Genomic DNA, 115,343 nt, shown 5'->3' on the forward strand with positions numbered 1-115,343 from the left:
TTCTTTCCCAAAGGTGCGCGTCCATACGAGTTTTAGCGGTTACTTTACGATTATTTGGCTATTGCTTGTTGCTGGGCTAGGTACCTATATGACCTTGATATATAATACAACCGTTGGCGCCTATGAATATCGCTTAGCAATTGGCCCGTGGTTCAGAAGCCTTTTTACCCTACATCCAAAATCCAATTTAATGTTAGGAGTCCCAATATTATTTAAAGTCCATGTAATTTTGTCATTTTTCCTATTTGCTGCAATTCCCTTTACTCAGCTTGTCCACATGTTCAGCCTACCTGTGAGCTATCCAACCAGAGCTCCACAACAGTATCGTTCAAGGGATGGGTATGATAAGAATAGTCGATAAAGGGGAAGGATTAATTTCAGTCGGGCAAGATTTGTGTCTGATGGGATTAATCCTTTTTTTGATGTGGTGAAAAAATATACAGTGAGAAAGTTGAGTAACTGTCCAGAAAATAATCAGCTTGAATTTGCAATAAATAGCACAAAACACGTACTCAAAGGTAACCAAGATGCTAAAATAGACAGGCAAAATTTAAGGATAAAGTTCCTCATTTTGAGAATACCCCTCCATCCTATCTGAAATACGAAAAAATAATATACCCCTCCATAAAAAACAAATTAAAATACTTTCATATTTTTCTAAAGTATTCTATAATACCCCTATAGGTATATAAAGACCGGACAAAATATTAGGAGGTATATTTGATGAAGAAAATTGTCATTGTTGGTGGTGTTGCTGGTGGTGCTTCTGCGGCTGCCCGTCTACGCCGTTTAAGTGAGAAAGATCATATTGTGATGTTTGAAAAAGGGGAATTTATTTCTTTTGCCAATTGTGGGCTGCCTTACTATATTGGCGAGGTTATACAAAATCGGAATAAGCTTTTGGTCCAAACGGTTGAAGGGATGACAAATCGTTTTAATCTAGATATTCGTAATTTTACTGAAGTAGTGAAAATTAATCGTGACCAAAAAACAGTCAAAGTAAAGGATGTCCGTACTGGTGAAGAATATGAGGAATCATATGATGTATTAATTTTATCTCCAGGATCTAAGCCAATCCGTCCTCATATTCCAGGGATTGAAGAAGCAAAAGCACTCTTTACTTTGCGTAATGTTCCAGATACTGACCGAATTAAGCAGTATGTTGATAAAGAATATCCAAAACAAGCAGTCGTCGTTGGAGGTGGATTTATTGGTTTAGAGATGGCTGGAAATTTAGTGGAAAGAGGGGTTCAAGTTACGGTTGTCGAACGGGGTGAGCAAGTGATGGCTCCGATCGATTTTGAAATGGCGCAAATTGTCCATACACATATGCGCGAACATGGCATTGAATTAGTATTGGGAGATGGAGTTGAAGCATTTGCACAAGAAGGAAGACAAATTCATTTAACCAGTGGAAAAATTCTTGAAGCAGATATGGTGATTTTAGCTATTGGTGTACAGCCGGAAAATACATTAGCAAAAGAAGCTAGTTTAGAACTTGGTCTTCGCGGAGCGGTTAAGGTAAATAGTCATTTACAAACATCAGATCCCTCCATTTACGCAGTTGGGGATGTTATTGAAGTTCAAGATTTTATCAATGGGTTTGAAACATTTGTTCCGCTTGCATGGCCGGCAAATCGTCAGGGAAGGCTTGTTGCAGATCATATCAATGGCAGAGAAGCAAAATATAACGGGACAATGGGGACATCAATTGCCAAAATCTTTGATTTAGCGGTAGCGGCTACAGGAAATAATGAAAAAACCTTAAAACGGATTGGCGTTCCTTATGAGGTTGTTCATGTTCACCCAAGCAATCATGCCGGATACTATCCAGGAGCTTCGCAGTTAACTTTAAAACTGATTTTTGATCCAAAAACCGGACAAATTTTTGGTGCACAAGGTGTTGGCAGGGACGGAGTCGATAAGCGAATAGACGTCATTGCAACTGCTATTAAGGGTGGATTAAAAGTACAAGACTTACCAGACTTAGAATTGGCCTATGCTCCTCCATTTTCTTCAGCCAAGGATCCAGTTAATTATGCTGGTTATGTGGCAACTAATATTATCGAAGGATTGGTCGAAACCGTTCAATGGCATGAAATTGACCAAATCGTTGATAACGGTGGATATTTAATTGATGTTAGAGATCCTCAAGAAGTGGAAAAAGGTTCCATTAAAGGTTCCATTAATATTCCAGTTAATGATATACGTTCGCGACTTGATGAAGTGCCATATGATAAAGATTTATATGTCTCCTGTCAAGTTGGATTGCGCGGTTATTTAGCTGCAAGAATTTTAGCAGAAAACGGGATTAAAGCCAAAAATTTAGATGGCGGATATAAGCTGTATTCAGCGGTATACGGTAATAAGTGAAAAATTTAGAGTTCAGGACTTCCTTGCAAATGGTAAGGAAGTCTTATTTAAGTCATCTAAAGTTTCCTTTTAATATGCTAGGTAAAATAACAGTTGATATTGGATCCAATCTAAAATATTGAGTTTTGAATTTTATTTTAGATATTCATGCAAAAATGTAATAATTTCTGGATAAACATCTTCTTTGCTTTTGTTTCTTCTGCTTCCATTTTTTGAACAGTAGAAAAGGTTCTTTTTATTTTGTGGTTTTTTAGGGAAAGTGCTTTTACTTTGTTCGTTGTGATTTCATCATCGACTACCCAATGGGATAATAATGCTATTCCTAATCCCGCTTTGACTGCTTCCAATACACCTTGGTTACTGTTGAATACATAAGAGTTTTTGATGGATAAATGGAGTGTGGAGATAAGTTTATCCATAAAAGTTCGTGTTCCAGATCCTGGTTCTCTGAAGATCCAAGTCTGGTTCTGCATTAGATCTGGAGCAATAAATAAACCTTGTGACAGTGGATGATTGGGAGGGACAACAACAAACATTTCATCTTCCATAAATGCTTCAATTTGTAATTCAGAATGACTCGCTTCTCCTTCAATTAATCCGATGTCGAGTTCATTTGCTTGGATACTGGAGATGACTTCCTCGGTATTAGAAATAATGATTTCAACATCCACTAATGGAAACTGAGCAGCGTAATCAGCTAATACCCTTGGCAAGAGGTATTCCCCAACTGTAAAACTAGCACCGATTCTCAAATGTCCTGTTACAACATGCCGTAAATCATTAATTTCTTGGATTGCTTCCTCATAAGTTTGGAGAATTTTTTTTGCGTGTCTGTACAATATTTCCCCAGCCTCTGTTATTTTCACATATTTGGGCGAACGATGGATCAGCTTCATCCCTAATTCGTTTTCTAAATTTCGGATATGAAGACTCACATTTGGCTGTGAGATATTTAATATTTCAGCGGCACGAGTGAAGTTTTTTTGTTCAATAACGGTAACAAAAACCCTCATTGGATCGACAATCATGGCTCTTTTTCCTCCTAATATCTTGTACAAAACATTTTATCATAAGTTTTTATAATGATTAAGATAATAAACATATATTTCACTTATTGTTGATTTCTCCTTATAGTTAATGTAAATGTTCTTAATCAGGAGTGATAAAGTTTGAGGAAAATAGGATATAAAAATGTTTTATTTTTTATGCAGGGTGTTGGGCTTACATTTATTATTGCATTGATTGCAAAGTATTTAGGTGAGCTTTCTATTTTTAAAATAATGGGGCAGTTAGTCCTTGCGATTTTGCTTGGAATGCTTTGGAGAATGTTCATAGGGATTCCTCGTTCGTTTAGTACTGGAGTTCATTTTTCAAGCAAAAGTCTACTTCGTCTGGGAATTATCCTTCTAGGAATGAGATTAAATTTAATGGATATTATCCATGCTGGACCAAAAGTGGTCATTATTGCCGTGATAAATATCATAATAACGATTTTTATTATCTATCATGTAGCTCGGTGGTTAAAGGTAGGAAAGAATATAGCGATATTAACCGCGTGTGGAACGGCCATCTGTGGAGCTGCAGCGGTTGTTGCTATTGCTTCACAAATAAAAGCAAATGATGATGAAACAGCTATTGGAGCAGCAAGTGTCGCGATTTTAGGTACGATTTTCACCATAATATATACGATTGTCTATCCTGTTTTAGGGTTATCCCCTTATGGATATGGCTTTTTTTCTGGAGCAACCTTACATGAAATTGCCCATGTTTTGGCCGCCACAGCACCCTTTGGAAAGACCGCAGTTGATATTGCGGTCATTGTTAAATTAACAAGAGTGGTTATGCTTGTCCCAATTGCCTTTTTTATAGGTATTTGGTCAAATTTTGAAGCTAAAAAAGAAAACCGATTTCGATGGAAATCCCTTCCGATTCCCTGGTTCATTCTTGGATTTTTAGCAATGAGCATGATTCATACATTACATGTTGTATCTGATAAAGGGGCTAATCAGGTAGTAGACATGGCTTATATATTGATAGCAATGGCAATGGCAGGTCTTGGATTGAATGTAAGTCTTGGAAGCTTAAAAAGTCAGGGAACCAAAACTTTAGGAGCAGGTCTGATTGGTTCCATTTTGTTATCCGTATTGGGGTACACAATGGTGCATTTCTTCCACCTTAAATAACATAATTCATGTAAATATTTTTGCCAATAAAATCACATATCTTTTATGAAAATTGCCCTTTATAATGATTATCAGCTTTCCTTTTTGATATTTATTATATCGAGGTGATTTTTGATGAGGAAGATGGACAGTCAGATTTTACTGTCGATTGGTATTGCTGCTTCATTTATTTTAGGACAATTTTTCCTTGAACAAGAATCGCTTTTTTCCTTTATGATCATGAGTATGGTAGTGATTGGCATTCTATCCATGATGGTTCGAACGATTTATGGATTTGCTTTGTTAATTGCCTATATTTTATTTATCGCATTTTATAATGTTGGTTTTTCATGGATCATGCATATCGATGTGGTGCAGCAAGGTTTCAATATAAAAAATCAATCCATTTTATCTTTTGCCGCGATAATGGCATGGTTTTGTGGCTATAGTGTTCAAAAAAACAATCAAGAGCTGCAATTATTAAGAGAAGAAGTAGAAACATTACGTAAGGTCGAATCCAATACAGGAATTTTAACCATTAATGAATTTAAAGAGCAAGGGCAGCTGCTTTTTACTGGGATGAAAAGAAGAAAGGAACAGGGCTTTCTTGTTCAGGTGAATTTAGACAGGGCGCTTGTGGATTATAAGGCACGTATTTTATATGAAAAGGTGTCTAAATCCATTTTAAAAACGATTCGAGCAAAATATGATTTAGCTTGTCAAATAAATTCGAGAGCCATTCTTCTCTATTTGAATAATACCTCTGAACAAGGTGTAGAAGTGGCATTAAAAAGAATCCACCAGAATTTAGAAAATGAGGGGATAGTACCAGCGCAACTAGCTTATGAGGTAGTGCCAGTAAAAGAAGATTGGGAGGTAACTCTATTAGTGATTGATTCCTTGATGAAGGGGGAGAAATCTGCATGAATATCGTCCTTTCTATTATTTCCGTATCCTTTTGGATTTTGTTGTCATATTACTCCGTTTTAACGATTGCAGGAATTATTTTTCGAGGACAAAAGAAAAAAACGATTTCCCTCGACCATTATCCAAGTGTCACTGTCATGATTCCTGCGCATAATGAAGGGGTCGTGTTGGCAGATACTCTTTATGCGATGAGTAAAATTCAGTATCCAGGGAAATTGGATATATATTTATTAAATGACAACTCTACGGATGATACAGGAGAAATCGCAGATTATTACGCGCAGCAATTTTCTCATATCCATCATATTGAAGTCCCACCTGTTTCTCCGAGCGGAAAGTCCCGTGTGTTGAATTATGGAATCGCCATTACGGAATCGGAATATATTTGTGTCTATGATGCCGATAATCAACCAGAGCCAGACGCTATCCGATTATTAGTGGAATCTGCTGAAACGACTCCAAGGGCAGTTGGGGCTGTTGGTTATGTGAAGACTTTAAATGAAAAGGCAAATCTGCTCACAAGAATGATTGCCTTAGAATTTTCTGTTTTTCAATTAACGATGCAGGCAGGAAGATGGAAATTATTTAAAGTTGGTTCCTTAACAGGAACCAATATGCTCGTTAGTAGAAAAGCGTTAAAAAAGGCAGGAGGCTATGATCCTTATGCACTTGCTGAAGATGCTGACCTCACTCTTTCTCTTACGGAAAAAGGGGGGTTGTTGCCAATTGTTCCTGAAGCAAGAACATGGGAGCAAGAGCCTGAAAATTTTCGTGTTTGGATGAAACAACGCACTCGTTGGATGCAGGGCAATTTATACTTGATTGGAAAAACATTGAGGAATCCGAAATATTTTAAAGGACTTAATTTTGTTCATTCCCTTCAATTATTACTAGTTTATGTCTGCTTTGTTTTCTTCTTAATAGTTTCGGATATTTGGTTTGTCATGGGTTTATTTGGCAAGGCAGAAAGTACCACATTTGTTCCTTTGCTCATTCTCTGGTTTGAGTCATGGCTCATCTATTTTCTACAGTTAGTTGCCTCGCAAGTAATGGATAAAAAAGTGCGGCTCAAAGATTTATTGGTTTCCATTCTGATGTATTTTACCTATTCACAACTATGGCTTCTATTATTAGCGCGAGGAGTATATTTCCAATACAAGTTGATTCGCTTAAAGCAGGAACCTGTTTGGGATAAAACGGTAAGGTTTAAAAATATTTCTTAAGAATTATTGGTGGATTTATTTCAATCTGGGAATATCTTATCAATAAAGAAATGAAAAGGGTTAATGGATTTAGTTGAATAGGGAGTGAGTCCTTTGAAGAGGTTGATTTATGTACTATTTTTGATTTCCTATTTAGGGGCTACTTTTTTGGCTTAGGTCCTGTTTTGCTTGCCGATGGATCTTGCAGGAAAGAATGATAACACTTGTAATAGTCTTAATCATTTATCTTGTATTAACTGTTGTTTTCGTTAAATGGCGAAAAAGGAAGATCGGATAATAAGAACTCCCCAATAGACCTATTGGGGAGTTCTTTATCACATTAGCGCAATTAATGCATGAATCGCTGTAAGGAAAATTCCAATAATAAAACCACATACAGCACCGTTCACGCGTATCCATTGAATGTCTTTTCCTAAATTATTTTCAACCATATCAATGAGTTCCGCATTACTTAACTTATCTAAATTTTCTTGGACAAGATTGCCTATATAAGAATGATTATTTTCCACGAAGATTGTGATTTGCTCCTGGATCCAAAGATCAATCTTAGAGCCATTCTCTTTTACATAATTCAACATTTGCTTGAAAAACGGCAATAGGTAAGTTTCCGAGAATTGATCCTCCGTAACAAAAATAAGGGCTTTTTGTTGAAGGTTGCTTAAAAAGTCAGCAATGGCCTTTTCAGGCTCCCAGTTCTCTAAAAATTGATTTTTCCACTTTTCAATCGATTCTAGGAGCTGGTCATTGTGATCGATCCCTTTGATTTCATTCTGAATATAAGTAATCAATCCTTGACGATTCGGATCCTCCTCATTCTTTAAACCATTAATGCCACTTTGTAAAAGATTTTTGATCATATTGCCTAATTTCTCTTCATTTAACAAACCTTTAAGGGACTTCAAGGCAAATTGGAGTATTCCGTCTAACTCAATATTGTTTAAAACATTCATGGCCACGGTCCCTAGCTTGTTGCTAGTGTCGGGATGGTTTAACCAAGCTTCTGCTTTTGATAAGCCAAAATCCAATACTTTTTGATCAAACTTTTCATCTATCAAATGAGTACTGAGCATATGAAGCAGAGGACGAATTTCAATTGTTGAAAGTGAAACGTTAATTTGATTTTTGACAATCGGTGTCAGCTTTTCCACTTCAATATGCTGAATCATTTGTTTAAGCAGTTTGATACTAGCGTTTCGGAATACCTCTGTATGAACTTGTTTCTTGAGGACAGGTTGTAATTTCTCCGTAAAAGGAATTTGCTGAACCTTTTCTTGAATGCTTTCCTTTGATAGCCAGTCGCGTTTGATCGTTCGGACAAGGGCATTAGTAATTCGTTCACGATTATTCGGCAATAGGGCTGTATGTGGAATTGGGATTCCAAGCGGATGCCGAAAGAGAGCGGTAACCGCAAACCAGTCTGCTAAGCCGCCAACGAGTCCGGCTTCAAATCCTCCTTGCAATAAATCAACCCAAAATATCCCTTGAAATGGGATGGTTGCGATAAAACCTATCCCCATTACAATAAGTGAATAAAGTGCTATTTTTTTTGATTCTTTTGTTTTTGTTGACATTTGCGTTCCTCATTATCCTTCATATATACATTTACTATACATTAATTCTATCTAAATAATAAAGATAAAATATAGGAATGGCAAATGAATTGTCGAATTTTGCTATATAAAAAACGGATTACAAAAAGGAAGTAATATAGAAATTGCCTATAGGTTTTTGATAAAGACGGAAAATGGACGATACTGCAAATCATTGTTAAAATCTATTTTAAAGAAAAAGAAGTAGGGGGTGGCGATTTTGATTCGGTTTGAAAATGTAACAAAACGCTATATTGATACAAATGCTGTGGATGCATTAAATTTTGAAATTCAGCATGGTGAGCTTTTTGTTTTGATAGGGCCAAGCGGATGTGGGAAAACGACCACGTTGAAAATGGTGAATCGATTAATTCCAATCTCTGATGGAGCAATATATATCAAAGAACGAAACATTCAGGATTACGATTTAAACGAGTTAAGGTGGGACATTGGCTATGTGCTACAGCAAATCGCGCTTTTTCCTCACATGACGATTGAAGAAAATATCTCGATTGTTCCAGAACTGAAAAAATGGAGTAGGGAAAAAATAAAACAGAGAGTGGTAGAGTTAATGGATATGGTCGGTCTGGACCCGAAGTTGTATTTACAGCGGAAGCCGATTGAATTATCAGGTGGTCAGCAGCAAAGAATCGGGGTTTGTCGGGCTTTAGCAGCTGATCCGGAAATCGTCCTAATGGATGAGCCATTTAGTGCACTGGATCCAATTAGTCGCGAGAAACTTCAGGATGATGTCAAAAGTCTACACCGTAATATTAAAAAAACGACCATTTTTGTTACTCATGATATGCAAGAGGCACTGAAGATTGCGGATCGGATTTGTGTAATGAAGGATGGAAAGGTGGTTCAAATTGGAACTCCTAATGAAATTGTTCATCATCCAGTGAATGGTTTTGTTAGTGAGTTTGTTGGAAATCAAGTTGAACGGGTAACGGAAGACTTGAATCTAGAAGACTGGTTATTTCCTATAACAACATATGATGAGTTAACACAGATAAGCATGATGCCACTTTCCACACCACTTGATACCATTTTAGAAAAATTAGTGAGTGATGAACAACTCATACTCGAAAAAAATGGATTGCCTAAAGGGATAATCAATAGAGAAATCATTCTCAAATATATGGCGCAAATCCTGCGTCAAAGGGGGCGCGCGAATGGATAATTTCCTTGCTATTTTCAGTGACCGAAAAGTTGAGCTGCTTCAGGCATTATGGGAGCATGTCCAAATATCCTTTATCGCTCTTCTTTTTGCTGTTGTGATTGCCATCCCCTTAGGCATCTATTTAACCAAAAAAGAGAAATTGGCAGAAGGGATTATTGGGATCACAGCTGTTTTGCAAACCATTCCTTCCTTAGCTCTTCTTGGGTTAATGATTCCATTATTTGGGATTGGTAAGATTCCAGCTATTATTGCTTTAGTGATTTATGCTTTACTTCCAATCTTAAGAAATACATATACGGGGATCAAAGAGGTGGATTCAACCTTAATTGAGGCTGCAAGCGCCATGGGGATGAATCAGTGGAAAAGGCTTGTAAAAGTGGAGCTTCCTTTAGCTATGCCAGTCATGATGGCGGGGATTCGCACAGCCATGGTTCTAATAGTTGGAACAGCCACTTTAGCTGCTTTAATCGGAGCAGGTGGTTTAGGGGATATTATTCTTTTAGGAATTGATCGAAATAATACCGCATTAATTGCACTTGGGGCAATTCCTGCTGCTATCCTCGCGTTGATTTTTGATTTTCTATTGAAAAAGTTAGAACAATTATCGTATAAAAAGTCCATGGTGACAATAGGTTCGATGATCGTGCTTGCTTTATTGATTCTCATTACCCCGATGGCGATGAATCATCAGGATAAGGAAATCGTAATTGCCGGAAAGCTTGGTTCAGAGCCGGAAATTTTGATTAATATGTATAAGCTATTAATTGAAAATGATACCGATTTGCATGTGGAATTAAAACCAGGTTTAGGAAAAACTTCTTTTGTTTTTAATGCCTTAAAAACAAAGAGTATTGATCTATATCCTGAATTTACCGGAACAGCCATCTCTGAATTTTTAAAGGAAAAAGCACAAAGTACCGATCGTCATGAGGTTTATGAACAGGCAAAGGATGGAATGCTTGCAAAATTTGATATGATGATGCTAGAGCCAATGGAGTATAACAATACATATGCGTTAGCAGTTCCTCATCATTTGGCTCAATCGGAGAATTTAAAAACGATCTCTGATTTACAAGGTATAGCAAGCAAAATAAAAGCTGGTTTTACCTTAGAATTTTCCGACCGGGATGATGGATATCGCGGGATTGAAAAGGTATACGGGATTCATTTTTCTCATATGGTGACAATGGAGCCCAAGCTGCGCTACGGTGCAGTCAAAACTGGCGATATCGAATTGGTGGACGCTTATTCGACTGATAGTGAACTAAGACAATATGATTTAAAAGTGCTCGAGGATGATAAGCATTTATTTCCTCCATATCAGGGTGCCCCTTTATTACGGACGGAAACTGTTGAGCATTACCCTGAATTAAAGCAATCATTAAACAAACTCGCGGTGAAAATTACGGATGATGAAATGCGAGAAATGAATTCTCAGGTGAATGTTGAAGGAAAAGCTCCTGCAGAAGTAGCAAAAGAGTACTTGAAAAAAGAAGGATTGATCAAATAGAGCTTTTTTGTTGAAACAGGCACTAAAAAGGTGCCTGTTTCCTATTGCTTAATTATGTGATTATTAGGAATTATTTCCTGAAGCATTTCTTTCAAGTAAAAAGATGGAGTGGCAACCGCTGTTGTTTTTTTGAATTTTTCTGAGGAGATGGTTGCAAAGATGATACCAATTACTTGCCCCTTTCGATTAATGACAGGACTGCCACTATTTCCTTTATAGACAGGAGCTTCAATCATTATAACCGGAATCTTCATACCCTGTACTTGAACTTCTCCTTTCACTGTTCCTTCATTAGCAATTTGCGTAAAGATCAGAGGGTTGCCAATAAAGAGAATCTTTTCCCCAATCCATTGCTCCCAATTTTGAGTGAAAGTTACGGGGAGAGAGGGCAGATGATGGCCGTTTATCTTAATTATTGCTAAGTCCAAATTTGGGTTTCTCTTTATAACCCTCCCTTTATATGCCTTTCCATTATTAAAAGTGATGTCAGCGGTATCCGTTTTCTCCACTACATGTGCATTGGTGACAATGAGTCCATTTGGATCAATATTAAATCCCGTTCCTTTTACATTATCCCATTCAATCGTCACAACTGATTTCTTCGTCGCTTTCACTGCAGGATCTTCAGAGAGTTTTTTCGAGACTTTGATAAACTGAACGGCTGGTAAATTAAATAAATCAAACCAAATTTGTAAGGTAGTGATGAGGAGGGAAAAAGCAAGTATGGAGCTTATTACTTTTATCCATCGTGATTTACGCTTTTTCTTGCGTAATTTTTTCTTTTCCCATTCCTCATCATGATCTTCTTCGAAAAAGGATTCCCAATCATGTTCTTCCTGATTAAAAGGCTCATTCTCTTTGTCCATGGCGACTCCTCAGGCAATGGTTTATTTACTAGTAAGTATAACGATATTTTATGAAAAAGTTAATTCACGAATCAGGCGGTCTCAAGTAAAACCTACAAAAGAAAGTATCAAGCGCAAAAATAGGGATTACAATTCAATTTATAAAAAAAACACTATTCAAATAAAAGCGTTGGTATTAGAATAATATTGGACTTTAATAGAGAGAAGGATCAACGTGTGGATTGCAGCTGCTTTTGTGACAATGTTTTGCTTTGGGACGAATAATATGATTTTTAAGTGGTGTACAGAAAGGGGACTTTCAAAGATACATATTCAATTTTTCTTCTATCTGGTAGCCTTTCTATTATCAGTTGGTTACGGAATGCTGGAGGGACTCTCCCGATTTAATCTCATCACTGTTTTACTTGGAGCGACGATTGGAATTTTAAATGCGAATGGGAATATTCAGATGGCAAAAGCGTTTGATGAAGGGCCAGTTAGTTTAACAGCTCCTTTAATTGGGACAAACACCATTTTTCCGATTATTTGCGCTGCTCTTATTTTTCATGAACATATTACTCCTGTTCAATGGCTAGGGATTGTCTTAATTTTAGGCTCAGCGGTCGTGATTCAATATTCATCGAATACGGGAGGAAATAAAAATTATGGTGCTTGGCTAATTCGTATCATATTCGCGATTTTATCATTTGGAATTCTTGGAATCCTCATGAAAACGTCGTCTTATTTACATATCGACTCTTTAAATACCTTAATTTGTATGTATGCGGCGGGGACCACTTATTTAGGGATTAATAGTATCATTCATCGCGAAAAATGGCTTCGTACGGAAGCAAGAACAGGTGCACTTGTCGGGTTATTTAGTGTTACAGGATATAGTATGTATTTCTTTGCTCTAAATACGGGAACGGCTAGCATTGTTTTCCCTATTGTCAGCTTAAATTGCCTAGTGGTAATACTTGGCGGCTGCTGGTTCTTTAGGGAAAAATTAAAAACCTATCAATGGTTTGGAGTGTTTTCAGCTTTAATTGGGATTGTTTTTACGAAAATTTAAAGCATGGCAAAGAATAAAACAGACACAAATTGCTTAGGAGTGTCTATTTTTCATTAAAATACTAATGGTAGAGTTTCTTTTCCCTTTTACTTTAATCCTTTTTTGGGATAGCCTTTTTCTGATTATGGCAATTGCATTCATTTGTTCAAACACATCTTGATAAATATTGGCTGTCATTTCCGTCAAACTCTTCACCTAAACTTTCCTAACATTAGCATACTTGTATTTTAGACTGAAAACATTGATACATAACACAATACGTCTTAAATTTGCACAGTATAATAGGAAAAAAGATAATGTGATATTTAGATGATTAGGAGCAGTAACAATGAGTCTATTTATTTTTGAAGATATGAAGAAAATGAACAGAGAGCAGTTAGGAAATCATGTTCCCCTTGAATTATTTCGTTCAGTAAGATTGATTGGCATGCATTGAGGTTTGCCAATGAGAGGGAAAAATACAACTATCACCGTAGGAAGAGAAATAGGAAAGAATATGCCGGTTCAATCCTTGGAAAAGGTATTCCAGCTATTTGAAGAATTGAAAATCGGTATTCCAATAATATTGAAATGAACCGACAAGGAAATTCACGTTGCCATTGAGGATTGTTTTTGCAAAGGGCTGCCTGTAACGAAGGGAATATGGTCTGTGATTTAGAGGGAGCAATCCTTGAAGGAGCTCTTTCGAAAATTTATGAAGGGAATGTGTCTATTCGCGAGGTGAAATGCAATGTAAATGGAGATGAACATTGTGAGTATATGATCAGACTTTTTACATGAAAAAGGGAACAGAATCAGTTATATTTGGAGAATACAATAAAAAGAGCATCAAATAATACATAAAAACTTACGTCCTGCAGTGTGTATGGACGTATTTTATTTGTCCGTGTTTTTTCATGGTGCTATGGTTCAGTAGATATATGCTGAATTTTACTCTACGCGGTATTTATTTGTGTATGGCGTTTCAAATGCTCATTCCCTAATAATGTGGGTGTTTATGGTAAACTTGAATAAAACAAAGATTGGAAGAGAGGGATTAGATGAGTGAAATGAAAAAGAAAAAGCCCATTAAACTCAAATTGATCATCAAAGGATTATTGGTAATTATTGGAGGATTTATCGCTGCCTATGGACTAGAAACTGTATTAATTCCAAACAATGTTTCTGATGGGGGTGTGACTGGTATTAGCATCGTAGGCTCACAACTATTTGGATTGCCATTGGGAGTTCTTATTGGGGTTCTTAACTTACCTTTTATTTGGTTAGGATATAAACAAATTGGAAAAAGCTTCGCCATTTTTTCCATTATCGGTATCGCCTCACTTGCTTTTGGTACAAGTCTCATGCACCATACTCCAGCAATTATTGAAGGTGACACACTATTAGTTACCGTGGTTGGTGGAATTATCCTTGGTTTTGGAATGGGGTTAGCCTTGCGTAATGGTGGTGCACTGGATGGAATTGATATGCTCGCCGTCCTCCTTGCTCGGAAATTACCATTTGGGACAAGCGATTTCATTCTTTTCTTAAACATATTCGTATTTATGATTGTTTCAACTGTATTCGGTCTTCAGGGGGCAATCCTTTCTGCAATTGCTTACTTTATCGCTTCAAAAGTTATACATATTGTTGAAGAAGGTTTAAGTGGTTCTAAAACCTTTCAAATTATCACAACTCACCATGAATTAATGGTGGAAACAATACGTGATCGCTTAGGTCGAAGTGCCACGTATAAAGATGCCTATGGCGGGTTTTCCCATGAAAAATTTAAAGAGATTACCTGTGTTATTAATCGCTTAGAAGAAACCAAGCTTAAGGAAATTATAAGTGAAATTGACCCAAAATCTTTTGTAACGGTATATGACATAGCGGAAGTTAAGGGCGGTAATTTTAGAAAGAATAATATTCATTAGATGGAATATATTGTAAATATTTTTTAAAAGTTTTCTTTATGTTTTAAGAAAAATATTAGTTTAAAGACCATTCACCTAACATGGCAGGGATGTTCACTGTAATTACAAAGTAGTAATGAAACTTTTAAAGTCATATAAACTAATCGATTTTTGTGAATAGGAATATTGAAGTCAACTGTGCTCTGTTGGCTTTTTTTATTGTATTTGGATAAATTATATCTGCTTAAAGGAGGAATTAATTGGAAATTGTTGAATGGTTTTATTAAGAAAAGGAGAAGAACTGTACAGTAATCATAGTTTCTTCTAAACGGAACAATTTAGTATAATAACGTTTTTAAAAAATTTAGAAAATTAGTATATAATAATTTGAAAAGTAAAGGAGTGTTTCTCTAAATGAGAGTTACATATTTAGGTCCGCAGGGGAGTTTTTCGGAAGAGGCTGCATTCCAATATTTCATCACAGAAAATGTTGAATGGCATATGTGTGATACCATATTAGAAGTTCTTGAAGCAGTTGCTGAACATAAAGCTGATAAAGGGATTGTACCTATTGAAAACTCTATTGAAGGTACGATAAATATTACAGTGGATGGCTTGCTGACTAATAATTTGTTCATAACAGGTGAAGTGATCTTTCCTGTTTCCTTGAATCTCCTTGTATCAGAGGGAACTTTATTGAATGATATTCGAGAGGTATGGTCTATTCCTCCAGCTCTTGCACAATGTAAAGAATTCATTAGAGCTTCAAAGGTGAAATGTCAGCAATTTGATAGCACATCATCTGCTGCACAGGCTGTAAAAAAACAAGGAAGAAAAGATATTGCAGCCATTGCATCCGAAGCCGCAGCAAGATTTTTTGATTTAAATATTATAAAAAGAGGTATTCAGGATAATAGTGAAAATCACACTAGATTTATTGTGGTTGGTAATCGAAATAGAGATGATTTCAAGCAAAATAATAATAAAACAATGATGTTAATAACACCGTGTGAGGATCGTTCGGGTGTATTATCATCAATTTTAAATGTATTTACAGCCCTTGCTATTAATTTGACTTGGATTGAGTCTCGTCCGACTAAGAAAAAATTAGGAACATATCGATTTTTTATTGAAGCGGAAATTGGTATAAATGACATTCAAATAAGTAAAGTGATTACCATTCTTAAGGCTTTTGGACACGAAGTGAATGTGTTAGGAAGTTATAATACAACTATCTTATAAAAAATCATTAATTTCCCAAAAATTAGTAAAGCAATTTTTAGAATTTTACTTAAAAAAAGAAATAAGATCGCAAAGTAATAGTATAATACTGGAAATTCAATATTGCATTTGGAAGAAATGATCATGAATCGATTTACTTAATTTGACAAGTTGGTTTACAACAAGAAGGAATAACAAAAAATAAAAAAAGATAAGCAATAAAGTAAAAAGAAAAAGCCAGCAACTATGTACTGCACCCCAAAAGTTAGAGTGAAATCTAACTTTTGGGGGTCACCTCAGATTTGAAAGTAACTGTTCAGAAATAATAAATTTTTTTTTAAAGTGGATCAGTTGAGGATAATTTCCTATATCTATTAAATTGGTAATTTATGTTAAAATGATATTGTGGCATTAAAATTATAAAATGGAATAATTTACTGGAGATATAATTAGTTTGCTCCATGATGCAAGTGCTTATTGAACTAACGTCAGTATCATTCAATACGAAAAGATAATGCCAGCAGTATTTGCCGGTTATAAATAATACCAAGATACCAATTAAAGACAAAAAGCAAGAGTTAAGTTGAGTAAAACCATACATTGTAAATAACTGCAAGAACACCAACAAGAAGGAATTGCTCCCTGAAGCATTATCATTTTAGTTCAACTTCCGAGAATGACAAAAATAATTCACTAAATTGCTTACTATAAAAACATAGTGTTAATTTGCTTGGATCGTGATTTTATTCGTTGTGTTGGGTAAAGTACTAGTGAAAACAGCTTATTTTGAAGGGTGGTGGTCAAACATGCCAATTAAAAGAAAACCCAATAGATTAATCGCTGAAAAATCCCCTTATTTACTCCAACATGCTCACAATCCTGTTGACTGGTATCCATGGGGAGAAGAGGCATTTCAAAAGGCGAAACGCGAAAACAAACCTGTTTTCGTATCTATCGGGTATTCCTAGTTTGCACAAACTCTACTTGTCACTGGTGTCATGTCATGGAACGAGAATCTTTCGAAGATGAAGAAATGGCACAACTATTAAATGAACGATTTGTTTCAATCAAAGTGGATCGCGAGGAGCGGCCAGATATTGATTCGGTTTATATGAATATTTGTCAGATGATGACCGGACATGGGGGCTGGCCGCTTAGTGTTTTTTTGACACCGGATCAGAAGCCGTTTTATGCGGGTACGTATTTCCCAAAGGAAAATCGCTATGGGATTTCGGGTTTTAAAGAGGTCATTATTAATCTTTATGCCCAGTTTAAAAGGAATCGCAATCATATAGAAACGATTGCTGAGGATGCAAAGCTGGCTCTATTGCGGGTGGCTCGGAAATCGAGTGATGAGCTTCCTTCTGCAAACGTATTGCATAAAACCTATCAGCAGCTTTCCAATGGGTTTGGTAGCGTGTATGGAGGATTTAATGAGGCTCCAAAATTCCCTATTCCTCATCATCTGATGTTTCTTCTCAAATTTTATAAATGGAATAATGCGGAGTCCGCGCTCAAAATGGTCGAAAAGACCTTGGATTCAATGGCGAATGGCGGGATTTATGACCATATTGGTTATGGTTTTGCTCGATATTCAACCGATGAAATGTGGCTGGTTCCGCACTTTGAAAAAATGCTCTATGACAATGCTCTCCTTCTTTATGCTTATGCAGAAGGGTTTCAAGTCACAAAAAATGTTCGCTATAAAGAGATTTCTGAGCAAATCGTTACCTTTATTGGCAGAGAAATGAAAAATCGAGAAGGTGGCTTTTACTCTGCTATTGATGCAGATAGTGAAGGGGTCGAGGGAAAATACTATGTATGGTCCAAGAAAGAAGTAATAGATATGCTTGGTGAGGAGAGTGGGGATTTCTTTTGTAAGGCTTATGATATTACAGAAGCAGGAAATTTTGAAGGAAAAAATATTCCCAATCTTATCCATACTCGCTTAGCAGACCTCTTTTCACAATATTCTTTGACACAAAATGAAGGGAAGGCTAAATTGGAGGCATGCCGCAAAAAACTTTGGAAAAAACGAAACGACAGAGTCTATCCTCATTTGGATGATAAGATTCTTACCTCCTGGAATGCTTTGATGATTGTAGGCCTTGCCAAGGCTTCACAGGCTTTCCAAGATCACTCTTATTTTCAAAAAGCTGAAGATGCCATACAGTTTATTGAAAAAGAACTGAAGCAAAACGGAAAATTATTGGCAAGATATCGGGATGGAGAGGCAAAATTTGCTGGGTATCTAGATGATTATGCCTTTCTGTTATGGGCCTATATTGAAATGTATGAGGCAAGCTTTTCCACTTTGTATTTAGAAAAAGCGGAAGAGTTAGCACAGCAGATGATGGAATTATTTTGGGATGAGATAGATACGGGTTTTTATTTTACAGGTGAAAGCAGCGAATCACTCATTGTGAGGGAAAAACAAATTTATGATGGAGCGATACCATCTGGAAATAGCGTTGCTGCGGTCCAGCTTGAACGTTTAGGACATTTGACCGGTGAAAAGAAATGGATGGATATCGCTAATGATCTTCTTAAGCTATTTAAAGAGGAAATTGAAGATTACGGTGTAGGTCATACCTTCCTCCTCCAAGCTTTGCTACTTAAGGAAATGAAGATGAAGGAGGTAGTGGTGCTTGGAAAAGAGTCCTTAAAAATTATTAAAAAACTGCAGCAAGAATTTATTCCCAATGTTGCCATCATAGCAGCGAAAGATGAAACCGATTTGGAAAAAATCATGAATCGGGGTTATCAAGCGATTGAGTCAAATCTGACCGTTTACATTTGTGAAGACTTTACCTGTCATCAGCCACTTTTCTCAATTAAGGAAGTATTAAATGAATTGAAAATTCACTTTTAATGGTTAAATATAAGAAGGTGACTGTGGGATTAACGTGCGTGCTATCGCTCAATGGATAAAATGAAATTAACAATTAGAATCTTTGACTATTTTGCATAAGTGGAATAGTCTTTTTTTATGTAAATTATGTATTAAATGGATTATTTACTATAAGATAGCTAACGATTTTTTCAATATATTGTTTATGTTTGAAATGCTAGTGCAATCTCATACACCCTTCTATAATTTGATCCTTCTGGTGAAAGAACATGTTACAGTAGGGGATCCTTTCTTTTATGGTGAAATACTGAATGAGAAAATTAAGATTAAAATTCCATTAAAAAAAGAAATATAAAGAAAAATAGTGCTAAATTGTTATCGGGAGCTCTATTTAAGAATGGATGTAGCTCTATTCCATGGATCAGAGGGGAGTTTTCAATATGACACAACGTGTACTTGTGGTAGAAGATGAATTTCAGATTGCGAAAATCTTAAAAATAGAGTTGGAATATGAAGGCTATGAAGCGGTGACGGCCAATGATGGAAAAACAGGTCTGCAAATTGCTTTGATGGACCATTTTGATCTAATCCTTTTAGATGTGATGTTGCCAGGCTTGAATGGACTTGAGGTATTAAGAAAAATCCGTAAGGAAAATAATCTGATCCCGATTATTTTGTTGACGGCACGCAATATGACGATGGACAAAGTTGCAGGTTTAGATTTAGGGGCAAATGACTATATTACAAAACCATTTGAAATGGAGGAATTGCTAGCAAGGGTCCGTTCCTGCCTTCGCCATCATTCCATTGTAGCAAGTGCAGCAAAGCCGGTGGAATCGATTATTTCTTTTCAGGATTTAAAGATTAATTTGGATATGCGGGAGGTAAAAAGAAATAATATTCCAATCACATTAACGCCAAAAGAATATGATCTTCTAGTCTATTTATTATCGAATAAAAATAAAATTGTAACGCGAGAAAATATTTTGCTTCATGTATGGGGTTATGAATATGAAGGAGAAACCAATGTGATCGATGTTTATATTAGACATCTGAGAAAGAAAATTGAAGAAGGTTTTTCAGAGCCGATTATTCATACAGTTAGGGGAGTAGGTTATACGGTAAGGGAGAATTAAGCAGATGAAAATGACGACAAAGATTAATATCATGACGACTGCTTGGATCCTTTGTGTTTTGCTTGCAGTAAATTCGATTGTCTATGTTTCTTTTATGAAAATAACGACCAATTTGGAGCAAGAGGAGCTTGGAGAAAGGGCACATAATATCATTAAAGAAATTAAAGATGAGTCATCTCCAAAGATAATAGAGGAGAAAATGACGCCATTTCTCATGAATCATTCTTTTATTAGGATTGTGGATAAGGACTCACACATGATCAGTCAGGTTTCCAATGATCATAATTTATCGCTGAAAGTGAAGCCGGCTTTTTCGAAAACCTCAGAAACACAGAGAAAAACGATCCATCTTGATCAAGGGGAAAACCAAATGATTATTGTTCGGGAACCAATAATAGAAAATGGTAAGGTAGTGAAAACACTGGAATTTGGAGAAAGAGTTGTCGGCCTTGAATTAGGGAAGGACGTTTTACTTTCTATTTTGGCATTCTGCACGATAATTGGCGCTGTCTTGTCTTTGTTAGGAGGTAGGTGGCTATCCAATATTATTATGAGACCAATCTCGAATATGATCGACACAATGGAGGATATAGAACAAAGCGGAATTCCTAAACGAATTGTTATGCAACATAAAACAAAGGATGAATTGCAAAAAATGGTGGAAACCTTTAATCGCATGATTGGAAGATTAGATAAAAATCTAGAAAAGCAGAAGCAGTTTATTTCGGATGCATCCCATGAATTAAAAACACCTCTTACTGTGATTAAAAGCTATGCCGATTTACTAAGAAGAAGGGGAACAAAGAACGAAGAATTGACTCAAGAAGCGATTGAATCGATTCATTCTGAAGCGATAAGAATGCAGAAAATCACTGAAAGGTTCCTAGATCTGGCGAATACGGAGCTTGATAACGGGCTTGATCTAGTTACCATAAATCTTATTCCACTATGTCAAAGTTTATTTAAACAATTAAAAGTAGCATACAAAAGAGAAATGGTGCTTCATTATAAAAAAGCACCAATTACGGTCGTGGCAGATGAATTAAAGCTCAAACAGGTAATCATTATTTTGCTGGATAATGCCCTCAAATATAGCACGGATAAAGTGGATGTATATTTAGAGGATCAAGGGCAATTAATCATCCTGCGTGTAAAGGATTATGGAATTGGAATCCCGGAAAATGAAATTGAAAATATCTTTGAACGCTTCTATCGAGTGGATAAAGCAAGAAGCCGCAAGACGGGTGGAACAGGCTTAGGCCTCTCCATAGCAAAAAATATCATCACACAGCATTTCGGGGAAATTAAAGTGAAAAGTCAAGAAGGAATTGGCACGGAAGTAGAGCTTATTCTCCCAAAAATGGGCATTGCCTGTAAAAAGGAAAAGTGACTTTAAAGAGCAGGTAAGCAAATGAAACGATTGGATGTTTCAAATCTCCTGATAAAGGGATGGAAGACTATGAGTAAAACCATATTATTAATCATCGGGATCCTACTATTATTCTTTTTAATCTATTCCATTTTACCAACATTGATAATTCGAAGATGTGGATTTAGAATAACGAAAAAAATAAATCCAAATCAAATCGCGCTAACCTTCGATGATGGTCCGGATCCACATTATACGGAAAGATTATTGGACTTATTAAAAAAATATCAAATCAAAGCAACATTTTTTGTGGTGGGAAGTAAAGTAGAGATGTATCCGGAAATCATTAAAAGAATGAAGAGGGAAGGTCATACAATTGGAATTCACCATTATCATCATGTTTCCGGTTGGCTTTTATCGCCTTTTCAATTAAAGAATCAATTGGAGAGAACGAAAAAGGCTATCGAAGAATGCACACATGAAAACGTGAAATTCTATCGGCCTCCATGGGGGCACTTCAACCTATTTTCACTTATCATAAGCAAAGAATATACTAAAATTATGTGGTCTGCGATTTTTGGTGATTGGAAGGTGAAGCGTTGCAAAAACACTTTACTGGATGAGTTACGAAAAACAGAAAAAGGTTCGATTTTATTGCTGCACGATTGTGGAGAAACTTGGGGAGCTGATGAGGAAGCACCAAAGTTTATGCTTGAAAAATTAGAAATGTTTTTAGAGGAAAATAAAGAAAAAGGAACAAGCTTTGTGACCTTAAAGGAAATGGATGGATAAGAAATATATGAATATCGAGACGATTCTAAATGGAATTGAATTATACGGATATTTGATTATCTCACTATGCTTATTCTTTGGGATTGTGGGGATACCTGCACCAGAAGAATCCTTCTTATTTTTAATAGGCATCCTTGCTTTTCATCATCAACTGTCTTTGGGTTTATCCATATTATGCTCTATTCTGGGGGCATTTGTTGGGATGTTTTCAGCTTATATCATCGGAAAATATGTCGGCCAACCATTTATGAATAAATTTGGAAAATATGTTGGTATTACCAAAGTGAAATGGGAAAGGGCAGGAATAAATTACACCAAAAATGCCCACAAAACCATCTTGTTTGGTTTTTATATGCCTGGAATCCGCCAAATAAGTCCGTATTTTGCAGGTATGGCCAAAATTCCATTGACTAAATATTTGATACTGTCTCTCTTTGGGACCATTCTCTGGACAGTTCCTTATATATTGGTGGGATACTATTCTGGAGAGATTTTCCACATCAATCCTGACTATGTTCCATACTACGGTATCATCCTTCTCGTATTATTTATGGTTTATATGTTAGTAAAATACTTAAAAGGGAAAAAAGTAACGGAACCATAAAGTAAAACTTCCATCAGTGGGGGTTTTCGACGCACAGGATGTGATAGTGCAGACGTCGCGCTTTTAGTCTGCCATTCATCCCCCACTGATGGTTAGTCACGCAGAGCCTGATTGATTTTTCTAAGGGCTGAAGCCCAAAGAAAAATCTTATTTCACTTATCACGCTCATAGCGCCACGTCCTGTGGCTTCGCCTGATTAGGACCTTAATCCCTCGTCGGACCTTTACGGACAGTTAATCTCCCACTTATCTTCTTCGTATTCTCATAATCTTGAAGTGGGAGTCAAAATGTCCGTTAAGAGTGGGATAAAATATCTTTTAACTTACGTTTGAAATCCATATGAAGATTGAGATCTTATTCGGGTTTTTTAATGGGGGTCAACCGCCTTTTAATCTAAAAACATATTAAAAATAAGATTAAAATTAAATGAAAAAGAAAGATTACGGAAAAAACAGTGTTACATTGGTAGTAGGAAAACACATGAGTTTATCATTATTCATTGGAATGAAGAGATGTGTTTTTCTTTTGACAAGGAGAGATGGATATGAAGAAGATTTTGTTCTTGCCGCTACTAAAAATGCAATCTGGTCATCATCAAGTAGCTGAGGCGTTAATGGATATCATTAATAAAGAAACAAACGATATCATTTTAAAAAAAGTCGATTTATTAAGCTATACGAATGAATCTTTTGAGAAAATGGTAACAGGAAGCTATTTGAAATGGATTCGTTTTGCACCAGAATCCTATAATCTTGTGTATCAAAAATTTTTTTATGGACAACCTTCGAGGGAACCGTCATACAAATGGTTTCAAGCTATATTCTTGAAGAAAATGGAGCAATTATTGTTGGAGTTCCGTCCTGATTTAATCATTTGTACACATGGCTTTCCTTCCCATCTCCTTAGCCAATTAAAGATGAGTGGAAAATGCCATACGCCGATCATAAATGTCTATACCGATTTCTTTGTAAATCGTTTTTGGGGGAAGGAAGGAATTGACTTTCACTTTGTTCCGAGTATGCAGATCAAAGATAAATTGATTCGTGAAGAAAAAATCCCGCCTTATAAAGTTTTGGTTACAGGGATTCCTGTTCATGAAGAAATAACAAGGAATTCGCCTCAGTCTCTTCATTTCAATCGCCTTAAAGTTTTAATTTCAGGTGGGAGTAGCGGACTTGGGGGAATTCAAAAATTAGCTGCTAATTTAAAGTCATCGGTAGGGGTGGATTATCTTGTGCTTTGCGGGAAAAATGAACATTTATATAAGGAAATCGAATCCTGGAATCTAAATCACATTATAGCTCTACCTTATCTTTCATCACGATCAGCGATGAATAAAATCTATGATAAAGTGGATGCAATTGTCACAAAGCCAGGTGGGGTAACAGTTAGTGAAGCTTTGAGAAAGAGATTACCGATTTTTGTCCATTCCGCATTGCCTGGACAGGAGGAAATTAATCTTCAATACTTGAAAAAACAAGGTCTGATCTCATTGTTATCAACAAAAAAATCAATGGAAGACCAAATCAGTAGTGTATTAAGAAATCCTAAAAAAATGGATCGCTTAAATCATGCTATCGATACCTATCATGATGGAATTGAAATTCATGATGGAAAAAATATGGTTGATTTTATTGAATGGATACTCTATCAAAAGCAAACATGGAAATTGGAACGGACTTTATCACGAGATTGGGTTTGGGGATATATGAGTGAAATTTGGTGAGAATTTGAACCAGCAGTATCATTATAGAAAAAATTCCCGTTTCTTGCTAGAAACGGGGAAAATTGAGACAGAATAGATCAAATGATCCAAAACACAATATGTAGTGTTCGGAAAGATATGATATTCAATATATTGATGATAACATAAGAAACTACTTCAAGTAAATGGTTTTAATGCAATTTTCAAGATTATGCTTCGGTTAGCTCATTAATTTCGACAATCGTTCTTTCCTCTAAAGGTCCTCTTAAATGAACTGTTGCCGTTCTGCCATCCTCATTTAATTGATCAATCCAGACGGAGGTACCATTATATTTGACTTCTATGTCCGCTGGAGATGATAAAATTTGTTTCACTCTTTTAACTTCCATTTACACACACTCCTAGAAAAAAGATTCGTTCTTTGCATCTAGCTATCGATATTATTTGTAAAATAAAATGATTTATTCATGTGTAAGAAAATATTGGATGTCATTTGCTAGGTTATTGGTGTTCCATGGATACCAATTTCTTGCCATCAAAAAAGTAAATTGTATTGATAAGCAACCGGATTAACAGTATGGAATTATATAGTAGAGGGTGAATGATGTAAATTCTAGCTTAGAGTGGTAAGAAGATTATAAAAGAGTCCCTTCACTCAGAAATGAGGAAGGGATTTTTTATGCGAAAATTTAAGTAGCTGTCTTTTTCCAAACGGCTTTCTGCATAATGACGGCGACAATTCCAATAATGATAACAAGAATCAAGCTCACAAACAATCCAAGGCGAATATTTTTCTCTACTATTGTTCCACTTACAGCAGCAAGAATCAGGAGAATTCCGATATAAGCTTGAGATTTCCCCCATAACTTTAATTTTAGAATTTTTAATGCAGAAATAATGATAAATAGCCAGTTAAATAAAATTAAAATACCCGCAGCTGTCGTAATATACTCATATATCTTTCCGGGAAGGAGAAGAGCCGTGAAAATGGATGCCAATAATCCAATCGTTGCAATGATTAAGGAAGGAAGAGGGAGTTGTTTCCACTTTTTTAGTTTTTTCGCAAATACTTTTGGGGCATCACCATCTTCTGCCAAGGTTACCAATAGTTTTGTTACACCGAATAAGGAAGCGGTCATCGTGGAAAAACCAGCAATGATAATAGCGCCATTAAAGACATGAGGGAAAAAGGCGAGATGGTATTCCTCCATCGCTTTCACAAATGGACTTTCTTTTTCATTAAATCCATGATGTGCTACCATTGTGACTGCTAGACCAAGAGAAATAATATAGATAATGGCAAGCATAATGAGCATGATAATCCCCGCTTTAGGGGCATCTGCTTTGTTTTTCAAACGAGTGGCCATTAAGCCAATGACTTCGATTCCTCCATAGGCATAATAAGCATAGATGAGGGAAGCCCAAAATCCCTTAAATCCTTCAGGAAAGAACTTATTGACAGAATGAGGAATTCCAGGATGATTGACATCACCATCAATCCAGCCAATTAATGCAGCACCTGCAAGGATAATAAACATCAGAATGGCTGAGGTTTTAATTACAGCGAGCAGATTCTCAACTTTGTCAAAACCACTTGTACCTGCCAAAACTACAATAATGGAAAGAACAGCGTATCCAGCAGCAAATATCCAAAGAGGGATCTGTGGAAACCAAAATCTAGTTAAGATTGAGAGAGCAGTTAATTGGCTGCCCATAATTAAAATATTAGAGCTCCAATAATTCCAACCGCAGCTAAACCCTGCCCAACGCCCATATGCTTTACTTGCGTAGTAGCAGAAAGAGCCCTCCTGTGGATCCTTTGCAGTCATTTTTGCTAATAAATTGTAAACGATATATGTACCAAGTGCAGCCAATAAAAAGGAAAATACGATGGACGGTCCTGTTGCGATAATTCCAATTGATGAACCTAGAAAATATCCGGTTCCAATCGTGCATCCAACTCCAATTAGGGATAACTGCCACCAGCTTAAGCTTTCCTTAGTTTTTCCATTACCCTTCTTTTTGCTTTTATCTTGACTTGAATATTCCATGGGAATAAAAAAGTCCATACCATCCCTCCTCCATGTATGCTTATCGTTAGAAAAAGAATGATTTTTTATGTATATATAATGGAGGAAAATAGGTGCCAATCCTTCCAATCCAAACTAAAAAAGATCCGTTACCCCAAAAATGAATTTTAATGGAAACGAATCTTTTTATTTAAAACATGAAAAGATAGAGAAAAGGAAGAATGAAAAAGATAACAGCAGCAATTAATAGGATTTTGAGAAACTGGTCTGAAATCTTTTTAAGTGTCATTTTCAGTCCACCTTGTAAAGGAAAAACGTTGCGATACAAGGCAATAAAGAAAATCAATTCGCCGATGAATTGAATATCAAAGAGAATTTGAAACGCACGATTGGCTTGAAAGAGTTCATGAATCGTATTATAAGAGGTAAATAATAAAAGGAATTTATCATTCAAAAATCCTACAATCCCGAAAAAAATAAATAAGATTAGAAGATTTTGTACTAGTTCTAAATAAAAGTAGGACACTTTTTTCAAATTTAATGGTTTTATTTTCACAAATTAGCACTCCATCCTTGTTGTCATTCGTATATAAGCAAAAAAATCATACCATTTTAAGGTTAAAAACAAAAGCGCTGGTTCGAGATATTCACTTGAACCTATGCAATTGATTAATACAATGGACAAGAATTCTCCATAAATTACTCGCTGAACCCATACCAAGAATCGATCATAATCTATCAAAATCAGTTATATTTAATCGATAATGAGCAAAAAATATCATTATTTTGATTGATTTCGATTAAAACTCTTCAAAATTGTGAACGAATATGAATGAGTTTGATTATTTTTGATTGAAAACGATTGATTTTTGGAATCGTTTACAGTAGACTAAGAGCATAAATAAAGAAATTTTTTTGGGGAAGTGATGAATTGCTAACGCCTGAAAGACATCGCATTATTTTAGAATTATTGAAAGAAAAAAATATCGTGAAAATCGCTGAACTTGTTGAAGCTACAGATACATCTGAATCAACTATTAGACGAGATTTAACACAACTAGAACAAGAAAAGTATTTAAAAAGAGTTCATGGAGGGGCGGCAAGACTTCAAGGAAAATTAGAAGAATTAAGCATGACTGAAAAATCCTCCAAAAACAATCTAGAAAAACGAAAAATTGGTCAGTATGCGGCAAGTCTGGTTGATGAGGGAGACTGTATTTACTTAGATGCAGGATCAACGATTTTTGAAATGATTGCCTTCCTTCCAATAGATATTGTCGTCGTCACGAATGGTTTATCTCATGTGAATGCCCTAATGGATAAAGGGATTCATACCTATGTTCTTGGAGGATATGCCAAACCGACCACTAAAGCATTAATCGGTAGGGGGGCATTATCAAGTCTAGAGCAATACCGCTTTGATAAATGTTTCTTAGGGGTCAATGGGATTCATCCGCAAATGGGCTATACCACACCGGATCAGGAAGAAGCGATGATTAAGAACAAGGCCATTTCCTTAGCAAGAGAAGTGTTTGTTTTAAGTGATGCTTCGAAATTTTCTGAGATTGCCTTTGCCAAAATTGCCGAGCTACATGAGGCGAATATTATCACAAATGAGCTAGATATCGATATGAAAGAACAATATACAAGTAAAACTAATATAAAGGTTGTGACATCTTGATTTACACTGTAACGTTAAACCCTTCACTTGATTATATCGTGGGACTAGATTCAGTGAAACTTGGAGAATTGAATCGAATAAAAAAGGATACCAAATTTCCCGGGGGCAAGGGAATTAACGTCTCAAGAGTTTTGAAACGATTAGGAGTCAATAGTCTTGCAAGTGGATTTATCGGTGGATTTACGGGTGAATTCATTAAAAATTATTTAATTAAAGAAGATATTGTTACTCATTTTATTCATGTTAAAGAGGATACCAGAATCAATGTAAAGATAAAGTCAAAGATTGAAACAGAATTGAATGCATCCGGTCCAACGATTTATCAAGAGGATTTTGCTCAGTTAAAAATGTTTATTAGCAGTTTAACTAATGAGGATTTATTAGTAGTGGCAGGTAGTATTCCATCCTCAATGCCTAAGAATACCTATGAGGAAATTTTGGCGATTTGTCAATCAAAGGATATCAAATTTGTGGTTGATGCAGAGGGAGAATTACTAAAGAAAATTCTACCGTTCAAGCCATTTCTCATCAAACCAAATCATCATGAATTAGGACAATTTTTCCAGACGGAGATCACAAGAAAAGAGGAAGTTGCTCCATATTGTCGAAAATTGCTTGATTTAGGGGCTGAAAATATCATCGTTTCTCTTGCTGGAGAGGGAGCCATCTTTATGAACCGCGATCATGGCTACTATGCCAGCGCGCCGGTTGGAGAGGTGAAAAATTCAATTGGAGCGGGAGATTCAATGGTTGCTGGGTTCTTAGCTCAATATGCGAAAAGCAAAAATGTGAAAGAGGCCTTTCGTTATTGTGTTGCAACAGGTAGTGCAACTGCATTTTCAATGGACTTATGTACGAAGGATAAAGTGGAAGAATTATTGCCTCAAGTTCAAATTACAGAGTTAGAGGAGGAAACTAAATGAGAATTACAGAATTGCTTACTAGAGACACAATCAACATCTCCATGATTGGAAAAAGTAAAACAGAAGCTATTGATGAATTAGTGGCTGTTTTAAATCAAGCGGGGAAGCTTAATAATGCTAATACCTACAGAGAAGAAATTCTAAAAAGAGAAGAATTAAGTACAACCGGAATCGGAGATGGGATTGCCATTCCCCATGCAAAAACCTCTGCGGTGAAAAATGCAGCTATTGCTTTTGGAAAATCTGTTAGTGGAGTCGATTATGAATCTCTTGATCAACAGCCAACCCATTTATTTTTCATGATTGCTGCTCCAGAAGGCGCAAATAATACTCATTTAGAAGCTCTATCTCGCCTTTCAACCATTTTAATGAAGAAGGACGTTCGAGAGAGATTGATGAGCGCGAAGAGTGTAGATGAAATACTCGAAATTATTGATTCACATGATGAAGTGGAGGAAGAAGAACAAGCAGCTCCTTCAGGAAATCGCCCCTATATTGTTGCTGTAACCGCTTGCCCAACGGGAATTGCCCATACTTATATGGCTGCAGACTCCTTAAAGGCAAAGGCTGCGGAAATGGGAGTTGATATCAAGGTTGAAACGAATGGTTCGGGTGGAGCAAAAAATATTTTAACTTCGAGTGAAATTGATCAAGCGGTTGCGGTCATTGTGGCAGCCGATACAAAGGTTGAAATGGAGCGCTTTGCTGGAAAGCATGTGCTTGAAACGGCGGTTGCTGAAGGAATCCGTAAACCAGAAGCATTAATTGACAGAGCTTTAAACCAAGATGCTCCCATTTATAAAGGACATGGAGTTAAATCACAAGGTACTGAACGAACATCAACAAAAGGAGTAGGGGCTACTATTTATAAGCATTTGATGAATGGTGTTTCGAATATGCTTCCATTCGTTGTTGGTGGTGGGATATTAATCGCGATATCGTTTATGTTTGGATATAATTCAGCGGACCCAAATGATCCATCCTATAATGTCATCGCAGAAGCATTAAAGACCATTGGTGGCGGGAATGCCTTCGGATTAATCGTTCCTGTTCTAGCTGGATTTATCGCTATGAGTATTGCTGACCGTCCAGGATTTGCACCAGGTATGGTTGGTGGTATGATGGCGGCAAGCGGTGGTGCTGGATTCCTAGGTGGACTTGTTGCTGGATTTTTAGCAGGTTATATTGTAGTGGGGTTAAGAAAAGGTTTAGCTGGACTTCCCGCTTCATTAGAAGGTATTAAAGCAATTCTATTATATCCATTATTAGGAATCGCGATTACCGGATTTTTGATGTACTTTGTTATTAATAAACCTGTGGCTGCATTGAATTCAGCCGTAACCGATTGGTTAACCGGATTAGGAACTGGAAATGCAATTTTACTTGGTGTCATTCTCGGATTAATGATGGCTTTTGATATGGGTGGTCCTATCAATAAAGCCGCTTATGTATTTGGCACTGGTTTACTTGCAAGTGGTGTATATCAACCAATGGCAGCAATCATGGCAGCTGGTATGGTTCCGCCACTAGCAATTGCTTTGGCCACTACTATCTTCAGAAATAAGTTTACGAAGGAAGAGCGAGATGCAGGTACAACGAACTACATCATGGGATTATCATTTATTACTGAAGGGGCAATTCCTTTTGCAGCAGCCGACCCAATTCGTGTCATTCCATCTGTCATGATTGGTGCAGCAGTTGCCGGTGGACTCTCCATGGCGTTCCATATTGGTCTTCGAGCTCCACATGGCGGAGTGTTTGTTGTTCCATTAGTAGAAGGCGGTTGGTTCTTATACCTATTAGCCATTGTCATTGGTTCAGTGGTTGGTGGAATACTCATCGGATTATTGAAAAAGCCAGTGAAATAGTATAATAGGAAAAGCTAGCTCTCAAGTAGGGAGTTAGCTTTTTTTGTTTTCTGTATTGGGCTGTGAGTAGTGGGGAAAGTAGAGTAGAATTGGGTTTGATGAATGACTGCTTTTGACTGAAGAGTTAAAGGAATGAATGACATATCAGCTTCATTAATCACCATAAAAAAGTTAGCAGAGGAAGCGTTATTTCAAAATGAAACTTCTCTAATAAGGACTATTTTAAATATACGCTGTTTTCTCAAAGATAGTTGTTATTAGAACAACATATAAATCTATTATCGTAGCCCTGATTCAGAACTTGATTGTTTTGGAACTCATTCTAGCGGTCCAACTAGCTCTGCATTTGGACTCAGTGGTCATGCAATTTATTCATTAGATGCGTAGACTGAATATTCGCGGAAAATGAATTTTATTCGCGAAAATCCAAGGTTTACTCGTGAACGTCTTTTTATTGTGATGCAACAAAGCCGGGTGCAAAAGATAAAATAATAGGAAAATCTTCATGTGAAAAGAGATTTGCCCATCATTTGACATCTGAAAATGGCGAATCTCTTTATGCTTTGTAAAGCTTGTCCTTTGATTGTATCGATTCTATCATTTCATGCCACGGTTTCGGCTTGGAGAAATAGAAACCTTGAGCCTCTTCACAACCAATATCCTTGAGAAAATCTAATTGTTCGAGGGTTTCAACTCCTTCTGCCGTGATTGAAAGTCCGAGATGGCTTGCCATGGCTACGATAGTTTTGACAATTGTTTCAGATTGGGGGTTGTGAACAACGTCCTTAATAAAGGAACGGTCAATTTTCAATCTTTGAATTCTCAATTCATGTAAATTACTTAAAGAATTATAGCCAGTGCCATAATCATCAATACTTAAGTGAACCCCTAATTCTTGAATTTTTTTAACGGTTTTCGTTGCTGCTTGCAGGTCGCCCATGGCAACAGTCTCTGTAATTTCCAATTCCAATAGATGTGGAGGCATTTTTGTCTCAAAAAGCACTTCTTTAATTGTATCAACAATATTTTTTTGAATAAGTTGTTTGACTGAAAAATTAACAGCAATTTTATAGCATGTTCCTAATTGTTTGTTCATTTTGATGATATCTTCGCATGCTTTTTCTAACACCCAAGAGTCAATTTCAATAATCATTCCCGTTTCCTCAGCAAGGGGAATAAACTCAGAAGGAGGGATCGAACCCAATTCTGGATGATGCCATCTTAGTAAAGCTTCAAAGCCGTTTATTTTCCGGCTGCTGATTTCGACTTTTGGTTGGTAATGAAGAAAAAGTTGTGCTTTTTTGAGGGCAAACTTTAAGTCTTCTTTTAGCTTGAAGGAACGAATGATTTGTTCATCGAGCTGTTTTTCATAAATATAAAATTGATTGTGACCACTATGTTTGGATTGGTACATGGCAATATCAGCTCGTTTTAATAGTTCAATCGCACTTGACCCGTCCTTTGGGAAATAAGCTACACCTAAGCTTGAAGTTACAATCATCTCCTGTTCAAATAAATAAATTGGTAAAGTGATTTGATCAATTATTCTTTGCGCAAAGCTTGAAATTTCCTCCTCGGTAAGACGTGATTTTAGAATAATAAATTCATCTCCACCAATTCTCCCAACGTGATCGGAATCATTCGTGAGCTCTGTCATTCTCTGACCAATTTGGATAAGAAGCTCGTCGCCAACATCATGCCCTAATAAATCATTCACATTTTTAAAATGGTCTAAATCAACGAAATAAATGGCAAAGGGTGTTTTTTTATTTATCCATGATTCCATTGTTTCGTAGATTTCTCTTCGATTGACTAAACGAGTTAAAGGGTCATGGTATGCTTGAAAGCGAAGGTGTTTTTTCGTCCGAAGCCATTGTGATTGCTTTTCATAATATTGTTTCTCACTATAAATTGCTATCATAACAAGCAGCAGTAGAATAGAGATGACTTCAATATTGACAAAAAGATAATCGATCTTACCAACTGAGCTTTGGATTACTTCTAATATGCCAAAGACAATTGATATACTAGAAAAAAAGGATGAGGCAAGGATTATTCTTAATGGTGGGTTCTTTCGATTAAACATTATGTCATGATAAATTAATTGAATTAAGCGGATCGATAAAAAAACCAATACTAAAAAAAGAATCGATGATAGTGTAAGATTCATATAATCAATATTATTTTCCGACAAGTATGGGAAATACAATAGTTGTGCCACTACAACGGCAAAGCCAACGAGTCCAATACAGATAAGAAAATTCTTTAATGTCCCAATCTTTTTTTTATCGAAATAAATAAAATGAAATAGGATGATATATAAGCAGGTAAATATCATAAAGGCTAAAATCGTTTGTTTGGTAAAAATCTCATTCAGTACAAATGAATGAGTTTCTTTTAGTAGAATAAAAATGAGAGAGAAAATATAAAAGGATGTAAAAATGGGAAGAAGCCAATTTTTAACGGTCTTTTGCTTTTTAATTACTAGATTACTTCCAAGAAACAGGGTGAGAAAGAAGCAAAAGGAATATACAATAGCTGCAATTAAGTAGAAAAAAGTTTGTCCCATGTAAAAAACCCCTTATAATCCCATATATGAAAGATAATTAAGTTCATCTTACTATTTTTTTGCTTTTATTGTCAAAATAGAAAGAATATTTCGTATTAAAAAGAAACCAAGGCATATTTTCCTTGGCCATCTATTGGATTATGTGGAGGTTTTATCTGGTTTGATGGAGAGCATGGTCAGAAGGGCAGCGACAACAGCAAAGCCGGAGAGAAAATAAAAAAGAAAATGTAAAGTGTGCACCATTAGAAGAGCCATAATCGGTGGACCGGCTGCAACTCCGATAAATCGCATGGAGCTATAGATGGAGGTAATGGTACCACGTTGTTCTTTTTCAATTCCTTCTGTTATTAAAGCATCAAGGCATGGAAGACTAACCCCTATGCCAATTCCTCCAAGGAAGAACATTCCAAGTAGAAACCACAAATATTCAGAGAAACTAAGAACGGCAGTGGAAATCGCAAGAAGCCCTATTCCAGAAAAGGTTAGCCACTTCATAAGGATTTTGTTTTCTTTGATTTTTTTTCCAGTTGTATAGGAGGCCAAACATAGGGCACCGAGTGGAATGGCTAATAATAATCCTTTTTTCACATGGGTAATGGCATATTCCTTCTCTAAAATGTCCGAAAGATAGAAAAGGACCCCGAAAAGAATGAACATGAGAATAGCACCAATCGTAAATATCGCCACGAGCCACTTGCCGTTATCAACAAATATTTGCTTGATATTATGAAAAAACTGTTTAAATGGAATGGATTCCGATTTGGTTTTTGGACTTTTCACAAAAAAAATCATGAGTATTAAAGAAATAGCACAAAAGACTGGTATGGATAGAAAGGGGATAAACCAGATGAAACCGGCTAACAAAGCACCCAGTATTGGACTTAATACCTTTCCCAAGGTATTAGCCGTTTCGATCATCCCAAGAGTACTACTGACTTCTTCTTCACTTTGGAACATATCTCCGACCAAGGGTAGGACGATAGGAAAAGCTCCTGATGCCCCAATTCCTTGTAGGGCACGACCAATTAAGATGATCCAGTATGCATCATTTAATTTCCAAGAGGCCCATCCTGAAATCAAGCCTCCAATTGCTGTTAAGATTAAGCTCGGAATAATGACCTTTTTTCTACCAATATGGTCAGATATATAGCCAGCAATCGGAATTAACACGATAGCGACAAGGGAATAGACCGTAATAATCATACTCGTTTGAAAGGATGAAATATTTAAATGCTTCTCCATTGACGGCAAAACAGGTATAAGCATGGAATTTCCTAAGGTCATGACAAGTGGAATTGATGAAAGCGCTGCAATGGCTAATGTTTTACCGTGAAGTGTATCGCCTTCTGAGCCTCGATTGGATTGAGATTTGGAACCTTTAGAAAATTTATTGGATGATTGAAGCTTTTCAATATGTTCCATTGATAGACCTGCCTTTTATTATTAAAAGTCTTTTTCTAAGAATCACCGCTAAACATATCTTTAATATGAACCAAATGATGAAAACTCATGAATTAATCTAAATCCTTTATCTGGAATAATAGAAAAATTAACTTCATTTGGCAAAATCGTGATTTGTCGTTAAAATATGGAGAAAAGGCATCCAAAAAAGTCAGGTGAATTAATTGGCAAAATTAATCAGTTTAAGTATTGGTAATCCAAAAATGGAAACTTGGGTCGGAGGAAATGAGTATTCAGGTATAAACAAACAAAAAGTTCATGCAGCATTTTTAACAAAACGGGGATTTCTCGATGATGATGTAGCCGATCAAAAGCATCATGGTGGATTGGACCGTGCAGTTTGTATCTATCCTTTTGAACATTACAAAATGTGGGCAGAAGAATTTCATAAAGATTTTCAACCACCTGCATTTGGTGAGAATTTATCTATTTCAGGCATGCTTGAAAAGGATGTTTATATTGGGGATATATATAGAATTGGCGATGCGGTTGTTCAAGTAACACAAGGAAGAATTCCGTGTGCAAAGATATCAAACCACAACAGTGTGAATGCACTACTTGGGAGAATCGTGGAAACAGGGTTTTCCGGTTATTTTTTTCGTGTCATTGAAGAAGGGGAAATCACAGAGGATTCTGATATTAAGTTAGTTGACAGGACTCAGAATCAATTCTCTGTTTTGAATGTTAATCAGACTCTCTTCCATGATCGAAAGAATCGGAAAGTAATCGAACAGATCGTTAACATAAAAGAATTAGCGGAAAAATTCAGGGTGAGTTTAGAGAAATGTTTGTAATGGGATGATTGATTGAGATGTAAAAGGTTTTTGGTGAAAATGAGGAAGTATACTTGTGAATATCTTTTTCTTCTTACTAACGTGTGTACCTTAGTAAAAGGAGTAATCCTAAATCCAAATTCCATACAGACAGCTAGTAAAAATCCAATAAAAAATTTGGAATTATCTTGACATTTAGGAAATTTAAGTTTAATATAACCTCATTAATACTTTAAGGCATTGATGAAGAGAAGTAGCCTAAAGGAAATCTTTAGAGAGCTGATGGTTGGTGAGAATCAGTGTTGGATTTTAGGTGAATGGGCTTCTGAGCTCCAAATTGAAACCTATATGGGAGTAGACTTTGGCGAAAGGTCCCATCGTTATAAGGGACGGATATTATGGGTACCGTTGGAACATAGGATTTTAAACCAAGGTAATCTGCGATATCTTTAAAGTGAGCTAATATTAGCTAATAAAGGTGGCACCACGGGTCTCTCGTCCTTTTTGGAGGAGAGGCCTTTTTGTGTTTTTGAAAATTTTATTATTGTAAATCGTTGAGTAAGAAGAGTACAATCATTACCCCTTGTTTCAGAGAACCGGATAAGGTGAGAGCCGGCACAAGGACATGATTGGAATGGACTTATGAGAGGTCTCTTGAATGAGTAGTAGGGAGGCACGGATTCCACCGTTAACTGGATAGGGTATGGGTAGAAGGATTCAGGGAGAATCATTCCCTTCTATAGTACCTGAAAAAGCGGGAGCAAGTTGCTCCAACCTGAGGTGGCACCGCGGTTAACCGAGATCGTCCTCTATATGCACAACACGTGCGTATAGAGGATTTTTTATTTTTTCAAAAAAGAAAGGGGAAGGGACATGGGAAATTCAATTGTTGAAAAAAAAGCACTAGTGGAAGAGCTCCAAGGGGATACATTAACGCCCATTTCGATATTTCAGCGTCTGAAAGGAAAAAAATTCTTGCTGGAGAGCTCCTTAAAACACGAGAATACGGGAAGATATTCCTTTATTGGGGCAAATCCGACTTATGAATTAAAAGGAAGAAATGGGAAAACAGAGATTTTGAATGGTGAAACAAAAGAAAATGTAGAAATGAAGCCACTGGAAGTATTGAAAAAATTTATTCCGCTATATATCGAGGAAGAAATTGACCTTCCTTTTATTGGTGGAGCCGTGGGTTATGTAGGATATGATGTGATTCGCGATTATGAATATATCGGGGATATGCAGGTGGATGAACTTGAGCTTCCTGATGTCCACTTCATGATGTTTGAGGATGTTATCGTATTTGATCACTTAGAGGAAAAAATCTATCTCGTTGCTGTCCCAATCAAGGAAAGTACAACAAAGGAACAATTGGAGGAACGTATCGAAAAGCGTAAATCCGAGATATTATCACCTGAAAGGAGTCAACTTCCTCCGTTTACGATTTCCTCCTATGAGGCTTCCATGAAAAAGGAGGATTATATCCGCATTGTGGAAAAAGCGAAGAAACATATTTTAGAGGGGGATATCTTTCAAATTGTGCTCTCTCAACGAATGAAGGCAGATTTTCAAGGAGACCCATTTTCCTTTTATCGTAATTTACGAGTGAAGAATCCCACGCCATATATGTATTATCTAGACTTTCAGGATTATGTAATTGCAGGATTTTCACCGGAAAGCTTAATAAAAGGGAATCTGGATAAAATCACCACAAACCCCATAGCTGGTACTAGGCCAAGAGGGAAAACTAAAAATGAGGATGATGAGTTAGAAGTGGAGCTTTTGCAAGATGAAAAAGAGCTTGCCGAGCATAGAATGCTTGTCGATTTAGGAAGAAATGATATTGGCAGAGTGAGCGAGTATGGAACTGTGGTGGTCAACAAATATATGAAGGTTGAAAAATATAAGCATGTCATGCACATCGTATCAGAAGTGACCGGAAAGTTAAAAGCTTCGTATTTGCCGATTGATGCATTAATTACCACACTTCCAGCAGGTACCGTTTCGGGGGCTCCGAAAATACGCGCTATGGAGATTATTAATGAATTGGAACAGCAGAAAAGAGGAGTATATTCGGGTGCGATAGGCTATTATTCATTAAATGGAAATATGGACTTCGCCCTTGCGATTCGCACCGCATTGATAAAAAAACAAAAGGCATATATTCAGGGAGGAGCAGGTATTGTCTACGACTCTGTTCCTGAAAAAGAATATGAGGAAACCCTTCATAAATTAAAAACCTTTCTGGAGGTATAGCAATGATTTTATTAATTGATAATTATGATTCATTTACCTTTAACTTATATCAATATTTTGGAGAGCTTGGTTGTGATCTAGTCGTAAAGAGGAATGATGAACTAACCATTCAAGACATTGAGGAACTTCATCCAGATGCAATCGTTATTTCTCCTGGTCCAGGAAAACCAGAGGATGCCGGAATTTGTGTCGAATTGATTCAACAACTATATATGAAGTATCCCATTTTAGGGATCTGCTTAGGTCATCAGGCGATTGGGTATGCCTTTGGAGCAAAAATTGAAAAGGCAAAAAATATTATGCATGGAAAAATTTCGAAAATTACGCACACAGGAACGAATATCTTTTCTTATTTAACTCAGCCGCTTGGAGTGATGCGTTATCACTCATTAGTCATCAAAAAGGGAACGCTTCCCGGTTTATTTAAGATTTTAGCAAAATCTATGGATGATCAAGAAATTATGGCAATCAAGCATGAGGAGTATCCGCTCTATGGTTTACAATTCCATCCAGAATCAGTGGGCACTAAGACTGGCAAGCAAATGTTAAACCATTTTTTACAAGAGATAGGAGAGGGGAATAAACATGAAAGCATATTTAGAACGCATATCTGAAGGGTCAGGTTTAACGGAATTGGAAATGAGAGGGGCAATTGAGAAAATCTTCAATGATGAAGTATCAGATAGTGAAATCGCTGCTTTGATGATTGGTTTAAAAATGAAGGGGGAAACGGTGAGCGAAATTGCGGGAATTGCCAATGCCTTAAGAAGTAAGTCTCTCTTATTTAGTAAGAAGATTCCGAATGTTATGGATAATTGTGGGACAGGTGGAGATCGCTCACAAAGTTTTAACGTCAGTTCCACCTCTGCTTTTGTGATAGCAGGTGCAGGTATTCCAGTTGCTAAGCACGGTAACCGAAGCATCACAAGTAAAACAGGCAGTGCAGATGTTCTTGAATATTTAGGAATCTCCCTCCAATTGCCACAGGAAGCCATCGAAGAGTTGATTGAGGAAGTGGGAATTGCCTTTTTATTTGCGCCTCATGTTCATCCTAATTTGAAACGAATTATGAAGGTCCGCATGGATTTGCGTATACCTACAACCTTTAATTTAATTGGTCCTTTAACCAATCCAGTCGATCTTGACTCCCAATTACTTGGAATCTATCGAAGTGATTTAATTGATATGTTCGCGGAAGTGTTAAAATCACTAGGTAGAAAAAGAGCTCTTGTTATAACCGGTGCCGGAAATATGGATGAAGCCTCACTGCAAGGAGAAAATCAGATGGCCTTACTAGAGAATGGGGAAATTACAAAAATCTTTCTCCATCCTGAAGAGGTTGGTCTGCCAGTCGTGAATAATGAACAGATTCGCGGCGGTGACGCAAAGGAAAATGCCGATATTCTCTTAAGGGTTTTAAAGGGTGAGAAGGGCCCATATCGTGATACTGTATTATTAAATGCCGGGCTTGCTATCTATACAGCGGGAAAGGTGAATTCCATTCAAGAAGGAGTTCAATTAGCAGCAGATATTATCGACTCAGGAACAGCTTTCCAAAAATTGGAGCAACTAATTGAGAAAAGCCAACGTTTTTCATTAGGAGTGAATTAAATGGGAACCATTCTAGATCAAATTATTGAAAAAAAAAGAGGGGAAGTTGTAAGACTTAAAGAGCTTGATCAACCCAAAAGCATAGAGCCGACAACAAAAAAGCGTTCACTTATCGATAAGCTTTCAAAAGCAACAGAGGTTTCCATCATTGCGGAATTCAAACGTTCCTCTCCATCAAAAGGAGATATAAATCCAAATCTTGATCCAAAGGAGCAAGTGAAGTTTTATATAGAATCAGGTGCGGACGCCGTATCTATTTTGACGGATCAACCCTTTTTTAAGGGATCTTTTGCTGATTTAATGGCGGCAAGAAGTGTAATTAATCAACCCATTTTATGTAAGGATTTTATGATTGATCCCATTCAAATTGATTACGCTTCTTCCTCAGGAGCGGATATCATCCTTTTAATTGCCGCTGCACTCGATGAGGAAAAGTTACAGGGCCTTTATCAATATGCAAAAGCTAAGAACTTGGAGGTCTTAATGGAGGTACACAATGAAGCTGAGCTCGAAAAGGTGTTAAAGACTGGTAATCGACTAATCGGTGTGAATAATCGCGATTTAAAGACCTTTCATATCGATTTAGCTACTACAGAGCGTTTAGCAAAAGCAATTAAAGATAGTGGTGCGTATTTGATAAGTGAAAGTGGAATGAAATCAAAAGAAGATGTCGAACGAGTAGTTGAGGCGGGGGCTAATGGAATTTTAGTTGGAGAAACCTTTATGACACATCCGAATGTGTCGCAAGTACTAAAGGAAATGAAAGTTTCCTTGAAGGGGGTTTGTTCTCAATGAAAGTGAAAATCTGTGGGATAATGGATTTCAAAGCTGCAAGATGTGCGGTTGAATCAGGGGCAGATGCGTTAGGATTCGTATTTGCTGAAAGTAAAAGAAAGGTAACCCCAATGCAGGCAAAAGAAATCATTGAACAGCTTCCAAATCAACTTTTAAAAGTGGGGGTCTTTGTAAATGAAGACATCTCCACGATTGAAAAAATCATTGCAGAATCGGGAATTAACATCGTACAGCTTCATGGAGAGGAAACTCCTTCTTATTGTGAACAACTCTCAGTTCCAGTTATTAAAGCGATTAGTGTCGGTTCTTATAGTGATTTGGAAAAAGCACAGGAATATTCCTGTGAGTATCTCTTATTCGATAGCCCGAAAGAGAAATACCACGGAGGTAACGGCAAAACCTTTAATTGGGAGCTATTCCATAGTTTTCAACCAAAAGGAACAAAAATCATTCTCGCTGGTGGTTTGCATTCGGAAAATGTAATTGAGGCGATTTCTCGGGTACAACCTGATATGGTCGATGTAAGCAGCGGAGTAGAGACGAACGGGAAAAAAGATTTGTCAAAAATTAAAGAATTTATCGCGAAAGCAAAGAGAGTACACAAGGAGGAAGTTTGATGAATACTTACACATTACCTAATGAAAAAGGCCATTTTGGTATATATGGAGGAAGATATATCCCTGAAACATTAATGACAGCGGTCCTTGAATTAGAAGAAGCTTATAAAGAAGCCCTTCTTGATGAGGGATTTCATCATAAAATCCATTCTTTATTGAAAAATTACGTAGGTAGAGAAACTCCACTTTATTTTGCAGAAAATTTAACAAATTACGCTGGAGGTGCTAAAATCTATCTTAAACGAGAAGACCTTAATCACACTGGTGCTCATAAAATTAACAATACAGTAGGGCAAGCCCTTCTTGCTGTCCGAATGGGAAAGAAAAAGGTTGTGGCGGAAACAGGAGCAGGTCAGCATGGAGTGGCGACAGCGACTGTCTGCGCACTTTTAAATCTTGAATGTATTGTATTTATGGGAGAAGAGGATATTAAAAGACAAGCATTAAATGTATTCCGGATGGAGCTTCTTGGTGCAAAGGTCGTCAGCGTAACATCTGGGAGCAGAACGCTCAAGGATGCATGTAATGAAGCTCTTAGATATTGGGTTTCCCATGTAAATGATACTCATTATATTTTAGGTTCTGTGATGGGCCCACACCCTTTTCCAATGATGGTACGTGACTTTCAAAGCGTGATAGGACGTGAAACAAAGCAACAATATTTGGAGGTTGAAGGCAAAATGCCAGATGCTCTTGTGGCCTGCATTGGCGGAGGAAGTAATTCCATGGGGATGTTTTATCCTTTTATTAAAGATGAAAGTGTCAAGCTTTATGGTGTGGAAGCAGCAGGGCTCGGGATTGATACTGATAAACATGCAGCGTCTTTAACAAAAGGAAAACCAGGTGTTCTTCATGGGGCATTAATGTATCTTTTACAGGACGATGCCGGTCAAATTCAGGAAGCGTTTTCTATTTCAGCAGGGCTTGATTATCCAGGAGTAGGTCCTGAACATTGCTATTTACATGATCAAGGAAGGGTCCGTTATGACTCCATAACAGATCAAGAAGCACTTGAAGGCTTTCAATTACTCTCCAAGTTAGAAGGCATTATTCCGGCATTAGAAAGTGCTCATGCCGTAGCTTATGCGCTAAAACTTGCAAAAACGATGAAGCAAGAAGAAGGAATAGTTATTTGTTTATCAGGTCGTGGTGATAAGGATGTGCAAGCAATTAAAGAAAAGTTAGAAGAGGAGAATAAATAATGAATCGATTGGAGAAAGTATTTCGAGATTTAAAAACCAAAAATGAGAAAGCCTTTGTTCCTTATATTATGGCTGGAGATGGCGGACTTCAAGCACTAATGGAGAGAATTGTATTTTTGGAAAAATGCGGTGCAACTGCCATTGAAATTGGGATTCCTTTTTCCGATCCGGTTGCCGATGGTCCGACGATTCAAGAGGCAGGGATTCGGGCATTAGAGCAAGGAACAACTTTAAAGGGAGTATTAGACACATTAAAAGATATACGTCCAATTGTCGCTGTTCCTTTAATCATTATGACTTATATGAATCCTATTTATGCATTTGGAATTCACTCTTTTATTGAAAATGCAGCTAAATCAGGTGTAGATGCCCTCATTATTCCCGATCTTCCAATTGAAGAAGAAGAGATCATTGCTCCTGAAATTGAACGTAGTCGAATGGAACTTATTCGTTTAGCAACTTTAACGAGTTCAAGGGAAAGAATTGAAGCGATTTCCAATCGTGGAAAGGGTTTTTTATACGCTGTCACTGTAACTGGAATAACCGGTTCACGTAAGGAATTTCAAGAAGGGGTAGGAACTTATCTACAGCAGCTAAAAAGTATTAGTCCTATTCCGGTACTAGCTGGATTTGGAATTTCAACCCCAGATCAAGTAAGAGAGATGACCAAATACTGTGATGGAGTGGTTGTTGGTAGTAAGATTGTGCAACTTCTGCACGAGGGTAAATTCTCAGAGGTAGAAATTTTAATTCGGGAATCTAAAATGGCAGAAATCTCATAATTTTGATGAAAAAAGCTTGGGGATTCCAAGCTTTTTTCACTGAGTTGGATGGATACCTAAATATTTTAGTAAATCATCCGCACTTCCCTTAAATTGTAAAAAATGGTACTGATTTTCGTCATCAAACATCATCAGGTAAGGCTTTTCCCCTTTTGGAAAGATGACAATGACCTCATCAACGAGCGAATCCATCCATTCATTCTTTACTGCAATCGGCGGCTCTAAAGGGATTTTTATCATCTGTCCTGCTTTTGGAATCGGATTTACTTTTACGTAGATATCATCAATTCCTTTGATATATTTCGCTGCCTCTTTCTGTGTGATGAAGCTAATGGGTTTTGAGTGAATCACTTTTCTTTTAGCAACATCATAAATTTCCACCTGTGCCTGTGGTGTTCCCGCTAAGCTAACAGCAGGCATTAGCCAAAGAAGGGAAAAAATAAACAAAAGAATTTTTTTGTTAGGCATAATAGGACCTCACTAAAAGAAGTGAAAGGGGAATGGGTGCGCGTGTGAGAACCCATCCCCCTTTCATATCATTATTTTCCAACAAACATTTGTGTCCAATGATAGCCTGCTTGGTCAAATCCAACCCCAATATGAGTGAAATTTCGATTAAGAATGTTTTTGCGATGACCTTCACTTTTCATCCACGAATTCACAACTTCTTGTGAGGTACGCTGACCCTGTGCAATATTTTCTCCCGCTGACTTATAAGTCACGCCAAAGTCTCTCATCATGTCAAAAGGAGAACCATAAGTCGGACTTGTGTGGGAAAAATAATTGTTTTGCTGCATATCATCTGATTTACGTTGGGCGACTCCGTTTAATTGAGTATCCAATTTTAAATCAGGCAAGCCATTTTTTCTTCGTTCCGCATTGGTTAAATTAATTACCTGTTGCGCTGCTTGGCTCACGGTTTTGGAAGTTGCAGTTATGTTATTTTTATTAGTTGTTCCTTGTTGATTAGGTTTAGGTGCAGTCTTTGGTGCTTGTGCTGTTTGTCTTTGATTCGGCTCAATTTGCTGCAACCCGATGTTCCCTAAATCTTTTGGATTTACGCGAACAAACTTATATTTTGCTTCTTGAATAAGCACTGGCCTAGTATGTGGATAATTATTACTAGACAGGGAGGTGTTCGCATCTGAAATATTCAGCATTTTATTTCGATGGTAGCGTTTTCCGCTAATATCAAAATCATTATCATTATTGTTCACATCATATTCTTCTGTAAGTGGGCCATTACGATCAACATCCAAATCATTATCCACATCGTTATCAAAGTTTCGGATTCTTAGATCGCGATCGTTGACATCATTGATAATGCGATTATCATCATCAGTGTCTAAAATATTGGCACGTCGATCATCTACATCCATCGCCCTATTTGTATTACACGCTGAAAGACCTAAGACAAGTGTTGAGGAAGCAATAAGTAAGCTAATTTTACCTTTGACCATTGGAAAGCCTCCTTAAGACAGAAATGTAATACAACAATAGTGTGGGTGGTTTTGCAGAAAACTATAGTTGGTAATATTCGTGATATTTACGGGGGATTTACAGGTAAGGATGTAGATGGGGATAAACGGAAAAAATGGAATGGAGAGTGAAGAAGAAGCTCATTTATTCAACGAATGGAAGACCAAGAATCTTTCATAAAAAGCTCTCCCTTATAAAGAAACGTCTCACATTTAAACATCTCTTTCGAACTATAGCCTAACAAAAAATCCACTATCAAAAATCCGACAATTAAATTCCTGTCTCAAACCTGTAATCAATCCCAAAATCAAAAAAGTGCCCATCGGTCAGATGAGCACATTTAAAGCAAACTGGATTTATTTAGGCGAATTCATTGAAATTCAATTAGTATACACCACCTACAAACGCAGTACCAACAATAATTAATAAGATGAATAATACAACAATTAAAGCGAATCCACTGCTGAATCCTCCTTCGCCACCGCCGTAGCTCATAAGATCACCTCCAGTTAGCGATTACTCGGATTACAAATCATGTCGAGTATGCCTGAGCATTTTTTGACAAAAATAAGTAATCCTGTCACCATATCCTATGTCCCCTAAATAGAAAGGTATGGACATATATATGAAGGGCAAATCGCCTTTTTTAAAAGTTGATTATTCAGAAAAATGTAAAAAATTATACAGGAGGGCTTAATTCTTTATGACATTATGTTTAATTTATAGTAAGATAAGCATAAGTAGATTGGTACAGTGAAAAGATTAGAAGGGTATTGGGGGAAATGATATGAAGATTTCATCAATGATAAAAATAATGACAGCAATTATCCTTGTATTAACTTTTATAAGTTTTACAAATTTATTCTTTTTGAATCAAGCGATAAAAGATCGGACGAATGCCTTTCAAAATCGAGTGGAGCTTCAAAAATTGGGAGATCAATTAGCTTCCACATCTGATTTTTTAGAAAATGAAATTAGAAGCTACGTACAGTATGGGGAAATTTCTTATCTTAACTCATACAAGAAAGAAATTAATGAAACGAAGACCACTGAGAAAGTGGTGAAAAGATTAAAGGAATTAAATGCACCCAGTGATTTAATGACCGTAGTCAATAATGCAAATAAGGCATCAAATACGATTAAAGATATGGATGAGCAGGCCATCCAAGAAGTGAGCAATCAACAATATGATAAAGCAAAAGAAATTGTATATGGTAGTGAATATAAAAGTTTGAAAATTCTGGTAGATACCAATATGAACGAATTTCAGAAAAAACTCGATAGCTGGATGAATACTCAGTTAGATCAAACGGATTCCAAAATGAGTTTTTTCCTAAATACCACCTTATTAATGAGTGTAATACTTTTAATTAGCATGATTGCTTCTTTTCTTCTTCTCCGTGTAAAAATTAAACCGATGAATCAGCTCACAAAGATTTCGGATCGCGTAGCAGAGGGAGATTTAAGCGTTGAACAGGTGCGAACAAAGAATCAGAAGGATGAGGTTGGAAAGCTTGCAACATCTATCAATAAAATGGTTGTAAACCTTCAGGCGTTGGTGAAGCAGGTGCAAATGACTTCAGAGCAAGTTGCTTCTTCAGCAGAGCAACTATTAGCTAGCTCTGAGCAAAGCAGTCATTCTACAGAGGAAGTTACAAGAACGATCCATCAATTGGCAGTTGGAGCTGAAAATCAAGTTCAAAGTATCGAAGAAACCGCCAATATTATTCAACAAATTGCAGCAAGCTCTCATCAAATAGCCATCAATTCTGAGGATTCTTTAAAAACAGCAAATACTGCAACTGAAAAAGCACTAGAAGGCAATAAAGCTTTGGAAATTTCCGTAACACAAATGAATTCTATTCATCAGAGTGTTAATGGGTTAGCAACGGTTGTCAAAGGCCTGGGAGAACATTCGAAAGAAATAGGGCAAATCGTTGATGTCATTACAGGGATTGCTGAACAAACCAACTTACTTGCATTAAATGCAGCGATAGAAGCCGCACGAGCTGGGGAACATGGAAAAGGATTTGCTGTTGTCGCGGATGAGGTCCGTAAATTAGCAGAACAATCTGCTGATTCAGCGAAACAAATCTCAAATCTTATTACGGTTATTCAAGGAGAAACGGATAAAGCTGTTCACTCCATGGAGGAAACGACAAATGAGGTTGAGGGGGGCATCCAATTAGTGAATTCCGCGGGAACCTCCTTTAAAGAAATTCAAATGAGCATTGATAAAGTGACAGAAAAAATTAAAGAGGTTTCGCAAGCCGTAGATGGAATGGCGTATGCTACCAATCGCGTCGTATCTTCTGCAAATATGGTTAAGGAAGTGGCCAATAAGGCTTCATTTGGAACCCAAAATGTATCGGCCGCTTCTCAGGAACAACTCGCCTCAATGGAAGAGATTACCGCATCGGCTCAATCTTTAACGAAAATTGCGGACGAGCTTCACAACCAAATTGGAAAGTTTCATTTATAAAAGAAATCCGTCAATTAAATCAGGACCTAGAGGAAAAAACCTCGCAAATGACGTATTCTAAACCCTTATTCACAGAAGAAAATTGATTCTTCTGTGAATAAGGGTTTTTTTACACTTTAAGAAAGTATAAATTGGCAGCGGTGATGAAGATCGACGTAGTGGCCAATTTTAGGAAGAAAGTATAAGGGCAACTACGCCTCTGCCTTCGCCTAAAGGCTTGCCTATCGGCGAGTTTTCTTTATGAACTGTAAATAAACCGAATAGCCAAAAGAATTCGTGGAAGAATAAGGAGAGATTGGAAATAGATATTAGATGGGGGATGAGTGAATTTGGCGAAAACAACATGGACAAGACTTATTCAAAAATGGATCAAAAATCCAGAGTATCCGCAAATCTCCTCCAAAAAAGAAATAAAGATTAAAGAACAATCCGTTTCAAGTGATCTTGATGGAATGCTCAAAATCATGAGGCAAATCTATCATTATCCAGAAAATCTTGATGTGAAATTTAGGGAATTTCGCATTCGAGAGTTAAATAAGCGTGCGGCGGTAATTTTTATTACAACCATTGTAGATGTGAAGGAAATGGAAGATAGCATAATCAAGCCTCTCGTCTTAAATGCGGATAAGGACAAGAAAATTCAAGATATTGTAACGGTACAAACGATTGATGAAATTCCTATCATCCAAGAAGTACTTAATGAAGTGAATAAAGGGAATACGATACTTCTAGTTGATGGAATATCACATGCTTATTCCTTTAATACAACGAAGCTTCCTTCCAGGTCAATTGAAAAGACGGAAAATGAGATTACCCTAAGAGGACCAAAGGAATCTTTTATTGAAAATCCACAAGTGAATATTGCCTTGATACGAAAAAAAATTAAAAATGAAAATCTTGTCGTTGAAGCTAATATTGTATCTAAAAGGTCGCGAAATGACATTTATCTTATTTATGTCCGTGACTTAGTCAATGACCAATTATTGCAAAATGTGAAGGATAAACTAAATAAAATTGATGTCGATTCAATTGGAAATATTAGTATTTTGGAACAATACATCGAAGAAAGGCCGCTATCCATTTTTCCTACTATTCTTAATTCAGAAAGACCAGATAGAGCGGCCTCTTTTTTAGAGGAAGGCAGTATTGTGATGGTTATGGATAACTCTCCATCGTGTCTGATCTTACCCGTTACGTTTTGGTCTTTTTATCAGAATCCCGAGGAGCATTATCTCCGTCTTCCAAGTGCAAATTTCACGAGAATTCTAAGAGGATTCGCTTTATTTATTTCTGTCTTTTCATCTGCCATTTATATTGCGGTAACCAATTATCATTCGGAAATGATCCCGCCCGATTTATTGTTTGCTATTTCGGCATCGAGGGAAAAAGTGCCATTCCCTGGTATTGTTGAAATATTATTAATGGAAATTGCCTTTGAATTGATACGTGAGGCAGGGCTTCGGGTGCCAACCCCAATTGGTCCGACGATTGGAATCGTGGGGGCATTAATTTTGGGACAGGCAGCTGTTCAGGCCAATATCATTAGTCCACTCATTATTATCGTTGTTGCTTTAGGTGGACTTAGCTCGTTTGCGATAAATGATATCAGTTTTAATTATGCTGTTCGATTAATGAAATTCTTTTTTATTCTATCAGCCTTTTCTTTTGGAATATATGGAATGGTTGCTTTATTTGTTATAGGAATTCATTATATGACATCTATTAAATCTTTTGGAGTTCCTTATTTTGCACCGATGACACCGAGATATGCCTCTTCAAGAGGGATGATATTGAGAAAGCTATTACGAAATGAATTGTATCGACCAGGTTATTTGAAACCGAAAGACATGGAGAAAAAAGGTAGAAATTAATGGATAAAAAAAATGGAACTGTAGGAATTCGTGAATATGTTGCTCTTGTGTTGCTGATGATTGGTTCAAAGTTGTCTGATGATACGGCAGCACTATTATATGATAAATTAAAAAATGCTGCCTGGATGTCACCAATTATTGGGGGGATGTTAAGCTTCATTCCTATATATTTGTTCCTAAAGGTTATGACCACTTTAAAGGATAAAAATCTTCATGATGTAAATATCTATTTATTTGGGAAATATTTTGGGAATGTTCTATCCTTGCTTTTATGGATGACTGGGACGGCAGCCATTATTATCGAATCCAGAGGCTATGCCGATATTATTACCAATCTTTATTTTACTAAAACGCCATTATTAGCTGTATATGGGGTGTTGATTTTAGTATGTGCGTATAGTGCGAAAAAAGGGATTGAGCATATTGGATCTGTCGCATGGATGCTCGTTTTTTATGTGAAAATTACCTTTTTGCTTTCCTTATTGCTTTCTCTCCAAAAAACCCAATTTAATCGGATGTTTCCATTTTGGGGGCCAGGAATAAAGGAAGTAATTCAAGAAGGAACGTTAAAATCATCAGTTTATTTTGATTTGCTTTTTCTTGGACTCATTACTCCAATTATGTCATCCATGAAGGATTATAAAAAAGGAACTTGGTTAGTATTTGTACTAGTTATTATAGAAATTAGCGGTTCATTATTGATTTACGAGCTTATGTTTGATTGGATTCCCATATCAAATGTAAGCTATCCCTTCCATGAAGCGATTCGCTATATTTCCATCGGCAGGTTTTTGACGAATGTTGAAACCTTTTTCTTTCCGATTTGGCTTATCATGTGCTTTATCCGCTTTGCTGCCTATATCTATTTAAGTGCCATCCTTTTTGGAGGAATATTTAACATTAAAAAATTTGAAAATATTATTCCTGCGCTCGGAATGTTGATTTTGCTGATTGGTATGATCCCTGAAACACCCGCCTACACAACCTATTTTTTAAGAAATCATTTTCTCAATTTCATATCTCCCTTATTTTTAGGTTTTCCTTTTCTTTTATGGGTGGTTGCTAAGGCAAAAGGAGAGTTTAAACATGAAAAGAGTAATAAAAATATGTAAATTACTATTTAGTTTAAGCATCATTTTGGGTTTGCTTTCAGGATGCTGGGATAAAAAAGAGATTGAAGAGCTTTCTTATGTTATTGGGATTGGAATTGATAAGGCTGAGAATGAAAACCAAATCAAAATCACCTATCTATTTGCAAATCCAGAGGTGGGCTCTTCTCTTTTAGGTGGAACGGCAAATGAGCCACCTAGGGAAACGTTAACTTTTGTCGCTAATGACTATATTTCTTCACGTAATACCGCGAATTCCATGATTTCTCGAGAAATCATTTATGATTTATTAAGGATTATTGTAGTATCGGAGGAAATGGCTAAAGATAAGGATTTTATTAAAGTGATTTATGATACGATCAAGGATCGAGAAATTCGAAGAGATGTCCATTTAGCGGTAACGAAAGAAGAGGCGGCAACGTATTTAACGAAGAACAATCCAAAGATTGATACTAGACCGCATAAATATTTTCAATATATGATCAACCGTGGAAAGGATACAGGAATGATTCCAGATTCGGATCTTCATCGTTTCTACCTCATAACAGAGCAGGATGCCGACTTATTTTTGGCTATCTATACTTCTTCAGAAAGAGAAAATACAAAGGTCAAAAACGAAGATGAGTATTTAGCCGGACAGCTTCCTACAACTGGGAGTGTAAATAAAACTCAATTTTTAGGATCAGCTGTTTTTAAGGAAGGACAAATGATTGGCACTTTAAATGGAGAGGAAACAAGGATAGCGGGGATTTTAGATGAATCCACACAATTAAACGATGTATTAACCACCTTTTCAGACCCATTTGGAAAGAAGAATCGAATAGCTGCTCGTGTGATTAAGAAGACACGTAATAAATTTAAAATGAATCTAAAGGCCTTTAGACCTCAAATTCGTATTGAAGTTCCAGTTATTATTGAAGTATTGTCTAATCCAAGTATGGTGAACTACGTAAATAGTGAAGCTAATCGAAAGATATTAAAAAATCATATCACGAAAGATTTGAATAAAATCTATAATGAATTTATCAAAAAAACACAGGAAGAGCTTAAAGGTTGTCCGTTCTCATTATCGGAGCCTGCTCGAAAATATTTTTCAACCATTCAACAATATGAGGATTTTAATTGGATGAAGCAGTATCCGAATATGGATATACGAGTAAATGTCAGTGTGAAATTGGGAGAATTAGGGAAACAAGGGAAATTACCAAGCTTAAAAAGAATGAGGGATTAGTGATGAATTTTATTTTATATTTTGTTTTACTTGCCATAACTCTTCATACTTTTCGATTTGCTTGGACGGTTTGGAAGGAAAAAAATAAAATAGGATCTATCGCGATTATGATTCTGGGCGTTTCAATTGCCGTTTTGCCTTCCTTTACCATTTTTTGAGTACAGTACGGAAATAGATCTTTAGTAAAAAATGTTTTTTAAAAATTCATATTGTGTTCATGAAACCATCTGAATTTAGCTCGATGGATTTGTTATGATTTATAAGAATAAAAGCGCTTTCAATAACTTTTTAGAATGGAAGATTATGGTGGAATCTAAAGCAACAGCTTTATTTTTTCTGATAAATGAATTATGGAAAAAGGATAAACTGACCCTCTTACATTCTTATAGAGTGACAGAAATGGCAGTTTCGTTTGCAAAGCATCTTCAGTTGAAAGATAGCGAATTGAAAATCATTGAACTTGGTAGCTTGTTACATGATATTGGGAAAATTAATATAAAAGAGAAAATTCTCAGAAAAAAAGGGAAACTAAATTTAGATGAATATGAGGAAATAAAACATCACCCATTGTATGGGGCGGAGCTATTAAGACCATTTCATACATTAAATGGGAAAATAAAAGAGATGGCTCTCTATCATCATGAGCGGTGGGATGGCAGCGGTTATCCTTATGGAATCAAGAATGAAGATATTCCTCTCTATACAAGAGTTTTATCTTTAGTGGATTCGGTAGAAGCAATGACTGGAGTGCGCCCTTATCGCAATTCCTTAACATGGGATGAAGCAATTATAGAGGTGGCAAGAGGCAGTGGTACACAGTTTGAACCTCGATATTCAGAGGAATGCATAAAATGGATGGAAAGTTTTCAACCAAATAATGAATCGAATACAGAACATATTCTAAAAAATATATCCTCTCTTTTTTTATAGAGCGTTTGGATGTCCATGAAGTGTTTGGCACAAGATTTCTTAGTAAGCTAAACATTTGGGACATCTTTTTATTTTTTTTTTTTTTGTCAAATTTGCGGCAACAGAGAATAGAATAGGAAAAGAGAAAATGGCATTTTACCTTCTAGGGAAAAGATTTTGGCTACAACAAAAAAGGTTACTTGTTAAAGAGGTGATAAGCAGCTATGAATTATTGGGATAGGAGTGTGGATGTCATTATATGTGGTCTCAATGCCGGTGGTGTGGTTGCTGCGATTACCGCCAAGCTGTTCGGATTTGATGTCCTGATCATTGAAAGTGAAGGGACCTTTTTTGAAAAAATGGAAGATGAATTATGGATTCCCAATCATCCAATTGGGGAAAAAATCAATACAGGGGATTCATTTGAAAGGGCAAGGGACTATTTACATAGTTTGTATGGAGATGATCTGCAGGAAAATATTCGCGAGGCATTTCTAGAACAGGCCCCAGAAATGCTGAAATTTCTGCAAGATAAGATTAAACATATTCGCATTCAATTATTAGCAAGTTTTCCAGACTATTATCCGCATAAGTTGGGGGGACTAGCAGAAGGACGTACCTTAATTGTAAAAAAAAATAGAATAAGAAGGCAATTGAAAGGGGTCCATATCCCTCATCTGAATACGAATGTCTTAGAAACAGTTCTTTTATTAACTTTAACAGAATTAAAAGTAGAATGCTTTCATGCAATGGAAATTCAAGGCTATAAAATAAAAAAAGGACAAATCTGTGGAATCTATGGAGAAAATGGAGAGAAAAAACTATCAATCGAAGCGCGAAAAGGAATTATTTTTGATGTAGAAGGATGGAGCGAAGATTTTATAAAAGAAAAATTGAATTTAATTGAGAGAAGTTTCAGTAATCGACTTTTTCACGGACGATTAGAGATGGAGTGGAAAAAAAAACAAAAGAGGATTGAGCGATTGACAAAATCTTTTCGCCGTGAGCTGAAGGAGCTACGAGCCATTCCCAATTATCTGTTCGTCAATCAGCAATCTCGAAGATTTGTAAATGAAACAACACTAGAACCAAATTTAATAAGAGCCTTAAAGGAAAATGCTGCCGGCGGGCAAATGAGTTTCTTTCTAATCACCGATCAAATAGGGATGAATGAATACTACAGCAATCGAAGAAAAAATACTTCTCAAACTAACACTATGTTTCTGCAAGGAAAAACATTGATAGAACTGGCTCGTAAACTGGTAATTTCAGAAAAAAAACTACAAGCGGCCGTGTGGAAGTATAATTATCTGGCGCGCACTGGTGTGGATGAGGATTTTCATCGCGGAGAAGGTGGCAATATTCCTTTTTTAAATAATAAAAAAACTGAACTCAAGCCTATTAATCACCCACCGTTTTATGGGGCTGCCATTAATCCAAAGGTGGAATTTTGCTATGATGGATTCAGGACTGATGAATTTGCAAGAGTTCTAAACCATCTTGAAAAGCCGATTAAAGGGTTGTTTGCGGTTGGGACCTTCCCCAATTATTGCCCAGATGGAGTAGAAGCAGGACTTGGTGCGTTTCAAGGATTCTCCATGACCTATGGATACATTGCTGCGAAATTCCTCGTTAATAGCAAATAAAATGCGTTTTGCTTCATCATCCTTATTGAAAGGTCTTGAAATAGGCTTTTAACTCTTGTTTTACTTCATCGGCTAAGTTGTGCCATCTCACACCTTCAATTGCTCCTTCCAAAGCCATAAGCATACTTTGACAAGCAGTTGGATCAATTAATTTTATCATGCGAAATGCTTCTTTACTTCCTGCTTTTTTTAGTTCTTCTTCAGAATGAATCCCTACTTGATTAAGCAAATTTTCTAGTACACTTCCGATATTAGGAAGTTCATGTAGAGTATGCATACTAATTCTTCTCCTTTTATAATTTTATAGTGAGAAAATTCAATTCTCCCTTTTATTTTAGCAGGTTCCTTTTATAGAAGTTTAAGTTCATAAAAATTTCATCGGTATACAAGGAAAAAATGAATCATCATTCATTTTTTCCTTGTATAACCATTTTATCAAGGTTATAATGAATGTAATTCTGAAAATTTGAAATTTTAAGGAGTGATTGTGATTTTGAAAACGATTCCAAATTCATGGTGGAATAATCTAGCTTTGCCGGTTATTTCAGCCCCGATGTTCTTGGTTTCTGGACCAACCCTCGTCAAGGAAGCGTGCCTCAATGGTATTATTGGTTCCTTTCCTGCCCCAAATGCAAGACCAATCGAAGTATTAGACGAATGGATGAATCAATTAAATGAAGAATTAGCAAATGAAAAATCGAAGGACCCCAGCCGGAAAATTGCTCCTTGGGCGATGAATATGGTAGTCCACAGTACTTATTCAAGATTAGAGGACGAATTACAGCTTATACAAAAACATCAACCACAGCTAGTAATTACTTCTTTAGGAAGTCCCAAGAGAGTGGTTGAAATTGTACATGGCTATGGAGGACTTGTATTCTCTGATGTCAGTGATGTTGATTTTGCAAGGAAAGCCGCACAAACAGGTGTTGATGGATTAATTCTTGTTGCCTCTGGAGCTGGCGGACATGCTGGTGATACGAATAGCTTTGCTTTTCTAGATATGGTACGAGAATTTTGGGATGGAATCATTGTGCTTGCAGGTGCCATATCCAGTGGATATGGCATACTAGCAGCCCAAAGCCTAGGCTGTGATTTTGCTTATATGGGAACAAGGTTTATTCCTGCACGGGAGAGTATGGCTAAGGATGAATACCGGCAAATGCTTGTGGAATCAACGAGAAAGGATGTTATTCTTACCGATGCTTTTTCAGGCGTTAATGCTAATATGCTGATACCTAGTATTACAAAAGCAGGACTGGATCCGAAAAAATTAGTGAAAAAGGAATCAGTTAATTTTGATGATATGCAAAAGGAAACGGATGCCAGAGCATGGAAGGATATCTGGTCTGCAGGTCATGGTGTCGGTACTATTCGAAAGGTTGAGCCAATAGCTGATATAATAAAGACTTTAGAAATGGAATATGAAGCCGCCGTACAGAATTTAAAGGAAAAAACCAATAAAATAAAAATGATAAATATATAAAGGACATGAAAAAACTGACTCTTTAAGAGAGTCAGTTTTTTCATGATTGTCAATTCATCTTTCTTTCTATTCAGACTGAAAGTTTGGTATGGTTAAATCATATATCATTGTAATCGTGCTGAATTATGCTTGTAAGGGGTTAATGAATATGAAGCGAACTCGATATCAAAATTATGATAAAATTGAGAACAGAAATACATTTGCTGATATGCTTCGTTGGTCAAAAGAACGAAGAGGAAAAACGAAAGATTTAATAAAGCAAATTCCACAAGCAGAGCAAAAGGAAATCAAGAAAATTTGTAATAATAAATCAGATATCTCAGTTACTTGGATTGGGCACTCCTCCTTTCTGATTCAAATGGCTGGACAAAATATATTAACAGATCCCGTTTGGGCGAAGCGTATGGGCGTTCAAAAAAGACTAACTGAACCAGGAATCGACATAAATGAGCTGCCAAAAATTGATGCAGTCGTCATCTCGCATGGTCACTACGATCACTTAGATTTTGGAACTATTCGCAAACTAAAGGGTTCACCGACCTTTTATGTCCCGGCTGGTCTTCGAACTGCCTTTACTCGACGAGGATATCAAAAAGTGATTGAAGCAGACTGGTGGGATGTATTTACATATGATAAGTTAATCTTCACATTTGTACCAGCTCAGCATTGGACAAAGCGCTCATTAATGGATACAAATACCTCACATTGGGGTGGGTGGATAATTGGTTGCAAAAGCAATAGCGATAAATCCATTTATTTTGTTGGTGATACAGGCTATTTTCGAGGGTTCCAGGATGTTGCAGCACGATTTGCTATAGATATCGTTTTAATGCCAATTGGTGCCTATGAACCAGAGTGGTTTATGTCGGCTTCTCATATCAATCCAGAGGACGCAATAAAAGCTTTCTTAGAATTAAATGGGAAGCTATTTATCCCGATGCACTACGGGGCCTATCGATTAGCAGATGATACGGGTCCGGAGGCATTAGATCGATTTCTTGCTGAATGGAAGAGGTTAAAATTAGATGAAACAAAGCTTAAAGTCCTTAAAATTGGAGAAACATTTTGGGTGAATCAGGGCTAGAGAGACTTCCGAAAGATAGAGAAGGAGGGAATGAATTTGTTTTCCTCAGTGGTTTTACCAAATGGAACCTTAAATGACCAGAAGCTATATAAAAGAGAAGGAATCTATAAGGGGATGAACGGGAGAGAGGTAGAACGATTCTTTCTCACACCGAATGAAAGTTACATATTTAAACCGTTAACAAATGATGTACAAATGGGTAAAGAAGCTTGGATTCAGGATCATATTCTTGTGAATTTTCCTGACTTCTATCCCAAAATTTTAGCAAGTTCAAATTCACTTGTTCCGGAAAAAAACTGGCTTATTTTTGAAGATTTAGGTAATTTAAATCATAGATTTACACCAGATTTAGCTTTGGCCGTAACAAAATGGATGATATGGTGGCATCAATACCCCATTAAAAATCTTTTGCATCAGCCTCTTCATGGACTTAAGCCTTCCATACATGAAATAATTTCTCAGATTATCTTAAATAGGACGAAAACAATGGCATATACCAAAATTCTAGGGTTAGATGCTTCATTCATGCAATCGATATATGATTTGCTTGAGACTCATTCGTTTCACGGGGCTCTCGTCTTTTCCCATGGGGATTTGCATTTGGGAAATTACGCATTTGTTGGGGAACATGTTATGATTCTCGATTGGGAAAACGCTCATTTAAACCTACCATATTGGGATTTGTATCATGTGATCGATTTGGCACATCCCCTATTTGAAAAGCAGATGAGTCTGGAATTACGAAATAATATTTTAGAATATTATTTTAAACAATTGAATCCTCATGCAAGTTTAGCTGAGCTATATTCTTTTAAAAAAAATTACTACTTATTTTCGGTTGCCTTTTCTTTATGGATGCTGCTCTTAATCCAAAAAGACTTGGAGAATATGGATGGAAAATGGACAAAAGAACAGCTAGAGCGGGAAATGTCGGAAACTATGTCAGCTCTCTTGCAATGTGGAGGGGAATTACTTAAAGAGTAATGGTTTTAAAAGGAATTGGAAGGATAAATGATGAACAAATTGGTTAATTGAATAGCAAAAAACAGGAGGAAGAGATGAAAAAAGTAGGCTTAGTGATGAGAAAAATTCAATTCAGCGAAGCCCAAGGGCCACGTGTTTTTGCAGATCGCTTAAAAAAACTTGCTGCTGAATTGGGGGTGGAAATCGTGTTTATTTCCCCAGAGCGACATGTTGGCACTTATGATTGGATTCCAGGGTTTGAACATGAAAAGGGGGATCTTGTAAATTACGATATCGTTCTCGATCAAATTAATTCACATAAAATTGATCATGTGATTTACACGGTATCGGGCTTTACCTATTTAAAAATGTTTGTGAAAAATAGTGTTCTTTTTCCCCATAGCTTTCCTGATCCAGCTTTAACCGGATATGAAATGATGAAGCCATTTTATCAAATAGTGGATAAGGCTATTGTGCAAACAGAATTTTTAAAAAGAGAAATGGCTCGGAATTTCGGTGTGACGGATGTTTCTGTAATTCCAATAGGCTTTAATGAGAAAATAGCTATAAAACATTTTGATCCCAATCAAATAATTGATAATCGCATTCTTTGGATTGGAAGAGATGAAGAAAATCGAAGACCAGACCTTGTATTGGAATACGCAAGACAAAATCCCGATAAAGAGGTTTTTATGGTTTTTGGTGGCGAGCGATATCGCGAAAGTATGAAGACATATGATATTCCTAACAATATAAAGCTCCAATTTGCTTTATCGCAAGATGAAATTTTTGCTTTGATGAATTCAGCAAAGGTATATTGGAGCTGTTCAAAATTCGATACATTTGCCATGCCATTAACAGAGGCATTAGCAATGGGGAAGATTATCGTGAAGCCAGAGCATCCTTGTTATGATCACATTAGTAGTAGGCATTCTTTTTCCGGTAATGAGAACAATTGGTTTGAACTAGTGAATATGGCAGCTGCAATGACACAAAAAGTCTCAATGGAAAATCGGGACTATGCCTTTAAATCTTTTTCAAGTCATGTGATGAAGGAAGGGTATCGGAAGTTTTTTGATGAGTGGTTAAAGGGGTAAGATATTGAAATTTAAAGGAAATCTGAAAGAAAAAAATGATGAGACCTAAGTCTCATCATTTTTTCTATAATTTTACAATTGTTCTGCCTCGTGCTTGACCTTGTAATAAGGTCGGAAGTACCGTTGGAAGTTGTTCAAGGGTAACTTCCTGTTGAATAAATGAATCAATTGTATGAGGTTTAAAATCATTAGCTAATCGACTCCAAATCTTAATCCGTTTATCCATTGGTGTATAAACAGAATCAATTCCAAGTAAAGAAATCCCTCTCAGGATAAATGGGAATACCGAAGTTGGCAGCTTCGTTCCCGCCGTTAACCCACTCGCCGCAACGCATCCTCCATATTGAATTTGGCTTAAAAGGGAGGCTAGTGGTTCACCACCAACTGGATCAATGGCTGCAAACCAATTTTGTTTACCTAAGGCTTTTATTTTTCCATCATAGACTTTCTCACGTGAAATGATAGAAGCTGCCCCGAGCGTTTTTAAGTATTCTTCCGCAGAAGCTTTTCCCGTGCTAGCTTCGACTTCAAATCCAAGTCGAGAAAGTATTGAAACGGCAAAGCTGCCTACACCACCAGTTGCACCAGTAACCAGCACTTTTCCCATCTTTGGAGTCACTCTGTTATCTAATAAGCTTTGAACAGATAATGCTGCTGTAAACCCAGCAGTTCCAATAACCATCGCTTCTTTAAGGGATAGTCCGGTAGGAAGAGGGACGATCCATTTTGCCGGGATGCGAGCATATTCACTGAATCCACCGAAATGAGAGACTCCAATTTCATAGCTTGTTGCGATGACTTCGTCGCCTTCTTTAAAACGTGGGTCCGTTGAAGAGACTACTACTCCAGATAAATCTATTCCTGGAATAAAAGGAAATGTACGGACGATGTTTCCATTTGGAATGGAAGCTAGACTATCTTTATAGTTGATTCCAGAATAATGGACACGAATGAGAACTTCACCCTCTGGCAAATCCTGAATTGTCTTCTTTTCAATGTCTACAGAAAAATGTTCCTCTTTTTTATCAACAACTAGTGCAGCAAATGCTTGCGTCATAAATCATTCTCCTTTCTTATCACAAAACTCATTATACAAGATGAATGTATCTTTAAAAGGATTCTGTTCATTTAGAAAATTTATGCAATTCAAAAACTATTATTCTCATTCTTTCGGATTGGATTGAAACAAGATATAATGATAATAACATTGTGGGATATTTTGGATAAAAAGTCAAAAAAAGAAATGAAAAACAGTCCTTTTGGTTGAATCATTCTAAGGCTTAGGTCTTAGATGAAAATCAAGCTTTGGATTGTTCATCCAATTTTACCAGAAAGATATGATGAAAGTGAAGATAATCAAATGAGTTTGCCATTTTAGATTTTTCAGGAGGAAGGAAAAATGAAACGGAAAGTTTACATTCTCCTTACGGATACAGGAACATTATTTACGAAAATGATTAAATTATATACAAGAAAGCCTTTAAATCATGCCTCTATTGCCTTAGATGCAGAATTACAGGAAGTCTATAGCTTTGGGAGGAAGAAGCAAAAGAATCCGTTCATTGGAGGGTTTATTAAAGAAGACACAAGAGGGGGTCTGTTTGAAAAAGCAAAATGTGCAATTTATTGTTGCACCATAACGGAAAAACAGTATGAAGCGATAAACTGTATCATACAAGAAATGAATCAGCATAAACAACTTTACCGCTATAATCTCCTAGGGTTATTAGCCATTATGCTCAATTTGGAAATAGAACGAAAAAATGCCTACTTTTGCTCTCAATTTGTTGCCACTCTACTTGAAGAAAGTGGGGTTGAATTGCGTCAGGATAAACCGATATCACTTGTTACACCCAATGATTTACAAGAGTCTCCTAATTTAGAACTGGTGTATGAAGGGAGCCTATCTTCTTATCTAGGAAAAAAGAAACCTATTTATTCGGGTCGTTTGCAAGAGACAGCTGTTTGATAGCAGTGCAGAGAAGACGCTTTGCACTGTTTTTTTATTCAAAAAATGAAAAATTTTGTTTTAAGTAATTTGTTATTCAGTGGGAAGGATTGATAAACAGGGAAATATCATTGATAATAAAATAGATAAAAACTATCGGAATAATTATAAAAGAAGGTGGAAGGAATGAATTTTCTTGAAGCGGCAACTAGTGAAGAACGTTTATCTATGATGAAGGTTTTTGCCAAGAAGTTTTTTGAACGGTCAACCAAATTAGATGAAGAGGGAAACTTCCCATTCGACAACATTCATGAATTAGTCGAATCAGGGTACACCACGCTCACAGTTCCGAAAAAGTACGGAGGAAAGGAAATTTCTTTATTGGAATTTGTGCAGTTGCAGGAACAAATCGCCATCGGTGATGGGGCAACTGCCCTTTCTATTGGATGGCATTTAGGAATTATCAAAAATTTGGGTGAAAAAGAGCTTTGGGAGGAAGCTTTATTTCAGTGGTTCTGTGAGAAAGTAAAAAAAGGTGCATTAACAAATGGTGCAGCCTCAGAACGTGCGACAGGAAGTCCAACGAGAGGTGGAAAACCACAAACAACGGCGGAGTTAAGGGAAAATCAGTGGATTATTAATGGGAGAAAAATCTTTACCACAATGGCACCTGTTTTAAACTATTTTATTGTTAGTGCATCTATTAAAGGTCGTGACGAGGTAGGGAATTTTTTGATTCCTCGCGAAGCGGAAGGAGTGAAAATTGAAGAAACCTGGGATAGTATTGCGATGCGTGGAACGGGTAGTCATGATCTTGTATTAACTAATGTGGAGATTGATGAAAAGTATCTTGTTGAAATCATTCAACCAGGAAATAAGGCTGCAAATGGGTGGCTCTTGCATATTCCAGCCTGTTACTTAGGGATTGCGCAGGCTGCGCAAAACTATAGTATTCAATTTGCAAGGGAATACGCTCCTAACAGTTTGAATGGACCTATTATCGAATTGCCGAATGTGAAGCAAAAAATTGGAGAAATGGAAAAGGAGCTCCTCGTTGCTCGTTCTTTCCTTTATGCGGTCGCGAGGCAATGGGATGACGCCTTAGAATATGAGAGACCAAAAATGAAGCCAGAGCTTAGTGCTGCTAAATTAGTAGTCACAAATGCCGCGATTCATGTAGTTGACCTTGCAATGAGATTAGTAGGGGCAAGCAGCTTATCGCAAAAGAGTCCGTTACAAAGGTATTATCGAGATGTTCGCGCCGGATTACATAATCCGCCTATGGATGATATGACTATTATGCAGCTTGCTCAAGCGGCAATAGAAAAAAATAATTAATATTTTAAGAGCAAAAGAGGCTATCCTATACGGTGAATAGCCTCTTTTTTGAGGAAAAATGTGATTTATATTAATTTTGTTTTGTCATTTGTTGAATCCAATGTCATTCTTTCTAATTCGAGTTTCATTTTTTCTGTTTCTAATAAAAAGTTTTCCTGCTTAATCTTTTCGAGTTCAAGCTCATCCTTGATCATTTGATGCTTTAGTTTAGTCTGAGCTTGAAAATGATCCGTGATGATTGCAATGATCGGAATCGAAAATATCATAATGACTGCTACAAGTCCAGTTGACACGTTGGTTCACCTCGAAATATTTAGATTCACTACTTTCTATAGATAAATCATATCAAATGTCCTAAATAATTTATATAAAAATAGGGAGAGATAGGGTAAAATAACATAATTTTTTTTAAACAATTTTGATTTTTACACAAAAAATGAAAATATTTTGAAATTTAAATAAATAGGAGTTTATGTACATAATTGCCAATTTTGAAAGGCATTATCCCTCTATTTTTTACTAAATGAATGAATATTGACAAATGTAAATTTTAATATAATAAATCATTTGGGAAAAGATGTCAAATTACAAAAATTAAATTTTAATAAGGAAAAACGAAAAATTGGAAAAATTTGTAGAAAAGGGTTTTGTAGAATAGTAGATATCGGTATAATAGTCCCATAAAAGCAAGAGGGGTGAGGATATAATGAAGACTTAAAAGGATTGATTTAAAAGGAGCTTCTAATATACATTAGGAATAACTTTTGCTGAAAAGAAATATGGTTTGTGAGTGATTTGCTACAGCTATTTCTTACATATATCATCAATCTAGAATGGTAAAAAAACTCCGCATTACAACACAATTTTATACATACACAACTATTTCCTTGTGTCGGCCTCAATTATTGGGAGTAATATATTCCACAATCCTCACATCTTCATCCTTCATAAATATATTAACAAAATAAATCTACTAAAAATGAAGATGAAAGCTGAAGCATATTGAGCGATACATTTAACACAATCATTCTGTAAACGTTCGAGAAAATGTGCTATGTGTAAAAAGAAGAACCCTTTAGCATATTGTCAGGGAAGACGGGTTCGCCAAAGGGTCATCTGAGCTAGTAACCATGAAGTATACTAGTTCTAATCGATAGTATACTTTCTTTTCACTATTTTTTAAATAAAAATGTATGAGAAAGGAAGGTAAATATGAAAAAGCTAAAAAATTATATCATTGGACATAAAAGTGAAATGATTGTTCCCGAATTTAATGAGATTGGAAAATTATGTGCAAAAATAATTGAGGGAAATAATATCTATCTAGTTGAGCAGTCGCCAAAGGCTATTATTGAGAAAAGTTTACTGTGCTATGGCAGTGATTTTCAAGGATCTGTCAAAAGCTCAAAATCCATTCTTGGAAATGTGTGTATGCCTCCCATTGCAATTTGTCCTGCTCTTGATTTGTATTGGTTTCCATCCGCATCCCCTTACAGAAATGATTGTGTTTGGATTTCGCTCGCCCATTTTCAGGATGTAAAGAAGGTGAATGATCAAAAATCAAAGGTGATTTTTAAAAATGGTTTCTCCTTGTGTCTTGATATAAGTGTTCAAAGTATTCTCTCAAGGAGAAGTTTGGCCCTACTCCTTCGCTACGAAATGGAGCAGCATTTAAAGTCCCAAATGTCAGTGCTATACAAGTCAAGAAATGGTTTCACCCTAATTAAACAACCAGAAGAACTGAAGTATGTGATCAGGATATCGGAAAATTAGTCGCCTCATGAAACGATGAACACTTCATTTGCATGTCATCTTCTTCCTTATTAATGGTTAGTAAGAAAAGTTATTATGAGCATAATAATTTTTGTGACTCAAAAATATGGGGAGATGATAGGTTTGAAATGGCATAAGAAACTTTTACAGATTGTTCAGGAAAGACAAGGGAAAAAAATAGCTTTAGTGATTGATACGTCAACGAATGAAACCAAAATTAATTTGATTGATGATATCATCAAATTTTTTCGAGAGTTAAGTCCGGATACCCTCTTAATAGAAGCCGACTTTAAAATACGCTCGACGATACCTATAACAGAAGTGAAGAATATCAAATATTTTACACACGGAAAATCGTCCTATACCCTTGTTTTGGAATGGGGAACGGAAGAACATATTGATACCCTCTTTTATATTACCGACTTAACCGGCTTTATTCATGATGAACTTCAAATTGAGTATGAGATTTTTTGGCTTGTTCCAACGGAGTTTGTTCCGAAAGCTCCATTTGGAAAGGTGTTGAAAATTGTGTGATACCAGATCAATTGAAATAAGGTAAAGAAGAGTGCGCCAAGTGCTCTTCTTTCCATCCAACTAGGGCAATCAATAGAATTTTATCATGAAAAAACGGAAACCCCAGGAGTTTGAGTTCCCTCTTTTACCGAAGGAGCAGTTAGAAGAAATTTGGAGGGAAAAATGGTGGATTCAAGAGAATCCATAAATAAAATAATTGTGCTCGGAATGAGTAAGGTGGAGAAATTTTCCCACCTTATTCTCCGTTAAAATGTTTTTGTAGGAAAATATAAAAAAGAAAATAGTTTGGCTGAATTTTCTGTTATAATGGTTAAATTGGTGAATGGTGCCAAGTATTTATTTAACAGGAAGTCGAGCTTTTTAATATTTTTATTATGGAAATATTTTTTTAAGGAGTCTTCATCATGAACCAAACATTTTCATTAAAGGAAAGAATCAAGCAAATCATCATTCTGCTAGTTCCGATTTTAATTACTCAGTTAAGTATGTTTTCGATGGTTTTTTTTAATACGATTATGTCAGGAAAATATAATTCTTCTGCATTAGCGGGAGTGGCAATTGGGGCTTCTATTTGGAATCCGGTTTTCACAGGGTTGAGTGGAATCCTTCTAGCGGTTTCTCCTATCGTTGCTCAGCGCTATGGTGAAGGAAAGAAGAAAGAAGTCGCGACTGTTGTCACCCATGGGATTCTTCTTGGATTTGTGATTGCATTAGTGGTCATTGTTTTTGGAGCGTTATTTTTAAACCCAATTTTACATCTTATGAATCTACCAAAAGCCGTTCAAGCAACTGCATATAAGTATTTAGTTGGTCTTGGTTTTGGAATCATACCGTTATTTATTTTTAATGTATTGCGATCCTTTATTTATGGTTTAGGGAAGACCAGGGTTGTGATGGTCATTTTATTAATATCACTGCCAATTAATTTTTTCTTAAATTATGTGCTGATTTTTGGCAAGCTAGGTTTTCCTGAACTTGGTGGTGGAGGCGCTGGTTTTGCAACGTCAGTGACCTATTGGATTATAACGCTGATGACTGCTTATATTATTCATGCACAAAGACCATTTTCAAAATATCGAATCTTTGTCAATTTGAAGAGATTTTCCTTTGAGCCTTGCAAGGAAATATTAAAAATTGGGGTACCAATGGGACTCTCTACTTTCTTTGAAACCAGTATGTTTGCGATAGTAACGTTATTAATTAGTCAGTATAATGTTGCAACTATTGCTTCCTATCAATCAGCCTTGAATATTGTTTCTTTTCTCTATATGATTCCCCTTAGTGTTTCTATGGCGCAAACGGTTTTGGTTGGCTATGAGGTAGGAGCTAATCGCTTAAAAGATGCTAAATCCTATAGCTGGCTTGGAATGTACCTATCTGTGTTTATTGCACTTTTCGCGGGAGGATTCGTCGTATTGTTCCGACATGAGGTGGCAGGCTTTTATTCAAATGAGCCTGCGGTTATTCAATTAACTGCGCACTTTTTGATTTACGCCTTATTTTTTCATATTTCAGATGCCATTCAGGTAACAGCACAAGCGGCTTTAAGGGGTTATAAGGATGTAAATATTGCCTTTATTATGACCTTAATTGCCTATTGGATTATCTGTTTACCATTTGGGTACTTTTTAGCTCATGTTTTCCATCTTGGAGCAAAAGGATTTTGGATTGGCTTAACAATTGGACTTCTAGCTGCTGGAATTGGTCTCTCCATGAGGCTTTTGTATATTCAACGTGTGAAATTTATTCCTGCTCAGGTTCGGGAGGTCGGTTAAATCTAAAGAGAGCTCACAATTTCATATTGTGGGCTATTTTTTCGAATGGATAGTGTTTAGCTACCAAAATTATAAGACGAATTTTTTGTTTTTTCAGATAAATATGATATCATAGTTCATAATTTCGATTGGGAAAGGATGTAAAAGATGTCATTAGAAAGTGTAAAAGAGCATTTTAGTAAATGGAACCGTGAAAGTGATGTGCTGGAATTTGAAACATCAAGTGCAACGGTTGATGAAGCAGCGGAGACGATCGGAGTTATCCCGCATCGTATTGCGAAAACTTTATCATTTAGAGGAGAAAATGAGCAAGCTATTTTGGTTGTGACAGCAGGAGATGCGAAGATTGATAATAAAAAATTTCGCGAACAATTTGGATATAAGGCGCGTATGCTGACGAAAGATGAGGTTTTAGAGCAAACAGGCCATGCAATTGGCGGTGTATGTCCTTTTGGCTTAAAAAATGAACTAGCTATTTATTTGGATCTCTCTTTAAAACGGTTTGAAACGGTTTTTCCAGCTTGTGGAAGTACGAACTCGGCAATAAAATTAACCATTGCTGAGTTAGCTGAATATTCCTCTGCCAGTGAATGGGTGGATGTTTGCAAAGGATGGGAAGAATCTGACATTCAATTAGTCGGTTAATTCCTGAAAATAAAGTTCAGAAGTATATGGCTGCCAAATTAAAATAAATAGTTAACAATCCTTAAGTTATGCCCTCGATTATTTGCTCCATGCTCCTTGACCTAGAAGGAGTATGGAGCTTTTTTATCCCTTCTCTATTAAATTTTCCTTTCAGTTGCAAAAGATAGAAAATCGTTTTTGTTTCTCTATAAAAAATTCCTTGGATAGCAAGAAATCAAATGTAATAAAATCCACATTTTAGAAAAAACTAACCTATTATACAAATTCAATTCCATTTGGTAAAGAAGAAGGTATGCTACAATGAGTAAATTTCGCATGTATCGAAAGCATTCACGCCTCCTTTCAAAGGAAAATAAACTTATTGACCAGGCAAAGGCAAAACAACAGCTTTCGGGAAGCTTAGAGACAGATTTGCAGATCATGAGAGAAACCTTTTCAAAAAGTTCAGACGTGGTGATTAGGAAATTTCAAATTGGTAAAGAGTTAAGCATTCCAGCATCCATTCTTTTTACAGATGGATTGGCAGATACTAAAATGATTCAACAGGTCATTTTAGAATCCTTAATGTATGAAGGGAAGGGCAATGAGAACATAGATGCACCGATGCGTGGAGTACTCACTTGGATGAAAAATAAAGTATTAAATATAGGGGATGTCAAGGAGATTTATGATTTAGAGGAACTTTTTGTTTCCATTTTATCTGGAAATACGGTGATTATTATTGACGGCTTTCCTGCAGCTCTTTCTGCCTCCACTTATGGCTTTGAAGGGCGCTCCGTTACAGAACCAACTACACAAAATGTGGTTCGTGGACCGATGGAAGCTTTCACAGAATCCATTCGAATTAATACAGCTTTGGTTCGCAGAAAAATTAAAGATCCTAATCTCCATTGTGAACAAAAGCAAATAGGGAAAATTACGAAAACGGATGTCTCCATTATGTACATAAAAGGAATTGTTACGGATGATGTTGTGGAAGAAGTAAGGACAAGAATTGAGCGGATTGACATCGATGGAATACTGGAAAGCAGTTATATTGAGGAATTAATTCAAGATGAAACTTTTACTCCTTTTCCTACGGTCTTTAACACAGAACGGCCGGATGTAGTTGCGGCAGGTCTACTTGAGGGAAGGGTAGCGATTATCGTGGATGGAACACCATTTGTGTTAATTGTCCCATCCTTATTTATTCATAACTTTCAAGTAGCTGAAGATTATTATCAGCGTGCCGACATTAGCTCTCTTCTAAGAATCTTAAGAATAATTTGTTTTTTGATTTCGCTTTTAGGGCCGTCATTTTATATTGCTCTTACAACCTTTCACCAAGAAATGGTGCCAACACCGCTTCTTATTAATTTAGCTTCGCAACGTGAAGGAGTTCCATTTCCGGCATTTGTCGAGGCTCTTATTATGGAAGTGACTTTTGAAATCCTGCGGGAAGCTGGGATTCGCATGCCGACTGCGGTTGGTCAAACCGTTTCCATCGTAGGAGCTCTAGTGCTAGGGCAGGCAGCGGTGGAGGCTGGAATTGTATCCGCTGCTATGGTTATTGTTGTTTCGATTACAGCCATTGCAAACTTTTGCTTTCCTGCCTATAATATGGCGATTTCTGTGCGGATGCTTCGTTTTATTATGATGATGCTGGCTGCTTCCTTTGGGCTTTATGGAGTAACCTTAGGGATTTTAGCTCTTCTACTTCATTTAAATTCGATTCGTTCCTTTGGAATGCCTTATATGGCACCATTTAGTCCATTTATCCTGGCAGATCAGAAGGATGCCATTTTGCGTTTCCCACGATGGGGATTATTTTCTCGACCTCGTTTAATGAATCAAAAGAACAAGAAACGAAAAGCAGATCCTAAAGTAGCTAAACCAGAATCCAATAAATAGTTACTGCTCGAAGGGGTGAGAAGGAATGAAATATGGATTTTTGATAATTATTCTTCTCTCGATTTTTTTCCTGACTGGATGTTGGAATAGAAGGGAATTAAATGAATTGGCACTAGCCGTCGCGATGTCGATTGATAAAGTTGACGGAGAATATGAAGTAACTATACAAGTGGTTGATCCTGGAGAAGTTGCTTCCAAAAAAGGGACTTCTGGAAGAAGCCCTGTCACTACTTATACAGAAAAAGGGGCTCATCTTTTTGAGGCTGTTCGTAGAATAACAACCATTTCACCTCGGAGAATGTATTTTTCCCACTTGCAAATGTTTGTTCTTAGTGAAGGGGTGGCAAAAGAAGGAATCAAGAATACACTTGATTTTTTAACTCGCGATGCCGAGTTTCGAAAAGATTTTTATATCGTTGTTACAAAAGACATTCAAGCAAAAGAAATATTACAAAATTTAACATCACTTGAAAAAATTCCGGCAAATAAACTTCATTCTTCTCTAGAAGCATCAGAAAAATCATGGGCTCCTACTGTTGCTGTACAGATGGATGAACTGATTTCTTCACTTACAAGTGATGGAAAGGATCCTGTATTAACAGGGATAACGATTGTGGGAAATGTGGAAAAAGGGAAATCTAATCAAAATGTGGAAAAAATTAATCCTTATTCGCGGTTAAAATATACAAGCATTGCAGTGTTTAAAATGGATAAGATGGTTGGATGGTTAAATGAAAAGGAGAGTAAAGGGTATAACTATATTGCCGAAAATGTTGAAAATACAGTGGGCAGCACTCCTTGTCCCGATAAAGGGGAATTAGTCATCGAAATATTTAAGTCAAAATCCAAAGTGAAAGGGAAAGTGGTGAATGGGAAGCCAGAGATTGATATCAAAACAACTATCCAAGCTAATATTGCGGAGGTTGCTTGTCATCTTGATCTAACCAAACCAGAATCCCTTGCGAAAATTGAAAAGAAATCAGCAAAGGTGAATGAAGAAATTATCAAAGCTTCGATTGATAAGGCAAAAGAGCTTCAAGCTGATATATTTGGCTTTGGTGAAGTCATACATCGAAGTAATCCAAAGGCTTGGAGAACTTTAAAAAATAATTGGCAGCAAGAATTTGTGAATCTGCCAGTTCATGTAAAAACGGAAATCAAAATTAGAAGAACTGGAACCGTCAATCAATCGTTTATTGAGAAATTAAAGGAGTAATTTTAATGGTAATGGCGATATTCATTCTGATTGGATCGAGCATTTTGGCATGGATGGTTACACGACCATTGATAAAAAAGAAGGAAAAAAAGGAAGGAATAGTAGTCCTTATTCTTTTTTTAATTAGCGCTTTAATAAGCTGTTTAACTATATTGGAGATTAAAGTACCTAATCCAAGTGATTTTTTAGTTTTTATACTTCAGCCAATATCAAAATGGGTGGATTTTATCTTTCGCTAATCGTTGGGATATGAAAAAGAGAATGGTGAAAAAAGTTGTAAACATAGAGATAAGAGGCAGTCATTAGTAAATCAAAAGGAGGAAATAAGATTGTTAGAAAAAGGAAAAATTTCCAAAGGTCAATTTATGATCCTAATCTTTTTATTTATGATCGGTTCTTCCACTTTAATTGCTACTCCAATGGTCATTAATCAGGCCAAGCAGGATGGATGGATTTCAGGGTTTATGGCACTAGGGTTTGGTCTAATTCTTGTTAGGATCTACGGAAGTCTTGCTAAACATCATCCGAATGAGACTTTAATTGAAATTTGTCAATCTATTCTGGGAAAATGGCTTGGAAAGTTTGTGGCTTTTCTTTATTTTCTATTTTTTCTCATCCTTACTTCGGGATTAGTTCGAATAATTGGGGATTTGATTACCACTAAAATCATGACTGAGACACCTATGATTGCTATTGAAATAGCCTTTATTATCATTGTTATTTATGGGGTATATCTTGGTTTAGAGACATTTGCTCGAACAGCAGAAATGGTGCTTCCTTGGGTATTAATGTTTTTTATTTTGGTAATGCTATCCCTTATTCCAGAAATTGAAATGAAAAATATCCTACCAATCTTAGATGGAGGATTTAATCCCTCCATTAGAGGGACGTATCGTTTAATGGGAATTCCTTATTTAGATATCGTTATATTCTTAATGATTAGTCCATATGTTGTAAATTCAGTAAAAATTGGAAAGGAATTATTTATTTCGACTTTCGTGGGAGGAACTTTACTTACGTGTGTGATAACTCTTGCTATCGTGGTCCTTGGTACGGAATTAAGCTCTAAATTGAATTATCCTCTATTTGATTTAGCACAAAGAATTGACATTGGTAATTTTATTCAAAGAATTGAAGTGCTTTCAGGAGGAATTGTGTTTATTGCGATGTTTATTAAAATCGTGATTTCCTACTATTCGATGATATTAAGTTTAGCCCAGATTTTAGAATTAAAGAAATTTAATATATTATCCATTCCATTGGGAATTTTGGTACTTACCTTTTCTCTTTTTTTATTTCCAAATATCATTTATTTTCAAATGTTCACGAATGACGTATGGACTCCATTTTCCTTCATTTATGGATTCTTTTTTCCTCTGTTATTATTGATAGTTGATATTATGAAAAGGAAAATTGGGAGCTTGAACAGGAGGCCAAAAAGACTCTTATGAGTAAAGAGAAGATTAGTGCACAGCAATTATTTTGTTTGATGTTTATGTTTGAAATTGGTAGTGCGATTGTCGTTGGAATTGGGATTCAAGCAAAGCAGGACGCATGGATTGCTGTATTATTGGCAATGCTTTGCGGGTTGCTCTTATTTCTTATTTTTTCATATTTCCATAAAAAATATCCTAGTCAACCTTTAACTACATATGTGAAAGTAATATTTGGAAAATATTTAGGAACAGGAATATCAGTTCTTTATATTCTCTATTTTCTTTATATTTCAGCCCGGGTTTTAAGAGATTTAGGTGGCTTAATCGTTACCTCGACTCTGGAACATACTCCTATTGTCGTTGTCTGTACATTAATGATGCTTATTGTTGTTTATGGAGTTGTTAAGGGAATAGAGGTCATTGGTAGGTCAAGTGAAATGATTTTCTTACTCATCATCATGATTGGCTTATTAGGAATTATATTTACTTGTTTCGGTGGAATAATTGAACCTAAACGATTGCTGCCAATTTTAGAAAATGGCTGGAAGCCGGTGTTAAAAACCGTTTTTCCGCAAATTCTTACTTTCCCATTTGGGGAGATGATTGTTTTTACAATGTTTCTGCCTTATTTAAATAAAGCAGCTTTAGCAAGAAGGATTGGATTATTGGCCATTCTTGCAAGTGGTATAGTGTTAAGCTTTACCATTGCTCTCGAGATATCCATCTTAGGCCCAGGAGGGGTTGCAGTATCCCAATTTCCATTATTAGATACGATTTCCCGCGTATCTATTGCTAATTTCATTGAGCGTTTAGATGTTTTGGTGGTATTGACCTTAATATTTGGTGTCTTTATTAAAATTATGATTTTTTTCTTTGCTAGTGTGAAAGGAGTTTATGATTTATTCCAGTTCAAGAGCAATAAACAATGGAGAATAATTGTTATTATTCTCGGAATTTTGGAAGTAATAGTCTCGTATTTCATGGCAAGTAGTTATACAGAACATATCAAAATTGGATTAAAAATTGTCCCCTTATATTTGCATTTGCCAATGCAAATAATGATTCCCTGCTTTCTTTTGATTGTAGCGATATTTCGCAAAAAGATGAAAAATAACTTATAAATGAGCACTTTTACTTAAAAATACATATTAGTATTGAATTTCACTTAAGTATGATATAGAATTACTTATAAATACTTAATTGTAACAAATATTATGATTTCTTTTGTATTTGTTGCCCTTTGAAATGGGTGAGGTATATGTTTCAAGAAGAACGATTATTTGCCATTATAAAATATCTTAAAGAAAATCAACGTATATCGGTTGAACAAATTTGTTCCCTGCTAAATGTTTCAAGAGATACTGCAAGGAGAGATCTAGTGAAGCTGGAAGAAGAAAAATCAATCGTACGGACGCGTGGTGGAGCGATTCTTCCATCTAGTAAGCATGAAATAAAGACATACTCCACTCGTCTCAAAATTGTTTCAGAAGAAAAACAAATTATTGGGAAGAAGGCAGCATCCCTAATTTATCCAAGTGATCGAGTGATTTTAGATGCATCGACAACGGTGCAAGCATGCGCGGAGCATATGGAAAATGTTGATTGTACCGTGATTACCAATTCCATTAATCAGGCGGAAATATTATCAATAAATTCAAAGATGAATATTCAGCTTTTAGGTGGTACGCTGCAGAAGGAACATCGTTTTCTCTATGGATCATCTGTGATCAAACGCCTTTCACAATACTACGCAGATAAGGCGTTTATCGGGATTATTGGGATTTCAGAAAACGGATTGACCATCGCTCATGAAGAGGATGGCTTTGTGAAACGAAAAATGATGCAGCAAGCGAAACAGGTCTTTGCTTTAGCCGACCATACAAAGCTTGGTGTCACAGATTTCTTCTGCTTTGCTCCACTTTCAGAAATTGATTTCTTGATTACTGATCAAACACCTGCAGATGAGTTTATGGAGATGCTAAGGAAACAAAATGTAGAGCTAATCATCGCAGATCAGCATGAAGAGGGAGAGGATGGAAATGGTTAAATTAATCGCCGTTGACCTTGATGGAACATTATTAAACGATGAGAAAAAAATAAGCAAAAGAAATACCGAAGCGATTCAATTTGCTCAAAGTCAAGGAATTGAAGTCGTTGTAGCAACAGGTCGTGCCCATTTTGATGTAGAAGCGATTTTCCAGCAAACGGATATTCAGCCATGGATAATTTCAGCAAATGGCGCTACGATTCATCAACCCAATGGGGAGCCTTATTATTCTAATTCGATTCCACAACAAGAGGCTAAGGAAATTCTTGAATGGCTGGAACAGGAAGATTACTATTATGAGGTTTCAAGTAATGATTCATTATATACACCAATATATGGCCGAAGCTTGTTGAATCAAGAAATGGAACAGATTCATCAGGGATGTCCTGAGCTAAGTATGGAAGAAATGAAGCAGTCAGCTGAAAAGCAATATAGTCAAACCGGTTTTGTTTTTATTCATTCTTATAAAGAGCTTTTGCTTCAACATATTGACTATTATAATATTCTTGCCTATTCTTTTGATAAAGTGAAATTGCAAAAGCTTTGGAAAAAATTCGAAGATTATGAGAATATCGCCATTGTAAAATCACATATTCACAATTTTGAATTTCAGCATCAAGATGTTTCAAAAGGGAATGCCTTACGTGTTCTGGCTAACAAATTAAAGATTAACTTAGTTGACTCTGCTGCTGTGGGTGATAATTTCAATGATCTCTCAATGTTTGAAATAGTTGGGAAAAGTGCCGCGATGGGGAATGCCAGTGAAGATGTGAAAAAGCACTGCGATTTTGTGACTCTTACGAATAAGGAAGATGGCGTTGCTTATTTCATTGATTCTTTGATTCAACAAATTCAATGTATGTCTTAAAAAAAGGACTGATATCATATCAGTCCGGTGAATGATGGTCCTTAAATCTTTTTTGGCGTTACGTATCAGGCGGCGTTACGGAAAAGGTTTGAGATAAATGAAAAAAGCAAAAACTTCGCTTTTTTGGAGTGCTCAGTATTGGGCACTTTTTTTAATTTGTGTAAAAATTTTCTGTGTAATATGGAATAGAATCTTTATTAAAGGCAACTCCTACTCCAAGATTTTCAAAATCCTTCTGTAAAATATTTTTGCGGTGACCGAGAGAGTTTACTAAACCTTCATGGGCGAAAATGCTGCTAAATTGTCCATAAGCTAAGTTTTCACCAGCAAGGGTGAAGGAAATATCATCCTCCGTCATCCGGTCAAAAGGGGATTCTCCTTGTAAATTTGTATGGCTAAAATAATTGTGAACGGCCATATCCTCACTGTGATCTCGGGCCGTTTCTTTTATGTGATCATCCCATGAAAGTATATTTTGCCCGTGTTTCACTCGAAAGGCATTGGTTAAATCGAATAATTGATATTCAAAGCCTATTGTTAATGGTTTACTTTCTTTACCATAAAACCCGTCTTTCTTCATTTCAAGATTTTGGTTAATGATTTGAATGGCATCCACTACATTATTTTTATGTGTGTCATAGAAAATCGTTACATAGCTATGATCGACTAAATACATCTCATAATCTTGATCCCCTTCGATTTGATAATAGGTTAGACCTTTGCGGATTTTTGTAACGGGTTGTCCCAAATCCTGCTCCACTTTGTTTTTAGGGCTTCCAATTTTAAGCCCATTTGATGAGGAAAGTAAAGCTTGATTGGTATACATTCCGTTTACTTTATCTTGGTCATCAAAGGAAACCATCATAAAATTATGATATTGATGATGATACGAATACCATTTTGTTCCATACTCATTTGCTGTCACCCGAACGGCCTTTCCTAATTCTTGGTCTACTTTTGCTTTTGTATCTCCGAGCTCAATATTATGAATGGAGAAGAGATGTTTAGTTGGTGCTTGTAAATCTGTTTTTTCAACAGACTCTTTTACGTCTTTTTTCTTCGATTGAAGCTGATTTATTGGTATGTCTAATTTTTTCGCAACTTGGCTAAAAGTACTTTTAATATGATCAAGCTCATCTTCTAAATCCTGATTTGTCCAAGCAATCAAGTCCGTTTTTAACGTTTGATAGGGAAGGGCATAATCGGATTTCATTATTAATTTTTCTATCGCTGGCCAAGTAGTATATAAAATCATGAAGAATAAAATAATAAGAAGAAACCGTTTCAATGCAAATAACCCTCCAACCATAAAAAAATAAAGAATATATTTTTCTTGTAATTTTAAAAGGATACGTCTATAGTAAACAGGTAAAGACAGTTGTCATGACAATAGGAGGTCAAAAAACTTGGAAGGAAAATCTATATCAAAAAGAAAAATGCTCGGCATCGCTGGTTTTGGTTGGATGTTTGATGCGATGGATGTCGGGATGCTTTCTTTCATTATAGCAGCACTGAAGACAGAATGGAATTTGACGCCCTCTGAAATGGGTTGGATTGGTAGTGTAAACTCGATTGGGATGGCTGTTGGTGCCTTTTTATTTGGAATATGGGCTGATCGCATTGGACGGAAGAATGTATTTGTCTTAACCTTGCTCATATTTTCACTTGCTAGTGGGATATCCGCCTTAACGACCACATTAGCGCTGTTTATGATCCTCCGCTTTTTTATTGGCATGGGACTTGGTGGAGAACTGCCTGTTGCATCCACGTTAGTATCCGAGAGTGTCCCTGCTAATGACAGAGGAAGAATAGTCGTCTTATTAGAAAGTTTTTGGGCAGTTGGTTGGTTGCTTGCAGCTATTATTTCTTATTTTATCATTCCATCTTTCGGGTGGAGAATAGCTTTAATTCTAAGTGCTTTGCCCGCACTATATGCACTCTATTTACGTCTGAAAATACCAGATTCACCAGCGTTTTCTCCTAAAAAAGAAGAAAAGCGTTCCGCTTTACAAAACATTAAAGATGTATGGTCAAAAAAATATGCACGCTCTACTTTTGTTCTATGGATGGTCTGGTTTACCGTAGTATTTTCCTATTATGGAATGTTCCTTTGGTTGCCAAGTGTCATGGTCATGAAAGGTTTTAGTATGATTCAAAGTTTTCAATATGTGCTTATTATGACCTTAGCTCAGCTTCCCGGTTATTTTACAGCAGCTTGGCTGGTTGAAAGGATGGGAAGAAAATTTGTCCTTGTTACATATTTATTAGGAACGGCACTTTCTGCGTTAATTTTTGGAAATGCAGAAACTACTTCTGTCCTCATGATATCAGGGATATTGTTATCGTTTTTCAATTTAGGAGCTTGGGGAGCTCTTTATGCGTATACGCCTGAACAGTATCCAGCAGTGATACGGGGCACTGGAGCAGGGATGGCTGCGGCAATTGGGCGTGTTGGCGGAATCCTTGGACCGCTTCTTGTTGGTAAACTTGTTGCTCATGGAAATTCTATCTCCGTCATTTTTACAATTTTCTGTGTCAGCATAGTGATCGGAGTTTTAGCTGTAGCCTTTTTTGGCCGTGAAACACGAAAAGTGGAACTGAGTTAAAGAAATATTGGCGTCTTAGAACGAAGGCTTGCTTTTGTTCTAAGACTTTTTTATTTGAAATTTTATTTAATTCTCGAATATACTGTTCTGTACATAACTTATTTTTGCTTATTTTTACTTACCCCGTATCTTTTTATCCTCTAAATTTCGTTTATAAGATAGAGAGGGATTAAAGGAGTGAGCAACATGTACGAAAAGCTTGACATAAATACAGGAAAAAGCGAAGCTGTGGAAACCTTCATCCGAAAATTTTATCCAAGTTTACAACAATATTGCCGTTTTCTAGCGCAAAGCAGCTGGGATGGAGATGATCTTGCTCAAGAAGTTATGATAAAAGCAATCGAACATTATCTGCATCTTCCTAAAGTAAGTCCTGCTTTACTTAATAAAATGGCGTATCATCAGTGGATTGATTGGCTTCGAAAACGAAAGCATGAAGAAATGGATGATCTGTCTAACGTTTTAAATAGATCAGAACATAAGTCTTCTCAAACGATGGAGATTATTGATGAGCTAGTGAGCCGGTTAACACCAAACCAAGCGTTGGTTTTTGTTCTCAAGTATGGTTTCCAATATAAAAGTCATGAGATTGCGAAATTATTAGGAACAACAGAAACTGCGATTAAGTCTGCCCTTCATCGTGGCAAAAAACGATTAGAAGCGATGCGAAATAAATCTAATTTTGCAGATAACTTTTGGAGTGAAGAACAACATCAACTTCTCTCTAAGCTATTTCATCAGGCATTGAAGGAAGAAGACCCGACCTCGCTTATTGAAGCAATTTCTGAAAATCCTGTATTATGGAAGCAAAATTTGAATCAAAATACACGACAATTTCATTCCTCCTTTAGTAATTCTCTCTCAATGGCGGCTTAGCTGCAGCATGTTTTAGACACAAAGCTAATTTTAAAGGAGGATAATTTGATGAATACAATTCCTTATGTGATTGAGCAATCAAGTCATGGTGAGAGGTCTTATGACATATATTCCCGATTATTGAAGGACAGAATCATCATGGTGGGAGACGAAATCAATGATCATGTGGCGAATAGTATTGTAGCGCAATTATTATTTTTAGCCGCAGACAACACTGAGAAAGATATTTCCCTTTATATTAATAGCCCTGGCGGTTCAACCTCTGCTGGTTTTGCCATTTTTGATACGATGCAATATATTAAACCGGATGTTCGCACGATTTGTACTGGAATGGCTGCTTCCTTTGGTGCGATGCTTCTTCTAGCTGGAACAAAAGGGAAACGTTGCGCCTTACCAAACAGTGAAATAATGATTCATCAGCCACTTGGCGGAGCTCGTGGCCAGGCAACGGAAATCGAAATCTCTGCTAAACGAATCTTAAAGCTTAAGGATCATACTAATCAAATCATTGCTGATCGAACAGGTCAACCGATCGAGAGGGTGGTTCAAGATACGGAAAGGGATTATTTTATGAGTGCAGAAGAGGCGAAGGAATACGGCATAATTGATGAGATAATTTTTCCTAATCATTAATGGTCGAGAAGTTTATTTATTCAAAAATGGTAGAAAAGCTAGCTATGCAGTTAAAACTGTGTAGCTAGTTTTTTTATGGAAAAATAATCGTTTGTGAGTTTTCAGAAATTTTGTGATTGACAGAGCTTTGGGCATGTTATATTATTTCATCATGAATATGTAAGAAAATCTAACATGACTTAAGGCGGTTATTTTATATGAAGAAAATCGAAGCCATTATTCGGCCAGAAAGAATAACTGAGACCATTAAACAATTAAAAAATATCGGGATTACGGGTTTTACAGTTTCTCAGGTTGTGGGGAGAGGGAAACAAAAGGATTCTCAAGGTGTTTACCGTGGAAAAAATTATAAGGTCACCCTTCACCCAAAGGTGAAATTAGAAATTGTCCTTTCTGATTATATGGTAGAAAAAACCATTCAGACCATTTTTGCAGCGGCTCAAACTGGAGAAGACGGTGATGGGAAAATTTATGTTTACCCTATTTTAGAAGCTTATAATATCCGGACCGGGTTAGCAGATTTTGATATTGATGATATTGTGAATCAGAAAGAGGAGTGATTAGCATGGTCTATGTGAACACCATATGGGTTGTCCTTTCAGCGGCAATGGTCCTTTTCATGGAAGGAGGGTTTAGCCTCCTTGAAGCGGGGTTTGTTCGTACGAAAAATGCCGTTAATGTGACGATGAAGATTTTTGTTGATTTGACTGTGGGGGCACTTGCTTTTTGGATGATTGGCTTTGCGATTATGTTTGGCAGGGATGCCTTAGGGTTTATCGGCACATCTCTTTTTGGAAATCCAGAGAACATCTCACTCACAATCGAATTGCCAAGTGCGGCTTATGTTCTTTTTCAAATGGGTTTTGCGGTTGCCTGTATTTCGATTGTGTCAGGTGCGGTGGCAGAACGGATGAGTTTTAAAGCCTATGTCGTGACGGCTGTCTTGATTTCAACCATCATTTACCCACTTTCCGGTCATTGGATTTGGAATAGTGAGGGCTGGCTTGCAAAAATAGGCATGCAGGATTTTGCTGGGTCTGCTGCTATACATGGTTTAGGTGGATTTATGGCTCTAGCCATGGCAAAAATTCTCGGCCCCAGAAAAGGCCGCTTTAATTCCGATGGCAGTGCAAATGTCTTTGCTCCAAGTAATATTCCCCTTGCCTCTGCAGGAGCTTTCATTCTTTGGTTTGGATGGTTTGCTTTTAATACAGGGAGCACATTGGATGCAGCTAATGCCTCTTTAGCCCAAATTGCAATGAATACCATGCTTGCAGGAGCTAGTGGTGGGACTGTTGCGTTATTTGTTACGATGAAGAAGTTTGGCAAGGCGGACCCAAGCATGACGATAAATGGAATCCTTTCTGGTTTGGTGGCAATAACCGCAGGTTGCGCTTTTGTATCTCAATGGAGCGCCATTATCATCGGGGCAATAAGTGGAATAATTGTCATCTATGCTACGTTATTTGTGGATAATTTAAAAATAGATGATCCGGTCGGTGCAGTAGCGGTTCATGGTTTTAATGGGGTATTTGGAACGATTGCCGTTGGTTTATTTCATTCCTCTCATGGGCTTTTTACTTCAGGTGAATTTTCTTTATTAGGCATCCAATTGCTTGGTGCTATGGTCGTGATTGTTTGGGGGTTATTCAGCGGGTTTGCTACATCAAAAGTATGCGAATGGACGGTTGGCTTTCGGACCAGTGAAAGGGAGGAGGAGGAAGGCCTCGATATGTCCTACCATGGGATTCCTGCCTATAATGATTTGGAACGTTTTTCTGATTTACCGTCAAATTTATATGATTTTGAAGAAACGACGGGAATTACCGTTGCTCCTTTGAAAAATAAAGAAATTGCTGGATAAATATTTACTAGAAGTAGAGATCATCTTGAAAAAAATAAGAATGAAGAAATAGAAGAATTAACAGACCAAATTTAGAGAGATTTGGTCTGTTTTGATTTTGAAGGTAGGGATTATTATATTGAAACTGGAAAATGAAAAATATAAAAGTGAAGGAATTCATGATTTTTTACTCTTATTATTGATTAGCTGGGGAATGCAATATAGATAATAAAGGAGTTAGCCAAAAATATCACGGATATCAATGATAATGATGGTGTAGCAAAAACGTTAGTATATATCTTCAATTATATTATTCATGAAGTTATGTGTTAGTTTAAATGTATAAAAATAATGCCTAAATGAAAATTTTGAGGTATATAAATGTTTTCCTGCAATGCAAGCTCAAATAACGGAGGTGACAATAATGAATTTGGAGGATGGTATGCAATAAAATATGATTTTCATAAAAGCGGGGAAACACTTGGGTTATTAGACCCAAGTGCTTGGTAGACTTTATTCTATATTAAGTTGTTGTCTGTTAAATTGATGAAGCGGAAGCAACCTGTTGGCTAGCTTTCAATGCTTGATCTAAATCCTCAAGAATATCATCGATTGCTTCTGTTCCGACAGATAATCTGATTAATTCTGGTGAAACACCAGATGCAAGCTGCTCCATATCTGACAGCTGTTGATGAGTTGTGCTTGCAGGGTGGATGATGAGTGATTTGGAATCCCCAATATTAGCTAAATGTGAAAATAGCTTAACGTTATCAATCAATTTTTTAGCTGCTTCTTTTCCACCTTTCACCCCAAAAGTAAGGAGAGCTCCTTGCCCTTTTGGCAAGTATTTTTGCGCTAGGGAATACGATGGATGGCTACTTAAGCCTGCATAACTAACCCAATCCACTAGATTATGGTTTTCAAGAAATTGAGCTGTCTTCAATGCGTTTTCACTATGGCGTTCAAGACGTAAGTGCAATGTTTCTAGTCCTTGTAATAATAAAAAGGAATTAAACGGGGAGAGCGCAGAGCCAAGGTCTCTTAGTAATTGCACACGAGCCTTTGTAATATAGGCTGCTTCACCACCTGCTTCTGTATAAACAAGCCCATGATAACTTGGATCTGGTTCAGTCAATTCAGTGAATTTTCCACTTGCAGCCCAGTCAAATTTTCCACTATCAACAATCACACCTCCAATGGTAGTGCCATGGCCTCCGATAAATTTTGTTGCAGAATGGACGACAATGTCCGCCCCAAAATCGATTGGACGTAATAAATAAGGGCTTGGAACGGTGTTATCAATAATTAATGGAATTCCGTTTTCGTGTGCAATATTACTAACAGCTTCGATATCAAGCACATCTCCTTTTGGATTTCCAACAGCTTCTGCATAGATGGCTCTTGTTTTTGGAGTAATAGCTTTTCGAAAATTCTCTGGATCAGCAGGATCGACGAAATGAACCTTAATTCCAAATTTTGCAAAAGTAGAGGAAAATAAATTATAGGTTCCTCCATATAAACTGTTGGATGATACAATTTCATCTCCTGAAGAAGCAATATTTAAAATAGAAAACGTGGTTGCCGCTTGTCCGGAAGCAACACTTAATGCTCCTACCCCGCCTTCTAGAGCTGCAATTCTTTGTTCAAAGACGTCATTAGTAGGATTGATAATTCGTGTGTATACATATCCTTCCTGACTTAAGTTAAATAAACCAGCTGCGTGGTCACTGTCACGAAACCCAAATGAGGATGTTTGATAAATCGGTACTGCACGTGAAAGTGTTGTAGGATCTAGTTGCTGACCAGCGTGAATGGCTTTTGTTTCTGAACGAAATTCATGATTACTTGACATTTGAATACCTCCTTAGTTTCGCTTAAAATCCTACAAAATTGATAGGGATAATAAACTTTAAATATTACTATACTTAGGTAAATTTTGGATGTCAAGATGAAAATTTTAAATTTTTTAAATAAAAAAATAATTCTCTTATTTTGGAAAAATTTTGGTTGACAGTAAAAAATTCATTTGATATTCTTTTGAAAAGCTTAATTAAACCTATCATCTTAATCGGATTAAATCGTCCACCGGACCACTGGAGACAAAAACAAATTCTGATGTTCAGAATTTCGTTTTTGTCTTTTTTTTACACTTTAAGAAAGCATAAATTGGCAGCAGTGATGAAGATCGATGTATTGGCCAATTTTAGGAATAAAGTGTAAGGGCAACTAGGCCATTGCCTAAAGGCTTGTCAATCGGCGAGTTTTCTTTATCCGACAGAATCAAAGGGTTTCATTTATTCAGAAAGGAGAAGGAAAAAATGAAAAAATGGAAATGGACTTATATTTTAATCGTTAGTTTGTTATTGGTATTAGCTGGATGTGGGAATGATGAAAAGGCCTCAGGAAGTAAGGGGGATAAACAAGGGGAAGTTACTCTTAAGATTGGTGCTTCATCCACACCTCATGCAGAGATTTTAGAATATATCAAGCCGAATCTGGAAAAAGAAGGTGTAAAGCTTGATATTGTGATTATCAACGATGGTATTCAAACCAATGAACAAACAGCAAATGGTGAGTTAGATGCCAATTATTTTCAGCACACACCTTATTTAAATCAAGTCAATAAGGACAGTGGACTTGATCTAGTTAATGTCATAGGAGTACATATTGAACCATTTGGCGTTTATTCAAAAAAGATCCAATCCATTAAGGAATTGTCAAAGGGAGCAAAAGTAGCTGTTCCAAAAGATCCGGTTAATTTCTCCAGAGCGTTATTATTATTTGCTAGAAACGGTTTAATTGAAATGAAAAATAATCAATCAGCAGATGGAAATTATACGATTCAGGATATTACAAAAAATGATAAAAAATTAAAATTCGTTGGAATAGATGGGCCACTTCTAATTCGTTCTCTTGATGATTTTGAAGCATCCGCCATCAATACGAATTATGCCTTAGAAGGGGGATTTAATCCAACGAAGGATGCCTTAATTATTGAAGATAGCCGGTCACCTTATGTCAATATTTTGGTTGCTAAAAAGGAACGAAAAGATGATGAAAGTATTCAGAAATTAGCCAAAGCACTTACTTTAGAAAAGGTGAAGAAATTTATTGAAGATAGATATAAAGGGGCAGTTGTTCCAGCATTCTAAGTAAGGAATCTCTCCCTGAAAAAATTTGTGAGGAGGCAAAAGGAAAATGATTCAATTTCAGCATGTTTCCAAAACATTTGCGATTGGTGGAAAAACGATCGAAGCCCTGAAGGATATTAATTTAACAGTCAAAAAGGGAGATATTTTTGGTGTAATCGGTTTTAGCGGAGCTGGGAAAAGTACTTTAATTCGTACAGTGAATTTACTGGAAAGCCCGACAAAAGGGGAAGTTCTTGTTAATGGCAGCAATTTAGCAAAACTAACACAAAAGGATTTACGTCAGGCAAAGAAAGATATCGGAATGATATTCCAACACTTTAATTTGTTAGAATCAAAAACCGTGTTTGAAAATGTGGCAATCCCTCTATCTTTAAGTAAAGTGCCTAAAAAGGAAATAAAATTACGCGTTGAAGAGCTTTTATCATTTGTTGGCCTTGAAGAGAAGAAGGATAGTTATCCTAATCAACTTTCAGGTGGCCAAAAACAGCGTGTTGGGATCGCAAGGGCATTGGCAACAAATCCCTCTGTTCTTTTATGTGATGAGGCGACATCTGCACTTGATCCACAGACAACAGAGTCCATTCTTCAGCTTTTGAAAAAGATCAATGAGAAATATCAAATAACGATTTTAGTCATTACCCATGAAATGGAGGTTATTAAACAAATTTGTAATCGGGTTGCTGTGATGGAGGATGGCAAAATCATTGAAGAGGGGACAGTGTTCGAAGTATTTTCCAATCCTCAAACAACAACTGCACGAAATTTTGTTCGTTCAGTGATAAAGGATGAGATTCCTCTGAGCGTATTTCAACTTCTTGAGAATAGTCATCTTTACAGCAAAATATTTAGAATTGAATTCTTGGGGATTCATTCAGGTCAGCCAGTAATATCGCAGGTTTCAAAACGTTTCCAAGTAGATGTTAATATCTTATTTGGTAATATTACAGAGCTTCAAGGTATCCCATTAGGCAATTTAATTGTCGAGCTAAGAGGATCAATAGAAGAAGTTGAACAGGCTAAAAATTATTTAATCAAGCAAAATATCACTTTAAAAGAGGTAGGTGAGAGTATTGGAAGTGACGAACGATTTAATTCTCAAAGCCTTATGGGAAACGTTGTACATGGTTAGTGCTTCACTCTTTTTTGGAACAATTATTGGGGTTCCATTAGGTATTTTATTGGTTGTAACGAGAAAGGGGCATATTCTCGAAAATCAAATTATTTTTTCAATTATTAATCCGATCGTTAATATTTTTCGCTCAATTCCTTTTATTATTCTGCTGGTGGCAATCATTCCGTTTACTAGATTTATTGTGGGGACTTCGATTGGAACAACGGCAGCAATTGTTCCGCTTGTTCTTCATATTGGTCCTTATATGTCAAGGTTAGTAGAAAATTCATTATTAGAAGTGGAGGAAGGAATCATCGAAGCAGCGAAGGCGATGGGAGCAACTACTTTTCAAATTATATTTCGGTTTCTCATCCCAGAAGCATTTCCATCACTCATTCTTAGTCTAACAACCGTAACCATTGGTCTAATTGGAGCAACTGCCATGGCAGGTGCGATTGGAGGAGGGGGATTAGGAGACTTGGCGATTACCTATGGATATCAACGATTCAGTACGATAACCATTATTGTCACAGTTGTCCTCTTAGTGATCATTGTTCAAGGAATTCAATCTCTTGGAAATGTCTTAGAAAGAAAGATTAGAAGGGTATAAGAATGAAAGGTTATTAAAGAGGTGTATTGAAGATGAAAAAATGGTTAAGTTTGATCCTTTTTACTCTAGTATTGGCTCTAACTTTATCAGGCTGCTTATCCAAGTCAACAAATTCAAATGGAGAAAAGCATGTAATTAAGGTAGGGATAAGAAGCTCGGAGTTAAGGACATGGGAATATGTAAAGGAAAAGGCGGAAAAAGAAGGGATTAAAATTGAGTTAGTCAATTTTGCGGCAACCTATGATCCGGATCAAGCTCTGGCGGAAGGGGATATAGATATCAATGCCTTTCAGCATGTGGCTTATCTCGATACTTTTAATCAAAAAAACGGAACGGATCTCGTTCCAATTGGTACCACCATTATGGCTCCACTAGGACTTTATTCAAAAAAATATCATTCTATTGATGAAATTCCAGATGGAGCGCAAATTGCCGTTCCAAATGATCAATCGAATTGGGGCCGAGCTTTACTTTTACTTCAAGAAGCAGGATTCATCAAGGTTGTTGCTGATTTTGATGGCAATGGTGGTGAAGACAAAATAAAGGATAATCGGAAGCATATTAAAATTGTTCCTGTTGATGCAGCGAATACCCCTCGAGTGATGGAGGATACAGCAGGTTCCATTATTAATAATGGAGTGGCTGTAGAAGCGGGACTCAGCTTAAAGGATGCTTTGATTCATGAAAGTAAAACAGCCAAACCATTTATTAATGTCATTGTAGCGAGAAAGGAAGATAAAAATCGAAGCGACTTGAAGAAGTTAGTTCGCATTTATCAATCGGAGGATACAGCAAAATATATCGAAAAAACCTATAACGGAAACTATATTCCAACATTTATTAGTTTAAAAGAATTAAGTACTTACAAGGATACATTTAAAAATTGAGGATGGAGGAGTGAAAAAAATGTCTGAAGGAAGAAAAATGATTTTAGTTGCTTATTTAATTGGTACTGGGATGCATGTGGCTTCGTGGCGACATCCTGATTCCAAACCAGATGCCAGTATCGATCCAAAGAATTTTATTCATTTAGCGCAAATAGCGGAAAAGGGAAAATTTGATATTGCTTTTATCGCGGATAGCCTTGCCATCAATGCGGAGTCCCACCCGCAAATCTTAAATCGGTTTGATCCAGTAGTCATTATTACGGCCATGGCTGCTGCAACAAAAACAATTGGCATTGTGGGAACGGCATCCACAACGTATAATGAACCATTTAATTTAACGCGACAATTTGCATCTGTTGATCATGTCAGTGGTGGGAGAGCGGGTTGGAATGTCGTGACAACAGCGGATGCGACGGGAGAAACAGCCCTGAATTTTAATCTGGATAAGCATTGGGATCATGATTTGCGCTATGAACGGGCAGAAGAATTTATTGACGTGGTGAAAGGACTATGGGATTCATGGGAGGATGATGCTTTTCCTTACAATAAAGAGACGGGTCAATTTTTTGATCCAGCTAAGGTTCATGAGCTTGATTATCACGGAAAATATTTTCATGTGAAAGGACCATTAAACATCGCCCGTTCTGTACAAGGTCAACCAGTGATTGTTCAAGCAGGTTCATCGAAACCAGGTCAGCGCTTTGCAGCTAGAAATGCAGAGGTGGTATTTTCGCATTTTGATACAAAGGAAGAAGCGAAGAAATTTTATCAGGAGTTGAAGGGGCAGCTATCTGAATTTGGAAGAACGGAAGAAGAGCTGCGTATCATTCACGGTATTTCCCCAATCGTAGCGAAAACGGAAGGGGAGGCAATTGCGAAATTTCAAGAGTTACAACAATTGATTGATCCTTATGAAGCCTTGAAGTTTGTCTCCGGATATATGGGGAATGTGGATTTTTCGAAATATTCCTTAGATACGCCAGCCTATAAAGTAGAATTTCCTGCTGTAAACAGTATTCAAAGTCATTTTAACGAGATGAAACAAATCATTGATATGGAAAAACACTTAACAGTGGGTGATTTGTATACAAGATTTTTTCCACCAGCAAGGAAGGATGGTTTTGTCGGAACCCCTGAACAGGTGGCAGATGAAATGGAGGCCTGGTTTAAGGAAAAAGCAGCGGATGGTTTCATGATTCAGTTTCCTCTCTTGCCTGCTAATTTGGAGGATTTCGTAGAAGTAGTTATTCCAATATTGCAAAAACGGGGATTATTCCGTATGGAATATGAAGGGACCACGCTGAGGGAGAACCTTGGTTTGAAAAAACCAGAGAATCAGTTTACGAAAAAAGCACTGAGTATACAAGGAAAATAAATATCAGGACATTACGTCACAGTTATTTTGGAGAGAGGGATGTCGATGGCAAGGTTTAGTGAAGATCTATTTGTGCGAAATTCACGAGAAGCGAATCTTGTTCAATATGCGAATGGATTAGCTAAGAAAATAGAGCGCACTGCTGGAATTCATGATGAAAAAGGAACCTTTCCTTTTGAGCATTATCAACTATTAAAGGAAGAAGGGTTCTTCAAGCTACCAATACCGAAAAAATATGGGGGCGAGGAAATATCATTATATGAAATGCTTTTAATTCAAGAACAGTTGGCGAAGGGGGATGGTTCAACTGCTTTAAATGTTGGCTGGCATCTGCTTACCTTTATGAATGTTCGAGAATTAAATGCATGGAGTGAACCGGTCTTTGCACGGTTATGTCATACTGCTGTAGAAAAAGGAGAGCTCATTAATATTATTAATACGGAAAGAGTAAAAGGAAATTTGTCTAGGGGAGGGAGTCCTGGGACGGTTGCGAAAAAAGTACCAGGCGGTTATCAAATTTCCGGGAGAAAATCCTTTGCTTCATTAGCCCCTATCCTGAATCATTTTACGATTATTGCCTATCTAGAAGATGAGGAAATTACAGCAGAATTTTTAATTGAAAAAACAGATAAAGTGAAAGTAATCGAAACCTGGGAATCGATGGGAATGAGGGGAACTGGCAGTCATGACATTGAAATTCAATGTGCATTTGTACCTGAAGAAGCCTTACTTGTGAAACATAAACCAAATGAAGAAACAAGATTTGATGCCAATAGTCGAATCTATTCTCTTGAAATACCTGCAGTTTACTTGGGAATTGCCGGAGCAGCTCGAGATTACGCCATTTACTTTGCTCATTCGACCTATTCTCATAGTTTAGGAGATTACATCAAAACGGCAGGACATATTAGACAAAAAATTGGAGAAATCGAGTTGCTGTATAAATCATCTCGAAGTGTGCTTTATTCTATAGCCGAGCGCTTTGAAAGTGATCCCTTATTAAAGGACCGATTATCAGATGAGGTCAGCATGGTTAAACACGTGGTTTGTCATAATGCAATTAAAATAGTTGAATTAGCCTTAAGAATCGTAGGCGGAAGTGGATTATCACGTAAATTTAAGCTCGAACGTTTATTTCGTGACGTGCAATGTGGACTTTTTAATCCGCCTCAGGATGATGTGGTTATCGAACAGTTGACGAAAGCCGCATTCAAGAAATTAACCGAACAGAGGGAAGAGAGCCTAGTGATTAAATAATTTTTTGAAAAAGGAGTGGTCTGCAATGAGTAAGGTAGTGATTATTTCAGGAAGTCCATCTGAACAATCCAGAATAAAAGCGATCCAAGAGTTTACAACTCAATTTTTTCAAGCAAGAAATATAGAGCCTGAGGTAATTGAGGTTCGAAACTTACCTCCAAAAGATTTAATTCAGGCAAAATTTGATAGTAAGGATGTCATTGAGGCAAATCAAAAAGTAGAGAAAGCCGATATTGTCGTCCTATTATCTCCTGTCTATAAAGCGTCCTATTCCGGGGTTCTTAAAGTATATTTAGATTTATTGCCGCAAAATGGCCTGGCCAATAAAACCATTCTCCCACTTTTTATTGGCGGAACCATTAGCCATTTATTAGCGATTGATTATGCCTTAAACCCTGTCTTAACCGCGCTTGGGGCAACCCATCTTTTAAAAGGAGCTTTTATTGTCGATTCTCAGATTGAGAAACTCAGGAGTAATCAATATCAAATTGATGAGATTGCACAAGAAAGATTAGATTCTACCTTTTCACAGGTTGAACGATTTTTACTTCAAACTCAATAAATCAAATGGGGAATGAGTAAATGATCAATATGATAGAGGTTTCAATTTTAAAAGAAGACGATAAAGAAGTAGTGCGAAACTTACTAGTTAACAGCTACCAGGAATACGAACCACAATATTCCAATCCAGAGGTGTGGAAATCCTATATAGCTGAAATTAAAGCATCTGTAGATAACCCCAATCTAGATAAAATACTTGTAGCAAAGAATCATCATCATATTTTAGGAACACTACAACTTTTTCAGTCTTCAGAAAAAGCATATGGTTTGCCCGAGCTAGAGATATTCGCTCCAATTGTGCGGTTGCTTGCTGTGCATCCGGCTGCAAGGGGAAAAGGGGTTGCCCAGCAGCTATTAAAGGCAAGTCTTTTATATGCAAAAGAACTGAATGCGAAAAGTCTTTATTTGCATACTAGTGATAAAATGAAAAAAGCGATTCAGTTGTATGAATGGCTTGGATTTAAACGTGATTATGAAAAAGAATTTACGAAAAAGGATATTATAGTAAAATGTTATCGGTTTGATTTGTCCCGCCTTAACGGGCAGTAAGACCCCCACCTTAAGATTCTGCGTATGCAAAGAAGATAGGTTGGGGTTCAACTGCCCGTAAAGGTCCGACGAGCGATTGACGTCCTAGTCAGGCGAAGCCACAGGACGTGGCGCTATGAGCGTGATTGGTTCAGACTTTCCATCAGTGGGGGATGAATGGCAGACTAAAATCGCGACGTCAATCGCAACGTCTGCACTAGCACGTCCTGTGCGTCGAAAACCCCCACTGATGGAAGTTTCACTTTATAAAGGAGGCAAAAAACGTGAGCCACACAGAAAATCTGGAATCGCGGCTTATATCGATTCGACGTTATCTGCATCAATATCCTGAGCTATCCCGAGAAGAATTTGAAACAACAAAGGCAATTAAGCTTTGGCTTGAAGAAGCAGGTATCGAACTAAGAGAATCGAAACTCTCAACAGGTGTATTCGCAGATATTAATGGACGAAAACCTGGTCCTGTTATCGCGATTCGAGCAGATATTGATGCACTACCGATAGAAGAACAAAGTGGTGTGTCTTTTTCTTCCAAAATAAAAGGGAAAATGCATGCATGTGGGCACGATTTTCATACTGCAGCTCTTGTCGGTGCGGCCTATTTATTAAGTGATGCTCGAGAGGAGTTGACTGGAACGATTCGACTTCTTTTTCAACCAGCAGAAGAATTGGGTGGAGGAGCAGAATTAGTACTAGGTGATGGGCAGTTAGAAGGGGTGCAGGCAATCATTGGCCTCCATAATAAACCCGATTTGCCAGTTGGCACAATTGGGCTAAAGGAAGGACCGCTGATGGCAGCGGTTGATCGATTCTATGTGAAGATACGTGGGAAGGGAAGTCATGCAGCATTACCTCATAGTGGCAATGATCCAATTACGGCTACAGCACATATTATCACCTCTCTCCAGACGATTGTTAGTCGAAGTATTTCCTCATTAGAAAGTGCTGTCGTCAGTGTAACAAGAATATCTGGTGGGGAAACATGGAATGTAATACCGGAAGATGTCATTGTTGAAGGAACGATTCGAACCATTGACAAAGCAATAAGAAGCGAAGTTAAAGAGAAATTCTACTCCATTGTGACTCATACAGCTACAGCTTTTTCACAGGATGTTACAATCGAGTGGTACCCCGGTCCACCTGCATTATCGAATCATAAAAGAATAACAGACCTGGTCGAAAAAACGGCCAAAAACTTAGGTTTAAATGTAATCGTACCAGAGCCATCGATGGCAGGTGAGGATTTCTCTTTATATTTAGATCAAGTTCCTGGAACTTTCGCTTTCTTTGGTACGAGTGGAAACGAAGACTGGCACCACCCTGCGTTTACCATTGATGAAAGTGCACTCATTAAAGCAGCTTATTTCTTAACTCAAAGTGCAAGAGATTTGCTAGATCTGTTGCACTTTGATAACTAAAAATAACGGGACCGTCCTTCTTGGGAAGAACGGTCCTCTGATTTTGTTTCGCATTATCTAACTCTAATTCCACTCGACTTTAGTAAATATCTACGTGTTCCCATTTCGCAAAATACGATCCCGATAAGAGCGAAAACGATAAACATTGCTCCCATCCTAGTTGGATTTAAAACCTCGCCAAGAATAATGCAGGCACTTCCGATTATTTTTCCAATTTGAAAAACAAATCCATTAAAGGCCATATAAGCAGCCCGTCTTGAATCATCAATAATATCGGCTAAGATTGATTGTCTAGTAGGAACATATAATAATTCACCAATGGATAAAATTGCGACGGAAAGTACAAGGACTAGAAGTTGATTGGAAATCGCCATCATCGCATATCCTAATCCAAAAATCAAAAAGCCTATATACATAATCGCCTTGATGGTATGCTCCCTTTTCCTAACAAATTTTGCGATAAGAGTGGCAAATAAAACAATGAAAATCGTATTTTCAACTGTTAATAGACTTAATAGTCTTACCCCATCTAAAGAAAAATGCTCGAATCCTACTAATGATAAGGTTCGCTTAGGAAACTCTTCTGCTAATTTAACTGAAATATAATTATTGCGTTGATACTCAATGGAAAGAACCGCGATTCCACCCAGTGTGAACAAGATAAAAGGCAAATCCTTCATCACCATCCAATAGCTTTGGAAAATCGGCTTAAAGCTAAAGGGGTGAGAAGATTGTGCTTTAATATGGTAGGTCTCTTGAATAAGAGTCATCGTCATCCATAATGTTATAAAGGAAATGGCAGATAAGGCAATCAATAATTCAAAAAAATGAGTCTGAAATAACCAACCTCCCACCATTAATCCAAGCATTAACGAAAGATTCGAGGCCCAATAGTTGACCGTATACATAAATGCGCGAGTTTCTTTCGTACTTACATCAATCAACATGGCATCAGCTGCAGGATTTATAAATCCCGTAGCAGTGCTCATCAATAGAAGCATAAAAAAGGTCATCCAAGGTGATGACCACCAAGGAGAATTGCTTGCAAGCATTCCGATGAAGGCAGCTACTTTTAGCCACTCTCCCAATACCATCATTTTTTTTCTACCCTTTGTATCGGCAAGAAAACCACCATATAAACTTGCGAAAAATTGAACAGCAATTTGAATCATTAATAATACTCCAGCGGTTGTTGCGTTCAATTTCATCGTAAAATAAATGGCCATAAATGGGAAAATCATCGAACCTATGACACGACTTAAAAAAGAAGTATAAATGCGAATTCGGATATTTGGATGCATTTCCCTTAACATTATTTTCAACCCCTTCCTACTTTTTCTATTTTAACATCAAAAAAGGGGAATAAAAGGGTAGATAGTATATTGATAGAATTGTCCCTTTTAAGGAGGTTTTTGAGTTGCAGAGCATGTATTATTTTTATATGTATCCATAAAAAGGGAGCTCACAGCCACATTGAAGATTTATATTTACAAGACTTTAAGAAACAGCGGATCTTTTTTCTAAAATCAAATTGTCAATGAACTTTCACACAATCCTCACACAAAATTTGAATACCGGAAATCAAGTAGTGTTAGAATTATCTTGGAATAATATAAATGAGGAAATATTTTCTTCATAAATTTTGATTAAAAGGGAATGTGAGTTATGAAAAGAATTGTAACACTAAGCACTCGTAAATTAATGGACACAGCTGAACACGGCGGTTGCGGCGCTTGCCAAACTTCTTGCCAATCAGCTTGCAAAACTTCTTGCGGCGTAGCTAATCAAAAGTGCGAAAACCCTATGAACAGATAGTTCAACCAATACCGCCCATCTGCAAAGCAGTTGGGCGGCAATTTTTTACAAAAGGAGCAGAATAGTTAATTATGATTCATCAATATAAATTAAATGGCTACAACATCGTTCTTGATACATATAGTGGCTCTGTTCATGTCGTGGATGATTTAGCTTATGACATCATAGGGCTTTATGAAAATACTTCGAAGGAAGCAATTATTACAAAGATTTTGGAAAAATATGCACAGGATCCTGATATTTTAGAGAAGGATATTCAAGATACGATTGCCGATGTGGAAGAATTAGTCCGAGATGGGCAGCTTTTTACGGAGGATGAGTTTAAAGACCTTTCCATTGACTTAAGAAAACGTAAAACCTATATTAAAGCACTTTGCCTCAACGTCGCCCACACCTGTAATTTGTCTTGTGACTATTGTTTTGCCAGTCAAGGAAAATATAACGGAGATCGTGCCCTTATGAGCTTTGAAGTGGGAAAAAAAGCGATTGATTTTCTATTAGAAAATTCCGGAAAACACCGAAATCTTGATATCGACTTTTTCGGCGGAGAGCCACTTATGGCTTGGAAAGTTGTCAAACAGATTGTGGAGTACGCACGAAGCAAGGAAGCAGAGTATAAAAAGGTTTTTCGCTTTACATTTACAACCAATGGTATGTTATTAAATGACGAAGTTACAGAGTTTTTAAATAAGGAAATGCATAATGTGGTTTTAAGCCTTGATGGTCGGAAAGAGGTTCATGACCGACTTCGCAAAACTGTCACAGGCAAAGGTAGTTATGACCATATCATTCCTAAATTTCAGGCATTCGTCAAAAAACGTGGTGACAAAGAATACTATGTTCGCGGAACCTATACACATAACAATGTGGATTTCACAAATGATATTTTTCATATCGCTGATTTAGGATTTGATAAGCTTTCAATGGAGCCAGTAATCAGTGATCCGAAAGAACCATATGCATTAACCGAGGACGATCTTCCTGAAATCTATCATCAATATGAAATTCTCGCCAAAGAAATGTTGAAGCGTGGCGAAGAAGGCAACGGCTTTACTTTTTATCATTACATGCTTGATCTATCAGAAGGACCATGTATTCAGAAGAGAATTTCTGGCTGTGGTTCAGGAACAGAGTATCTCGCTGTAACCCCTTGGGGAGAGCTGTTCCCTTGCCACCAATTTGTTGGCGACGAAGAATACAGTATGGGAAACCTTTGGGATGGCATCACGAAACATGAAATCCATGACGAATTTAAAACAAGTAATTGCTATTCGAAGCCTGAGTGTCAAGACTGCTGGGCCAAGCTATATTGTAGCGGAGGTTGTCCTGCCAACGCTTTACATGCAACAGGCTCTATCAATGGCACTTATGATTTCAGCTGCGACATCTTCCGCAAAAGAGTTGAATGCTCTATGATGGTTAAAGTTGCGGAGTCATTGAGAGCAATGGAAGACCAAACTGCTCAATAGAAATTTATAGAAGCTGGGCTGTAATCCTGAAAAGTTTAGGATTTGCCCAGCTTTTTTACTTGTATTGCTTGGATTCTGAGAGTTTGAAAGCATTTTGCTGGAGTTTGAGAATAAGGTTTTTAGATTTAGAAATAAATGCTGGCAATTTGAAAATAAATCTGGAAAACTTGAAAACAAATCCAGATAACCTGAGAATACCCCCCACAAACCACACCCCCTAAGAACCATTTCTGCTACAATAAAATCATCAATCATCAAATAGGAGTAGGGAAGCATGTCAAATATTTTTGATTTTGCTAAAATGGGGTACCAGTGTCAACACTCTACTGCTTTGAAATCCATTTCATCATTTACGTTGAATTATAGATCAATTTTTGGGGAGATGAATGCTATGTATCGTACATTTATATTTGATTTGGATGGGACGATTATCGATTCAGAGTTGACTGGACTAACAACATTACAAGCGATTTTAAAAGAACAAGGGATTGAAAAAACATTAGATGAACTTCGATTTTCGCTTGGAATACCAGGGACGACCACTTTAGAAGTGCTAAATATTGCTGATATCCCAACAACACTCCAAGCATGGATGGAAAAAGAAAAACCGCTCATGAAAAATGTCCCTATTTTTTCTGGCATGATGGAGGTGATTGAGAAATTACCATTAAAGGGAATTGTGACCTCGCAGTCAAAGGCAGAACTAAATAATAGCTTTTACCAGCTGAATATTGCCCATTATTTCCATACCATCATTTCTGCAGATGATACAGAAAAGCATAAACCAAATCCAGAACCATTAAAACTTGCACTCAAAAGGTTGGGTGTAAAATCAAGTGAAGCAATATACATTGGCGATTCACGTTATGATATGCAATGTGCCAGATCCGCGGGAGTTGATTTTGGTCTTGCTCTCTGGGGTGCAAAAGAATCTAAAGGCTTTGAGCAGGCGAAATATATTTTTAAAAGTCCTATTGATATATTAAAATTAATTTAATAAAATTGTAAAATCATTGTTTATGCTGCTTCCAATGGGAGCAGCATTACCTTTATATTTATATGGGAAAAATGAATCCATCAGGTAAAAAAATAGAATAATAAAAATGCACTTGCTATAATAATAGATATGCAATTTTTTATGTGAAAATAGGAATATTTACAACCAAGGTTATTCAATAGGAGGTTTCAATGAATAAAAATATGTATGTGTTTGGGGGATTGGTGATCACCACCCTCATTTCTGCACTGGATTCAAATATCATGCAGACGGCGAGTCCAACGATTGTCAATACTTTAGGGGGAATGGAGTATTTTGCTTGGATTTTCGCCGTCTATATGCTGGCAAGTACGGTAACGGTTCCGCTATACGGAAAGTTATCAGATATGTACGGGCGTAAAAAACTATTAATGATATCCGTTGGTCTATTTACGGTTGGCTCCATCCTTTGCGGAATCGCTAATTCTATGGTTATGCTCATTATTTTTCGTGGTATTCAAGGATTAGGGGCAGGGGGGATGATTCCGCTCTCTATGATTATTGTTGGAGACCTATTTACCATCGAAAAACGAGGAAAAATTCAGGCGGTGTTTAGTAGTATTTGGGCGCTATCATCGATTATTGGCCCTATTCTCGGCTCTTTCTTTGTAGAAGAATTAACATGGAGATGGATTTTCTTTATTAATATCCCAATTGGTATAGCGACCATCCTCTGTTTAATCCCATATAAAGAACAAAGAGAATTTACAAAAACGCAAATTGATTACAAAGGTTTTTTCCTCTTTGCTATTTCGATCACTTTATTATTATTAGCAACTAATGTCAGCAGCCCTTTATGGTATATTGTCTTTGGTTTGCTATTATTAATCATCTTTTTATTTGTTGAAAAGAAAGAACCGTCGCCATTTTTGCCTATTACGATTTTTAAGAATAAAGGCATTCTAATGACGAATCTATTTATGATGTTTTATAGTTTATCCTTCTTTGGAACCACTAATTTTATTCCATTGTTTTTACAAGAAGGTAAGCATATGAGCATTTATAAGAGTGGCTTAATTCTTTTAAGTATTGCGCTCGGATGGACATTTGGAAGTACCCCATCAGGAAAATGGATTATTCGCTTCGGTTATAAAAAATTATTTATTATCGGCAGTTTTACCACAACATTATCAGGTCTCTTACTCTTTTTATTTATAAGAGAATTATCCTATTTTCAGCTATTTGCTATATTAATCGTTCAAGGATTTTCTTTTGGCCTTTTGTTTGCCATTGGGACGATTGCCTCGCAGGAATTTGCTGATTTTGAAATTAAAGGGCTCTCAACATCGCTGCAAATGTTCTTAAGAAATATTGGAACTTCCGTTGGGGTGACCATTATGGGAGTAATCATCAACCAAACAGCAAGCATTGCATTAGGAATGAAAAATGTCTTCTTATTTGCTCTTTGCATCAGTGTGATCACGATTTTAATCAGCTTTTTGATTCCGGCAAAGGCTCCTGATGGAAGTCATGGGTAATGCCTGAATAAAGAACTTATTATTATTCCAATAAAATTTAATTCTTTTTTTGAAAAAATATCGCTTCATTTATTTGAAACGATATTTTTTTTGTCCCAGCAATTAATGTAATTTACTAATTTATTAGGAAAAAGAACATTTATTCAAGTGGCAAATAAGGAGAATCTGTCTTAAGTATGAAGAATTCTTTTTTTACTTTGAAGGATAATTAATTGCCAGGTAAAGAACAGCACTTCTCTGGTAAGATAATAGGGAGGGAGGGAAACCTGCTTATGGTGGAAATAAAATCTGTAAAAATTGATGGCGAAGAAATTCATGTCTTCCAGAGTGTGATATTTATTTTCGCCTCCAATACGGGTTATACATTGGAATTGGACATGATTATTAGTGAAGTTGTTTTCAATAAGTATAAAAAAGAAACAGAATTAATTATTGAGATAGAATTAAAGGATGGAAGAGTATTTGCCTTTATCATGCAGCTTAAGGCATGGAATAGCGAATTGCCACGGTTGACTCTGTTTTGTGAAATTGGCACAGTGGATGAGTATGTAAACTTTCCAATCATCACAGAAGAGGATTCGGACTTTCCTAAATTAAAGGGTGGAATTACATTAGCGGATATTCGCAAAGTAGAAATGCCATGGGAAAATATCACACTTCGATTGAAGCTGCCGATTGAACAAGTAGAATGGCTTTCTCAGCAAAAAAGAGCGGATCTTAATAGCTTGTTTAATGAAATGATTGAAGAGTATCGTAAACGGAGCTTGAAATAGTTAAGATTCGTATTTAAGAGTGAATAATCTTTAACTATATTAAAGAGCTGTATTATTGGTGAATATACATACTATAAAAAGAGGCTGATATTTTGATATGAATAAGAAATCAGCTCTTTAGAGACATCATTATTATCCTTTTTGTACAAAAAATGTTACGAAATGACTAGTGAAAGATGGTTGAAACACTAAATTAAATAGCATAATATGGAATTAAGGGGATATTTTCGCAATTAATAATTATTAGTTTAAGATGATTAATTATACATATGGTCAACCCCCATTTGAATAGAGCAGAAGAATGAACAGAGGATAGTAAATATGAAAATGGAGTGGGGATTTTTTCATGAATCAAATCATTCAATCTAGTTTATCCAACATTGCAATTATTTTCTTAATGCATTTATGTTGTGATATTTTGATTAAAAAAAGACATCGATACGGTCCAGGTTATTTTCTACTTGGCATGATTACCATTATTTCTGCTTCCGTGATTATTATGTTTTATCTACCAATAAAATTCGGAGGCTATCATTTAGATTTAAGATGGATCCCATTGGTGATGCTTGCCTATAAATGGGGAGGAAAATTGGCTCTTCCTACCCTCTTGATAACGTCTATTTGGAGATTATGCATGGGAAGTGCGGGTGCAGTTCCGGGTGTGATTTTTGGAATGATGATGCCAGTTTTGGTTGGATTAATTTTTCGAAGAAAGCTTGGTACCGCTCCTAAAATAGGGATGTTTCCTCTTTTTTGGCTAATTTTCATTTCTTGGTTTGTTTGTGACATTCCTATTATTTTTATCGTTCCAAAAGGGCTAATGGTATTTTATGAAATCGCTTTCCTAAGAATCATTACCTTCATGTTAACGGGATTCACCTTGAATTTTTTTATTTCGAATACGGAAAAGGAGCTGCGCATGCGGGAGAAACTTCATTACTTGGCAGAACGGGATCCTTTAACAAGTCTATATAATATTCGTTTTTTTGAAACAAAGTTAAAATCATATACCTATACAAAAAAATATAAATATATCATTATGATTGATATTGATCATTTCAAAATAATTAATGATACATATGGCCATTTAAACGGAGATTACATACTTAAAAAAGTAGCAAAGGTTATTGTAGATACATCCTCGAAGTTTGGAAAAATTGATACGATTATTGGAAGATATGGCGGTGAAGAATTTATTATTTTTGCGGATGCTCCTTTTAATAAGGATGTAGTCAATTTAGTGGAAGACATTCGTCAAGAAATTGAAGAAGAGATCTTTTACACTGAGGACTTTAATCGGAAAATTCGGCTTACCGTGTCCATTGGCGTATCTGAGCTAGAAGATTTTTCGCACTTTCACCGAGCAGTTGAATTGGCTGATCAATGCTTGTATAAATCAAAGAAAAATGGTCGAAACCAAGTTCATTTTGTTTAGGAAAGGACTGCTGGAGGAGTTGGAAAATTTCGAACTTTTTTTAGCGACTATTTATCAATTGGTCATTAGAAAAATTTATATCTGGACCTCATAGATTATTGGCATATTATTATTTTCATGGCAAGAAAATGATGTTTATGATACAGTTGCCTTAATATAGCGGAAAATCAAATTCTGAGATAAATGAAAATCCCCCAAATTTATCTTATTATAAGGATGGAAATCATGAATAGTCCAATCTAATCTCCACCCATTTTGAGCTAAAAGATTGATTCAGATGGGGGATAGAAATGAATCAAAATCGAAACTTTTCTTTCTTATTAATAGGTCAATCGCTTGCCAATATTGGCGATGTCTTATATGTGGTAAGCATAATTTATACGATATATGAATTAACTGAATCAGCGATAGCGGCTTCGTTGGTACCATTTATTGTGACAACATCCATGTTTCTTTCGAGCTTATTGACACCAATCTTGATATCCAAAATTCAATTAAATTGGATAATGGCAGGTTCTCAGATAGGAAAAACCATCTTGCTTTTTTTCCTAGGTTTTGGAATGTCTTATTTAACAGCGGAAAATTATGGGTTTTTGTTTGTCCTGATTGGTTTGATTGCACTTTTAGATGGCTGTGCCAATCCCATTAAACAATCATTAATTCCTCATTATGTTAAAAAAGAACAGCTTTTACAAGCGAATAGTATGGTGGAAGCAATAACTCAGTTGATACAAGCGACTATGTGGTTTGTCGGGAGTTTGTTCCTTCGGGTTCTAAACGCCCAGCAATTAATATGGGTTGTCGGTCTACTTTTTATTATGGCTAGTAGTATTCTATGCCTGCTTGAAAATGTTCAGCATCATCCTCTTAAGTCTCAAAAAATGATGGAACAAATGAGAGAAGGATGGAAAACATTAGTGGAGATTCCCGTTTTGAAGACCATGTCAAAGATGATTTTTCTCGAAACTATTGCAGGAACGGTCTGGATTGCCGCTATTCTTTATGTCTTTGCTAAGGAAGTGTTACATGTTAGCGAAGCATGGTGGGGATTTATCAATGGTGCATATTTTTTTGGCCTGATTCTCGGGAGTATATATTGTATGAAATATTCCTTAACGATAGCAAAGAAGTTAAGTGTTTTTATTTTTCTTGGATCCTTCGCTTCTTTTGGGATTACTCTAGTGTTTAGTGTGATTAGCAGTCCATGGCTCGCCTTGATTCTCTCATTTGGCATTGGTCTATTTGGCCAAATGAAATTCATTCCGCAGCAAACCGTCATTCAATCTAGTGTACCCATTGAAAAATTATCTACTGTGTACACTTCATTTGGAGCCATTGAATCAGGAGTTTTTGGTCTAGGATCCTTGTTGATGGGAATGGTGGCGGATCTGATTGGCATTCGCATTGTCTTTATTTTAGCGGGGGTCCTACTTGCGATCGTTAGCTTGATTGTTTATAGAAGTAAGTCATTGTTTGATGCAAGATCTTTTCAGAAAAATTAAGGTCGTGAGCAACATCCTGGTGGTGTTGCTTTTTTTATTTTCATATGCATTAGGACATTTGTCCTTTTCGAACTCCTCCACATCGTTTTAAATATTAATATCAAATTGAATTATGAAGAGAGTACGATATGAAAGGAATCATCTTTGCTTTTTTAGGTGGAGCGTTTATTACACTGCAAGGGGTAGCTAATGCAAAAATTAGTCAAGATATTGGGACATGGCAAACCGCTACGATTACACAGTTAACGGGATTTATAGTCACACTTTTTCTATTGATGCTGCTGCCATCTCAAAAAGTAAATGTCCTCATGAGTGACTAAAGAGACTATTCTAAGGATGGCGGTGTAGAAGATATAAGGTATATTTTTTATTGACATCACCCTCTTTCTCAAAAGAAATAAAATAAATAATATCAATTACCAGTTTACACCAAAGAATATGTGTTTAAAAAAGATTTGAATATTTCGAGAATATAAATCAAATATCTATTTGCAACTCTTCATAAAATAGTTTTCAAAAAATAGTGAAAAATTCCTTCTTTACTTATCGGATTAATACGTTTAAAATCAGATAATATAAAAAATGAAATATTCAATTTAGCTGATTGGTCAACCAAAAGCTCCTAAACACATAATGTTTAGGAGCTTTAATTATTATATTCGAAAGGGTGAGGGTTAGTGAATATGGAGATATGAAGGGAGGTTAAAGGAAAGAAAATTTTGCATATTCATCTTAAATAATGATGATGAAAAAAGAAGGTTGGGGGAGGGAGAAAAATGAGTTATAAACTTGGGATCTTGGATCAAAGCCCGATTTTTCCTGGGGGATCGGCACATGAGGCGTTGCAAGAGACTCTTCATTTAGCGCGTAATGCAGAAAAATGGGGATATTCACGTTTTTGGGTTTCGGAACACCATCACTCTGAACAAGTTGCAGGGGCTTCACCAGAAATATTGATTTCTCATCTATTAGCACAAACAGAGGAAATCACGATTGGTTCTGGTGGTGTCTTGCTTCAGCATTATAGTCCATTTAAAGCAGCAGAAAATTTTCATGTACTGGCAAACTTAGCCCCAGGCAGAGTAGACTTGGGGATTGGAAAGGCACCGGGTGGTCTTCCTTTATCAACTAAGGCACTTCAATACGGAACGGTGAATGATGGAAAAGATTTTGAAGAACGTTTCTCTACTTTACAAGCATTGATTGAGAATTCGCTTGAGGAAACTCATCCATTGTTCGGAATTCAAGCAACTCCCATTCCGAAAATTAAGCCAAAGTTATTTCTTTTGGGTGCAAGCCCTGAGAGTGCTGCGATTGCAGTTCGGTATCAAACCTCTTTTGTATATGGTCTCTTTTTTAATAGTGATCGGAGGAAGTTTGCAGAAGCTGCTCGATTGTATCATCAACGAAATCCAAATGGTAGCTTTAAAGTGGGAATTGCAGTGATAGCAGCTTCGATTCAAAAGGAAGCGGAAGAAATTGCACAAGAACACAGTAAAATCGTCCTTGTCCATTTAAAAAGTGGTCGAACTGTGAAGGTTTTAACAAGGGAACAAGCAGAATTGTTTGGTCAACAGGCGGGAGAGTCCTATGAAATCGAAGAACAGAAAGTTGATATCGTGGCAGGAACACCACAATTTGTGCAAAAAGCTTTAAATGAGATTCATCAAAAATTTGGAGTTGATGAGTTTATTCTACACACACCAATTCCAAAAAAGGAAGAACGTTTTCGCTCATTTGAATTATTAAGTCCCATTCGCTGGAATCAAGCAGATAAACAAGTAGGTAATCTTGTGCAATCAAATTAGAAGAAAATAAGGAGGAATTGTGATGACAAACAAAAGACAATTAAAATTTGGTGCATTGATTCATGGGGTTGGTGGAAATATTTCTGGCTGGAGGCATCCGGATGTGCAAACAGATGCAAGTATAAATATTGATTTTTATATTAAACAAGCACAGAAAGCAGAGGAAGGAAAGTTTGATTTAATATTCATTGCCGATGGGTTATATATTAATGAAAAATCGATTCCTCACTTTTTAAATCGATTTGAACCGATTACCATTTTATCTGCACTTGCTGCCGTAACAACTCATATTGGTCTTATCGGAACTGTATCCACCTCTTATAGCGAACCATTTACTATTGCCAGACAATTTGCTTCCCTTGATCATATTAGTAAGGGCCGAGCTGGCTGGAATGTGGTGACGACACCACTTGAAAGTACAGCTTTAAATTTTAATAAAACCATTGAAGAACATCCAGATCATGCAAAGCGTTATCGGATAGCAAGTGAGTATATTCAAGTTGTAAAAGGTTTATGGGATTCTTGGGAGGACGATGCATTTATTCGCGATAAGGATTCAGGTGTATTTTTTGATCCTTCCAAATTACATCCACTCAATCATAAAGGAGCGTTTTTCTCTGTTAAAGGACCGTTGAATATTGCCCGTTCGAAACAAGGCCGTCCGATTATTTTTCAAGCAGGCTCTTCTGAAACTGGAAAAAATTTAGCTGCACAAGAAGCTGATGCCATTTTTACTGGTCATCCTACCTTAAATGAAGCAAAAAGGTTTTATTCAGATGTAAAAAATCGGGCAAAAGATTTTGGGAGGAATCCTGATGAGCTTCTCATTCTTCCTGGTATTTCGCCAATTATTGGTTCGACAGAAGAAGAGGCGGAACTGAATTATCAAGAAATCGTTAATCTTGTTTCAATTGATAAGGCATTAGATTATTTGGGGAGATATTTTGATCATCATGATTTCTCACAATATGAATTGGATGCGCCATTTCCAGAACTTGGCGATATCGGAGAAAATAGCTTTCAAAGCACGACCAATCGCATAAAGAAAGAGGCTAAGGGAGAAAAACTAACCCTTAGACAAGTAGCTCTAAGAGAAGCAACTCCTCGAACATCATTTATCGGGACTGCGGAGAAGGTAGCCAATTTAGTACAGGAATGGTTTGAGGAAGGTGGGGCAGATGGATTTAACCTAGCAGCTTCGGTGCCAAACGGATTAGCCGATTTTGTCGATCACGTTGTTCCGATTTTGCAAAAGCGTGGAATCTTTCGTACAGACTATGAAGCTGATACTTTACGAGGGAATTTTGGCCTACCATTCCCAATTAACCGGTATGTAAAGGAAGCAATTATTAAGTAATTTGTTTTCAAGCAAATATGAGAAACGGAATAACAAACAGGGGAGATGAAATAATGGGAAAGCCATTATCAGTTGTCGTTTGGTCAAAGGAAGGATGTCACTATTGTGCAGAGGTTAAAGCTTTCTTAGAGGAAAAGGAAATTCCTTATCAAACGGTAGATGTTACTTATCATGATGAATTTCGGGATATTTTAGAAATAAAATACGGAGTGCGCTATGTTCCTGTTGTGGAAATTGGAAATGGAGAAACTTATCGGGGAGTTACAGAAATTGGAGTTGAACATTTGCAAAGAGCACTTCAAGAATCTCGTTAATATTAGCTTTATATCCGAGTAAAATGGTGTATTTTATTGGTTTTGATGAAAAGATCGCTTTATTTTTAGAAAGTAGGTGAATTATTCTGTTAAGACTACTAATAAATAGGAGTCTGACCGCTTTCATTGTCTTATTAGGATCTTTATTTTTAGTATTTTCCATTAATTATTTTTTGCCAAGCGATGTTGTGGATGTACTAATGGCTGATTGTGGGGGAAATAAAGAAATTGCCAGGGTTCTTCGAAAAGAGTTAGTGCTAGATTTACCTTTTTATTTGCATTTTTTCATTATATTACAGTCCATGATGATTTTGATCAAGGGGATTCTAGAACTACAAGAAAGAGGTTTATTTAGAATGGAATATTCAGGGCATACCTTAAGAGAGCATTTTGGCCTAGAATTCCCAGTTGTTTAGAATTTTACTAAATTGAGTCCATTCGTTTAAATAAAGGTTTTCAAATTCAAAAAAAGGAGGAAGGAATATGAACGCTATCTTGTCTAATAGAATCAATATGTTAATTGATGGTGAGAATCGTCTTCTACTTAAAAAGAGCTCATATCTCAATCTACCCGACCTAAGATTTTATCAATGGTTAAATCACTTATATAACATAAATAAAGGGGTATTTAATACGATTGATCAGTGGTTTTATGAGAATGGGTTTGAAAATATATACTGCCGGCGAATATATATTTTATCCTTTTTGGAGTATGTGCAAAAGGAAGAGATGGTGAAGAAGAAAGGGAAATATGTTCGTTTTGGGCATGGCGGGTTAATTTGTCAACTTCGCAGATTTTGTGAAAGCTTAGCTTAATGAAGGAATAATGACTACTTTTTCTTACAATAAATAAAAGTTGTTTTGGAATAATAATGACGAGCACGAATGAACACATTGGGGGATTTTATGAAAAAAATAGCTTTATCATTCCTATTGTTTTTCATCATCGTTATTCCAAAACAAGCACTAGCAGCCCAAAAGATTCCCATCCTAATCTACCATCATATTGATGAATACCAAGGAATAGGGTCAAAGCAATTATACGTAACACCGGAGAATTTCGAGAAGCAAATAAAGTATTTGCAATCACATGGTTTTACTTTATTTACTTTTGAGAATTGGAAACAAATCGATGAGGTAAAGAAGCCGATTTTTCTCACGTTTGATGATGGATATAAGGATAATTTGCAGGTGCTGAAGGTTTTTCAAGATTTAAAACAAGAACGCTTTCAACCAAGAGCTACCTTTTTTATAATCAGTGACTTTGTTGGCCGTGCGAATCGGTTAACGAAATCGGATTTATTGGCACTAACAAAAACAGGGATGATCTCAATTCAGTCCCATACGGCAACTCATCCTGATTTGACCAACATCAGTCACTATGAATATGAATTGAAAGGTTCTATGGATACCCTGGAGCAACTAATTAATAAGAAGGTAATTGCACTTGCCTATCCATACGGGAACTTTAATAATAGAGTAGTTGAAGAAACGAAAAAATACTCCTTTGGTCTTACTACAACCCCAGAGCTGTATACAAAGCAGGGTAGGAAGGATGAACTGTTTTTGTTACCCAGGATTTATGTAAAATTTGATACAACAATAGAGGAATTTGCAGAACTCGTTGAGGGGCATTAATTAGTTGAATTAGAATATTAATTAAATTCATGGTAAGAATACACCGAAAAAGCGCTTGGAAATATTGACTTTCCAAGCGTTTTTGCCTGATTAAAGCTAAAAAGTTTCATAAAGAATATGACCGGTTAAGGTATTATCATAATCCCCGAGAGCATTGATTTCTGCTTTAAAGGAATCAGAAGTTAGGATGTTTTTTACGGTTTCAATAAGTGCCTCGATTTCCGGAGTTTTTAATATGACGAGATCATATTGTTCTGTAATTAATGGAACAAAATCAATTCCAACAATTTTCGCTCCCTTTTCATTGCCAACACCAACATCAGCTTGGCCCGTTGCGACAGCTGTTGCAACACTTAAATGATTGGTTTCCTCTGTATCATATCCTTGAATACTTCTCGTGGGAATGCCATTAATTCTTAATTGCTCATCAAGGAGAATTCGTGCTCCTGAACCTTTTTCCCGATTTATCAGAGTGATATCTTTTCGTTTTAAATCGGTCCAGGACGTCAAATTTAGGGGGTTTCCTTTTTTGACATAGAAGCCAGCTTTCCTTGAAAGTAAGTTTATTAATAGGAAAGGTGAACTTACCAGTATCCTTTTTGCATAAGGGAGATTGTATTCACCTGTATCTCCATCAAATAAATGTAAGCTAACAATATCACAATCGCCATTGTACATGGCAATCAGACTGTTTAAGCTACCGGTATAGGATCTTAAAGGTTTAAGTGGTGAATTTTTTTCAATATGCTTACTAAGAATATCTAATACAATGTCTTGTCCACTAATAATGAAAGAATGAGTTTCTAATGGTTCCGGTTTTGAAACACTCCCGGTTGTGACAGTAGTGGTGATTTGTTGGTTGGTTTTATGATGAAGAATATAATTGTCCAAATCTGCTGCATCGATTCTCATCTGTCTTCCGACTCGGAAAACAGGGATATCCCCTTTTTTAACTAAATCATAAATGGTTAATTTCGATACCTTTAAAAGCTGTGAGACTTCTTCAATCGTATAGGATAGCTCTTTTGACATTACGCATCCCTCCAACTCTTATTGTATCTCATTCAAGAACAAAAAAGGATGAAAAAAATACAAAATGGTGAGAAATGTAACACCATTTTGTATTTATATCTAGTTATAATAAGTTATAATTAGATATAAATAGTTTGAAAGGAGTAGAGGAATGAAAAAATTATCAGTAGTTATTTTTTCCCTAATCATGTTCATGTTTGTTGCAGCTGGATGTTCGAATCATGATGATGGGACTAAAGCAAATGCGGAGAAACAGAATGAACCTGATAAAAAAGTCGAGTTGACTATTTCCGCTGCTGCAAGCTTACAAGATGCTTTAACTGAATTGAAGACAACATTTGAGAAGGAAAATCCAAACGTGAAATTGAATTTTAACTTTGGTTCATCTGGTACACTTCAACAGCAAATCGCACAAGGGGCACCAGTTGATTTATTTTTTTCAGCAGCAGAAGATAAATTTGATGAACTTGTACATAAAGGATTTATAGAACAATCGAAAGGAAAGGATTTAGTTGGAAATGATTTGGTCTTAATCGTTTCCAATGATTCTAATAAGAATATCCAATCATTTAAGGACTTATCTAAAGTAAATAAACTGGCGCTTGGAACACCAGATTCTGTACCTGCTGGTCAATATGGAAAGGAAACGTTAGAGCATTTCAATCTCTGGACTTCACTTGAAAAGAAAATTGTCTACGGTAAGGATGTTCGTCAAGTATTGACTTATGTAGAAACTAATAATGTAGATGCAGGAATAGTTTATAAAACAGATGCCTTGATTTCTTCGAAAGTAAAAATTGTTGCAACCGCGGGCAGTAACACTCATGGACCAATTATTTATCCTTTAGGGATTATAAAAAATAGTAAACATCCAAAAGAAGCCCATCTTTATTATGATTTTTTGCAAAAGGAATCTTCTTTGAAGATACTTGAAAAATATGGATTTAAAAGGATTCATTAATTCATAATGGTAACGGATTTTTGGTCTCCCATCCGTCTTTCCTTAGAGATTGCTGCGGTTTCTGGAATATTGGTATTGATATTGGGCCTATTTTGGGGAAGAGTCATGGCAAATCGTCGTTTCAGGGGAGCTGCCTTGATCGAAACGCTTTTTCTTTTACCACTTGTTCTACCTCCTACTGTTGTTGGTTTTTTATTAATCTATCTTTTTGGTCATAATAGTCCAGTTGGACAGTTGATTGAATGGATTTTTCATCAGCCAGTTATGTTTACATGGTGGGCAGCAGTAATTGCTTCCACTGTAGTCGCTTTCCCCTTAATGTATCAATCTGCGAAAACGGGATTTGAAGCAATCGATAGGGATATTGAGCATGCAGCCCGCGTAGATGGAGCAAGTGAGTGGAAATTGTTTTTCTTCGTTTCGATTCCTCTTTCCTTAAAAGCGATTATTTCAGGGGCGATTTTAAGCTTCGCCAGAGCTTTAGGGGAATTTGGTGCAACCTTAATGTTTGCCGGAAATATACCGGGAAAAACCCAAACCACTTCGACAGCCATCTATGTTGCGATTGATGCTGGGAATATGCAATTAGCCTGGCTCTGGGTATTAAGTATGATAGGTATTTCCTTTTTGATGCTTATCTGTACCCACCTAATTAAAACCTAATGATGTTATTTAAGACATTCCTTTCTTAATGGAGTGTCTTATTTTTATAAAAAAGTTGTATAGTGGATAATATGGAAGTTATTTAATCAAAAGAAAAGTGAGGAGATTGAATTGAATATATTATATGACCAGCCAACTCCTGATGAATACAATGCTTTAAGAAAGAGTGTCGGTTTAGCTAAAAAAGAGGTACAGATGGTTGAACAGGCCTATCGCCATTCCCTTTTTTCAGTCACTGTCAGAGGGGAGAATGAAAAACTTCTAGGCGTGGGAAGAATTATAGGGGACGGTGCTTGTTATTTTCAAATTGTAGATGTGCTTGCTCATTCTGAGGGGAAAAATCAAGGTGAGATTGAGGAAACCATTATGAACGAGTTAATTTCCTATCTTACACAAAACGCTTTAAATGATGCGAATATTACAGTCATGTCAGATGTTTGGAGTATAAAATTTTATCAAAAATTTGGATTTGAATTGGTCTATCCTGATTATTATGGGATGTCAAAAGGGTCAATCGGAAAATAGACATTCAATATAAAAAGAAGAGATTTAATAAGAAAGTCGTCTAAATTAAAATAGGATGACTTTTTTTTATTATGAATAAGATTCCTTCTTTTAGGTGATACCAATAGGGATAATCTGGGATTAATACACTTTCCTGATTGAAAAATTGGGCTTGCTAAATAGCAAAATATAGAATAATGAAAAAATAGAGGGGATTCTTTGGATAATTTTACAAATACAAATAAGAATCGTCGGTATCGTGCGCATGTTAGTATTTTTGGAACAACCCAGCTTCATTTACGAAATCCCTATATAATCGCATGGTGGTCAGCGGCATTCCCAGGGTTTGGCCACTTGCTACTTTCCAAACATTTGCGGGGGATGGCACTTTTTATGTGGGAGATTTTTATTAATCAAATGATTCATTTAAATCGTGCAATGGTGTATTCGTTTAATGGAGAAATCGCAAAAGCTATTGATGTTTTAAATGTACGCTTTATGCTTTTATATATTCCGGTTTACATTTTTGCTATTTGGGATAGTTATCGAACAACGGTAGATTTAAATAAAATAACGATTCTTGCTGAGCATGAGGATGCGCCCTTCAATTCTAACAGTATTGGGGCGATGGAAATCAATTATCTTGATAAAAGGAACCCTCTTGTTAGCTTGTTTTGGTCGATGACGGTGCCAAGCCTTGGACAGCTATACATCCATCGGGTCGTCATTGCAGCATTCACTTTGATATTTACAGTTGTACTCATCTATTTTTCCCATTTTTTAGTCGCTGTGCATTATATCTTCTTAGGTAATATTGCTAAGGCAACATCTGTTTTAGATGTGCAATGGTTTCTTTATTATCCATCTTTTTATTTTTTTACAATTTATGATGCCTATGTGAACACGGTTGAAAACAATAATCTTTTTGAAAAAGAGCAAAAGAACTTCTTACGAAGAAAATATCAGTCTCCGAACTTTAAGATAAAGAAAGGGGAGATTATCAATTAAATGCAAATCTTCGCAACCTTCGAGCACAATCTTTATATTGAATTGGCCATTGCTGCTTTAGAAAGCAAAGGGGTAAAGAATATTTTTGCCGTGCCCTTGGATAATCGGACAGAGGATCGAAAGCTTTTCGATACACTACATCGTTCGGATGGGATATCTCTTTCTAGCAAGGGCTTTGCCTTAGCTGTTTTTATTTCAGTTATTACCACAAGCAAAGGGTTTGTCTGGGAATGGGGCCCAATTTACTGGGGAATTATTGGAGCAAGTGGCGGATTCTTACTCGGAGTAATCATTGATTTGTTTATTAATAAAGTGATTAGAAAAAAGCAAAGATTAATCAGGGGAAAATTTTCAGAGGTTATTCTCATTGTGGAATGTAAGAAAGAGGAAACGGATATGGTTGAGAAGATTTTATGGGGGAATTTTGCTTTTGGTGTAGCCAAAGTAGATTAAATGGCGGGAGCATCGACGCTCTCCCATTAATTTAGCTGATCTATTTTTTAAAATGAGCATCGTGTTCAATATAAATGCATGATTGTGTAATTTACTATTATAAAAGTTCATTCCAAGGGGGAAGAGGAGAATGGGTAAGTTTAATACATTCACTTTTCATTGGCAGCTTTCATGTATTGAATGAATCACTTTTTGTCTATTAGGATTTTGGCAAAGGTAATCACTGTTAATGTTCTTAAAATTTTATAACCTCACCCCCGATTTCCTATTATGTTGGGAGGGCAGAAAATGGATGGAGATGATTTGCTAGTATTCCGCTAGTCTTATTTTATTTTACGTATTCTTTTAGGAAAAGACGAAAAAACATTACTATAGAATTTTTATAGCTTAATAGAATTACTTTTTAAAAAATACCCCTCAACAGAATTCTAAATGCTATTGTCAAAATATTAAAAATTTTGTAAAATAAATAGAGTTTCGATTTAATGCATTAAAGTTTAAAACGATTAAATTGAAACCGTTTTTTTTTAGAAGATTGATCGGATAATAGGGATTCACAATACTGGGGGGAATGAAATGAAAAAGTTACTAATAGCGCTACTCTGTGGTGCGCTATTGATGCTGGCCGCTTGTGGAACAGATAGTAAAAAGACAAGCGGTAGTAAGAATGACGAAAAGAAAACCGTTAAAGTGGGAATTATTCAACTTGTGGAACACCCATCCTTAGATGCAGCGAGAGAAGGATTCATTGATGCATTGAAGGATGCTGGCTATGAAGAAGGTAAAAACTTAAAGCTTGATTATCAAAATGCCCAAGGGGATGTCAACACCAATATGACGATTGCACAAAAGCTTGTCGCTGATCAAAATGATGTCATTTTGGCGATTGCAACAGCAAGTGCTCAAGCCGTTGTGCAAAATACGAAGGATATTCCCGTTTTGTTTACTGCCATTACAGATCCAGTTGGAGCCAAGCTTGTTCAGAGCATTGATAAGCCAGGTGGAAATGTAACAGGTACCTCTGATACACATCCTGAGGCCATAAAGAAAACAATCAATGCGATTAAGCAATTTATCCCTGATGCCAAGAAGGTAGGGATTATTTATAATTCTGGTGAACCAAATGCTGTAGTAAATGTGAAAAATGCGAAAGCCGCTATTAAGCAAGCGGGGCTTGAAGCTGTTGAAACAACAATTTCCACAAGCTCAGAAGTTAAACAAGCTGCAGAGTCTTTAACAGATCGCTGCGATGTATTTTATATTCCAAAAGATAATACGGTCGTTTCAGCTCTAGAATCTGTGATTACGGTCGCTAATGATAAAAAAATTCCAACCTTCGTAGGAGAAGGGGATTCGGTAAAACGCGGCACCTTCGCATCCTATGGGCTTGACTACCATGACCTTGGATATAAGACTGGTAAAATGGCCGTTGATATTCTTAAAGGAAAGAAGCCAAGCGATATTCCGGTTGGTTTCCCAGACAATCTTGAGCTGGTCGTAAACAAAAAAGCAGCTCAGCAGGAAGGGATTAAAGTAAATGAAGATTTATTGAAAGATGCCAAAATTGTTGGGGAATAGTTAACCATCATAAAAGGAACCTGCCATTTTACTCATAAGGCAGGTTCCTTTTTATGTATAAAACTCCTGATAAACAAAGTATTCAATCCATACTAATAATTAAACTATTAGTTGATTTGTTCTTATTTGATTATTTGATTGTGATTTTTGATTTAGTTGCTGATTTTTAATAACATTGATCATTATGGGCCGATTGATAAAGATAGCCCTAATAATTGGATACACTGAATTTTAGTGATTATAAAGGTGACCGTATAATGATTATGCCAAAATATTAAAAAAAACTTCCTAATTGTGTTACTATTTTCAGTATGGAAAAAGTAAAAGGAACTACTTTTATAATAAGAAGTAACCCTTGAAAGGAGTAGGAACTTGGAAATTCATGTAAATCATAAAATCATCAAAGATCTCTGTGGTTCCGTCTCCTTTAAAAAAGGGGAGGCTTTTTTTCAGGAACACAAGGTGAAGATTCATAAATATAACGCAGAAGTTTGTGAAGCGATTGTTTCAGGTATAGAAGATTTTCATGTCAGAATTGAAAAGGAAACAAGTGGAGGCTTTCGCTCTTCATGCAGCTGTCCTTCTCTTACTTCCTTTCAAAAGGAATGTCAGCATGTTGCTGCGGTTTTGCTAGCGATTCAGGATAAGCAGCATGACAGATCTCATGCGCAGCTTAGCTCTAAGCAAGAGTTAACCGAAAGTCTATTATCCCTTTTTAAAGAAAGACCGAAACGTTCCAGTCTACACCAACTCCATTTTGAAAAAAGAAAAGAACTGGAAACGGAGTTTATTTGCTCGCCGGTTATGATCAATCATGGAGAATATTTGCTTGGTATTGAAATCAAAATAGATTCCACCATGGTGCAAAATATTCGATCTTTTCTCCACAGTGTGAAAGAGGGAATCTTTTACTCTTTATCTAGAGAGGTAATATACGATCCAGACCAGCATTGCTTTCAGAAAGAGACTGATGCGTTTATTCAAAAATTGATTCATTTTATGGAGGATGAACAAAGGTTAATGATGGATCATTTAACGAAATCAGAAATTCCACAGCAAATGATATTCCTTCCGCCATCCTCTTGGAAGGACTCTATCGATTCTTTGACCAAAGTACCACAGGCAAGTTTGAAGGTAAATGGAAAGAGCACAAAGGGCATAACCATCGTAAATAAGCGTCTTCCTTTGAAGTTTGATCTGACCGATAGCCCCATATCAGGTTTTCAACTGAAAATTAGCCGGTTAGAACAGATGACCATCCTGCATTTCTACCATTCTGTTCTTTTGGAGGGAAATATATATCAACTGCAAAAGGAAGACAGCATTCGTTTATGGGAATTAAAGCAAATGTTAGGACAGACAGGGACAGACTCGATTCCAATCTCACACAATCAGCTTGGCTTATTTATAGAAAAAGTCGTACCTGGTTTGAAAAAGCTTGGTGAGGTCCAGTTATCTGAGCGAATTACTCAGCAGTTTTTAAAGCAACCCTTAATTGCTAAGCTATACTTGGATCGTGTCAAAAATCGCCTCCTTGCAGGGCTTGAATTTCATTATGAGCATATTGTCTTCAATCCTTTGGAGGAGCGTAAAAATCCAAATGGTTTGCTGGTTATTCGTGATGTAGAAAAAGAACAACAAATCCTCGATATCATGGAGGAGAGTTCTTTTACCAAAACAGAAGGCGGTTTCTTTCTCCATAATGAAGAGCTAGAATATGAGTTTTTATACCATGTTATTCCAAAGCTTGAAAAGCTTGTGCAAATCTATGCGACAACAGCTGTAAGAAATCGCATCGTCAAGGGAACCACAAAGCCGATGATTCGAATCAAAGTGAAAAAAGAGCGAACAGATTGGCTCGAATTCAAATTTGAAATGGATAATATTTCAGAAAAACAAATTCGGGACGTCCTTATTGCTCTCGAGGAAAAAAGAAAATACTTTCGTCTGCCGAGTGGATCCCTTCTATCACTTGAGGCAAGGGAATTTGCTGAAATTAAACGATTTTTAAATGCATTACCGATTCAAAAGGATGAATATGAAAGTACTCTTAATGTCCCGATTATCTCGGGCTTCAAGCTTTTAAATACGATTGCTGACGATAACATGATTACAATGGAGGAATCTTTTAAGCAATTTCTAAACCATTTACAAAATCCAGGGAGTCTTCATTTTGATGTTCCTCAGGCGCTTGAATCTATTTTAAGAGAATATCAAAAGCATGGGTATAAATGGATGAAAACACTTGCTAGCTATGGCTTTGGAGGAATCCTTGGTGATACCATGGGGCTCGGGAAAACGCTGCAAAGCATCACGTATATTTTATCCGAACTTCCTCAGATCCGTTTAAAAGGAAAGCCGGTTCTCGTGGTATGCCCATCCTCGTTAACCTATAACTGGAAGAATGAATTGCTGAAATTCACTCCTGAAATTAAGACGCAGGTTATGGATGGAAATTTAACCGAACGCGACAAAAAACAAAAAGAAGCGATGGATTTTGACGTTATGATTACATCCTATCCCTTAGTAAGACGTGATATCAAATGGTATGAGAAGCAATCCTTTCATACAATCTTTTTTGACGAGGCTCAGGCTTTTAAAAATCCGATGACACAAACAGCAAGAGCAGTAAAGAAACTTGATGCTTTTTATCGTTTTGCCCTGACAGGAACCCCAGTTGAAAATTCAATTGAAGAATTATGGTCCATCTTTCATGTCGTTTTTCCTGAACTTTTTCAAGAATTAAGAGAATTCAGTTTCCTATCACGCAAGGATATCGCACGAAGAATTCGGCCATTTATGCTTAGAAGATTGAAGGAGGATGTCCTTTCAGAGCTTCCAGAAAAAATGGAATCTGTTGATTCTATTGAACTTTTCCCTGAACAAAAGAGACTTTACGCTGCATACCTGGCAAAGCTGAGACATGAGACATTAAAGCATTTGGACAAAGACACCCTTCGAAAAAATCGTATCAAAATACTTGCAGGAATCACGAGACTTAGACAAATTTGCTGTCATCCCGCCCTGTTTGTCGATGGCTATCTTGGGAGTTCAGGGAAATTTGAACAGTTAATGCAGGTTGTGGATGAGGCAAAGTTTTCTGGAAGAAGGGTATTAATTTTTTCACAGTTTACGAAAATGCTGGAGCTGATAGGAAGAGGGCTTTCTGAAAAAGGAATTTCATTTTTCTATCTGGACGGACAGACTCCTGCAGAAAAACGAGTGGAAATATGCGAACGATTTAATGAAGGGGAGCATGATTTTTTTCTTATCTCCTTAAAAGCAGGTGGAACAGGTCTTAATTTAACCGGGGCAGATACCGTTGTTTTATATGATATTTGGTGGAATCCAGCAGTCGAGGAACAAGCTATGGACCGAGCTCATCGAATCGGTCAGACTAATACAGTACAAGTAATTAAGCTTATTGCTCGCGGTACGATTGAAGAAAAAATCAATGAGCTGCAAGACAGGAAGAAACAAATGATTGAAGAAATCATTGACCCGGAGGAGAAAGTATCATTGGGTTTAACGGAGGAAGAGATTCGGGAGATTTTGATGATATAAGTTTTTGATTGGTTGTAAATGGATGGAGATAATATGTGTGAAAAGCATTGGTAAAGTTGATAAAGAGTTAGGGGAGGGAACCATACTAACGTTTCAAAAAATGCGATGGAAGTAAGGATTTCCTACAATTCACTTTTTGACTAGGTAGTAAATCGTTTTGGTGTATCATGACAAATGATGTTGCCTACTTGAACAAAGAAATTGCAGATGTTAAATGGTAAAAAATATAAT

At 36.6% G+C, this 115,343-nt stretch carries 106 protein-coding genes, 3 pseudogenes and 2 other annotated features (1 of these 111 only partly in view); of the genes and pseudogenes, 90 read left to right on the top strand and 19 right to left on the bottom strand.

Annotated elements, in window-relative coordinates; genetic code table 11:
• Window positions 1-361, top strand: the 3' portion of a protein-coding gene (narI, locus tag ACE38V_RS08635; protein ID WP_375840816.1) for a respiratory nitrate reductase subunit gamma. Its footprint begins 335 nt before the window's first position; the window shows 361 of its 696 coding nt (coding positions 336-696); the start codon falls outside the window, past its left edge; the stop codon is at window positions 359-361.
• Between the two features lie 362 nt (window positions 362-723).
• A complete protein-coding gene (locus tag ACE38V_RS08640; RefSeq protein WP_375840817.1) occupies window positions 724-2,373 on the top strand; it encodes a CoA-disulfide reductase in 1,650 nt (549 codons plus the stop codon).
• A 137-nt stretch (window positions 2,374-2,510) separates the two neighbouring features.
• On the opposite strand, the gene ACE38V_RS08645 is transcribed toward ACE38V_RS08640, so the two are convergent.
• Complete coding sequence (locus ACE38V_RS08645) at window positions 2,511-3,401, bottom strand: LysR family transcriptional regulator (protein WP_375840818.1); 891 nt, start codon at window positions 3,399-3,401, stop codon at window positions 2,511-2,513.
• A gap of 177 nt (window positions 3,402-3,578) precedes the next feature.
• Between ACE38V_RS08645 and ACE38V_RS08650 the strand changes: the two genes are divergently transcribed.
• The 4 genes from ACE38V_RS08650 to ACE38V_RS08665 all read left to right on the top strand — a co-directional run bounded on the left by ACE38V_RS08650 (window position 3,579) and on the right by ACE38V_RS08665 (window position 6,962).
• Window positions 3,579-4,556: a YeiH family protein gene (locus ACE38V_RS08650; RefSeq protein ID WP_375840957.1), complete on the top strand. Its 978-nt coding sequence runs from the start codon at window positions 3,579-3,581 to the stop codon at window positions 4,554-4,556.
• 114 nt (window positions 4,557-4,670) lie between these two features.
• A complete protein-coding gene (locus tag ACE38V_RS08655) occupies window positions 4,671-5,462 on the top strand; it encodes a hypothetical protein (protein ID WP_375840819.1) in 792 nt (263 codons plus the stop codon).
• Window positions 5,459-6,685 (top strand): glycosyltransferase family 2 protein, encoded by a 1,227-nt coding sequence (locus ACE38V_RS08660; protein WP_375840820.1) that lies wholly within the window; start codon window positions 5,459-5,461, stop codon window positions 6,683-6,685. The genes ACE38V_RS08655 and ACE38V_RS08660 overlap by 4 nt, the downstream gene beginning before the upstream one ends.
• A gap of 193 nt (window positions 6,686-6,878) precedes the next feature.
• Complete coding sequence (locus ACE38V_RS08665) at window positions 6,879-6,962, top strand: hypothetical protein (protein WP_375840958.1); 84 nt, start codon at window positions 6,879-6,881, stop codon at window positions 6,960-6,962.
• A 37-nt stretch (window positions 6,963-6,999) separates the two neighbouring features.
• On the opposite strand, the gene ACE38V_RS08670 is transcribed toward ACE38V_RS08665, so the two are convergent.
• Window positions 7,000-8,256 carry a DUF445 domain-containing protein gene (locus ACE38V_RS08670; RefSeq protein ID WP_375840821.1) on the bottom strand — a complete coding sequence of 419 codons (1,257 nt, stop codon included), beginning with the start codon at window positions 8,254-8,256 and terminating at the stop codon, window positions 7,000-7,002.
• Window positions 8,257-8,494: 238 nt separating this feature from the next.
• Between ACE38V_RS08670 and ACE38V_RS08675 the strand changes: the two genes are divergently transcribed.
• A complete protein-coding gene (locus tag ACE38V_RS08675; protein ID WP_375840822.1) occupies window positions 8,495-9,457 on the top strand; it encodes an ABC transporter ATP-binding protein in 963 nt (320 codons plus the stop codon).
• Window positions 9,450-10,967 carry an osmoprotectant update ABC transporter permease/substrate-binding subunit OpuFB gene (gene opuFB / locus ACE38V_RS08680; RefSeq protein WP_375840823.1) on the top strand — a complete coding sequence of 506 codons (1,518 nt, stop codon included), beginning with the start codon at window positions 9,450-9,452 and terminating at the stop codon, window positions 10,965-10,967. Before ACE38V_RS08675 ends, opuFB begins: the two co-directional genes overlap by 8 nt.
• 41 nt (window positions 10,968-11,008) lie before the next feature.
• On the opposite strand, the gene ACE38V_RS08685 is transcribed toward opuFB, so the two are convergent.
• Complete coding sequence (locus ACE38V_RS08685; protein ID WP_375840824.1) at window positions 11,009-11,833, bottom strand: S1C family serine protease; 825 nt, start codon at window positions 11,831-11,833, stop codon at window positions 11,009-11,011.
• A gap of 214 nt (window positions 11,834-12,047) precedes the next feature.
• Between ACE38V_RS08685 and ACE38V_RS08690 the strand changes: the two genes are divergently transcribed.
• Complete coding sequence (locus ACE38V_RS08690) at window positions 12,048-12,884, top strand: DMT family transporter (RefSeq protein ID WP_375840826.1); 837 nt, start codon at window positions 12,048-12,050, stop codon at window positions 12,882-12,884.
• A gap of 33 nt (window positions 12,885-12,917) precedes the next feature.
• Here the strand turns inward: ACE38V_RS08690 and ACE38V_RS08695 are convergent, their stop codons facing one another.
• Window positions 12,918-13,079: a hypothetical protein gene (locus ACE38V_RS08695; protein ID WP_375840827.1), complete on the bottom strand. Its 162-nt coding sequence runs from the start codon at window positions 13,077-13,079 to the stop codon at window positions 12,918-12,920.
• A gap of 250 nt (window positions 13,080-13,329) precedes the next feature.
• Between ACE38V_RS08695 and ACE38V_RS08700 the strand changes: the two genes are divergently transcribed.
• The 11 genes and pseudogenes from ACE38V_RS08700 to ACE38V_RS08750 all read left to right on the top strand — a co-directional run bounded on the left by ACE38V_RS08700 (window position 13,330) and on the right by ACE38V_RS08750 (window position 24,475).
• Entirely contained in the window at window positions 13,330-13,458 is a 129-nt protein-coding gene (locus tag ACE38V_RS08700) for a hypothetical protein (RefSeq protein WP_375840828.1), read from the top strand.
• Between the two features lie 68 nt (window positions 13,459-13,526).
• The gene (locus ACE38V_RS08705) at window positions 13,527-13,664 is read left to right on the top strand and encodes a 4-vinyl reductase (RefSeq protein WP_375840959.1); all 138 of its coding nucleotides are present in this window, start codon (window positions 13,527-13,529) and stop codon (window positions 13,662-13,664) included.
• A gap of 260 nt (window positions 13,665-13,924) precedes the next feature.
• The gene (locus tag ACE38V_RS08710; RefSeq protein ID WP_375840829.1) at window positions 13,925-14,797 is read left to right on the top strand and encodes a YitT family protein; all 873 of its coding nucleotides are present in this window, start codon (window positions 13,925-13,927) and stop codon (window positions 14,795-14,797) included.
• A gap of 393 nt (window positions 14,798-15,190) precedes the next feature.
• Complete coding sequence (pheA, locus tag ACE38V_RS08715; protein WP_375840830.1) at window positions 15,191-16,018, top strand: prephenate dehydratase; 828 nt, start codon at window positions 15,191-15,193, stop codon at window positions 16,016-16,018.
• 785 nt (window positions 16,019-16,803) lie between these two features.
• Window positions 16,804-16,962 (top strand): annotated as a pseudogene (locus tag ACE38V_RS08720) (DUF255 domain-containing protein); the annotation flags it as partial.
• Between the two features lie 38 nt (window positions 16,963-17,000).
• On the top strand, window positions 17,001-18,869 hold the full coding sequence (locus ACE38V_RS08725) for a thioredoxin domain-containing protein (protein ID WP_375840831.1): 1,869 nt from the start codon (window positions 17,001-17,003) through the stop codon (window positions 18,867-18,869).
• 419 nt (window positions 18,870-19,288) lie between these two features.
• Entirely contained in the window at window positions 19,289-19,984 is a 696-nt protein-coding gene (locus tag ACE38V_RS08730) for a response regulator transcription factor (RefSeq protein WP_375840832.1), read from the top strand.
• 4 nt (window positions 19,985-19,988) lie between these two features.
• Window positions 19,989-21,374, top strand: coding sequence for a sensor histidine kinase (locus tag ACE38V_RS08735; protein WP_375840833.1), 1,386 nt, complete (start codon window positions 19,989-19,991; stop codon window positions 21,372-21,374).
• Between the two features lie 69 nt (window positions 21,375-21,443).
• Entirely contained in the window at window positions 21,444-22,145 is a 702-nt protein-coding gene (locus ACE38V_RS08740; RefSeq protein WP_375840834.1) for a polysaccharide deacetylase family protein, read from the top strand.
• Complete coding sequence (locus tag ACE38V_RS08745; protein WP_375840835.1) at window positions 22,138-22,749, top strand: DedA family protein; 612 nt, start codon at window positions 22,138-22,140, stop codon at window positions 22,747-22,749. The genes ACE38V_RS08740 and ACE38V_RS08745 overlap by 8 nt, the downstream gene beginning before the upstream one ends.
• A 544-nt stretch (window positions 22,750-23,293) precedes the next feature.
• Entirely contained in the window at window positions 23,294-24,475 is a 1,182-nt protein-coding gene (locus ACE38V_RS08750; protein ID WP_375840836.1) for an MGDG synthase family glycosyltransferase, read from the top strand.
• Between the two features lie 188 nt (window positions 24,476-24,663).
• Here the strand turns inward: ACE38V_RS08750 and ACE38V_RS08755 are convergent, their stop codons facing one another.
• The 3 genes from ACE38V_RS08755 to ACE38V_RS08765 all read right to left on the bottom strand — a co-directional run bounded on the left by ACE38V_RS08755 (window position 24,664) and on the right by ACE38V_RS08765 (window position 27,040).
• The gene (locus tag ACE38V_RS08755) at window positions 24,664-24,843 is read right to left on the bottom strand and encodes a small, acid-soluble spore protein, H family (RefSeq protein ID WP_375840837.1); all 180 of its coding nucleotides are present in this window, start codon (window positions 24,841-24,843) and stop codon (window positions 24,664-24,666) included.
• A gap of 300 nt (window positions 24,844-25,143) precedes the next feature.
• On the bottom strand, window positions 25,144-26,523 hold the full coding sequence (locus tag ACE38V_RS08760; RefSeq protein WP_375840838.1) for an amino acid permease: 1,380 nt from the start codon (window positions 26,521-26,523) through the stop codon (window positions 25,144-25,146).
• 151 nt (window positions 26,524-26,674) lie between these two features.
• Entirely contained in the window at window positions 26,675-27,040 is a 366-nt protein-coding gene (locus ACE38V_RS08765; RefSeq protein ID WP_375840839.1) for a hypothetical protein, read from the bottom strand.
• 375 nt (window positions 27,041-27,415) lie between these two features.
• On the opposite strand from ACE38V_RS08765, the gene ACE38V_RS08770 reads away from it, so the two are divergent.
• The 3 genes from ACE38V_RS08770 to ACE38V_RS08780 are packed head-to-tail and all read left to right on the top strand — an operon-like array spanning window position 27,416 to window position 30,956.
• Complete coding sequence (locus ACE38V_RS08770) at window positions 27,416-28,165, top strand: DeoR/GlpR family DNA-binding transcription regulator (RefSeq protein ID WP_375840840.1); 750 nt, start codon at window positions 27,416-27,418, stop codon at window positions 28,163-28,165.
• Entirely contained in the window at window positions 28,162-29,088 is a 927-nt protein-coding gene (gene pfkB / locus ACE38V_RS08775) for a 1-phosphofructokinase (RefSeq protein ID WP_375840841.1), read from the top strand. Before ACE38V_RS08770 ends, pfkB begins: the two co-directional genes overlap by 4 nt.
• The gene (locus ACE38V_RS08780; protein ID WP_375840842.1) at window positions 29,085-30,956 is read left to right on the top strand and encodes a PTS fructose transporter subunit IIABC; all 1,872 of its coding nucleotides are present in this window, start codon (window positions 29,085-29,087) and stop codon (window positions 30,954-30,956) included. Before pfkB ends, ACE38V_RS08780 begins: the two co-directional genes overlap by 4 nt.
• Window positions 30,957-31,512: 556 nt before the next feature.
• Here ACE38V_RS08780 and ACE38V_RS08785 read toward each other — a convergent pair.
• Both ACE38V_RS08785 and bcbE read right to left on the bottom strand, forming a co-directional pair.
• Window positions 31,513-33,525 (bottom strand): putative bifunctional diguanylate cyclase/phosphodiesterase, encoded by a 2,013-nt coding sequence (locus ACE38V_RS08785; protein WP_375840843.1) that lies wholly within the window; start codon window positions 33,523-33,525, stop codon window positions 31,513-31,515.
• A 138-nt stretch (window positions 33,526-33,663) separates the two neighbouring features.
• Entirely contained in the window at window positions 33,664-34,947 is a 1,284-nt protein-coding gene (gene bcbE, locus ACE38V_RS08790; RefSeq protein WP_375840844.1) for a bacillibactin exporter BcbE, read from the bottom strand.
• A gap of 203 nt (window positions 34,948-35,150) precedes the next feature.
• Between bcbE and ACE38V_RS08795 the strand changes: the two genes are divergently transcribed.
• The 8 genes from ACE38V_RS08795 to trpA all read left to right on the top strand — a co-directional run bounded on the left by ACE38V_RS08795 (window position 35,151) and on the right by trpA (window position 43,022).
• Complete coding sequence (locus ACE38V_RS08795; protein WP_375840845.1) at window positions 35,151-35,780, top strand: MOSC domain-containing protein; 630 nt, start codon at window positions 35,151-35,153, stop codon at window positions 35,778-35,780.
• 210 nt (window positions 35,781-35,990) lie between these two features.
• Window positions 35,991-36,265: a binding site (T-box leader), on the top strand.
• A 39-nt stretch (window positions 36,266-36,304) separates the two neighbouring features.
• Window positions 36,305-36,572, top strand: a binding site (T-box leader).
• 60 nt (window positions 36,573-36,632) lie between these two features.
• Window positions 36,633-38,015 carry an anthranilate synthase component I gene (trpE, locus tag ACE38V_RS08800; RefSeq protein ID WP_375840846.1) on the top strand — a complete coding sequence of 461 codons (1,383 nt, stop codon included), beginning with the start codon at window positions 36,633-36,635 and terminating at the stop codon, window positions 38,013-38,015.
• Window positions 38,016-38,017: 2 nt separating this feature from the next.
• A complete protein-coding gene (locus tag ACE38V_RS08805) occupies window positions 38,018-38,629 on the top strand; it encodes an anthranilate synthase component II (protein ID WP_375840847.1) in 612 nt (203 codons plus the stop codon).
• Window positions 38,601-39,626, top strand: coding sequence for an anthranilate phosphoribosyltransferase (gene trpD / locus ACE38V_RS08810; protein WP_375840848.1), 1,026 nt, complete (start codon window positions 38,601-38,603; stop codon window positions 39,624-39,626). Before ACE38V_RS08805 ends, trpD begins: the two co-directional genes overlap by 29 nt.
• Entirely contained in the window at window positions 39,627-40,421 is a 795-nt protein-coding gene (gene trpC / locus ACE38V_RS08815; protein ID WP_375840849.1) for an indole-3-glycerol phosphate synthase TrpC, read from the top strand.
• Entirely contained in the window at window positions 40,418-41,038 is a 621-nt protein-coding gene (locus ACE38V_RS08820; RefSeq protein WP_375840850.1) for a phosphoribosylanthranilate isomerase, read from the top strand. The genes trpC and ACE38V_RS08820 overlap by 4 nt, the downstream gene beginning before the upstream one ends.
• The gene (trpB, locus tag ACE38V_RS08825; protein WP_375840851.1) at window positions 41,038-42,240 is read left to right on the top strand and encodes a tryptophan synthase subunit beta; all 1,203 of its coding nucleotides are present in this window, start codon (window positions 41,038-41,040) and stop codon (window positions 42,238-42,240) included. Before ACE38V_RS08820 ends, trpB begins: the two co-directional genes overlap by 1 nt.
• A complete protein-coding gene (gene trpA, locus ACE38V_RS08830; RefSeq protein ID WP_375840852.1) occupies window positions 42,240-43,022 on the top strand; it encodes a tryptophan synthase subunit alpha in 783 nt (260 codons plus the stop codon). Before trpB ends, trpA begins: the two co-directional genes overlap by 1 nt.
• Before the next feature lie 36 nt (window positions 43,023-43,058).
• Here trpA and ACE38V_RS08835 read toward each other — a convergent pair whose 3' ends face one another.
• From ACE38V_RS08835 to ACE38V_RS08845, 3 genes are all read right to left on the bottom strand, one after another.
• Window positions 43,059-43,490: a hypothetical protein gene (locus ACE38V_RS08835; protein ID WP_375840853.1), complete on the bottom strand. Its 432-nt coding sequence runs from the start codon at window positions 43,488-43,490 to the stop codon at window positions 43,059-43,061.
• A 71-nt stretch (window positions 43,491-43,561) separates the two neighbouring features.
• Window positions 43,562-44,482: a CAP domain-containing protein gene (locus ACE38V_RS08840; RefSeq protein WP_375840854.1), complete on the bottom strand. Its 921-nt coding sequence runs from the start codon at window positions 44,480-44,482 to the stop codon at window positions 43,562-43,564.
• 403 nt (window positions 44,483-44,885) lie between these two features.
• Complete coding sequence (locus tag ACE38V_RS08845) at window positions 44,886-44,996, bottom strand: YjcZ family sporulation protein (protein WP_375840855.1); 111 nt, start codon at window positions 44,994-44,996, stop codon at window positions 44,886-44,888.
• 292 nt (window positions 44,997-45,288) lie between these two features.
• Here ACE38V_RS08845 and ACE38V_RS08850 point away from each other — a divergent pair, with 292 nt between their 5' ends.
• The 7 genes from ACE38V_RS08850 (at window position 45,289) to ACE38V_RS08880 (ending at window position 53,749) form a co-directional block, all read left to right on the top strand.
• Window positions 45,289-46,983, top strand: a complete 1,695-nt coding sequence (locus tag ACE38V_RS08850) for a methyl-accepting chemotaxis protein (RefSeq protein WP_375840857.1) — start codon at window positions 45,289-45,291, stop codon at window positions 46,981-46,983.
• Window positions 46,984-47,306: 323 nt separating this feature from the next.
• The gene (locus tag ACE38V_RS08855; RefSeq protein ID WP_375840858.1) at window positions 47,307-48,854 is read left to right on the top strand and encodes a spore germination protein; all 1,548 of its coding nucleotides are present in this window, start codon (window positions 47,307-47,309) and stop codon (window positions 48,852-48,854) included.
• Window positions 48,854-49,966, top strand: coding sequence for a GerAB/ArcD/ProY family transporter (locus tag ACE38V_RS08860; RefSeq protein ID WP_375840859.1), 1,113 nt, complete (start codon window positions 48,854-48,856; stop codon window positions 49,964-49,966). Before ACE38V_RS08855 ends, ACE38V_RS08860 begins: the two co-directional genes overlap by 1 nt.
• Entirely contained in the window at window positions 49,941-51,194 is a 1,254-nt protein-coding gene (locus tag ACE38V_RS08865; protein ID WP_375840860.1) for a Ger(x)C family spore germination protein, read from the top strand. Before ACE38V_RS08860 ends, ACE38V_RS08865 begins: the two co-directional genes overlap by 26 nt.
• A gap of 2 nt (window positions 51,195-51,196) precedes the next feature.
• A complete protein-coding gene (locus tag ACE38V_RS08870; protein WP_375840861.1) occupies window positions 51,197-51,352 on the top strand; it encodes a hypothetical protein in 156 nt (51 codons plus the stop codon).
• A 148-nt stretch (window positions 51,353-51,500) separates the two neighbouring features.
• Window positions 51,501-52,124, top strand: coding sequence for an HD-GYP domain-containing protein (locus ACE38V_RS08875; protein ID WP_375840862.1), 624 nt, complete (start codon window positions 51,501-51,503; stop codon window positions 52,122-52,124).
• 203 nt (window positions 52,125-52,327) lie between these two features.
• Window positions 52,328-53,749, top strand: coding sequence for an FAD-binding protein (locus ACE38V_RS08880; RefSeq protein ID WP_375840863.1), 1,422 nt, complete (start codon window positions 52,328-52,330; stop codon window positions 53,747-53,749).
• A gap of 22 nt (window positions 53,750-53,771) precedes the next feature.
• Here the strand turns inward: ACE38V_RS08880 and ACE38V_RS08885 are convergent, their stop codons facing one another.
• On the bottom strand, window positions 53,772-54,026 hold the full coding sequence (locus tag ACE38V_RS08885; RefSeq protein ID WP_375840864.1) for a TfoX/Sxy family protein: 255 nt from the start codon (window positions 54,024-54,026) through the stop codon (window positions 53,772-53,774).
• A gap of 210 nt (window positions 54,027-54,236) precedes the next feature.
• Between ACE38V_RS08885 and ACE38V_RS08890 the strand changes: the two genes are divergently transcribed.
• The 4 genes from ACE38V_RS08890 to ACE38V_RS08905 all read left to right on the top strand — a co-directional run bounded on the left by ACE38V_RS08890 (window position 54,237) and on the right by ACE38V_RS08905 (window position 58,379).
• A complete protein-coding gene (locus ACE38V_RS08890; RefSeq protein WP_375840865.1) occupies window positions 54,237-55,235 on the top strand; it encodes an NAD(P)H-dependent flavin oxidoreductase in 999 nt (332 codons plus the stop codon).
• 148 nt (window positions 55,236-55,383) lie between these two features.
• On the top strand, window positions 55,384-56,319 hold the full coding sequence (locus ACE38V_RS08895) for an MBL fold metallo-hydrolase (protein ID WP_375840866.1): 936 nt from the start codon (window positions 55,384-55,386) through the stop codon (window positions 56,317-56,319).
• A 36-nt stretch (window positions 56,320-56,355) separates the two neighbouring features.
• Window positions 56,356-57,303 (top strand): phosphotransferase family protein, encoded by a 948-nt coding sequence (locus ACE38V_RS08900; RefSeq protein ID WP_375840867.1) that lies wholly within the window; start codon window positions 56,356-56,358, stop codon window positions 57,301-57,303.
• A gap of 74 nt (window positions 57,304-57,377) precedes the next feature.
• Entirely contained in the window at window positions 57,378-58,379 is a 1,002-nt protein-coding gene (locus tag ACE38V_RS08905; RefSeq protein WP_375840868.1) for a glycosyltransferase, read from the top strand.
• A gap of 64 nt (window positions 58,380-58,443) precedes the next feature.
• On the opposite strand, the gene ACE38V_RS08910 is transcribed toward ACE38V_RS08905, so the two are convergent.
• Window positions 58,444-59,436 (bottom strand): NADPH:quinone oxidoreductase family protein, encoded by a 993-nt coding sequence (locus ACE38V_RS08910; protein ID WP_375840869.1) that lies wholly within the window; start codon window positions 59,434-59,436, stop codon window positions 58,444-58,446.
• 342 nt (window positions 59,437-59,778) lie between these two features.
• On the opposite strand from ACE38V_RS08910, the gene ACE38V_RS08915 reads away from it, so the two are divergent.
• Together ACE38V_RS08915 and ACE38V_RS08920 are read left to right on the top strand one after the other, a co-directional pair.
• Window positions 59,779-60,348: a hypothetical protein gene (locus ACE38V_RS08915; RefSeq protein WP_375840870.1), complete on the top strand. Its 570-nt coding sequence runs from the start codon at window positions 59,779-59,781 to the stop codon at window positions 60,346-60,348.
• Between the two features lie 165 nt (window positions 60,349-60,513).
• Complete coding sequence (locus ACE38V_RS08920) at window positions 60,514-61,665, top strand: acyl-CoA dehydrogenase family protein (protein WP_375840871.1); 1,152 nt, start codon at window positions 60,514-60,516, stop codon at window positions 61,663-61,665.
• 65 nt (window positions 61,666-61,730) lie between these two features.
• Here the strand turns inward: ACE38V_RS08920 and ACE38V_RS08925 are convergent, their stop codons facing one another.
• Window positions 61,731-61,931 carry a hypothetical protein gene (locus tag ACE38V_RS08925; protein ID WP_375840960.1) on the bottom strand — a complete coding sequence of 67 codons (201 nt, stop codon included), beginning with the start codon at window positions 61,929-61,931 and terminating at the stop codon, window positions 61,731-61,733.
• A 946-nt stretch (window positions 61,932-62,877) separates the two neighbouring features.
• Here ACE38V_RS08925 and ACE38V_RS08930 point away from each other — a divergent pair.
• The 11 genes from ACE38V_RS08930 to ACE38V_RS08980 all read left to right on the top strand — a co-directional run bounded on the left by ACE38V_RS08930 (window position 62,878) and on the right by ACE38V_RS08980 (window position 73,849).
• Complete coding sequence (locus tag ACE38V_RS08930; RefSeq protein WP_375840872.1) at window positions 62,878-63,438, top strand: competence protein ComK; 561 nt, start codon at window positions 62,878-62,880, stop codon at window positions 63,436-63,438.
• A gap of 114 nt (window positions 63,439-63,552) precedes the next feature.
• On the top strand, window positions 63,553-63,972 hold the full coding sequence (locus ACE38V_RS08935; RefSeq protein ID WP_375840961.1) for a VWA-like domain-containing protein: 420 nt from the start codon (window positions 63,553-63,555) through the stop codon (window positions 63,970-63,972).
• 404 nt (window positions 63,973-64,376) lie between these two features.
• A complete protein-coding gene (locus tag ACE38V_RS08940) occupies window positions 64,377-65,747 on the top strand; it encodes an MATE family efflux transporter (RefSeq protein WP_375840873.1) in 1,371 nt (456 codons plus the stop codon).
• Window positions 65,748-65,894: 147 nt separating this feature from the next.
• A complete protein-coding gene (locus tag ACE38V_RS08945) occupies window positions 65,895-66,392 on the top strand; it encodes a YbaK/EbsC family protein (protein WP_375840874.1) in 498 nt (165 codons plus the stop codon).
• A gap of 300 nt (window positions 66,393-66,692) precedes the next feature.
• Window positions 66,693-68,282, top strand: coding sequence for a spore germination protein (locus tag ACE38V_RS08950; RefSeq protein WP_375840875.1), 1,590 nt, complete (start codon window positions 66,693-66,695; stop codon window positions 68,280-68,282).
• Between the two features lie 25 nt (window positions 68,283-68,307).
• Complete coding sequence (locus tag ACE38V_RS08955; RefSeq protein WP_375840877.1) at window positions 68,308-69,498, top strand: Ger(x)C family spore germination protein; 1,191 nt, start codon at window positions 68,308-68,310, stop codon at window positions 69,496-69,498.
• A gap of 5 nt (window positions 69,499-69,503) precedes the next feature.
• Window positions 69,504-69,737 carry a hypothetical protein gene (locus tag ACE38V_RS08960; protein ID WP_375840878.1) on the top strand — a complete coding sequence of 78 codons (234 nt, stop codon included), beginning with the start codon at window positions 69,504-69,506 and terminating at the stop codon, window positions 69,735-69,737.
• Window positions 69,738-69,827: 90 nt separating this feature from the next.
• Complete coding sequence (locus ACE38V_RS08965) at window positions 69,828-70,949, top strand: GerAB/ArcD/ProY family transporter (RefSeq protein ID WP_375840879.1); 1,122 nt, start codon at window positions 69,828-69,830, stop codon at window positions 70,947-70,949.
• On the top strand, window positions 70,946-72,055 hold the full coding sequence (locus ACE38V_RS08970; RefSeq protein ID WP_375840880.1) for a GerAB/ArcD/ProY family transporter: 1,110 nt from the start codon (window positions 70,946-70,948) through the stop codon (window positions 72,053-72,055). Before ACE38V_RS08965 ends, ACE38V_RS08970 begins: the two co-directional genes overlap by 4 nt.
• Before the next feature lie 137 nt (window positions 72,056-72,192).
• A complete protein-coding gene (locus tag ACE38V_RS08975) occupies window positions 72,193-72,981 on the top strand; it encodes a DeoR/GlpR family DNA-binding transcription regulator (protein WP_375840881.1) in 789 nt (262 codons plus the stop codon).
• Window positions 72,974-73,849: a Cof-type HAD-IIB family hydrolase gene (locus ACE38V_RS08980; protein ID WP_375840882.1), complete on the top strand. Its 876-nt coding sequence runs from the start codon at window positions 72,974-72,976 to the stop codon at window positions 73,847-73,849. Before ACE38V_RS08975 ends, ACE38V_RS08980 begins: the two co-directional genes overlap by 8 nt.
• Before the next feature lie 151 nt (window positions 73,850-74,000).
• Here the strand turns inward: ACE38V_RS08980 and ACE38V_RS08985 are convergent, their stop codons facing one another.
• On the bottom strand, window positions 74,001-75,137 hold the full coding sequence (locus tag ACE38V_RS08985) for a CAP domain-containing protein (protein WP_375840883.1): 1,137 nt from the start codon (window positions 75,135-75,137) through the stop codon (window positions 74,001-74,003).
• A gap of 148 nt (window positions 75,138-75,285) precedes the next feature.
• Between ACE38V_RS08985 and ACE38V_RS08990 the strand changes: the two genes are divergently transcribed.
• The 5 genes from ACE38V_RS08990 (at window position 75,286) to ACE38V_RS09010 (ending at window position 79,828) form a co-directional block, all read left to right on the top strand.
• Entirely contained in the window at window positions 75,286-76,455 is a 1,170-nt protein-coding gene (locus ACE38V_RS08990; protein WP_375840962.1) for an MFS transporter, read from the top strand.
• 186 nt (window positions 76,456-76,641) lie between these two features.
• A complete protein-coding gene (locus tag ACE38V_RS08995) occupies window positions 76,642-77,331 on the top strand; it encodes an RNA polymerase sigma factor (protein WP_375840884.1) in 690 nt (229 codons plus the stop codon).
• A gap of 48 nt (window positions 77,332-77,379) precedes the next feature.
• Window positions 77,380-77,964, top strand: coding sequence for an ATP-dependent Clp endopeptidase proteolytic subunit ClpP (clpP, locus tag ACE38V_RS09000; RefSeq protein WP_375840885.1), 585 nt, complete (start codon window positions 77,380-77,382; stop codon window positions 77,962-77,964).
• A 197-nt stretch (window positions 77,965-78,161) separates the two neighbouring features.
• Window positions 78,162-78,524: a P-II family nitrogen regulator gene (locus tag ACE38V_RS09005; RefSeq protein ID WP_375840886.1), complete on the top strand. Its 363-nt coding sequence runs from the start codon at window positions 78,162-78,164 to the stop codon at window positions 78,522-78,524.
• Between the two features lie 5 nt (window positions 78,525-78,529).
• Window positions 78,530-79,828, top strand: a complete 1,299-nt coding sequence (locus tag ACE38V_RS09010) for an ammonium transporter (protein WP_375840887.1) — start codon at window positions 78,530-78,532, stop codon at window positions 79,826-79,828.
• 517 nt (window positions 79,829-80,345) lie between these two features.
• On the opposite strand, the gene ACE38V_RS09015 is transcribed toward ACE38V_RS09010, so the two are convergent.
• Entirely contained in the window at window positions 80,346-81,659 is a 1,314-nt protein-coding gene (locus ACE38V_RS09015) for a homocysteine synthase (protein WP_375840888.1), read from the bottom strand.
• Between the two features lie 466 nt (window positions 81,660-82,125).
• Between ACE38V_RS09015 and ACE38V_RS09020 the strand changes: the two genes are divergently transcribed.
• The 9 genes from ACE38V_RS09020 (at window position 82,126) to ACE38V_RS09060 (ending at window position 90,724) form a co-directional block, all read left to right on the top strand.
• Window positions 82,126-82,959 (top strand): MetQ/NlpA family ABC transporter substrate-binding protein, encoded by an 834-nt coding sequence (locus ACE38V_RS09020; protein ID WP_375840889.1) that lies wholly within the window; start codon window positions 82,126-82,128, stop codon window positions 82,957-82,959.
• Window positions 82,960-83,005: 46 nt separating this feature from the next.
• Window positions 83,006-84,088, top strand: a complete 1,083-nt coding sequence (locus tag ACE38V_RS09025) for a methionine ABC transporter ATP-binding protein (protein ID WP_375840890.1) — start codon at window positions 83,006-83,008, stop codon at window positions 84,086-84,088.
• Entirely contained in the window at window positions 84,081-84,680 is a 600-nt protein-coding gene (locus ACE38V_RS09030; protein WP_375840891.1) for a methionine ABC transporter permease, read from the top strand. Before ACE38V_RS09025 ends, ACE38V_RS09030 begins: the two co-directional genes overlap by 8 nt.
• Window positions 84,681-84,712: 32 nt before the next feature.
• Window positions 84,713-85,567, top strand: a complete 855-nt coding sequence (locus ACE38V_RS09035) for a MetQ/NlpA family ABC transporter substrate-binding protein (RefSeq protein WP_375840892.1) — start codon at window positions 84,713-84,715, stop codon at window positions 85,565-85,567.
• A 19-nt stretch (window positions 85,568-85,586) separates the two neighbouring features.
• Entirely contained in the window at window positions 85,587-86,942 is a 1,356-nt protein-coding gene (locus ACE38V_RS09040; protein ID WP_375840893.1) for an LLM class flavin-dependent oxidoreductase, read from the top strand.
• A gap of 45 nt (window positions 86,943-86,987) precedes the next feature.
• Window positions 86,988-88,199 (top strand): acyl-CoA dehydrogenase family protein, encoded by a 1,212-nt coding sequence (locus ACE38V_RS09045; protein WP_375840894.1) that lies wholly within the window; start codon window positions 86,988-86,990, stop codon window positions 88,197-88,199.
• Between the two features lie 25 nt (window positions 88,200-88,224).
• Window positions 88,225-88,761: an NADPH-dependent FMN reductase gene (gene ssuE, locus ACE38V_RS09050; RefSeq protein ID WP_375840895.1), complete on the top strand. Its 537-nt coding sequence runs from the start codon at window positions 88,225-88,227 to the stop codon at window positions 88,759-88,761.
• Between the two features lie 20 nt (window positions 88,762-88,781).
• The gene (locus ACE38V_RS09055) at window positions 88,782-89,309 is read left to right on the top strand and encodes a GNAT family N-acetyltransferase (protein WP_375840896.1); all 528 of its coding nucleotides are present in this window, start codon (window positions 88,782-88,784) and stop codon (window positions 89,307-89,309) included.
• Window positions 89,310-89,572: 263 nt separating this feature from the next.
• Window positions 89,573-90,724, top strand: a complete 1,152-nt coding sequence (locus ACE38V_RS09060) for an amidohydrolase (protein ID WP_375840897.1) — start codon at window positions 89,573-89,575, stop codon at window positions 90,722-90,724.
• 53 nt (window positions 90,725-90,777) lie between these two features.
• Here the strand turns inward: ACE38V_RS09060 and ACE38V_RS09065 are convergent, their stop codons facing one another.
• The gene (locus tag ACE38V_RS09065) at window positions 90,778-92,037 is read right to left on the bottom strand and encodes an MDR family MFS transporter (protein WP_375840898.1); all 1,260 of its coding nucleotides are present in this window, start codon (window positions 92,035-92,037) and stop codon (window positions 90,778-90,780) included.
• 352 nt (window positions 92,038-92,389) lie between these two features.
• On the opposite strand from ACE38V_RS09065, the gene scfA reads away from it, so the two are divergent.
• From scfA to ACE38V_RS09135, 14 genes and pseudogenes are all read left to right on the top strand, one after another.
• Window positions 92,390-92,539, top strand: a complete 150-nt coding sequence (gene scfA, locus ACE38V_RS09070; protein ID WP_375840899.1) for a six-cysteine ranthipeptide SCIFF — start codon at window positions 92,390-92,392, stop codon at window positions 92,537-92,539.
• 71 nt (window positions 92,540-92,610) lie between these two features.
• Complete coding sequence (scfB, locus tag ACE38V_RS09075) at window positions 92,611-94,008, top strand: thioether cross-link-forming SCIFF peptide maturase (RefSeq protein ID WP_375840900.1); 1,398 nt, start codon at window positions 92,611-92,613, stop codon at window positions 94,006-94,008.
• 274 nt (window positions 94,009-94,282) lie between these two features.
• Window positions 94,283-95,005: an HAD family hydrolase gene (locus ACE38V_RS09080; RefSeq protein ID WP_375840901.1), complete on the top strand. Its 723-nt coding sequence runs from the start codon at window positions 94,283-94,285 to the stop codon at window positions 95,003-95,005.
• Between the two features lie 191 nt (window positions 95,006-95,196).
• Entirely contained in the window at window positions 95,197-96,522 is a 1,326-nt protein-coding gene (locus ACE38V_RS09085) for an MDR family MFS transporter (RefSeq protein WP_375840902.1), read from the top strand.
• Between the two features lie 272 nt (window positions 96,523-96,794).
• Window positions 96,795-97,295, top strand: coding sequence for a hypothetical protein (locus ACE38V_RS09090; RefSeq protein WP_375840903.1), 501 nt, complete (start codon window positions 96,795-96,797; stop codon window positions 97,293-97,295).
• A gap of 346 nt (window positions 97,296-97,641) precedes the next feature.
• Window positions 97,642-98,730 (top strand): GGDEF domain-containing protein, encoded by a 1,089-nt coding sequence (locus ACE38V_RS09095; protein ID WP_375840904.1) that lies wholly within the window; start codon window positions 97,642-97,644, stop codon window positions 98,728-98,730.
• 290 nt (window positions 98,731-99,020) lie between these two features.
• Window positions 99,021-100,232, top strand: a complete 1,212-nt coding sequence (locus ACE38V_RS09100) for an MFS transporter (protein ID WP_375840905.1) — start codon at window positions 99,021-99,023, stop codon at window positions 100,230-100,232.
• Window positions 100,233-100,360: 128 nt separating this feature from the next.
• Window positions 100,361-100,516 (top strand): annotated as a pseudogene (locus ACE38V_RS09105) (DMT family transporter); the annotation flags it as partial.
• Window positions 100,517-101,008: 492 nt separating this feature from the next.
• Window positions 101,009-102,040 (top strand): MsnO8 family LLM class oxidoreductase, encoded by a 1,032-nt coding sequence (locus ACE38V_RS09110; protein WP_375840906.1) that lies wholly within the window; start codon window positions 101,009-101,011, stop codon window positions 102,038-102,040.
• A gap of 22 nt (window positions 102,041-102,062) precedes the next feature.
• Window positions 102,063-103,397, top strand: a complete 1,335-nt coding sequence (locus ACE38V_RS09115) for an LLM class flavin-dependent oxidoreductase (protein WP_375840907.1) — start codon at window positions 102,063-102,065, stop codon at window positions 103,395-103,397.
• Window positions 103,398-103,450: 53 nt separating this feature from the next.
• Window positions 103,451-103,711, top strand: coding sequence for a glutaredoxin family protein (locus ACE38V_RS09120; protein WP_375840908.1), 261 nt, complete (start codon window positions 103,451-103,453; stop codon window positions 103,709-103,711).
• Window positions 103,712-104,043: 332 nt separating this feature from the next.
• Window positions 104,044-104,127 (top strand): annotated as a pseudogene (locus tag ACE38V_RS23220) (hypothetical protein); the annotation flags it as partial.
• Window positions 104,128-104,194: 67 nt separating this feature from the next.
• Window positions 104,195-104,527 carry a hypothetical protein gene (locus ACE38V_RS09130; protein WP_375840910.1) on the top strand — a complete coding sequence of 111 codons (333 nt, stop codon included), beginning with the start codon at window positions 104,195-104,197 and terminating at the stop codon, window positions 104,525-104,527.
• Window positions 104,528-104,617: 90 nt separating this feature from the next.
• The gene (locus tag ACE38V_RS09135; protein ID WP_375840911.1) at window positions 104,618-105,349 is read left to right on the top strand and encodes a polysaccharide deacetylase family protein; all 732 of its coding nucleotides are present in this window, start codon (window positions 104,618-104,620) and stop codon (window positions 105,347-105,349) included.
• Between the two features lie 96 nt (window positions 105,350-105,445).
• Here ACE38V_RS09135 and ACE38V_RS09140 read toward each other — a convergent pair whose 3' ends face one another.
• Window positions 105,446-106,381, bottom strand: coding sequence for a substrate-binding domain-containing protein (locus ACE38V_RS09140; protein WP_375840912.1), 936 nt, complete (start codon window positions 106,379-106,381; stop codon window positions 105,446-105,448).
• Window positions 106,382-106,532: 151 nt separating this feature from the next.
• Between ACE38V_RS09140 and modA the strand changes: the two genes are divergently transcribed.
• The 7 genes from modA to ACE38V_RS09175 all read left to right on the top strand — a co-directional run bounded on the left by modA (window position 106,533) and on the right by ACE38V_RS09175 (window position 115,112).
• Complete coding sequence (modA, locus tag ACE38V_RS09145; RefSeq protein ID WP_375840913.1) at window positions 106,533-107,342, top strand: molybdate ABC transporter substrate-binding protein; 810 nt, start codon at window positions 106,533-106,535, stop codon at window positions 107,340-107,342.
• Window positions 107,343-107,348: 6 nt separating this feature from the next.
• Window positions 107,349-108,005 (top strand): molybdate ABC transporter permease subunit, encoded by a 657-nt coding sequence (gene modB / locus ACE38V_RS09150; protein ID WP_375840915.1) that lies wholly within the window; start codon window positions 107,349-107,351, stop codon window positions 108,003-108,005.
• Between the two features lie 111 nt (window positions 108,006-108,116).
• The gene (locus ACE38V_RS09155; protein ID WP_375840916.1) at window positions 108,117-108,530 is read left to right on the top strand and encodes a GNAT family N-acetyltransferase; all 414 of its coding nucleotides are present in this window, start codon (window positions 108,117-108,119) and stop codon (window positions 108,528-108,530) included.
• A 198-nt stretch (window positions 108,531-108,728) separates the two neighbouring features.
• Complete coding sequence (locus ACE38V_RS09160; RefSeq protein WP_375840917.1) at window positions 108,729-109,517, top strand: hypothetical protein; 789 nt, start codon at window positions 108,729-108,731, stop codon at window positions 109,515-109,517.
• Complete coding sequence (locus tag ACE38V_RS09165) at window positions 109,518-109,970, top strand: hypothetical protein (RefSeq protein ID WP_375840918.1); 453 nt, start codon at window positions 109,518-109,520, stop codon at window positions 109,968-109,970.
• 576 nt (window positions 109,971-110,546) lie between these two features.
• Window positions 110,547-111,548, top strand: a complete 1,002-nt coding sequence (locus tag ACE38V_RS09170; protein ID WP_375840919.1) for an ABC transporter substrate binding protein — start codon at window positions 110,547-110,549, stop codon at window positions 111,546-111,548.
• Between the two features lie 372 nt (window positions 111,549-111,920).
• Window positions 111,921-115,112 (top strand): DEAD/DEAH box helicase, encoded by a 3,192-nt coding sequence (locus tag ACE38V_RS09175; protein WP_375840920.1) that lies wholly within the window; start codon window positions 111,921-111,923, stop codon window positions 115,110-115,112.
• The last annotated feature ends 231 nt before the right edge of the window (window positions 115,113-115,343 follow it).

This window comes from Cytobacillus sp. Hz8, assembly GCF_042263505.1.
Classification (GTDB): Bacteria; Bacillota; Bacilli; order Bacillales; family Cytobacillaceae; genus Bacillus_BE.

Bases quoted from the DNA above. Each gene is read 5' to 3' on its own strand.
- ACE38V_RS09130 (WP_375840910.1), top strand. From the start codon at position 104,195: ATGAACGCTATCTTGTCTAATAGAATCAATATGTTAATTGATGGTGAG.
- clpP (WP_375840885.1), top strand. From the start codon at position 77,380: ATGAATACAATTCCTTATGTGATTGAGCAATCAAGTCATGGTGAGAGG.
- modA (WP_375840913.1), top strand. From the start codon at position 106,533: ATGAAAAAATTATCAGTAGTTATTTTTTCCCTAATCATGTTCATGTTT.
- ACE38V_RS08700 (WP_375840828.1), top strand. From the start codon at position 13,330: ATGAGAGGGAAAAATACAACTATCACCGTAGGAAGAGAAATAGGAAAG.
- ACE38V_RS08805 (WP_375840847.1), top strand. From the start codon at position 38,018: ATGATTTTATTAATTGATAATTATGATTCATTTACCTTTAACTTATAT.
- trpB (WP_375840851.1), top strand. From the start codon at position 41,038: ATGAATACTTACACATTACCTAATGAAAAAGGCCATTTTGGTATATAT.
- ACE38V_RS08945 (WP_375840874.1), top strand. From the start codon at position 65,895: ATGTCATTAGAAAGTGTAAAAGAGCATTTTAGTAAATGGAACCGTGAA.
- ACE38V_RS08820 (WP_375840850.1), top strand. From the start codon at position 40,418: ATGAAAGTGAAAATCTGTGGGATAATGGATTTCAAAGCTGCAAGATGT.
- ACE38V_RS09030 (WP_375840891.1), top strand. From the start codon at position 84,081: ATGGTTAGTGCTTCACTCTTTTTTGGAACAATTATTGGGGTTCCATTA.
- ACE38V_RS08760 (WP_375840838.1), bottom strand. From the start codon at position 26,523: ATGGACTTTTTTATTCCCATGGAATATTCAAGTCAAGATAAAAGCAAA.
- ACE38V_RS09015 (WP_375840888.1), bottom strand. From the start codon at position 81,659: ATGTCAAGTAATCATGAATTTCGTTCAGAAACAAAAGCCATTCACGCT.
- ACE38V_RS08745 (WP_375840835.1), top strand. From the start codon at position 22,138: ATGGATAAGAAATATATGAATATCGAGACGATTCTAAATGGAATTGAA.
- ACE38V_RS09120 (WP_375840908.1), top strand. From the start codon at position 103,451: ATGGGAAAGCCATTATCAGTTGTCGTTTGGTCAAAGGAAGGATGTCAC.
- ACE38V_RS08970 (WP_375840880.1), top strand. From the start codon at position 70,946: ATGAGTAAAGAGAAGATTAGTGCACAGCAATTATTTTGTTTGATGTTT.
- ACE38V_RS08710 (WP_375840829.1), top strand. From the start codon at position 13,925: ATGAGTGAAATGAAAAAGAAAAAGCCCATTAAACTCAAATTGATCATC.
- ACE38V_RS08785 (WP_375840843.1), bottom strand. From the start codon at position 33,525: ATGGGACAAACTTTTTTCTACTTAATTGCAGCTATTGTATATTCCTTT.
- ACE38V_RS09165 (WP_375840918.1), top strand. From the start codon at position 109,518: ATGCAAATCTTCGCAACCTTCGAGCACAATCTTTATATTGAATTGGCC.
- ACE38V_RS08840 (WP_375840854.1), bottom strand. From the start codon at position 44,482: ATGGTCAAAGGTAAAATTAGCTTACTTATTGCTTCCTCAACACTTGTC.
- ACE38V_RS08905 (WP_375840868.1), top strand. From the start codon at position 57,378: ATGAAAAAAGTAGGCTTAGTGATGAGAAAAATTCAATTCAGCGAAGCC.
- trpA (WP_375840852.1), top strand. From the start codon at position 42,240: ATGAATCGATTGGAGAAAGTATTTCGAGATTTAAAAACCAAAAATGAG.
- ACE38V_RS09170 (WP_375840919.1), top strand. From the start codon at position 110,547: ATGAAAAAGTTACTAATAGCGCTACTCTGTGGTGCGCTATTGATGCTG.
- ACE38V_RS08735 (WP_375840833.1), top strand. From the start codon at position 19,989: ATGAAAATGACGACAAAGATTAATATCATGACGACTGCTTGGATCCTT.
- modB (WP_375840915.1), top strand. From the start codon at position 107,349: ATGGTAACGGATTTTTGGTCTCCCATCCGTCTTTCCTTAGAGATTGCT.
- ACE38V_RS09095 (WP_375840904.1), top strand. From the start codon at position 97,642: ATGAATCAAATCATTCAATCTAGTTTATCCAACATTGCAATTATTTTC.
- ACE38V_RS08835 (WP_375840853.1), bottom strand. From the start codon at position 43,490: ATGCCTAACAAAAAAATTCTTTTGTTTATTTTTTCCCTTCTTTGGCTA.
- ACE38V_RS09020 (WP_375840889.1), top strand. From the start codon at position 82,126: ATGAAAAAATGGAAATGGACTTATATTTTAATCGTTAGTTTGTTATTG.
- ACE38V_RS08655 (WP_375840819.1), top strand. From the start codon at position 4,671: ATGAGGAAGATGGACAGTCAGATTTTACTGTCGATTGGTATTGCTGCT.
- ACE38V_RS09005 (WP_375840886.1), top strand. From the start codon at position 78,162: ATGAAGAAAATCGAAGCCATTATTCGGCCAGAAAGAATAACTGAGACC.
- ACE38V_RS08940 (WP_375840873.1), top strand. From the start codon at position 64,377: ATGAACCAAACATTTTCATTAAAGGAAAGAATCAAGCAAATCATCATT.
- ACE38V_RS08845 (WP_375840855.1), bottom strand. From the start codon at position 44,996: ATGAGCTACGGCGGTGGCGAAGGAGGATTCAGCAGTGGATTCGCTTTA.
- ACE38V_RS09055 (WP_375840896.1), top strand. From the start codon at position 88,782: ATGATCAATATGATAGAGGTTTCAATTTTAAAAGAAGACGATAAAGAA.
- ACE38V_RS08665 (WP_375840958.1), top strand. From the start codon at position 6,879: ATGATAACACTTGTAATAGTCTTAATCATTTATCTTGTATTAACTGTT.
- ACE38V_RS08650 (WP_375840957.1), top strand. From the start codon at position 3,579: ATGCAGGGTGTTGGGCTTACATTTATTATTGCATTGATTGCAAAGTAT.
- ACE38V_RS09090 (WP_375840903.1), top strand. From the start codon at position 96,795: ATGGTGGAAATAAAATCTGTAAAAATTGATGGCGAAGAAATTCATGTC.
- ACE38V_RS09045 (WP_375840894.1), top strand. From the start codon at position 86,988: ATGGCAAGGTTTAGTGAAGATCTATTTGTGCGAAATTCACGAGAAGCG.
- ACE38V_RS08975 (WP_375840881.1), top strand. From the start codon at position 72,193: ATGTTTCAAGAAGAACGATTATTTGCCATTATAAAATATCTTAAAGAA.
- ACE38V_RS08960 (WP_375840878.1), top strand. From the start codon at position 69,504: ATGGTAATGGCGATATTCATTCTGATTGGATCGAGCATTTTGGCATGG.
- ACE38V_RS08685 (WP_375840824.1), bottom strand. From the start codon at position 11,833: ATGGACAAAGAGAATGAGCCTTTTAATCAGGAAGAACATGATTGGGAA.
- ACE38V_RS08980 (WP_375840882.1), top strand. From the start codon at position 72,974: ATGGTTAAATTAATCGCCGTTGACCTTGATGGAACATTATTAAACGAT.
- ACE38V_RS08670 (WP_375840821.1), bottom strand. From the start codon at position 8,256: ATGTCAACAAAAACAAAAGAATCAAAAAAAATAGCACTTTATTCACTT.
- ACE38V_RS08885 (WP_375840864.1), bottom strand. From the start codon at position 54,026: ATGCATACTCTACATGAACTTCCTAATATCGGAAGTGTACTAGAAAAT.
- ACE38V_RS08750 (WP_375840836.1), top strand. From the start codon at position 23,294: ATGAAGAAGATTTTGTTCTTGCCGCTACTAAAAATGCAATCTGGTCAT.
- ACE38V_RS09025 (WP_375840890.1), top strand. From the start codon at position 83,006: ATGATTCAATTTCAGCATGTTTCCAAAACATTTGCGATTGGTGGAAAA.
- trpE (WP_375840846.1), top strand. From the start codon at position 36,633: ATGGGAAATTCAATTGTTGAAAAAAAAGCACTAGTGGAAGAGCTCCAA.
- ACE38V_RS08740 (WP_375840834.1), top strand. From the start codon at position 21,444: ATGAGTAAAACCATATTATTAATCATCGGGATCCTACTATTATTCTTT.
- ACE38V_RS08915 (WP_375840870.1), top strand. From the start codon at position 59,779: ATGAAACGGAAAGTTTACATTCTCCTTACGGATACAGGAACATTATTT.
- ACE38V_RS09035 (WP_375840892.1), top strand. From the start codon at position 84,713: ATGAAAAAATGGTTAAGTTTGATCCTTTTTACTCTAGTATTGGCTCTA.
- ACE38V_RS08935 (WP_375840961.1), top strand. From the start codon at position 63,553: ATGATAGGTTTGAAATGGCATAAGAAACTTTTACAGATTGTTCAGGAA.
- ACE38V_RS09085 (WP_375840902.1), top strand. From the start codon at position 95,197: ATGAATAAAAATATGTATGTGTTTGGGGGATTGGTGATCACCACCCTC.
- ACE38V_RS08955 (WP_375840877.1), top strand. From the start codon at position 68,308: ATGAAATATGGATTTTTGATAATTATTCTTCTCTCGATTTTTTTCCTG.
- ACE38V_RS08725 (WP_375840831.1), top strand. From the start codon at position 17,001: ATGGAACGAGAATCTTTCGAAGATGAAGAAATGGCACAACTATTAAAT.
- ACE38V_RS08860 (WP_375840859.1), top strand. From the start codon at position 48,854: ATGGATAAAAAAAATGGAACTGTAGGAATTCGTGAATATGTTGCTCTT.
- ACE38V_RS08640 (WP_375840817.1), top strand. From the start codon at position 724: ATGAAGAAAATTGTCATTGTTGGTGGTGTTGCTGGTGGTGCTTCTGCG.
- scfA (WP_375840899.1), top strand. From the start codon at position 92,390: ATGAAAAGAATTGTAACACTAAGCACTCGTAAATTAATGGACACAGCT.
- ACE38V_RS09110 (WP_375840906.1), top strand. From the start codon at position 101,009: ATGAGTTATAAACTTGGGATCTTGGATCAAAGCCCGATTTTTCCTGGG.
- ACE38V_RS08910 (WP_375840869.1), bottom strand. From the start codon at position 59,436: ATGACGCAAGCATTTGCTGCACTAGTTGTTGATAAAAAAGAGGAACAT.
- ACE38V_RS09115 (WP_375840907.1), top strand. From the start codon at position 102,063: ATGACAAACAAAAGACAATTAAAATTTGGTGCATTGATTCATGGGGTT.
- scfB (WP_375840900.1), top strand. From the start codon at position 92,611: ATGATTCATCAATATAAATTAAATGGCTACAACATCGTTCTTGATACA.
- ACE38V_RS09040 (WP_375840893.1), top strand. From the start codon at position 85,587: ATGTCTGAAGGAAGAAAAATGATTTTAGTTGCTTATTTAATTGGTACT.
- ACE38V_RS09010 (WP_375840887.1), top strand. From the start codon at position 78,530: ATGGTCTATGTGAACACCATATGGGTTGTCCTTTCAGCGGCAATGGTC.
- pheA (WP_375840830.1), top strand. From the start codon at position 15,191: ATGAGAGTTACATATTTAGGTCCGCAGGGGAGTTTTTCGGAAGAGGCT.
- opuFB (WP_375840823.1), top strand. From the start codon at position 9,450: ATGGATAATTTCCTTGCTATTTTCAGTGACCGAAAAGTTGAGCTGCTT.
- ACE38V_RS08920 (WP_375840871.1), top strand. From the start codon at position 60,514: ATGAATTTTCTTGAAGCGGCAACTAGTGAAGAACGTTTATCTATGATG.
- ACE38V_RS08870 (WP_375840861.1), top strand. From the start codon at position 51,197: ATGAATTTTATTTTATATTTTGTTTTACTTGCCATAACTCTTCATACT.
- trpC (WP_375840849.1), top strand. From the start codon at position 39,627: ATGGGAACCATTCTAGATCAAATTATTGAAAAAAAAAGAGGGGAAGTT.
- ACE38V_RS09100 (WP_375840905.1), top strand. From the start codon at position 99,021: ATGAATCAAAATCGAAACTTTTCTTTCTTATTAATAGGTCAATCGCTT.
- ACE38V_RS09140 (WP_375840912.1), bottom strand. From the start codon at position 106,381: ATGTCAAAAGAGCTATCCTATACGATTGAAGAAGTCTCACAGCTTTTA.
- ACE38V_RS09135 (WP_375840911.1), top strand. From the start codon at position 104,618: ATGAAAAAAATAGCTTTATCATTCCTATTGTTTTTCATCATCGTTATT.
- ACE38V_RS08755 (WP_375840837.1), bottom strand. From the start codon at position 24,843: ATGGAAGTTAAAAGAGTGAAACAAATTTTATCATCTCCAGCGGACATA.
- ACE38V_RS08930 (WP_375840872.1), top strand. From the start codon at position 62,878: ATGAAAAAGCTAAAAAATTATATCATTGGACATAAAAGTGAAATGATT.
- ACE38V_RS08730 (WP_375840832.1), top strand. From the start codon at position 19,289: ATGACACAACGTGTACTTGTGGTAGAAGATGAATTTCAGATTGCGAAA.
- ACE38V_RS08780 (WP_375840842.1), top strand. From the start codon at position 29,085: ATGAGAATTACAGAATTGCTTACTAGAGACACAATCAACATCTCCATG.
- ACE38V_RS08865 (WP_375840860.1), top strand. From the start codon at position 49,941: ATGAAAAGAGTAATAAAAATATGTAAATTACTATTTAGTTTAAGCATC.
- ACE38V_RS08850 (WP_375840857.1), top strand. From the start codon at position 45,289: ATGAAGATTTCATCAATGATAAAAATAATGACAGCAATTATCCTTGTA.
- ACE38V_RS08705 (WP_375840959.1), top strand. From the start codon at position 13,527: ATGGTCTGTGATTTAGAGGGAGCAATCCTTGAAGGAGCTCTTTCGAAA.
- ACE38V_RS08995 (WP_375840884.1), top strand. From the start codon at position 76,642: ATGTACGAAAAGCTTGACATAAATACAGGAAAAAGCGAAGCTGTGGAA.
- ACE38V_RS09080 (WP_375840901.1), top strand. From the start codon at position 94,283: ATGTCAAATATTTTTGATTTTGCTAAAATGGGGTACCAGTGTCAACAC.
- ACE38V_RS08645 (WP_375840818.1), bottom strand. From the start codon at position 3,401: ATGATTGTCGATCCAATGAGGGTTTTTGTTACCGTTATTGAACAAAAA.
- ACE38V_RS09065 (WP_375840898.1), bottom strand. From the start codon at position 92,037: ATGTTAAGGGAAATGCATCCAAATATCCGAATTCGCATTTATACTTCT.
- trpD (WP_375840848.1), top strand. From the start codon at position 38,601: ATGAAAGCATATTTAGAACGCATATCTGAAGGGTCAGGTTTAACGGAA.
- ACE38V_RS08660 (WP_375840820.1), top strand. From the start codon at position 5,459: ATGAATATCGTCCTTTCTATTATTTCCGTATCCTTTTGGATTTTGTTG.
- ACE38V_RS08950 (WP_375840875.1), top strand. From the start codon at position 66,693: ATGAGTAAATTTCGCATGTATCGAAAGCATTCACGCCTCCTTTCAAAG.
- ssuE (WP_375840895.1), top strand. From the start codon at position 88,225: ATGAGTAAGGTAGTGATTATTTCAGGAAGTCCATCTGAACAATCCAGA.
- ACE38V_RS08990 (WP_375840962.1), top strand. From the start codon at position 75,286: ATGCTCGGCATCGCTGGTTTTGGTTGGATGTTTGATGCGATGGATGTC.
- bcbE (WP_375840844.1), bottom strand. From the start codon at position 34,947: ATGGAACATATTGAAAAGCTTCAATCATCCAATAAATTTTCTAAAGGT.
- ACE38V_RS08880 (WP_375840863.1), top strand. From the start codon at position 52,328: ATGAATTATTGGGATAGGAGTGTGGATGTCATTATATGTGGTCTCAAT.
- ACE38V_RS08925 (WP_375840960.1), bottom strand. From the start codon at position 61,931: ATGATATTTTCGATTCCGATCATTGCAATCATCACGGATCATTTTCAA.
- ACE38V_RS08895 (WP_375840866.1), top strand. From the start codon at position 55,384: ATGAAGCGAACTCGATATCAAAATTATGATAAAATTGAGAACAGAAAT.